The organism is Rhodococcus sp. BH4 (assembly GCF_002079265.1).
Taxonomy (GTDB): domain Bacteria; phylum Actinomycetota; class Actinomycetes; order Mycobacteriales; family Mycobacteriaceae; genus Rhodococcus_F; species Rhodococcus_F qingshengii.
On sequence record NZ_CP014941.1, the window covers coordinates 1,109,045 to 1,224,387 of the forward strand.

Annotated in this window: 103 protein-coding genes, 2 pseudogenes and 1 riboswitch (1 of these 106 cut by a window edge); of the genes and pseudogenes, 48 read left to right on the forward strand and 57 right to left on the reverse strand. The window is 62.9% G+C overall.

Features of this window, described 5'->3' with window-relative positions:
* Positions 1–117, forward strand: the 3' portion of a protein-coding gene (locus A0W34_RS05120) for a sulfite exporter TauE/SafE family protein (protein ID WP_003945554.1). 621 nt of this gene lie to the left of the window's left edge; 117 of the gene's 738 nt are visible here — the last part of the coding sequence; its start codon lies beyond the left edge, outside the window; it ends in the stop codon at positions 115–117.
* A gap of 6 nt (positions 118–123) precedes the next feature.
* Here the strand turns inward: A0W34_RS05120 and A0W34_RS05125 are convergent, their stop codons facing one another.
* From A0W34_RS05125 to A0W34_RS05140, 4 genes are all read right to left on the reverse strand, one after another.
* Entirely contained in the window at positions 124–1,596 is a 1,473-nt protein-coding gene (locus A0W34_RS05125) for a peptide MFS transporter (RefSeq protein ID WP_003945468.1), read from the reverse strand.
* Between the two features lie 57 nt (positions 1,597–1,653).
* Positions 1,654–2,031 (reverse strand): DUF3054 domain-containing protein, encoded by a 378-nt coding sequence (locus tag A0W34_RS05130; RefSeq protein ID WP_003945710.1) that lies wholly within the window; start codon positions 2,029–2,031, stop codon positions 1,654–1,656.
* A gap of 64 nt (positions 2,032–2,095) precedes the next feature.
* A complete protein-coding gene (locus A0W34_RS05135) occupies positions 2,096–2,644 on the reverse strand; it encodes a YceI family protein (protein ID WP_003945643.1) in 549 nt (182 codons plus the stop codon).
* 78 nt (positions 2,645–2,722) lie between these two features.
* Complete coding sequence (locus tag A0W34_RS05140) at positions 2,723–4,459, reverse strand: 2-isopropylmalate synthase (RefSeq protein WP_081557417.1); 1,737 nt, start codon at positions 4,457–4,459, stop codon at positions 2,723–2,725.
* Positions 4,460–4,622: 163 nt separating this feature from the next.
* On the opposite strand from A0W34_RS05140, the gene A0W34_RS05145 reads away from it, so the two are divergent.
* On the forward strand, positions 4,623–5,303 hold the full coding sequence (locus A0W34_RS05145) for a FadR/GntR family transcriptional regulator (protein WP_007734477.1): 681 nt from the start codon (positions 4,623–4,625) through the stop codon (positions 5,301–5,303).
* Here A0W34_RS05145 and A0W34_RS05150 read toward each other — a convergent pair.
* Entirely contained in the window at positions 5,300–6,406 is a 1,107-nt protein-coding gene (locus A0W34_RS05150; RefSeq protein ID WP_058039159.1) for a TIGR00374 family protein, read from the reverse strand. The genes A0W34_RS05145 and A0W34_RS05150 overlap by 4 nt on opposite strands.
* A 9-nt stretch (positions 6,407–6,415) precedes the next feature.
* On the reverse strand, positions 6,416–7,894 hold the full coding sequence (locus A0W34_RS05155) for an adenylate/guanylate cyclase domain-containing protein (RefSeq protein WP_003945952.1): 1,479 nt from the start codon (positions 7,892–7,894) through the stop codon (positions 6,416–6,418).
* A 192-nt stretch (positions 7,895–8,086) separates the two neighbouring features.
* Here A0W34_RS05155 and A0W34_RS05160 point away from each other — a divergent pair, with 192 nt between their 5' ends.
* From A0W34_RS05160 to A0W34_RS05175, 4 genes are read left to right on the forward strand one after another with little or no spacing between them, the layout of a single operon-like run.
* Entirely contained in the window at positions 8,087–9,265 is a 1,179-nt protein-coding gene (locus A0W34_RS05160) for an AI-2E family transporter (RefSeq protein ID WP_007734480.1), read from the forward strand.
* Positions 9,258–10,481, forward strand: a complete 1,224-nt coding sequence (macS, locus tag A0W34_RS05165) for a MacS family sensor histidine kinase (RefSeq protein ID WP_007734482.1) — start codon at positions 9,258–9,260, stop codon at positions 10,479–10,481. Before A0W34_RS05160 ends, macS begins: the two co-directional genes overlap by 8 nt.
* Positions 10,482–10,509: 28 nt before the next feature.
* On the forward strand, positions 10,510–11,142 hold the full coding sequence (locus A0W34_RS05170) for a response regulator (protein ID WP_042453521.1): 633 nt from the start codon (positions 10,510–10,512) through the stop codon (positions 11,140–11,142).
* A gap of 17 nt (positions 11,143–11,159) precedes the next feature.
* Positions 11,160–11,879 (forward strand): DUF1707 SHOCT-like domain-containing protein, encoded by a 720-nt coding sequence (locus tag A0W34_RS05175; protein ID WP_081557418.1) that lies wholly within the window; start codon positions 11,160–11,162, stop codon positions 11,877–11,879.
* A gap of 4 nt (positions 11,880–11,883) precedes the next feature.
* Here the strand turns inward: A0W34_RS05175 and A0W34_RS05180 are convergent, their stop codons facing one another.
* Together A0W34_RS05180 and A0W34_RS05185 are read right to left on the reverse strand one after the other, a co-directional pair.
* On the reverse strand, positions 11,884–12,336 hold the full coding sequence (locus A0W34_RS05180; RefSeq protein ID WP_003945664.1) for a MaoC family dehydratase: 453 nt from the start codon (positions 12,334–12,336) through the stop codon (positions 11,884–11,886).
* A gap of 35 nt (positions 12,337–12,371) precedes the next feature.
* Positions 12,372–12,899: a cupin domain-containing protein gene (locus A0W34_RS05185; RefSeq protein WP_081557419.1), complete on the reverse strand. Its 528-nt coding sequence runs from the start codon at positions 12,897–12,899 to the stop codon at positions 12,372–12,374.
* Positions 12,900–13,051: 152 nt separating this feature from the next.
* Here A0W34_RS05185 and A0W34_RS05190 point away from each other — a divergent pair, with 152 nt between their 5' ends.
* Both A0W34_RS05190 and A0W34_RS05195 read left to right on the forward strand, forming a co-directional pair.
* Positions 13,052–13,624, forward strand: a complete 573-nt coding sequence (locus A0W34_RS05190) for a TetR/AcrR family transcriptional regulator (protein WP_042920278.1) — start codon at positions 13,052–13,054, stop codon at positions 13,622–13,624.
* Between the two features lie 153 nt (positions 13,625–13,777).
* On the forward strand, positions 13,778–15,640 hold the full coding sequence (locus A0W34_RS05195; RefSeq protein ID WP_081557420.1) for a DUF2339 domain-containing protein: 1,863 nt from the start codon (positions 13,778–13,780) through the stop codon (positions 15,638–15,640).
* On the opposite strand, the gene A0W34_RS05200 is transcribed toward A0W34_RS05195, so the two are convergent.
* From A0W34_RS05200 to trmB, 3 genes are read right to left on the reverse strand one after another with little or no spacing between them, the layout of a single operon-like run.
* Positions 15,615–18,554 (reverse strand): MMPL family transporter, encoded by a 2,940-nt coding sequence (locus A0W34_RS05200; protein ID WP_007734492.1) that lies wholly within the window; start codon positions 18,552–18,554, stop codon positions 15,615–15,617. The genes A0W34_RS05195 and A0W34_RS05200 overlap by 26 nt on opposite strands.
* Positions 18,555–18,564: 10 nt before the next feature.
* Positions 18,565–19,272 (reverse strand): NYN domain-containing protein, encoded by a 708-nt coding sequence (locus tag A0W34_RS05205; protein WP_003945733.1) that lies wholly within the window; start codon positions 19,270–19,272, stop codon positions 18,565–18,567.
* Positions 19,269–20,027 (reverse strand): tRNA (guanosine(46)-N7)-methyltransferase TrmB, encoded by a 759-nt coding sequence (gene trmB, locus A0W34_RS05210; RefSeq protein WP_007734493.1) that lies wholly within the window; start codon positions 20,025–20,027, stop codon positions 19,269–19,271. Before trmB ends, A0W34_RS05205 begins: the two co-directional genes overlap by 4 nt.
* Positions 20,028–20,190: 163 nt before the next feature.
* On the opposite strand from trmB, the gene A0W34_RS05215 reads away from it, so the two are divergent.
* The 6 genes from A0W34_RS05215 (at position 20,191) to epsC (ending at position 26,737) form a co-directional block, all read left to right on the forward strand.
* A complete protein-coding gene (locus tag A0W34_RS05215) occupies positions 20,191–21,123 on the forward strand; it encodes a GTPase domain-containing protein (protein ID WP_232329988.1) in 933 nt (310 codons plus the stop codon).
* 181 nt (positions 21,124–21,304) lie between these two features.
* Positions 21,305–22,456 (forward strand): hypothetical protein, encoded by a 1,152-nt coding sequence (locus tag A0W34_RS05220; RefSeq protein ID WP_232329989.1) that lies wholly within the window; start codon positions 21,305–21,307, stop codon positions 22,454–22,456.
* Positions 22,457–22,590: 134 nt separating this feature from the next.
* Positions 22,591–22,929 carry a DUF6802 family protein gene (locus tag A0W34_RS05225; RefSeq protein WP_063314962.1) on the forward strand — a complete coding sequence of 113 codons (339 nt, stop codon included), beginning with the start codon at positions 22,591–22,593 and terminating at the stop codon, positions 22,927–22,929.
* 277 nt (positions 22,930–23,206) lie between these two features.
* Positions 23,207–25,036, forward strand: a complete 1,830-nt coding sequence (locus A0W34_RS05230) for a phosphoenolpyruvate carboxykinase (GTP) (RefSeq protein ID WP_003945806.1) — start codon at positions 23,207–23,209, stop codon at positions 25,034–25,036.
* A gap of 181 nt (positions 25,037–25,217) precedes the next feature.
* Positions 25,218–26,153, forward strand: a complete 936-nt coding sequence (cysK, locus tag A0W34_RS05235; RefSeq protein WP_003945916.1) for a cysteine synthase A — start codon at positions 25,218–25,220, stop codon at positions 26,151–26,153.
* Positions 26,154–26,158: 5 nt separating this feature from the next.
* On the forward strand, positions 26,159–26,737 hold the full coding sequence (gene epsC, locus A0W34_RS05240) for a serine O-acetyltransferase EpsC (protein ID WP_003945907.1): 579 nt from the start codon (positions 26,159–26,161) through the stop codon (positions 26,735–26,737).
* A 57-nt stretch (positions 26,738–26,794) separates the two neighbouring features.
* On the opposite strand, the gene A0W34_RS05245 is transcribed toward epsC, so the two are convergent.
* The 3 genes from A0W34_RS05245 to A0W34_RS05255 are packed head-to-tail and all read right to left on the reverse strand — an operon-like array spanning position 26,795 to position 29,028.
* On the reverse strand, positions 26,795–27,103 hold the full coding sequence (locus A0W34_RS05245) for a hypothetical protein (protein WP_007734501.1): 309 nt from the start codon (positions 27,101–27,103) through the stop codon (positions 26,795–26,797).
* Positions 27,104–27,131: 28 nt separating this feature from the next.
* Positions 27,132–28,079: a cation diffusion facilitator family transporter gene (locus A0W34_RS05250; protein ID WP_081557422.1), complete on the reverse strand. Its 948-nt coding sequence runs from the start codon at positions 28,077–28,079 to the stop codon at positions 27,132–27,134.
* 10 nt (positions 28,080–28,089) lie between these two features.
* On the reverse strand, positions 28,090–29,028 hold the full coding sequence (locus A0W34_RS05255; protein WP_007734503.1) for an alpha/beta hydrolase: 939 nt from the start codon (positions 29,026–29,028) through the stop codon (positions 28,090–28,092).
* Positions 29,029–29,080: 52 nt separating this feature from the next.
* Here A0W34_RS05255 and A0W34_RS05260 point away from each other — a divergent pair, with 52 nt between their 5' ends.
* The 5 genes from A0W34_RS05260 (at position 29,081) to A0W34_RS05280 (ending at position 33,537) form a co-directional block, all read left to right on the forward strand.
* Positions 29,081–29,689 carry a TetR/AcrR family transcriptional regulator gene (locus A0W34_RS05260; protein ID WP_081557423.1) on the forward strand — a complete coding sequence of 203 codons (609 nt, stop codon included), beginning with the start codon at positions 29,081–29,083 and terminating at the stop codon, positions 29,687–29,689.
* Between the two features lie 16 nt (positions 29,690–29,705).
* Positions 29,706–29,841, forward strand: a riboswitch (cobalamin riboswitch).
* 117 nt (positions 29,842–29,958) lie between these two features.
* Complete coding sequence (locus tag A0W34_RS05265) at positions 29,959–30,966, forward strand: FecCD family ABC transporter permease (protein ID WP_007734507.1); 1,008 nt, start codon at positions 29,959–29,961, stop codon at positions 30,964–30,966.
* A complete protein-coding gene (locus A0W34_RS05270; RefSeq protein WP_081557424.1) occupies positions 30,963–31,781 on the forward strand; it encodes an ABC transporter ATP-binding protein in 819 nt (272 codons plus the stop codon). The genes A0W34_RS05265 and A0W34_RS05270 overlap by 4 nt, the downstream gene beginning before the upstream one ends.
* The gene (locus A0W34_RS05275; RefSeq protein WP_058039150.1) at positions 31,778–32,839 is read left to right on the forward strand and encodes an ABC transporter substrate-binding protein; all 1,062 of its coding nucleotides are present in this window, start codon (positions 31,778–31,780) and stop codon (positions 32,837–32,839) included. The genes A0W34_RS05270 and A0W34_RS05275 overlap by 4 nt, the downstream gene beginning before the upstream one ends.
* The gene (locus A0W34_RS05280; protein WP_054781993.1) at positions 32,836–33,537 is read left to right on the forward strand and encodes a (2Fe-2S) ferredoxin domain-containing protein; all 702 of its coding nucleotides are present in this window, start codon (positions 32,836–32,838) and stop codon (positions 33,535–33,537) included. The genes A0W34_RS05275 and A0W34_RS05280 overlap by 4 nt, the downstream gene beginning before the upstream one ends.
* Positions 33,538–33,867: 330 nt before the next feature.
* On the opposite strand, the gene A0W34_RS05285 is transcribed toward A0W34_RS05280, so the two are convergent.
* The 5 genes from A0W34_RS05285 to A0W34_RS05305 form a co-directional block, all read right to left on the reverse strand.
* Positions 33,868–35,313 carry an aldehyde dehydrogenase gene (locus tag A0W34_RS05285; protein WP_003945530.1) on the reverse strand — a complete coding sequence of 482 codons (1,446 nt, stop codon included), beginning with the start codon at positions 35,311–35,313 and terminating at the stop codon, positions 33,868–33,870.
* Between the two features lie 4 nt (positions 35,314–35,317).
* Positions 35,318–36,487 (reverse strand): hypothetical protein, encoded by a 1,170-nt coding sequence (locus A0W34_RS05290; RefSeq protein WP_081557425.1) that lies wholly within the window; start codon positions 36,485–36,487, stop codon positions 35,318–35,320.
* A 1-nt stretch (position 36,488) separates the two neighbouring features.
* Entirely contained in the window at positions 36,489–37,676 is a 1,188-nt protein-coding gene (locus tag A0W34_RS05295; RefSeq protein WP_007734522.1) for a phosphotransferase family protein, read from the reverse strand.
* Between the two features lie 139 nt (positions 37,677–37,815).
* Positions 37,816–38,703 carry an ROK family protein gene (locus tag A0W34_RS05300; RefSeq protein ID WP_007734524.1) on the reverse strand — a complete coding sequence of 296 codons (888 nt, stop codon included), beginning with the start codon at positions 38,701–38,703 and terminating at the stop codon, positions 37,816–37,818.
* Between the two features lie 4 nt (positions 38,704–38,707).
* Positions 38,708–39,478, reverse strand: coding sequence for a class I SAM-dependent methyltransferase (locus tag A0W34_RS05305; protein WP_003945692.1), 771 nt, complete (start codon positions 39,476–39,478; stop codon positions 38,708–38,710).
* A 173-nt stretch (positions 39,479–39,651) separates the two neighbouring features.
* Here A0W34_RS05305 and A0W34_RS05310 point away from each other — a divergent pair, with 173 nt between their 5' ends.
* On the forward strand, positions 39,652–40,866 hold the full coding sequence (locus A0W34_RS05310; protein ID WP_081557426.1) for a glycosyltransferase family 4 protein: 1,215 nt from the start codon (positions 39,652–39,654) through the stop codon (positions 40,864–40,866).
* Here A0W34_RS05310 and A0W34_RS05315 read toward each other — a convergent pair.
* On the reverse strand, positions 40,813–42,552 hold the full coding sequence (locus A0W34_RS05315) for a hypothetical protein (protein ID WP_081557427.1): 1,740 nt from the start codon (positions 42,550–42,552) through the stop codon (positions 40,813–40,815). The two genes, A0W34_RS05310 and A0W34_RS05315, sit on opposite strands and share 54 nt — an antisense overlap.
* Positions 42,553–42,585: 33 nt before the next feature.
* Here A0W34_RS05315 and A0W34_RS05320 point away from each other — a divergent pair, with 33 nt between their 5' ends.
* Positions 42,586–43,812 carry a lipopolysaccharide biosynthesis protein gene (locus A0W34_RS05320; RefSeq protein ID WP_081557428.1) on the forward strand — a complete coding sequence of 409 codons (1,227 nt, stop codon included), beginning with the start codon at positions 42,586–42,588 and terminating at the stop codon, positions 43,810–43,812.
* Here the strand turns inward: A0W34_RS05320 and A0W34_RS05325 are convergent.
* Both A0W34_RS05325 and A0W34_RS05330 read right to left on the reverse strand, forming a co-directional pair.
* Positions 43,793–44,749, reverse strand: a complete 957-nt coding sequence (locus A0W34_RS05325) for an ABC transporter substrate-binding protein (protein ID WP_042452590.1) — start codon at positions 44,747–44,749, stop codon at positions 43,793–43,795. The two genes, A0W34_RS05320 and A0W34_RS05325, sit on opposite strands and share 20 nt — an antisense overlap.
* A 169-nt stretch (positions 44,750–44,918) precedes the next feature.
* Positions 44,919–46,052 carry a DUF3068 domain-containing protein gene (locus A0W34_RS05330; protein ID WP_065351996.1) on the reverse strand — a complete coding sequence of 378 codons (1,134 nt, stop codon included), beginning with the start codon at positions 46,050–46,052 and terminating at the stop codon, positions 44,919–44,921.
* 216 nt (positions 46,053–46,268) lie between these two features.
* Between A0W34_RS05330 and A0W34_RS05335 the strand changes: the two are divergent.
* Positions 46,269–47,318 (forward strand): annotated as a pseudogene (locus A0W34_RS05335) (acyltransferase family protein); the annotation flags it as partial.
* Between the two features lie 23 nt (positions 47,319–47,341).
* Here A0W34_RS05335 and A0W34_RS33725 read toward each other — a convergent pair.
* The 4 genes from A0W34_RS33725 to A0W34_RS05355 form a co-directional block, all read right to left on the reverse strand.
* Positions 47,342–51,676: an alpha-(1->3)-arabinofuranosyltransferase gene (locus A0W34_RS33725; protein ID WP_081557429.1), complete on the reverse strand. Its 4,335-nt coding sequence runs from the start codon at positions 51,674–51,676 to the stop codon at positions 47,342–47,344.
* A gap of 43 nt (positions 51,677–51,719) precedes the next feature.
* Positions 51,720–51,893, reverse strand: coding sequence for a DUF2613 domain-containing protein (locus tag A0W34_RS05345; RefSeq protein WP_003945488.1), 174 nt, complete (start codon positions 51,891–51,893; stop codon positions 51,720–51,722).
* 129 nt (positions 51,894–52,022) lie between these two features.
* Positions 52,023–53,111 (reverse strand): isochorismate synthase, encoded by a 1,089-nt coding sequence (locus tag A0W34_RS05350; protein ID WP_081557430.1) that lies wholly within the window; start codon positions 53,109–53,111, stop codon positions 52,023–52,025.
* A 45-nt stretch (positions 53,112–53,156) separates the two neighbouring features.
* Positions 53,157–53,624: a universal stress protein gene (locus A0W34_RS05355; protein WP_003945900.1), complete on the reverse strand. Its 468-nt coding sequence runs from the start codon at positions 53,622–53,624 to the stop codon at positions 53,157–53,159.
* 101 nt (positions 53,625–53,725) lie between these two features.
* Here A0W34_RS05355 and A0W34_RS05360 point away from each other — a divergent pair, with 101 nt between their 5' ends.
* Together A0W34_RS05360 and A0W34_RS05365 are read left to right on the forward strand one after the other, a co-directional pair.
* On the forward strand, positions 53,726–54,904 hold the full coding sequence (locus tag A0W34_RS05360; RefSeq protein ID WP_058039141.1) for a glycoside hydrolase family 3 N-terminal domain-containing protein: 1,179 nt from the start codon (positions 53,726–53,728) through the stop codon (positions 54,902–54,904).
* A gap of 72 nt (positions 54,905–54,976) precedes the next feature.
* Positions 54,977–55,576 (forward strand): TetR/AcrR family transcriptional regulator, encoded by a 600-nt coding sequence (locus A0W34_RS05365; protein WP_003945885.1) that lies wholly within the window; start codon positions 54,977–54,979, stop codon positions 55,574–55,576.
* Between the two features lie 100 nt (positions 55,577–55,676).
* Here the strand turns inward: A0W34_RS05365 and A0W34_RS05370 are convergent, their stop codons facing one another.
* Both A0W34_RS05370 and A0W34_RS05375 read right to left on the reverse strand, forming a co-directional pair.
* Positions 55,677–56,540, reverse strand: a complete 864-nt coding sequence (locus tag A0W34_RS05370) for a MaoC/PaaZ C-terminal domain-containing protein (protein WP_063314950.1) — start codon at positions 56,538–56,540, stop codon at positions 55,677–55,679.
* Complete coding sequence (locus A0W34_RS05375; protein WP_003945596.1) at positions 56,540–57,886, reverse strand: 3-oxoacyl-ACP reductase; 1,347 nt, start codon at positions 57,884–57,886, stop codon at positions 56,540–56,542. The genes A0W34_RS05370 and A0W34_RS05375 overlap by 1 nt, the downstream gene beginning before the upstream one ends.
* Positions 57,887–58,016: 130 nt before the next feature.
* Between A0W34_RS05375 and A0W34_RS05380 the strand changes: the two genes are divergently transcribed.
* Both A0W34_RS05380 and A0W34_RS05385 read left to right on the forward strand, forming a co-directional pair.
* Positions 58,017–59,372: an acetyl-CoA C-acetyltransferase gene (locus tag A0W34_RS05380; protein WP_003945465.1), complete on the forward strand. Its 1,356-nt coding sequence runs from the start codon at positions 58,017–58,019 to the stop codon at positions 59,370–59,372.
* Positions 59,373–59,666: 294 nt separating this feature from the next.
* Complete coding sequence (locus A0W34_RS05385; RefSeq protein WP_081557431.1) at positions 59,667–61,889, forward strand: VanW family protein; 2,223 nt, start codon at positions 59,667–59,669, stop codon at positions 61,887–61,889.
* Between the two features lie 4 nt (positions 61,890–61,893).
* Here A0W34_RS05385 and A0W34_RS05390 read toward each other — a convergent pair whose 3' ends face one another.
* The 3 genes from A0W34_RS05390 to A0W34_RS05400 form a co-directional block, all read right to left on the reverse strand.
* On the reverse strand, positions 61,894–62,877 hold the full coding sequence (locus tag A0W34_RS05390) for an LLM class F420-dependent oxidoreductase (protein WP_172403486.1): 984 nt from the start codon (positions 62,875–62,877) through the stop codon (positions 61,894–61,896).
* 85 nt (positions 62,878–62,962) lie between these two features.
* Positions 62,963–63,451 carry a hypothetical protein gene (locus A0W34_RS05395; RefSeq protein WP_050655513.1) on the reverse strand — a complete coding sequence of 163 codons (489 nt, stop codon included), beginning with the start codon at positions 63,449–63,451 and terminating at the stop codon, positions 62,963–62,965.
* Positions 63,448–63,693 (reverse strand): helix-turn-helix transcriptional regulator, encoded by a 246-nt coding sequence (locus A0W34_RS05400; RefSeq protein WP_007734566.1) that lies wholly within the window; start codon positions 63,691–63,693, stop codon positions 63,448–63,450. The genes A0W34_RS05395 and A0W34_RS05400 overlap by 4 nt, the downstream gene beginning before the upstream one ends.
* A gap of 65 nt (positions 63,694–63,758) precedes the next feature.
* Between A0W34_RS05400 and A0W34_RS05405 the strand changes: the two genes are divergently transcribed.
* Together A0W34_RS05405 and A0W34_RS05410 are read left to right on the forward strand one after the other, a co-directional pair.
* Positions 63,759–64,337, forward strand: coding sequence for a nucleotidyltransferase family protein (locus tag A0W34_RS05405; protein ID WP_063314946.1), 579 nt, complete (start codon positions 63,759–63,761; stop codon positions 64,335–64,337).
* Positions 64,338–65,214: 877 nt separating this feature from the next.
* Complete coding sequence (locus A0W34_RS05410; protein ID WP_054781872.1) at positions 65,215–65,751, forward strand: hypothetical protein; 537 nt, start codon at positions 65,215–65,217, stop codon at positions 65,749–65,751.
* Between the two features lie 1,434 nt (positions 65,752–67,185).
* Here A0W34_RS05410 and A0W34_RS05415 read toward each other — a convergent pair.
* Positions 67,186–69,198, reverse strand: coding sequence for a YhgE/Pip domain-containing protein (locus A0W34_RS05415; RefSeq protein WP_081557432.1), 2,013 nt, complete (start codon positions 69,196–69,198; stop codon positions 67,186–67,188).
* Positions 69,199–69,203: 5 nt separating this feature from the next.
* Complete coding sequence (locus A0W34_RS05420; protein ID WP_081557433.1) at positions 69,204–69,926, reverse strand: ATP-binding cassette domain-containing protein; 723 nt, start codon at positions 69,924–69,926, stop codon at positions 69,204–69,206.
* A gap of 179 nt (positions 69,927–70,105) precedes the next feature.
* Between A0W34_RS05420 and A0W34_RS05425 the strand changes: the two genes are divergently transcribed.
* Positions 70,106–70,738, forward strand: a complete 633-nt coding sequence (locus A0W34_RS05425; RefSeq protein ID WP_230359540.1) for a hypothetical protein — start codon at positions 70,106–70,108, stop codon at positions 70,736–70,738.
* 85 nt (positions 70,739–70,823) lie between these two features.
* On the opposite strand, the gene A0W34_RS05430 is transcribed toward A0W34_RS05425, so the two are convergent.
* The 4 genes from A0W34_RS05430 to A0W34_RS05445 form a co-directional block, all read right to left on the reverse strand.
* Complete coding sequence (locus A0W34_RS05430; protein ID WP_007734578.1) at positions 70,824–72,659, reverse strand: acyl-CoA dehydrogenase; 1,836 nt, start codon at positions 72,657–72,659, stop codon at positions 70,824–70,826.
* A gap of 89 nt (positions 72,660–72,748) precedes the next feature.
* Positions 72,749–73,381 carry a class I SAM-dependent methyltransferase gene (locus A0W34_RS05435; protein ID WP_058039137.1) on the reverse strand — a complete coding sequence of 211 codons (633 nt, stop codon included), beginning with the start codon at positions 73,379–73,381 and terminating at the stop codon, positions 72,749–72,751.
* Positions 73,382–73,402: 21 nt separating this feature from the next.
* On the reverse strand, positions 73,403–75,886 hold the full coding sequence (locus tag A0W34_RS05440; RefSeq protein WP_081557434.1) for an FtsX-like permease family protein: 2,484 nt from the start codon (positions 75,884–75,886) through the stop codon (positions 73,403–73,405).
* Entirely contained in the window at positions 75,886–76,668 is a 783-nt protein-coding gene (locus tag A0W34_RS05445) for an ABC transporter ATP-binding protein (protein WP_054826162.1), read from the reverse strand. The genes A0W34_RS05440 and A0W34_RS05445 overlap by 1 nt, the downstream gene beginning before the upstream one ends.
* Before the next feature lie 109 nt (positions 76,669–76,777).
* On the opposite strand from A0W34_RS05445, the gene A0W34_RS05450 reads away from it, so the two are divergent.
* From A0W34_RS05450 to murJ, 4 genes are all read left to right on the forward strand, one after another.
* Complete coding sequence (locus tag A0W34_RS05450) at positions 76,778–78,016, forward strand: sensor histidine kinase (RefSeq protein ID WP_232329991.1); 1,239 nt, start codon at positions 76,778–76,780, stop codon at positions 78,014–78,016.
* Positions 78,004–78,645, forward strand: a complete 642-nt coding sequence (locus A0W34_RS05455) for a response regulator transcription factor (protein WP_042452561.1) — start codon at positions 78,004–78,006, stop codon at positions 78,643–78,645. The genes A0W34_RS05450 and A0W34_RS05455 overlap by 13 nt, the downstream gene beginning before the upstream one ends.
* Positions 78,646–78,806: 161 nt before the next feature.
* The gene (locus A0W34_RS05460; RefSeq protein WP_003945837.1) at positions 78,807–79,835 is read left to right on the forward strand and encodes a beta-ketoacyl-ACP synthase III; all 1,029 of its coding nucleotides are present in this window, start codon (positions 78,807–78,809) and stop codon (positions 79,833–79,835) included.
* Between the two features lie 97 nt (positions 79,836–79,932).
* Complete coding sequence (gene murJ / locus A0W34_RS05465; RefSeq protein ID WP_232329992.1) at positions 79,933–81,561, forward strand: murein biosynthesis integral membrane protein MurJ; 1,629 nt, start codon at positions 79,933–79,935, stop codon at positions 81,559–81,561.
* Here the strand turns inward: murJ and A0W34_RS05470 are convergent.
* The 3 genes from A0W34_RS05470 to A0W34_RS05480 form a co-directional block, all read right to left on the reverse strand.
* The gene (locus A0W34_RS05470) at positions 81,547–82,701 is read right to left on the reverse strand and encodes an alkaline phosphatase family protein (protein ID WP_007734589.1); all 1,155 of its coding nucleotides are present in this window, start codon (positions 82,699–82,701) and stop codon (positions 81,547–81,549) included. The two genes, murJ and A0W34_RS05470, sit on opposite strands and share 15 nt — an antisense overlap.
* Positions 82,702–82,836: 135 nt before the next feature.
* Positions 82,837–83,610, reverse strand: coding sequence for a VOC family protein (locus A0W34_RS05475; RefSeq protein ID WP_042452552.1), 774 nt, complete (start codon positions 83,608–83,610; stop codon positions 82,837–82,839).
* Between the two features lie 263 nt (positions 83,611–83,873).
* Positions 83,874–84,818: an alpha/beta fold hydrolase gene (locus A0W34_RS05480; RefSeq protein ID WP_081557436.1), complete on the reverse strand. Its 945-nt coding sequence runs from the start codon at positions 84,816–84,818 to the stop codon at positions 83,874–83,876.
* A gap of 219 nt (positions 84,819–85,037) precedes the next feature.
* Here A0W34_RS05480 and A0W34_RS33110 point away from each other — a divergent pair, with 219 nt between their 5' ends.
* Entirely contained in the window at positions 85,038–85,175 is a 138-nt protein-coding gene (locus A0W34_RS33110) for a hypothetical protein (protein WP_003945592.1), read from the forward strand.
* Here the strand turns inward: A0W34_RS33110 and A0W34_RS05490 are convergent.
* The gene (locus A0W34_RS05490) at positions 85,157–85,918 is read right to left on the reverse strand and encodes an SDR family NAD(P)-dependent oxidoreductase (RefSeq protein ID WP_042452547.1); all 762 of its coding nucleotides are present in this window, start codon (positions 85,916–85,918) and stop codon (positions 85,157–85,159) included. The genes A0W34_RS33110 and A0W34_RS05490 overlap by 19 nt on opposite strands.
* Before the next feature lie 205 nt (positions 85,919–86,123).
* Here A0W34_RS05490 and A0W34_RS32720 point away from each other — a divergent pair, with 205 nt between their 5' ends.
* Entirely contained in the window at positions 86,124–86,282 is a 159-nt protein-coding gene (locus tag A0W34_RS32720; protein WP_156423205.1) for a hypothetical protein, read from the forward strand.
* A 113-nt stretch (positions 86,283–86,395) separates the two neighbouring features.
* Here A0W34_RS32720 and A0W34_RS05495 read toward each other — a convergent pair whose 3' ends face one another.
* Positions 86,396–87,241, reverse strand: a complete 846-nt coding sequence (locus tag A0W34_RS05495; RefSeq protein ID WP_064112929.1) for a hypothetical protein — start codon at positions 87,239–87,241, stop codon at positions 86,396–86,398.
* Positions 87,242–87,349: 108 nt separating this feature from the next.
* Here A0W34_RS05495 and A0W34_RS05500 point away from each other — a divergent pair, with 108 nt between their 5' ends.
* From A0W34_RS05500 to A0W34_RS05510, 3 genes are all read left to right on the forward strand, one after another.
* Positions 87,350–88,585, forward strand: coding sequence for a cytochrome P450 (locus tag A0W34_RS05500; protein ID WP_042920218.1), 1,236 nt, complete (start codon positions 87,350–87,352; stop codon positions 88,583–88,585).
* On the forward strand, positions 88,582–89,145 hold the full coding sequence (locus A0W34_RS05505; RefSeq protein ID WP_058227331.1) for a TetR/AcrR family transcriptional regulator: 564 nt from the start codon (positions 88,582–88,584) through the stop codon (positions 89,143–89,145). Before A0W34_RS05500 ends, A0W34_RS05505 begins: the two co-directional genes overlap by 4 nt.
* Positions 89,146–89,244: 99 nt before the next feature.
* Positions 89,245–91,158, forward strand: a complete 1,914-nt coding sequence (locus A0W34_RS05510; RefSeq protein WP_081557437.1) for an alkyl/aryl-sulfatase — start codon at positions 89,245–89,247, stop codon at positions 91,156–91,158.
* 43 nt (positions 91,159–91,201) lie between these two features.
* Here A0W34_RS05510 and A0W34_RS05515 read toward each other — a convergent pair whose 3' ends face one another.
* On the reverse strand, positions 91,202–92,314 hold the full coding sequence (locus A0W34_RS05515; RefSeq protein ID WP_054827326.1) for an NDMA-dependent alcohol dehydrogenase: 1,113 nt from the start codon (positions 92,312–92,314) through the stop codon (positions 91,202–91,204).
* Between the two features lie 163 nt (positions 92,315–92,477).
* Between A0W34_RS05515 and A0W34_RS05520 the strand changes: the two genes are divergently transcribed.
* Positions 92,478–93,437: a helix-turn-helix domain-containing protein gene (locus A0W34_RS05520; protein ID WP_081557438.1), complete on the forward strand. Its 960-nt coding sequence runs from the start codon at positions 92,478–92,480 to the stop codon at positions 93,435–93,437.
* Between the two features lie 9 nt (positions 93,438–93,446).
* On the opposite strand, the gene A0W34_RS05525 is transcribed toward A0W34_RS05520, so the two are convergent.
* From A0W34_RS05525 to A0W34_RS05535, 3 genes are read right to left on the reverse strand one after another with little or no spacing between them, the layout of a single operon-like run.
* On the reverse strand, positions 93,447–94,067 hold the full coding sequence (locus tag A0W34_RS05525) for an L-threonylcarbamoyladenylate synthase (protein WP_003945756.1): 621 nt from the start codon (positions 94,065–94,067) through the stop codon (positions 93,447–93,449).
* Between the two features lie 26 nt (positions 94,068–94,093).
* Positions 94,094–94,519, reverse strand: coding sequence for a MerR family transcriptional regulator (locus A0W34_RS05530; protein ID WP_007734605.1), 426 nt, complete (start codon positions 94,517–94,519; stop codon positions 94,094–94,096).
* Between the two features lie 35 nt (positions 94,520–94,554).
* Positions 94,555–96,054: a SulP family inorganic anion transporter gene (locus A0W34_RS05535; RefSeq protein WP_232329993.1), complete on the reverse strand. Its 1,500-nt coding sequence runs from the start codon at positions 96,052–96,054 to the stop codon at positions 94,555–94,557.
* Positions 96,055–96,351: 297 nt separating this feature from the next.
* On the opposite strand from A0W34_RS05535, the gene A0W34_RS05540 reads away from it, so the two are divergent.
* The 4 genes from A0W34_RS05540 to A0W34_RS33115 all read left to right on the forward strand — a co-directional run bounded on the left by A0W34_RS05540 (position 96,352) and on the right by A0W34_RS33115 (position 99,922).
* Entirely contained in the window at positions 96,352–97,566 is a 1,215-nt protein-coding gene (locus A0W34_RS05540) for an Ig-like domain-containing protein (protein ID WP_081557440.1), read from the forward strand.
* A 55-nt stretch (positions 97,567–97,621) separates the two neighbouring features.
* Positions 97,622–98,740, forward strand: a complete 1,119-nt coding sequence (locus A0W34_RS05545) for an Ig-like domain-containing protein (RefSeq protein ID WP_081557441.1) — start codon at positions 97,622–97,624, stop codon at positions 98,738–98,740.
* Positions 98,741–99,029: 289 nt separating this feature from the next.
* Positions 99,030–99,398 (forward strand): hypothetical protein, encoded by a 369-nt coding sequence (locus tag A0W34_RS05550; RefSeq protein ID WP_029537646.1) that lies wholly within the window; start codon positions 99,030–99,032, stop codon positions 99,396–99,398.
* 353 nt (positions 99,399–99,751) lie between these two features.
* The gene (locus A0W34_RS33115) at positions 99,752–99,922 is read left to right on the forward strand and encodes a hypothetical protein (protein ID WP_007734610.1); all 171 of its coding nucleotides are present in this window, start codon (positions 99,752–99,754) and stop codon (positions 99,920–99,922) included.
* 16 nt (positions 99,923–99,938) lie between these two features.
* Here the strand turns inward: A0W34_RS33115 and A0W34_RS05555 are convergent.
* The 3 genes and pseudogenes from A0W34_RS05555 to A0W34_RS33120 all read right to left on the reverse strand — a co-directional run.
* Positions 99,939–100,682 (reverse strand): annotated as a pseudogene (locus tag A0W34_RS05555) (HNH endonuclease family protein); the annotation flags it as partial.
* A 78-nt stretch (positions 100,683–100,760) separates the two neighbouring features.
* Positions 100,761–101,126: a pyridoxamine 5'-phosphate oxidase family protein gene (locus A0W34_RS05560; RefSeq protein ID WP_047269305.1), complete on the reverse strand. Its 366-nt coding sequence runs from the start codon at positions 101,124–101,126 to the stop codon at positions 100,761–100,763.
* A gap of 112 nt (positions 101,127–101,238) precedes the next feature.
* Positions 101,239–101,607, reverse strand: coding sequence for a hypothetical protein (locus A0W34_RS33120; RefSeq protein ID WP_020906454.1), 369 nt, complete (start codon positions 101,605–101,607; stop codon positions 101,239–101,241).
* A gap of 704 nt (positions 101,608–102,311) precedes the next feature.
* Between A0W34_RS33120 and A0W34_RS05570 the strand changes: the two genes are divergently transcribed.
* Complete coding sequence (locus A0W34_RS05570; protein ID WP_003945723.1) at positions 102,312–102,782, forward strand: hypothetical protein; 471 nt, start codon at positions 102,312–102,314, stop codon at positions 102,780–102,782.
* 7 nt (positions 102,783–102,789) lie between these two features.
* Here the strand turns inward: A0W34_RS05570 and A0W34_RS05575 are convergent, their stop codons facing one another.
* The 3 genes from A0W34_RS05575 to A0W34_RS05585 form a co-directional block, all read right to left on the reverse strand.
* Complete coding sequence (locus A0W34_RS05575; RefSeq protein ID WP_003945794.1) at positions 102,790–103,713, reverse strand: DUF2797 domain-containing protein; 924 nt, start codon at positions 103,711–103,713, stop codon at positions 102,790–102,792.
* 65 nt (positions 103,714–103,778) lie between these two features.
* A complete protein-coding gene (locus A0W34_RS05580) occupies positions 103,779–104,435 on the reverse strand; it encodes a DUF305 domain-containing protein (RefSeq protein ID WP_007734614.1) in 657 nt (218 codons plus the stop codon).
* Positions 104,432–105,997 (reverse strand): LVIVD repeat-containing protein, encoded by a 1,566-nt coding sequence (locus tag A0W34_RS05585; protein ID WP_081557443.1) that lies wholly within the window; start codon positions 105,995–105,997, stop codon positions 104,432–104,434. Before A0W34_RS05585 ends, A0W34_RS05580 begins: the two co-directional genes overlap by 4 nt.
* 178 nt (positions 105,998–106,175) lie before the next feature.
* On the opposite strand from A0W34_RS05585, the gene A0W34_RS05590 reads away from it, so the two are divergent.
* Positions 106,176–106,763: a TetR/AcrR family transcriptional regulator gene (locus A0W34_RS05590; protein ID WP_223304676.1), complete on the forward strand. Its 588-nt coding sequence runs from the start codon at positions 106,176–106,178 to the stop codon at positions 106,761–106,763.
* Positions 106,764–106,808: 45 nt separating this feature from the next.
* Positions 106,809–107,945, forward strand: coding sequence for a GIY-YIG nuclease family protein (locus A0W34_RS05595; RefSeq protein ID WP_054800699.1), 1,137 nt, complete (start codon positions 106,809–106,811; stop codon positions 107,943–107,945).
* An 80-nt stretch (positions 107,946–108,025) separates the two neighbouring features.
* Here A0W34_RS05595 and A0W34_RS05600 read toward each other — a convergent pair whose 3' ends face one another.
* The 4 genes from A0W34_RS05600 to A0W34_RS05615 form a co-directional block, all read right to left on the reverse strand.
* Entirely contained in the window at positions 108,026–109,243 is a 1,218-nt protein-coding gene (locus A0W34_RS05600) for a Dyp-type peroxidase (protein WP_063314931.1), read from the reverse strand.
* Positions 109,236–109,736 carry a copper chaperone PCu(A)C gene (locus A0W34_RS05605; RefSeq protein ID WP_063314930.1) on the reverse strand — a complete coding sequence of 167 codons (501 nt, stop codon included), beginning with the start codon at positions 109,734–109,736 and terminating at the stop codon, positions 109,236–109,238. The genes A0W34_RS05600 and A0W34_RS05605 overlap by 8 nt, the downstream gene beginning before the upstream one ends.
* A gap of 25 nt (positions 109,737–109,761) precedes the next feature.
* Positions 109,762–111,192, reverse strand: coding sequence for a PepSY-associated TM helix domain-containing protein (locus tag A0W34_RS05610; RefSeq protein WP_063314929.1), 1,431 nt, complete (start codon positions 111,190–111,192; stop codon positions 109,762–109,764).
* A gap of 108 nt (positions 111,193–111,300) precedes the next feature.
* Entirely contained in the window at positions 111,301–111,831 is a 531-nt protein-coding gene (locus A0W34_RS05615) for a hypothetical protein (protein ID WP_081557444.1), read from the reverse strand.
* Positions 111,832–112,051: 220 nt separating this feature from the next.
* Here A0W34_RS05615 and A0W34_RS05620 point away from each other — a divergent pair, with 220 nt between their 5' ends.
* Positions 112,052–112,759, forward strand: coding sequence for a collagen-binding protein (locus tag A0W34_RS05620; RefSeq protein ID WP_081557445.1), 708 nt, complete (start codon positions 112,052–112,054; stop codon positions 112,757–112,759).
* 309 nt (positions 112,760–113,068) lie between these two features.
* Complete coding sequence (locus A0W34_RS05625; protein ID WP_003945525.1) at positions 113,069–114,235, forward strand: MinD/ParA family ATP-binding protein; 1,167 nt, start codon at positions 113,069–113,071, stop codon at positions 114,233–114,235.
* Positions 114,236–114,275: 40 nt separating this feature from the next.
* Here A0W34_RS05625 and A0W34_RS05630 read toward each other — a convergent pair whose 3' ends face one another.
* The gene (locus A0W34_RS05630) at positions 114,276–115,310 is read right to left on the reverse strand and encodes a baeRF2 domain-containing protein (protein ID WP_007734628.1); all 1,035 of its coding nucleotides are present in this window, start codon (positions 115,308–115,310) and stop codon (positions 114,276–114,278) included.
* Positions 115,311–115,343 lie beyond the last annotated feature (33 nt).

Consider the following 115,343-nt stretch of genomic DNA (forward strand, 5'->3'; position numbering starts at 1 on the left):
GCGTTGGCCGGAGGTTGGTGTGGCCCGCCCGTCGTCAAGAAAATCCCGCCATCGGTACTGCGTGTGGCAGTAGCGATAGCGGGATTCGTGTTGGCTCTGTGGTTGTGGGTGAAGTGAGCCCGTCTACTTCACGCCCTGCATCAGCTTCTTGATCCACGGCGAGGCAAGAGCAAGAATCACTCCGATTCCGATCGACGAGAAACCGATGATCAGGAAGAACGGGCGACTGTCGTCGATGTCGAAGTAACCGGCCAAGGTTCCCGCCATCGAAGAACCCAATGCAACGGACAAGAAGAACAACGCCACCATCTGAGTGTGGAAATGCTCGGGCGCGAGTTTGGTTGCAAGGGAAAGGCCGACGGGGGACAGGAAGAGTTCGGCGAAGGTGAAGAGCAGAAGCACACCGGCAAGGCCGAGGAGCGGTGCACTGTTCGGTCCGCCCCCGGTGATCGGGATGAACGCCAGGAACGCCAGACCCATCGTGCCGGTACCGAGCGCGAACTTGATCGGCGACGACGGCTGACGGTCACCGAGTTTGGTCCACATCGCTGCGAACACCCCGGCAAAGATGATGATGAACACCGGATTGATCGACTGTACCCACGTCGGCGGGAAGTCCCAACCGAAGAGATTGCGGTCCAGGAGCTTGTCTGAGATCACCGGCACGGTGGTGAACTGCTGCTGAAACAGCGACCAGAAGGCCGCGCTCGCGATGAACATCGGGATGAACGCAAAGACTCGACTGCGTTCGACCTTGGTGACCTTCTTGCTGGTGAGCATGAGGAGGAAGTAACCGACCGACGCGACGATCGTGAGTCCGACAACGACGTCGGACATGTTGTCCGCCGTGATCAAGCCGGTGACGGAGGCGACCGCGACGACGACGATCGCGGCAATGCCGATCCCGATGTAGAGTGCGCGCTTGTCCGCGGGCAACGGGTTGCCTGGTTCGGCACCGATTCCGTGAAGATGCTTGCGGCCCAGCGTGTACTGGATCAGGCCGAGCGCCATGCCGACGGCAGCGAGAGCAAAACCGGCGTGGAATCCCCAGGCGTCCTGGACGGCTCCGGTGAGCAGCGGACCGACAAGACCGCCGATGTTGATGCCCATGTAGAAGATGGAGAATCCGGCGTCGCGGCGAACATCCTGTTCGGAATAGAGATCTCCGACCAGAGAGGTCGCATTGGCCTTCAAGCCGCCGCTGCCGAAGGCGACCATGACGAGGCCGACGCCGACACCCCACATGCCGGGAAGAACCGACAGTGCGATGTGGCCGGCCATCACCAGCGAAGCACTGTAGAAGAGCGTGCGCTCGGAGCCGAGCAGTCGGTCGGCCACCCACGCCCCGAGAATCGTCGACAGGTAGACGGTGCCGCCGTACGCGCCGACGATGCTGGTCGCTGCCGCCTGGCTGATGCCGAGGCCGCCGTCGCTGACGCTGTAGTACAGGTAGTAGATGAGGATGCCTTGCATCCCGTAGAAGGAGAATCTCTCCCACATCTCGACGCCGAACAGGTTCGCCAGCGCAAAGGGTTGGCCGAAGAACCCCCGGTCTTCCTTCTCGCTACGTTCGACGGGCTCCGTAGTGTTGCTCATCCGAAAAGTGTCCTACGTGCTCGGGCATTTCGGGTGGTTCCGAGCCGTGGAGTTTGGTTACGACTTGGTGCGGATTTTCACTACCAGCGGAGCGAGTGCGCGCCAACCGAGAAGGAACGCGCCGAGGACCAGCGTCGCGACGACGATGAAGCTGAACTGGGTGCCCTGGCCACTCAACACTCGCAGGATCATCCCGATGACGACGGCGCCGAGCCAAACGACAACGCCGGTGGGAACAAGGAGAACGGCGTTGAACTTGTCGCGGTAGAGCGCGAACGTGGCAGCCCATCCGATCACCAGGCCGGTCAGGAAGGGCCAGGATGTCTTCGCCAGACCGGCGAGCGCATTGGCTTCTTCGTGGGTACGGCGCCCTATCGCGCAGAAGATTATGACAAGAATGGCGTCGATCAGCAGGAATGGTGCGTACTTCTTCACGCTCACACCATACGACTGTGCGCCTTTATTAACCGCGGGCGGTTAATAAAGGCGCACAGTGCTGTTAGGCCTGGAGGCCGGCTTCGATCTCGAGGGTGATCGTGATCTTGTCGCCGACAACTGCTCCGCCGCCTTCGAGGGGCATCTCGATGGAGATGTCGAAGTCCTTGCGGTTGATGACGGTGGTGGCCTCGAATCCGGCGACGGGGCCCTGGCCCATGCCCGGGTTGACGCCGTTGAACTCGAGGTTCAGCTCGACCTCGCGGGTGACGCCGTGGAGCGTGAAGTCGCCGGCGAGGACGAAGTCGCTGCCCTTGGAGCGCACTGCGGTGGACTTGAAGGTGGCCTTCGGGAACTTCTCGACGTCGAAGAAGTCAGCGGACTTGATGTGGCCGTCGCGCTGCTCGTTCTTGGTGTTGATGGAGTCCACGGAAATCTCGGCCTCGACGGCGGGGGTTCCGTCTTCGGCAACGGTGATCGTTCCGGAGAACTCGTCGAACGTTCCACGAACCTTGGAAACCATGAGGTGGCGAACCGAGAATCCGACAGTGGAGTGGACGGTGTCGATGACCCAGGTTCCGGCGGTCAAAGCGGGCAAGGTTGCGGTGGTCATGGAAGCTCCTGAATAAGTAGTTGAATGTTCAAGTTCTTGTAGCTTCAACTATGGACCCCAGGAAATCCTTCCACAAGATCATGTGAGCTGCATCACAGTGTTTGTGCTTGCGGCATAGACCGCGTGAAGCGCCGACGCTGTCACCGACTGATGCACCGCAATGCCCCAGCGTCCTTCACCGTTCACCACGCACTCTGCAATGGTGACTGCCGAATTCGCACTCCCGGAAGAATTCGGGTTGCGGGGCAGTGAATGCTGGGTGAGCGAGACAACCTCGACGGCCGAGCCCTGTTCGGTCAGGATTTTGCTCAATGCCTCGACCGGCCCGGACGCACTGGCCGCGGCGGTGACCTCGCGCCCGTCGCGATCGATGGCAACGAACAACTGATCACCGTCGGCGGTGTGTTCCAGTGAGTACCGACGCACTCCTCCGTTGTACCCGTACTCGCGCAGCAGCAGTTTCCACAGTTGGTCGGCAGTCATTTCGGTGCCCGAGTCGTCGGTTTCGAGCTGCACCCGCGAGGCGAAGTCGATCTGCAGGCGCCGGGGGAGTTCGACCCCGTACTCGGTCTGCAGCAGATATGCGATTCCGCCCTTGCCCGACTGGCTGTTCACACGAATGACCGCCTGGTAGTCGCGGCCGACGTCGGCGGGGTCGATCGGCAGGTAAGGGACCGCCCACGGCGCCGATCCCGGATCGACGCCGGCAGCCTCCGCGCTCTCGTAGTGATGCGCGAAGCCCTTCTTGATCGCGTCCTGGTGGGTTCCGGAAAATGCCGTGTACACGAGATCGCCGCCGTACGGGTGGCGTTCGTGGACGGGAATTCTGTTGCAGTACTCCACCGTTCGACGGATCTTGTCGATGTCGGAGAAGTCGATTTCCGGATCGACGCCCTGTGCATGCAGATTCAGCCCCAGTGTGACCAGGTCGACGTTGCCCGTCCGCTCGCCGTTGCCGAACAGGCATCCCTCGACGCGCTGCGCGCCGGCCAGCACTGCCAGTTCGGCGCACGCAACGCCGGTGCCGCGGTCGTTGTGCGGGTGGACCGAGAGGATTACCGAATCGCGTCGGGCCAGATTCTGGTGCATGTATTCGATCTGATCGGCATAGATGTTGGGGGTGGCGATTTCGACTGTGGCAGGGAGGTTGTGGATGACCGGGCGATCGGGGCTGGCGTCCCAGAGTTCGGTGAGACTGTTGCAGACCTGCAGGATGTAGTCGGGTTCGGTGAGGTTGAAGACCTCGGGTGAGAACTCGAATCGCCAGCCGTCGTGGCCTTCGCCGCCACGAGCAACGTCTTGCGCGGCGCGGAAAATCATGTCGTGCAACTCTTCTCGCTCCTTGCCGAGAACGACGTTTCTCCACGTCGGCGCAGTCGCCGTGTACATGTGGACGACCGCGTCAGGCAGCCCCTCGATCGATTGATATGTCCGTTCGATCAAATCCGTACGCGCGGCAGTGAATACGACGATAGTGACGTCGTCGGGAACGAGATCGAAGCGCACCAGGTCGCGAACGAAATCGAAATCGGTCTGACTCGCGGAGGGGTAGCCGACCTCGATTTCCTTGTAGCCGATCGCCACCATCAGTTCGAACATTCGACGCTTGCGTTCGGGGTCCATCGGTTCTGCGAGGGCTTGGTTGCCGTCACGCAGATCGACGGGCACCCACAGGGGCGGCGCGGTGGTGCGATTGGACGGCCACGTCCGCTCGAAAGTCGGAATGTCGACGCGATCCCACGCGGCGCGATAGCGCTCGGACGGCATGGGTGACGGCTTCTGGTTGTTCCAGCGGTTGGCGCGGGTAGTACTCATCTTCGGTTTCTCCTGCGGTCGAGTCGAGAGACCGGCATGGCGAAACCCCGCGGAGGGGTGCCGGTCTTTCAGGCCCCGCCGCGGCAGTCGAGAAGGAGTGCTCCTGTAGCCATGCGGGCTACACTAGAATGAAATTACTTATCAGACAACCTGAGGAGTTCACGTGTCCCCGATCGTCGAGCGTCGGCTGCTCACCGACCAGGCCGCGGAGTTGCTACGCGCGCGGATCGTGAGCGGTGAATGGGAAGTCGGCGCCAAACTTCCAGGTGAAACCACTCTTGCTGCGCAGTTGGGTATCGGGCGGTCCACTATCAGGGAAGCAGTGCGGACTCTCGCGGGCCTCGGCATGCTCGAATCGCGGCAGGGCGCCGGGGTCTTCCTACGGAGTACGACGCCTCCGGATCAGTGGCCCCGAGTGCTCGAAGCCGAGGCGATCCTTCACGTCGTCGAGGTGCGCAACGCGGTCGAGATCGAAGCAGCTCGCCTCGCTGCGCAGCGGCGCGATGCCGTTGACGTCGCGGCTCTGCGGCAAGCGCTCGACGGTAGAACTGCCGCAGCGCACTCTGGCGACGCAGCGTTCGTCGACGCCGACATCGCCGTCCACCGAGCAGTGGTGGACGCGGCACACAATCCCGTGCTGTCGGAACTCTTCGAGACCTTTGTACCGCGTCTGCGGGCTGCGTTGATCGAGTTGATCGCGGTTCTGGACCTGCATCCACACAGCCAGCCCGACGCGGACGAGCATCGAATGTTGGTGGACGCCATCGAAGCCGGCGACGCGGAGGCAGCCGTTCGGATCAGCCGGGCACACCTCGACGACATGGCGGCAGCGTTGCGACGCTAGACGCCCGGCTGTTCGCGGCGTTCGAACTCGAGGTCCATCTCGAGGTCTTCGTGGTGGGTTGCACGGAAAGTGATCAAGAAGACGATCCAACCGGCGACAGCGACCCCGACGAAGCTGACCATCCGATATACAAACCATGCCGCAATTGCCTGCGCTCCACTGGCACCGGCGATCGTCAGCGCGGTGATCAGTGCGGTGTCCACGTAGCCCAGCCCGCCGGGCAGCAGCGGAATGCTGCCGACTGCTTTGGCGGCGGTGAAGGCAATCAGGAGCCCCGCGAAGGAGGGTTCCGCGCCCACCGCCCAGCATGCGAAACCCAAACAAGCGACATCGGCGACACGATGGATGGCCGACCACCCGAATGCGATGACCGAGTCGGTGCGGCTGAGCTCGACCGAATCCAGTTGCTTGAGGATTTCGGACCAACGGTGCATACCGCGCCCGGTCGGGTTCTTGCGAGAACGGTTGTACAGCGCCAGAACTCGGTGCCCGATGCGCTCGATGCTGCCGGGATTCTGGGCTATGTATCGCAACGCCAGAAACAGTGCTGCCATGCCGACGAGCGAAATCGTCAGCGTCACCGGGCTGACCTTGGTGCCGAACGCCGCTGCGCCGGTAGCGCCGAGTAGTGCCAGAGTCGCGGCGGCGATGACACCGCACATCGCCAACTGCCAGGATGCGACAACCGGTGTAGCGCCCCACTTTCGAGTCTGCTTGTACGTGAACGCAGTGGAGAAGACCTGGCCCGCAGGCAACGTCAGCGCCATTGCCGTACTGGCATAGATGACCGAGAGGTTCTTGAGGTGACCGGCAACCACACCGGCGGCATTGAGCAGACGTTGTTGAACGGACGCGTAACCGCTGAGTGAAATGAGTTGGGCCGCGACGCACGCGGCCACCCAACCCCAATGGATTTCGGTCAGGACCCGCCAGGCCTCACTTAGCCTGGGCCAGAGATATGCGCCTTCAACTATCAGGAGGGCGATGAGCGCTATCCCGAGCACCCACTTCAGCCACCAGAAGCGCCCTCTGGCCCGACTGGTCTCGGCCACGGGCGAGCGTGGTCGTCTCAGTCGCCGTGGGGTGTTTCCAGGCTGAGCCATCGACTCACCCTAACCAATTTGATCCGGATCGACCTCTGGATACTTTTCGGGCCACGCCAGATGCGTCAGTCGTCGGCGCCCACGCAGTTGGACTTGCTCGCCGAGTTCCCACTCGGCCTGTTCCTCTTCGTCGGCGAAGTACAACGCGCTCGTCGACGCCAGCACCCGGCTGGGCCGAAGTTTCGCGAGCTCGGTGAGCCGTGACGCTTCGTTGACCGGATCACCGATCACGGTGTACTCGAAACGTTCGGCAGCACCGATGTTGCCGGCGACCGCGAGCCCCGCGCTCACACCGATTCCGACGTCGAGGCCGGTGATGTCGTTGAGCTTGAACCGCAGCTCGCGAGCCGCAGCGAGGGCTGCCGTCGGAGCGTCGGGTCGATCGAGTGGTGCACCGAAGATGGCGAGCGCTGCATCACCCATGAACTTGTTGACAAAACCATGGTGACGATCGATGACGTCGACGACCACACGGAAGAACTCGTTGAGCAGTTCGACCACTTCACCCGGCGGGCGCTCGGCCGCGGCACCGGTGGATCCGACCATGTCGACGAACAGAACTGCCACGAATCGAGTTTCGCCGCCCAGCTCGGTACCGAACTTCAGCGCGCGCCGGGCCACGTCCTCGCCGACGTGCTGACCGAACAGCTCACGCAGCAGACGACGTTCGTCGGACTCTTTCATCATGCGGTTGAAGCCGACCTGCAGCCGGCCGATCTCACTGCCGTCGAACACCTCGACGCGTACGTCGGTGGCGCCGCGCTGCACCCGCTCGATGGCGCGTCGCAGTTGGCGGATCGGATCGGAGATCTGGGTAGCCGTCAGCATCGACAGCGCAAAGGCCTGCACGATCGCCATGATCGAGATGAGCAGGATCGCCCACGCGAGCGAGTCGGGGGAGAACTCGAGATCGGTCGTGAGCTGCGTCGAGCACAGCAAGATGATGCCTGCGACGGGCATCAGCGTGCCGAGTCCCCAGGTCATCGCCAGCCGGGTTCCGACGCCAGGCGCCATGGTCCGATCGAATTCGCCCTCGCTCAAAGCCTGGGCGGCGACCGGACGCAAAATGCGCTCACCGAGCATGTAAGTGAACCCGAAGGTCGTGGTCGCGGCCATACACACCGTCACGATCACGGCGATCGCGAGTCCGGGCATCTCGGTGATGGTCAGGAACACGAAGATGATGCCGCCCAGAATCCACAGCACCAGGTGGACGATGGCCTGGCGAAGCGGCGCGTGCAGTGCCGCCATCTGCTCGGACCTCGTGGGTGGACCCCCGCGCAGCCGCCAACGGATGACCGACTTCAACATCATTGCCGCCGCCGTAAGGCTGACGGCGCCGGCGAATGCCAGGTACACGCCGAAGATCGCAAAATTGCGGACCCGGTCGGCAACTATCGCGTCGGACTCCTGGATCGGCACGCCGTACCGGACGAAGGCAAAGACCAGTACCGCGCCGATCAGATTGGCTGCGAGCATGGAGAGCATATAGAGGGGCCACCGGCTGCGGATGGTCACCGCTATTGCTCTGTATGAGGCCCGCACAGGGTTCAATTTAGCTGGCAGAGGTCGAAGTGTTGGTACGCGCGTCCGATTATTCGTCCGCTCACCTGTGTCGGCCGGGCCGGTTAGGCTCGCGATGTGAACGCAAACAGGGGGCGTGCGGAGCGAGCATCGAGGATGAACAAACCCATCTCCGCCGACGCTCGGGCGGTGCATCCCGGCGTGCGCATCGCTGCGGAATGGTCGTGGCGCCTCATTGTGATCTTCGCCGGACTGTTGGTTCTCGGGTACGTCGTACTCCGCCTCGAAACCGTGCTCATCCCGGTGGGGCTGGCTCTGCTGGCATCAGCTCTGCTGATCCCGATTGTCGATCGGCTACAGGTGTGGGGTGTTCCCCGCTCGGCAGCCGTCATCGTCGTTCTGCTTGCCTCGATCGGACTGGTCGCGGGAATCATGACGTTTGTCGTCGAGCAGTTCATCGACGGGTTGCCCCAGCTCACCGACCAGTTCACGGCCAGCGTCACGCAAATTCAGAACTGGCTCACCAGCGGTCCGCTGCACTTCAGCGAGGATCAGATCCGCCAGGCAGGTGATTCGGTCGTCAAGTCGGTGCAATCCAATCGTGAGTCCCTGACCAGCGGCGCCTTGACCACGGCGACAGTAATCGGCGAGATCTTCACCGGGGCATTGCTGACGCTGTTCACTCTCATCTTCTTCCTCTACGGCGGCGATCAGATCTGGCAGTTCGTCACCCGGATCGTTCCCACCGACGCGCGTCGTCGCGTACGGATCGCCGGTTCTGCAGGTTTCGGGTCGCTGATCGGCTACGTGCGCGCCACGGTCGCGGTTGCCGCCGCCGACGCGATCGGTATCGGTGCCGGCCTGGCGATCCTCGGGGTGCCGCTCGCCCTGCCGCTGGCGTCGTTGGTGTTCATCGGCGCGTTCATTCCGATCGTCGGTGCATTTCTGACCGGTTTTCTCGCGGTGCTTGTCGCTCTGGTCACGAAGGGTTTCCTGACGGCGCTGATCGTCCTCGGCATCATCATCGGCGTCATGCAGCTCGAAGCGCACGTGATGCAACCGCTGTTGTTGGGTCGCGCTGTTCGACTGCATCCGCTGGCAGTCGTTCTCGCCATTACAACGGGCATCGTTCTCGCTGGAATCGTCGGCGGGCTCTTGGCTGTCCCGATCGTCGCGGTCCTGAATACCGCTATTCGTTCCCTCCTCGCCGACGACCCGGACATCGCGTACGCCGAACTGCACGTCGAAGATCCGGAAACCCCACTGTTCCCCGCCGAACCCGACGAGCCGCGCGCCGAGCCTCGCATCGTGAACCCCACTCCTCCCGATGACTGAGCCCACCCGCCGTCGTCGGCTGCACTATCAGCCGACCGTTCGCGAGGCGTCGGGCGTCGACACCGACCCTGATGCCCCGCTGTGGCGGGCGGCGCAGGCATTTCGGCTCGTCACGCTGGTGTACGCGATCAGCTACCAGTTCGCCTCGGCCTCCGACTACACCAACTCTCGGCTCAGCTGGTTCTTCGTCGCTCTGATGGCCGTGTGGACCGGGGTGTCGGCACTGTTGCTCGGGACATCCGGTGCTTTGTTCGGGAAGAAGCTGCCGCGGTATCAGGTGGTGATCGCCGATCAGGTGGTCGTCATCTTGCTGATGGCGTCGACGAGGCTGGTCTCCGACCACGAGTGGTATCAGAATCACCAGACGCTGCCCACCACGCTGTGGGCCACCAACGCGGTCATCTCCGCGGCAATTCTCGGCGGGCCGTGGCTCGGTATGGCGTCCGGAGTTGTCATCTCGGCGGCCAGCGCGATCATCCGCGACCAGGTCAACCTGGACCTCTGGCGCGATGCGACGGCTCCCGTGCTCGTATCGGTCGGCCTGGCGTTGGGCTTGGCCACCACCACCGCTCGGCGCTCGCATCGACAACTCGAGCAAGCCGTCCGTCTGGCGGCGGCCACCGAAGAGCGCGAGCGTTTGGCACGCGAAGTACACGACGGCGTTCTGCAGGTGCTGGCGATGGTGCGCAGGCGAGGTGCGGCACTCGGCGGCGAGGCAGCTGAACTGGCTGCTCTGGCCGGTGAGCAGGAGGTCGCCTTGAGAATGCTGATCTCCGAGCAGGTTTCGGGCGCCGCGGCAGACGTCGGCGGACAGACAGTGGATCTGTGTCCGCTGCTGACCACGCAGGCAAGCACGTCGGTGTCGGTGTCGACGCCCGCGCACCCCGTCGTGATCGAGCGTGATCGAGCCATCGAACTGGCAGCCATCGTCGACAATGCTCTGTCCAATGTCGGGCTGCACGCCGGGCCCGCGGCGAAGGCATACGTATTGCTCGAAGATTTGCCGGACGAGGTGATCGTCAGCATCCGCGACGACGGCGTCGGAATCCCCGAGGGTCGCTTGGCGCAGGCCGAAGCCGAAGGCCGCATGGGAGTATCGAAGTCCATTCTCGGCCGAGTGCAGGTGCTCGGCGGCACTGCAGTCCTGCAAACCGGGCCGGGGGAGGGCACCGAATGGGAGATCAACGTTCCGAAGGGGAAAAGTGAGCGCGGCTGACGAACATGGCGAGAATCCGGTGACGGTGATGGTCGTCGACGATCACCCGATGTGGCGCGACGGTGTCTCCCGGGACCTCGAAGCTGCCGGCTTCACCGTGAGCGCCACGGCGGAGGGTGTCGAGAGTGCGCGCCGCCGGGCCGCCGCCGTGCAACCGGCGGTGGTTCTGATGGACATGAACCTGCCGGACGGAAACGGTGCCGACGCCACCACCGCAATTCTCGAGGTTTCGCCGAAGAGCAAGGTACTGGTGCTTTCGGCCTCTGCCGAACGTGACGACGTCCTCGACGCGGTCAAAGCCGGAGCGTCGGGTTACCTGGTCAAGAGTGCTTCGGTGGCGGAACTGCTCGAGGCCGTGCGAGCGACTTTCGACGGACAAGCCGTCTTCACCCCCGGCCTCGCCGGATTGGTGCTCGGTGAGTACCGCCGGATGTCGACGGCACCGGCCGACGATCGCGCACCCGAGCTGCCTCGGCTCACCGACCGTGAGACCGAAGTGCTCCGTCTTGTCGCCAAGGGGCTGAGCGCAAAACAGATCGCCACGAGGCTCTCGCTCAGCCACCGGACCGTCGAAAACCATGTGCAGGCAACGCTTCGGAAGCTTCAGTTGGCCAATCGCGTCGAGCTCACGCGATACGCGATAGAACAAGGTCTCGAATAACGTTTATCCTGGAAATCATGGAGGCCAGGAATCTACGCGTATCCGATGCCGAACGAGAGCATGTCGGCGAGCTGCTGCAGAAAGCTGTCGGTCAAGGGATGCTCTCGCTCGGTGAGTTCACCGAGCGCATGGACACTGCCTTGGCCGCAAAGACACGAGGTGAGCTCAACTCGGTTCTCGCCGATCTTCCGGGCATCACACTGATCTCCGACTACGACCCACCCGCGTATCCCAATGCGGGTCAGCCGATGTACCAAGGCCAGCCCTACCCGGCGCCGACGTACCAACCCCAACCGCCGCCGGTTCATCCGAGCCCGCCTTACCGCGCTCCCGTCGGGGCTCCGGTTGTAGGTACTTACGGAGCGGCAAATGCTGCCGTGATCCGTGGACGAATGGCGACGGTGACGCGGAACGGTGCCTGGATCGTTCCACCAGCTGTCGTGGTCGACACCAGAATGTCCAGTGTGACTATCGATTTCACGCGTGCGGTGATGCAGACGCAGGTCGTGAACATCTCGATCGACGACTACGCCAGCTCGATTTCACTGATCGTTCCCGAAGAGGCGACGGTGGACATGAACGGTGTCGAGGCAGTCGGGGGAAGCGCGTCGAACAAGGTTCGGTCCGGCCCACAGATAGGCCCGCTGCATCTGGTGGTGCACGGCAAGGTGCGATTCGGCAGTGTCACCGCGAAGCATCCCTTCGGTACCACGATCCGAAAGATGTTCGGCTCCTGACCTTTCAGTGATACGCGCGGGTCAACATCTCGGCGACGCACACGGGCTTGTCACCGTGTTCTCGTTCGAACGTCTGCGTCACCGTGATCTGGACACCGCCGTTGATCGGTTCGACTTTGCTCAACGTCGCGCGCATGCGGACACGAGAGCCGACCGGAAGCGGAGCAGGCAACCTGACCTTGTCGAATCCGCAGTTGAGAGCAAACGCAAAACCTTCGAGCGAGAACATTGCGTACGAGAACTTGGGGCCGAGTGAGAGCGTGTAGTTGCCGTGCGCGATGGTTCCGCCGAACGGTGACTCCTTCGCGCGATCCACATCGACGTGAATCCACTGATCGTCGCCGGTGACCCGGGCGAACTCGTCGATGGACTCCTGGGTGACATCGTGCCAGTCGCTGACGCCCAGCTCTTGGTTCAGGTTGGCGCTGAGGTCTTCTGCTCCGGTGAGTACAAGCATGAATCTTCCTTCGATCGGTAGGTGCTGACAGTCGGTCAGTGACTTTCGATGCCGAATCCCACACCGTGTGTCTGTGCGATCTCGGCGGTGGCAACGAGATCGAATTCGATCCCGAAGTCTGCTTCTACCCGCGCTGCAACCGATTCCGCGGCGGAACCTGCTTCGGCCAGTAGTTTCGGCATCAGTTCGAACAGGTCTTCCATCCCTCCGGGCGTGATGATTTCGAGAATCCGCGCTGGAGCGTCGTCGGGATTCCACACGGCGTGCCACTGGCCACGCGGTTTGAAGATCATGGCGCCGGTCTCCGCGTAGACGACCTCGTCTCCGACCATCGCTGCGACGCGGCCACTTTGAACCACCGTGTACTCGTCTTCCCGGCTGTGGCGATGGACCGGTGAGGTCATCGAATGCGGAGCGATGCGGTGTTGTACAAGAGAGAAACCTCCCTCGGTTTGTTTGTTACGAACCATCATCCGGACGCCGGTGGCCGCGAGGGTCCCGGCGAGGTCTTCGTCCGGTCCGAGGACGGTCGCGGTGGTGTTGTTCGGGGAATTCGGTGACATCGATTCAGTCCTTCGTCGTCGTGAGCGTCGTTGGCCGCGCTCCGGTTTGTTGATTCCCGAATCATGTACCAATCGGTCTAGTGATGCAAGGTTTTGACAATTAATGCACTTCAACTGTTGTCGATATGTGTACTGATCGGTATATTGAACGTATGTCTACGAGGGATTTGTTGGTCGATGCCGCTGCCGATCTGTTGCAGCGGAAGGGCTACGCCGGAACGGGTGTGTCGGAAGTTCTCTCGGCTAGTGCGACTACCAAAGGTTCCTTGTACTTTCACTTTCCCGGCGGCAAGGAAGAACTCGCAGGCGAGGCTCTGAGACGACGTGGCGAGGCAATGGCCGATTTCATCCGGCACCTGCTGGAGAGCTCACCCGATGCAGCCACCGCGATCTCGGCATTCGCCGCCGCATTGGCTGCGCGTTTGTCGGATTCGGACTACGAACGTGGATGTGCCCTGGCTACGGCAACACTGGATGCCGCAACCGAATCCGAGGTCATCCGCGGTGCTTGTGCGGACGGGTACAACTCGTGGCTCGCACTGCTGGCTCAGCGCCTCGAGGCAGACGGTTGGTCCCGCGAAGACGCCGAGTCCGAGGCAATTCTCGCTCTGTCCGCACTCGAGGGCGCGCTGGTCCTTGCTCGGGCGCGTCAGGATCCCGCTCCGCTTCACACTTCGGGTCGGCTTCTGTCCGAACGATTGCGGAACGCGGCACCTCGGCGTTAGTGCCCTGTCAGTCGATGATGCAGTCAGTCGATGATGCAGTCAGTCGAGGGTGCTGTCAGTCGAAGGTGTCCTCAGTTGAGTACGAGAAGTCCCCAGGCTGATCGAGTAGTACTACTCATCTGATCGGTTCGGCCACGCAGCAAGCTCGAAGCCATGACCACACCGAGCTTTTCCGCCGTCGATCCGCGACTGGTGACCGCCCTCTCGGCCGAGTGCGACAGCATCGGCCGGCAGTTGCGTCACATGGGCCAGAACCTGTCGATCCTGCAGACTCAGCTGTCCTCGGCTACTGCGACCCCGCCCATGCCGGTAGTTCCGGCACCCGCATCTCCGGCGCCACAGGTGCCGCAGATGCCACCAATGCGTCCTCAGCAGAGCGTGCCCGCGTGGCAGCCGCCGACGTATCCGGTTGCCGCGCCTCGCCAGCCCTGGTGGCAACGCGACGGTGTCATCAGTCGACTCCTGGCCGCGGCAGGTGTTGCCGTCACACTGATCGGCGTCGTGATGCTGCTGGTACTTGCAGCGCAGGCCGGATTCTTCGGACCTCCGCTGCGGGTGCTCGGCGGTGCGCTCCTTTCCGGCGCCTTGGTGTTTGCCGGGGTGCGGGTCCACGGACGACCAGGGGGCAAAGTGGGGGCAATTGCCCTGGCTGCCACCGGTTTTGCAGGGATGTATCTCGATGTCGTCGCAGCCTCCGTTCTCTACGGTTGGGTGACGACACCGCTCGCGGTGGTGATTGCCTTCGGAATCGCCGCCGCCGGCGTTGCCCTCGCCGTGAAGTGGGATTCCGAATCGCTGGCGCTCATGATCGTTCTGGGAGCAGCGCTCCTGGCTCCCGTGTTGACGTCGGGAATATCGTTGACCCTCATCGGTTTCCTCTTCGCGATCCAGTCGGCGACATTCTCCGCCCAGCTCGGTCGTGACTGGAAGTACCTGGGCATGGCGCGCACCGTACCGGTGGTTCTCGCACTGCTCGCAGCGATAGCGTCGGAGTCCATCTTCGGCGAATCCGGTAACAGTGCAGTGCAATTGGTGATCAGTGCCGGCGTGGTTGCAATCGTGGGGGCCGGCTGCGCGATGGCGATGCAGTGGACGGGTTCGCCCTCGCGTGACGGCATTGCAGGGGCGTGGTCCACCGCTACCTTTGTCGTCTCGTCCCTTCCGCTGATGAGCGTCGGAGCCGTGCTCGGGCGCACCGAATCCGCAGTGCTGTACGGAATTGCTGCGGCACTACTTCTTTCGGCTGCAGCGGCGGCCAAGCCTTTGCCGACGCAACTGCGATTCGGACTGGGCGCAACCGGCGCCCTCGCATTGTTGCTCTGCTGCTTCTCCGGGGCGACTGAATCTCTGGTCGTACCGCTGATCCTCACGGTCGGAATGATCTTCCTCGGAGTCTCGCTGTATGCGGGTTCGCGCTTCGTCTTCGCGCTCGGAACCGCCTTTGCGGCAATCGGATCGATCGGATACCTCACGACGGTTCCGCCGGAAGCGTTGACGACCGCTCGCGCCGCATCCATGCAACTCGGTGCGATCACGGCGCTCTCGAGTCTGACGGCGATAGGCGCGGTGGTGATGCTGGTCTGGGCGATTCACCGACTGAAGTTGATTGCCGATTCCAACGCGGCGGTTCTATGGGCGGCCGCAGGGTTCGGTGTCCTCTACGCGGTGACGTGCGCGCTCGTCTCATCCGGCGTCGAAATTTTCGACAGTGCAACCGGATTCGTTGCCGGGCACAGTGTTGCAACCATCGTGTGGATGCTTGCCGCCACGTCAGCGCTGGTGCTCGGATTGAACAACCGCCAGCACGCTCGCGTCTTGCTCGGAGCCGGGCTTGCTCTCACCAGTGCGGCCGTGGCAAAGCTGTTCCTCTTCGACCTGGCCACACTCAGTGGGCTGGTGCGTAGCGTTGCCTTCCTGGTGGTCGGCTTGCTGCTCCTGCTGGTCGGGACACGTTATGCACGAGCCTTCGCCAAGCAGGAGCAGGAGCAGGTCAGCTTCGCTTCTGGCGAGCGATGAGCTCGCTCACGCTGATGGCGCCTGCGTCGTCAGGCCGGTGCCTGCCGGTGGCGTTGTCGTCGCCGTCAGGGGTGGCGTCCGAGACTCGGGGCTCGTTGGTAGGCGAAGGCGAATCCGTGAAAACCCCGTTACGACGCTCCGGAGCGGTCGGTGGAGGCGGCGACTGGGGGGTCGCCTCCACCGAGGTCGGGGCTGAACCGTTTGTTGCAGAGCCGTTGGTAGCACCGTTTGCGGAGCCGTTCCGGCTCGCGCCGTTGGAGCCTGAACTGCTGCTGGCAGCACCGTTGGTCGCCGAACCGTTTGTCCGCGAAGGCGTCCGGACCACCGGCAGTGGACGTGAGGCCGGGGGAGTCTGTTCCCGGGCCCGCAGGTCCGACAACCAACTCTCGATGGGACGCTCGGCCGGCGCAGCGGGCGTGGGGTTTCTGCGCTTGTCGCTGGCATTCGGTTGCGGCCGGTACGAGGGATTGGGTACAGGTGCCTCGATCAGGTTCTGGGGGGCGCTGGCTGCACTCCCGATATCGAGACGACGTCGCGGTGCCGGCTTCTCCGCGGCGGGAGCCTCCGTGTTGGGTGCCTTGATCGCCATTTCGCTGAGCGGAATGGGCTCGGTGAGAGGATCGGGAACGCGAGGTCCGCTTTCCGGCTGTGCAGCCGGGGCAGGCGGCGGCATGACCCGCGAGGCCGCTTCGATCTTGCGCGGCTGCCCCGGTCCGGCGATCGCACCGACAGGCGCGATCTGCGGGACGTTCGCGAGTACCAGCTCGTTGTCGAGGATCGGCTCGCCCAGCCCGATCTTCTGCTGGATCCGCTTCATCCAGGCCGGAGCCCACCAGCAGTCGTCGCCGAGCAGTTTCATGGTCGCGGGGACCAGGAACATTCGGATGAGAGTCGCGTCGATGATCAGCGCGGAGATCATGCCGTAGGAGATGTATTTCATCATCACCAGATCGGACAGGCCGAATGCGCCGGTGACCACGATCAGAATCAGTGCGGCAGCGGTGATGATCCGGCCGGTATGTGCCGTGCCGATACGGATGGATTCGGTAGTACTCGCGCCCTGCGCTCGCGCTTCGACCATGCGGGAGAGCAGGAACACTTCGTAGTCGGTCGACAGGCCGTAGACGATCGCGATGATCAACACCAGGACGGGAGACATGATCGGTCCCGGCGTGAAGTTCAAGAGACCGGAACCGTGCCCGTCGATGAAGATCCAGGTCAGGATTCCGAGCGTCGAACCCAGTCCGAGCGCGCTCATCAATGCGGCCTTGATGGGCAGGACGAGCGAGCCGAACGTCAAGAACATCAGCAAGGTCGTCAGCAGGATGACGGATACGACCATCAGCGGCAGACGATCGAGCAATGCGTCGACGCTGTCCTGCTCGATGGCCGGAGTACCGCCGACCAGCACAGTTGTGCCCTCGGGCCAGTCCGCGGACCGCAGATAGTCGATGGTGGGACGTGCCTCGTTCCGCTCCGTCAGACCGGCCTTGAGGACGTTGACACCGTCCTTCGTCGCAACCTCCGGGGTGAACTTCTCGACCAGACCCGGCGCAGCATTTGCGGTCTTGGAAATCTGACCGAGGGTGGTGTTGTCGGCTCCCTCGATGACGAGTCGAACGGGCTCGGTGCGATTGCCGGGGAAGAGTTCGTCGAACTGCGCCTGCGCGACACGCGTGGGGCTGTCCGGGGGCAGGTACGTCTCGTTGATACCGCCGAACTTGATGCCCGTCAGCGGAATGATCATCAGCAGTAGAGCCGCGACGATCGGGACCGCGACCTTGAGCGGATGCTGCATGACCCAGCGGGTGAGCTTGCCCCAGAAACCGTTCTCGATTTCCTCGTTGGTCTTGGTCTGGCGCAGCTTCTTGAAGGTCAGCGCGTCGATCCGCTTGCCGAGAATGCCGAGAATCGCGGGAAGAATCGTGATGGACGAGATCGCGGCAAGCATGACGGCAGCAATGGCGCCGTAAGCCACCGATTTGAGGAAGCCCTGCGGGAACAACAGCAGACCGCCGAGGCTGACGGCAACCATGGTCGCCGAGAACATGACCGTTCTACCCGCCGTCATGACCGTTCGGCGTACTGCGGTCGGGGTGTCGTACCCCTCGGCTATCTCTTCTCGGAAACGGCTGACGATGAACAGTCCGTAGTCGATCGCGAGACCCAGACCGACCAGAGAGACCACGGGCGCAACAAACGCGTTGACCTCGGTGAAGTTGGTGATCAGTCGAATGATGCCGTTGGCGCCGATGACGGTCAGACCGCCGACGATCAACGGGAGGGCAGCAGCGACGACGCCACCGAAGACGAAGAACAGCAGGACACCGACAGCAGGAATCGCGAGCATTTCCATGCGCTTGATGTCGTTGGCCATCGTGTCGTTGAGCGAATTCGCGACAGGTTGCAGGCCGGCGAGTTGCACGTCGACGCCGTCGATGTAGAACTGCGACTCGACGTCGCGGAAGTTGTTGGACACCGCGGTGTCGTTGTCTCCGGCGATCGCGATGCTGGTGACCGCGTGTTGCTTGGTCTTGTCCGCCAGGGCCGCCACCGAGAGACCGTTGTCGACCTTGAAGTACGAGCCGTTGATCTTCATGATCTGGTCGGGGTTGTCGGCGACGAGTCGCTGCAGATTGTCGATGACCTTCGCTTGGAACTCGGGGTCGTCGACGGTCTTGCCCTCCGGCGCCGTGTACAGCGCCAGAACGTCACCCGTCGTGCTGCGTCCGAACGTGCCGTCAGCGAGTTTGGCAGCCTCTACCGATTCCGACCCCGGATCGTCCCAGCCGCTCTGGCTGAGATGATCCTGCAGGCTCAGGCCGTACGCAGCGAGCCCGAGGAGCCCCGCCACCATGACAGCGATGACGGTGAAGCGGGCTCGATAGACGATGCTTCCCCAGCTGGCGAACACTGATCAACTCCTACTCGGCAACACTTTTTCGCCCGATGAGCAGGGCAGAAAGCGGTCGGAACGGCTGCAACCAGGCGCCCTCGTCGGGCAGGGTGTCCAGGCTTACCCGTGGCAGAGGCTCACGGAAGACACCTGGGATGTCCTCGAGATCGACGAAGTCCAAGATATCGGACGACACAGCCCAGCTGGCGTGTTCACGGAACCCGAGAACCTGGACCGGGATGCCGGTTGCTGCGATGTCCTCGAGAGGTTCGCGGAACGCTTGGCCGTCGGCGGACGCGACCATGATTCCGGCGAGGCCCTCGCCGTACCGGAGCGCGATGTGCTCGAGCATGTCCGAATCGACATCGCTGTCTTCATCGACCTTCGGCTTGGCGAACACCGCGAAACCCACGTTACGCAAGGCTTCGACCCAAGGACGAACGACGTCGGCGCTGCCGGACGCGATGTTGGTGAAGACGGTCGCTTCAGGCTCGAGCGTGCCGCTGTTCTGTGCGGACAGTTCGGCGGTGCGAGAGAGCAGCCAACGACCCAAAGCGTCGAATCGTGGCCGGTAGGCGGCGGTAGGCCGGCCACCGAGGATGGCGCCGAGGCCCATGTCGAGGTTAGGGGCGTCCCAGACCAGAAGCACCCGCTTGGGGTGGCGGGAGTCACGACCGAAGTCGAGAGGAGATTCCGACGACGTCACGTCGTCGGATAGCTGTTCGCTGACGCTCATGCTCTGATCTTCCCCCATATAAGCTCGGTGATTGCACTTCCGACCTTATGGGCTTTGTCCTCGAACTTGGTGACCGGACGCTCGTGGGTCATCGGAGACTCCCAGTCGAGTGCGGTCAGCAGCGGCTCGGCATTGCCGGCTTCTTCGATCCATTCGGCGTACTCGGCGTGATCGGTTGCCACGTGCAGGACTCCGCCGGGCTTGAGGCGGTTGGCGATCAGCGAGAACGTCGGCCCCTGCAGGAGGCGACGCTTGTGATGGCGGGCCTTGGGCCACGGATCCGGGAAGAACACCCGGACGCCCGTCAGGGACTCGGGGGCGACCATGTTCTCGAGTACGTCCATCGCGTCACCGCGCAGTACGCGGACGTTGGGAATTTCTTCGCGTTCGACCTGCTGGAGAAGCTGCGCCAGCCCGGGGCGGTACACCTCGATCGCGATCAGGTTCACGTGCGGTTCCGCCTTGGCCATTGCGGCCGTCGCGGTGCCGGTACCCGAACCGATCTCGATGATCAGGGGTGCTTCACGTCCGAACCAGGCGTTCGCGTCGAGCGGTGTGTCCGAGACGTCGGCGCCGATGAGCGGCCACTGACGGTCCCAAGCCTGCTGCTGTGCGTCGGTCAGCGCACCCCGGCGAGAGCGAAAGCTGGTCACTCTCGGATGGAGACGGGACCCCTTGGTGTGGTCCGTCTGCCCCGTGTCAGGGGTCTGCGGTGCATGCTGATCGGCTTCGTTCACGAACCCATTGTCACGCATGACCCCCGTTTAGCGCAGACGGGTCTGAAGTTTGAGTTGAGACTTTCCACGGAAAGTCCTGAAACCGTCGACTTCGGACTGTCGGCGAAAGGGCAGTGTCACCTGCCGTCCTTGCCGAGAACCTGACAGAATCTCACCGACACGATGGGGACGTGGGGTGGGGATGAACACAGGATTTGCATGCAGTAATTGGTCACGAATGTTGCCCGCAGAATCGATCGACGACGCCTGCTCGGAGCCGATCGATCAGTTGCGCGCTCTGGCATATCGGCTGACATCGATCGATTCGGGAGCCGCCGAGGCGGTTCACTCCGTGCTCGGATCGCTGACAGCGCCGCTCGAGCTGGTGGTCGCCGGGCGAGCCGGGGTGGGGCGGTCGTCTTTGGCGCGAATCCTGAGGCGCGACGACCGGTTCTCGCGCAGAGTTGTCGGCGCACCGGTTGTGGTGACCGAGTCGAGGGCATTCGATGTCCCTGGAACGTCGAACCCCGATCTGGGTCGTCGTTGCGTTGTCTACGTGGTGGTCGACGCGGTCCGCGACGTCGACGGCCGAGCCATTGCTCGAGTTTCCGATCGTGTGGTCGTCGCTGCGAACAAGGCTGACTTGTTCGGTCCGCGCTGGGACGAGGCGCTGGGACGGGCGGCGGAAATCTCGGAGAACGTCGGCGTGCCCACGGTTCCGGTGGAGACACTGACCGGGCGCGGCGTCGAAGAGTTGTTCGCGGCTCTCGGACCTGTTCTGGAGGCGCAGTGGTGGGGCCGGGTCGAGCAGATCGGCCCGGCGCTGAGGCGATCTGCCTCGCGCAGCGCTGCGGGCAGGGACGAGATCGAGTTGTATCTGAGTTCGGACTCCGCGGTGTTGTTCGGCGCTGCGGCGGCGATGATGAGCCCCGAAATTCGAGCCCTGCGTCAAGGCGAGCCTCCCGATCCTCGTACCGCTGACGACGCGGGCACGTGCAGCCGGTGGTGGGGCGAGCTCGTGGACGAGTCGGAACAGTGTCCGCAACAAAGGGTCTCACTGATTCGACGCGGGTATGTGCGTCGGTGGGCGCAGCTCGGAGGCGATCGCTCTGCCCCGGCGGTGACCGATGAATAGCGTTTCGGTACTTCCGGATTCGGTGCTGCGCGTGGTGCAGCGATGGAATCCGGCATCCGATCCGGGTCGCCAGGTCGCCGCCGAAACATGCAGGGGCACTCGCATTTACGTTGTCGGTCCACCAAGGTGTGGACGGGAAGACGTCGCGCAGATGTTCGATGCTTCGGATGATTGTTCGTCAGTGACACGCGAGGTGGACGCCGACGTCGTACTTCTGGTCGTCGACGCCGCCAGTGTGATCGGACGCGAGGATCTCCTTCTCCTCGGCGACGCTGCGGCGCGCGGAACCCCGGTGGTGGTGGCGCTGACCCGCGTCGACGTCTATCGAGACTGGCAGGCGGTGCGCCGGCGTGATGCCGAGATTCTCGCTTCGCACTGCACCGCTTTTGCTCAGGCTCCGGTGGTCCCGATTGCGCCTGGTCAGGAGCAGTCACTCGTTGCGGTCGTGAGCCGGGCGGCACGGGAGAGGGAAGCAGGTGGTTCGGATTCCGGAGTCATCGCACAGACGCGCCGGATGATCGAGATGGAGATCCGGAATCTACGTGACGGTGTTCCTGGTGCCGAACTGCGGGCAGAGCGATCGCAGCTGCTCGCAGACCGTGACGGCCGGCGAGGCGAACGCCTGGTGCAGGTGCGAAGCCGACTGCAACGAGCGCGCGGGGATCTGTCACAACAAATCGCCGAGGCAACCCGGGCGACGGTCGCCGGGGCACGTGCCTGGGTCGACACGGCCTCGCGAGCCGAATTGGGCAGCGTGCCGACGCGACTGCAGCACGAGGTCGACCACCACACCCGGGTGTTCGACGCCGCGATGGCGGCAGCGGTGGAATCTGCGGGGACGAACGGATACATGCCTTCCCCGCAGATTCCGGAGGGCCTGCCGGGCCGTCAGCGCGGAAACGAGGACCGGGTGACAATTCTTGTCGGCGCGTCCGCGGGTCTCGGCCTCGGCCGTATCGCAGTGACTCCGCTGGAAATGATTCCGGCCTTGGAGTTCGCAAGTATCCCCGTGACGTTGATTCTGGGTGGCGCCGCGGCGTGGTGGTTGGCGCGATCTCGCGGGCTGACGGCCGATCGTGCCCACTCCAGGTCGTGGATCGTCGAATCGATGTCGGCGGTTCGCGCTCAGTGGGAGCAGCGAGTGCAGAGCGTGCTGCTCGAGGCCGAGGCGGATCTGGGAGCGGCGATCATGGCGGAGAGTCGCGAGCAGTTGGCGTCGGCGCAGGCTCGAATCGTGGAGATCGACGGTGAACTTCGTGAGCTCGCCGCGGCCAGATCGGGTCAGCTCGCGTCGTGCGAGCGCGACCTCGCCGTTTTGAACACCGCCTACTGATCATTTCGCGAGTGCAGAGTTCTCCACAGTGCGGCAATTTCGGCCACGACTGATCGTCGGGGTCTGGTAATACTGAGCGGACGGTTTCGGTAGGGGTTGCCGAAGCAGTAGGTCACCATCCAGTAGGGGGAGTAATGGAAGCATTTCTGATCACGGCCGGACACATCGACGGGCACGAAGCCGAAGCGCTCGATCCTGGGCGTATCGAGCCCGAGACCTTCGGGCCCGCGTCGGGACCGGTCGATGCCGGCGACCTGAACTTCGACGCCTTCGACTTGGACGGTGACGGAACGGTCGACAGCCGTGTCGTCCACTCCGACGACGCTGTCGTGATCGTGTCCGATTTCGATCGCGACGGTAGCGCCGATCGCCTCACGATGATCGAGTCGGACGGCGACTACTCGGCCTGGGAATGCAGTCGAGACGACGAAGGCGCCCTCGTGTGGCAGAAAATCGATGCCGGAGCGCTCTGAAAAGCTTCCGTTTATGTGCTCTGAGCGCCGGGTAGGCACCTGAACACACCAACTGAATCGTTTCTGTGACATTTCTGACCGCACCCGATTACCTGCAGGTGAACAGCCAGCGTTAACCTCAATACATAGGACACCCGGCGTCCGTGAAATCCACGTGAGTGGATGACGCGGCTGGACCCCGTCGAGAGGGGGACACCGGGATCGACTGGTATCGGGGCGCTGCAGTTCGCATCCGGTGTCACGAGAACCCGGTTCCGGCTCACCCCAGGAGAGTTTGATGACCTCAGCGACCATTCCCGGTCTCAATGGAACTGACGGCACGCCCCCCACGCAGCACAAGGAACTGCTTGCATGGGTGCAAGAGGTTGCCGAACTCACCCAGCCTGATCGCGTCGTCTTCGCAGACGGCTCGGACGAAGAATGGGACCGACTGACAACGAAGTTGGTCGAGGCAGGAACCTTCACCCGCCTCAACGACGAGAAGAAGCCGAACTCTTTCCTCGGCAACTCCGATCCGTCCGATGTCGCGCGAGTCGAATCGCGTACGTACATCTGCTCGAAGGAAGAAATCGACGCAGGTCCCACCAACAACTGGATGGACCCGGCGGAGATGCGCACCCTCATGGGTGACCTGTACCGCGGTTGCATGCGTGGACGCACCATGTACGTCGTGCCGTTCTGCATGGGCCCCCTCGACGCCGAGGACCCGAAGCTGGGCGTCGAGCTCACCGATTCCGAGTACGTCGTCGTCTCCATGCGCGTCATGACCCGCATGGGCAGCAAGGTTCTCGACAAGCTCGGCACCGACGGGTTCTTCGTCAAGGCGCTGCACTCGCTGGGCGCTCCGCTGGCCGAAGGCCAGGAAGACGTCGCGTGGCCGTGCAACGACACCAAGTACATCACCCACTTCCCCGAGGATCGTGAGATCTGGAGCTTCGGTTCCGGCTACGGCGGAAACGCTCTCCTGGGCAAGAAGTGCTACTCGCTGCGTATCGCCTCGGCAATGGCGCACGACGAGGGCTGGCTGGCCGAGCACATGCTCATCCTCAAGCTCATCTCGCCCGAGGACAAGGCCTACTACATCGCGGCGGCATTCCCCTCCGCTTGTGGCAAGACCAACCTCGCGATGATCCAGCCGACCATCCCCGGGTGGCGCGCCGAGACCCTCGGTGACGACATCGCCTGGATGCGTTTCGGTGAGGACGGACAGCTGTACGCCGTCAACCCGGAATTCGGTTTCTTCGGCGTGGCTCCCGGCACCAACTGGTCCTCGAACCCCAACGCCATGCGCACCATCGACCAGGGCAACACGGTCTTCACCAACGTCGCTCTGACTGACGACGGTGACGTCTGGTGGGAGGGCCTCGAAGGCGACCCGCAGCACCTGATCGACTGGAAGGGCAACGAGTGGACGCCCGAGTCGGGCACCCATGCGGCTCATCCCAACTCGCGTTACTGCACCCCGATGTCGCAGTGCCCGATCATGGCTCCCGAGTGGGACGACCCGAAGGGCGTGCCGATCTCGGCAATCCTGTTCGGCGGACGCCGCAAGACGACGGTTCCGCTGGTCACCGAGGCTCGCGACTGGCAGCACGGCGTCTTCATGGGTGCAACGGTCGGCTCCGAGCAGACCGCAGCAGCCGAAGGCCAGGTCGGTACGGTTCGCCGCGATCCGATGGCAATGCTGCCGTTCCTCGGCTACAACGTCGGTGACTACTTCCAGCACTGGATCGACCTCGGCAAGTCCGCGGACGCGTCCAAGCTCCCCAAGGTCTTCTACGTCAACTGGTTCCGCCGCGGCGACGACGGACGCTTCCTGTGGCCAGGCTTCGGCGAGAACTCTCGCGTCCTGAAGTGGATCGTCGAGCGTATCGAGCACAAGGCTGCCGGTATCGACACCCCGATCGGCGTCGTTCCCACCGGATCGGCACTCGACATCGAAGGCCTGGACGTGTCGGACGCCGACATCACCGAGGCCCTCGCGGTCAACATCGACGAGTGGAAGGCCGAGATCCCGCTCATCGAAGAGTGGTTCGACTTCGTCGGCGAGAAGCTGCCGACCGGCATTCGCGACGAGTTCGAAGCTCTGAAGCAGCGGTTGGCCTGATAAACCGCCCCCGTATGTAGTGGCCTGATGCCGCATTGGTTCAATTTGATGAACCGATGCGGCATCGGTCGTCTGTATGCCCTTGCCTGTAGCCGTTAAGCAGTTCAGCCGTTATGCAGTTCAGCCGTAAAGCAGTGATCAGCGAGCGGGTCGACACACTCGATCCTCAGGAGGACCAGATATGAGCGGGATCTACAACAACGTGACCGAATTGGTCGGGCGCACCCCGATCGTGCGGCTCAACCGTCTGACCGAGGGCCTGGACGCACAGGTCGCCGTCAAGCTCGAGTTCTACAACCCGGCCAACAGCGTCAAGGACCGGATCGGCGTGGCGATCATCGACGCCGCCGAGAAGTCCGGAGCACTCAAGCCCGGTGGCACGATCGTCGAGGGAACCAGCGGTAACACGGGTATCGCACTCGCCATGGTCGGTGCTGCTCGTGGCTACAAGGTCATCCTGACCATGCCCGAGACCATGTCCACCGAGCGTCGCGTGATGCTGCGTGCTTACGGCGCCGAGATCGTGCTGACCCCGGGATCCGAGGGCATGGCCGGTGCAGTCGCCAAGGCCAAGGAAATCGTCGAGCAGACCGAGAACGCCGTCTCGGCCAGCCAGTTCGCGAACCCGGCCAACCCGGCCATCCACGAGGCAACGACGGGCGAAGAGGTCTGGGCCGACACCGACGGCGCCGTCGACATTTTCGTGTCCGGCATCGGCACCGGCGGCACCATCACCGGCGTCGGACGCACCCTTCGCAAGTACAAGCCCGAGGTCAAGATCGTGGGCGTCGAGCCCATCGACTCGCCGATCCTCAACGGTGGCCAGCCCGGCCCCCACAAGATCCAGGGAATCGGCGCGAACTTCGTGCCCGACGTCCTCGATCGCGAGATCTACGACGAGATCATCGACGTCTCGTTCCCCGATTCCATCGAGGTCGCTCGCGCACTCGGCACCAAGGAAGGCATCCTGGGCGGCATCTCGTCCGGCGCCATCGTCTGGGCAGCACTCGAGTTGGCGAAGCGTCCGGAAAACGCCGGCAAGCTGATCGTGGCTGTCGTGTGCGACTTCGGCGAGCGTTACATCTCCACCCCGCTGTTCGAACACATCCGGGACTGAGACTTGTGAGTATCCTCGGGACAATTCGCGAGGACCTGCAGGCTGCGCGCGGTCAGGATCCTGCCGCGCGCAGCAATGTGGAGAACGCGCTCGTTTATTCAGGGCTGCATGCCATTTGGGCACATCGGGTTGCGCATCGCATGTGGGCCGTCCCTGCGCTACGCGGCCCGGCGCGAGTGCTCTCGCAGCTGACACGCTTCGTCACCGGCATCGAGATTCATCCCGGTGCCACCATCGGTCGACGGTTCTTCATCGACCACGGCATGGGCGTCGTGATCGGGGAGACGGCCGAGGTCGGTAACGACGTGATGCTCTATCACGGCGTCACTCTCGGTGGTCGCTCGCTCGAGCAGGTCAAGCGTCACCCGACGCTGGGAGACCGGGTCACCGTCGGCGCTGGTGCCAAGATCCTCGGACCTGTCGTCATCGGTGAAGGTAGCGCTATCGGCGCCAATGCCGTTGTCACCAGAGATGTTCCGGCCGAATCCATCGCGACGGGTATCCCGGCGGTGGCGCGGCCACGGACCACCAAGGAAAAACTGGTGGACCCGAACAGCTACATCGATCCTGCGATGTACATCTGAACGTATTCCTCGGATGGCCACCCCTCGTGTAGACGACGGGTGGCCATCGGCGTCTGCTCAGGCGCGTGTCAGGCGCCACCCGAGACGTCCCAGTACGGCCGCCGTCAGAGCGCCCAGTGCTGCTCCGATCAGGGGGTAGCAGGCGAGAATCAACCACTCGGGCGATTTGTCTGGGAGCGCCATGTAGGAGATGTCCAGGCTCGACTCGTAGTCGCGACTCATCTGCACACCCCGGATCGGTTCGTACGCACCCTGATAGACAATGGTGTCGTCACGACTGGTCAACATGTCGATCGCAATGCCCACCAGGGGAATTCCCCCGACTACAAATCCCAGAACCATCAGAATCACGATCAGTGCGCGCATCGAAAGAGCCTATCGCCCAGCCGAAAGTTCAGACTGCGATCGACGGTTCTTCAGGCGTCGAGAGGGTCAGGATCGCCCGCACGACGCGTGGGCTCTGCTCGAGTGAGCGTTCGAGTTCGCGCAACGTGTGGGCCACACGGGATTCCGCGTAGTCACCGACCAGGTCGACGCTGGCCACCAGGTAGACCTGTCGCGGCCCGAGGTATTCCATACGCAGGAACGTGATTCGGTTGATCTCGGGCAGTTGGGTGAGAGCTTCGACGGCTGCTGCCCGCAGCGTCGGTGAGGCCTCTTCGCCGACCAGGAAGCGGCGGTTCCGATCTATCAGAATGATTGCGATGACCCCGAGGAGAATGCCGACGAAGATGGAGCCGAGGGCGTCGGGGACGGGTGAACCGGTGACCTGGTGCAACAGAACACCGACGAACGCGATGACCAAACCGATAAGTGCCGCAGCATCTTCGGCGAACACGGCCCGAGTCGTCGGGTCGGATGTGTTGAGTGCCTGGGTCATGACGTCGCGGTTCACGGCGGACGCTTCGTTTCGGAGTTGTTTGTACGCCTGCCGGAACGAGATGCCTTCGAGGATGAACGAGACGCCGAGGACGGCGTAGGCGACACCGAAGTCGGACGCCGGTTCGGAATGGAACAGTTCCTGGATGCCATGGGTGATCGAGACACCCGCGCCGAGTGCAAACAGTCCGAGGGCGGCGAACATCGACCAGATGTAGGCCTCCCGGCCGTAGCCGAGTGGCTGGTCTCGGTCGGGAACCCTTTTCGAGCGGCGGTTCGCGATCAGCAGCAGCACTTCGTTGCCGGTATCGGCCCAGGAGTGGGTGGCCTCTGCGACCATCGATGCAGATCCGGTGACGATGGCGGCCGCCGTCTTGGCACCGGCGATCAGCGCGTTCGCCGCAAACGCCAGTACGACTGTCGTGGTGCTCTCGTCGGCCGATGCTTCCGTTTCGGTGCTCACGATTCTCAGGCTAGGCGGGTGACGACGGTTTCGTGCGGTGACGCTCGGCGACGGAGTGCAGCAGTGTGGCGACGGCGTCGTGGAACTGCGTCAGGCCCGGCTCTTCGACGGGAAAGTGCCCGCACCCGTCCAGCATCACGAATTCGGTGGGTGCGTTGATGCGGCGGAGGAACTGCAGGCTCAGTTCGGGTGGCGTCCATCGGTCGTCGGCCGGGTGGGTGAGCAGAACGGGCGTCGTCCGAAATGCTTCGGGTGCGGTGTGCTCGAACGAGAAGTAGCTGCTGAGGAATCCGAGTGGCACCCGAACACCGCCACCGCGCGGATCGGTTGCGCACAGCGTTGCGAGCTCCCGATTGCTGCTCATGTTCGCCACGTCGGCGACCCAACGGATGGGCACGCGGATACGGCCCACCAGTCGTTCGGTGCGCCGCATCAGGGGAGCGCCGTAGACACCCATCGGGCCGAACCGCGCCGCGGCAGCTCTGGCCGATGGATCCGAGGGATCGAGCAGGCAGGTAGCGACGACGGCGTCGGCCAGACCGGTCCGCGCGGCTACCTCGTAGGCCAGCAGACCGCCGATGCTGGCTCCCAACAACACCAGCGGCCGATCGTCGGCTGCCTTCTCGGCCCGGACGAGATCGCAGAGGAGATCGACCCACTGCTCGTACCGGACGCCGGCGGGATCGGCTACGACGGTGTCGCCGTACAGCGGAAGGTCAGGGAAGAGGACTTCGGCTCCGAGTTTCACGCCGATCCCGGCGAACGGCCACAACGCGCCCGAGTAGCCGCCGGCGCCGTGGATGCCGAGAACACGAACCGGCGCGTCTGGAACCACGGCCCGTGCGACGTGGACGGTGTTGCCGTTCCACTCCCACCACGTCGGGGTCGGCGCCGGCATGTGGTCGGTGTACCGGTCGGGCATAAACTTCGAGTAATCGGCGCTGGTCACCTACACAATTCTCGGTATCGGCGTCGCGGCTGACAACTCGCATCGGAGGACCGTGTCGACTCGGCGGAAAAGGCCCTCCCAGCAGCGCTCGAGGGCTACCTACGACGCGATCCTGGAGGCAGCTACTCGCGTTTTCGCTTCGGAAGCCATGGCAGCGACCACCAACCGGATCGCTGACGAAGCAGGGGTGTCGGTGGGCTCGCTCTACCAGTATTTCGGCGACAAGTACGAGATCCTCTCGGAGTTGGCGAACCGTCACGTGAGTGCTGCGCGGGAGAGTTTTGCGCTCTGCCTTGCCGACATCGTCGAGCGTGAGCTCTCCCCGGACGAGGCCGTGAGGATGTTGGTGGAGTGCGCGGTCGAAGTGAACAGTAAGCCGCGAGAGTTCTTTCACCTGCTCTACGATCAGGTTCCGCGTACGCGTGAGCTCATCGAGCAGGTCGAAGAAATGAATCGTCAACTGGTACTAGGCTTTTCGGAGTGCCTCCAGAGCCACGGTTTCAGTGCGGAGGATGCGTTGCTGACATCGCGGCTGACCGTGACTGCCGTGGACAGTCAGGTGCATCGGGTTGTGCTGGAATCGGATTCACCCGAAGAACTTCGAGTGCGAACGGAAGCCGTCGTACGGCACGCGAGATCGATGATCGGGTCGCAACCTTGATCCGGTGTCGAGAATGGTGACCGCGGTCCGTTATGGTTCTGACGTCATCATCGAGGTAATGGGAAGTCGGTGCAATTCCGGCGCGGTCCCGCCACTGTGAGGTCGTCCCTGCGTCGACCGTAGCCAGATACCACCCTCGTTGACGTTGTGTCATGCCACGAGGATGGATCGGTCACACCATGAATGCTGTTGGCGGAGCTCTGTCTCCACCTACCCACCTGCTTTCGCCGAAGGCTGGTGCGCCGCGAGGACGGCTCAGTCCGGGTATCGTGCTGCCCGCTCTGCTGGTCGTCGCCGTGCTCTCTGCTGTGTGCGCGTTGGCATTCGGATCCGAGATGCTCCCCGTGTCCACTGTGGTGGACGTGGTGCACTCGCGCTTCGGAGGCCCACCCGTCACGCGTTCCGAACTTGCGATCGTGTGGGGGATCAGAGCACCTCGGGTACTGCTCGGTCTGGCCGTCGGCGCTGGTCTTGCCGTCGCCGGCGCGGTGGTGCAAACCCTCGTCCGTAACGCTCTTGCCGATCCCCACCTGCTGGGAGTGTCGTCCGGCGCGAGTGTCGGTGCCACCGCCGTCATCACCACCGGACTGTTCGCCGGCGCGGGAGTGTGGGCGCTCAGTTTCGGCGCGATGATCGGGGCGTTGGGAGCTGCGATTCTCGTCTTCACCATCGCGACGCTGCAAGGCGGTATCACTCCACTGCGATTGGTTCTGACCGGCACCGTTACCGCATCCGCCCTGTCGGCGATCGCGAGTTTTCTGGTGCTGCGTACCAATGATTCCCAGGCCGCGCAGTCCGTATTGTTCTGGCTCCTGGGAAGTTTGGCCGGGGCATCCTGGGACAAGTTGTGGGCGCCGGTCATCGTTGTGTTCCTGCTGACGGCAGCGGTGTTCGCGCTGCACGGTTGGCTGGACGCGCTGGCGGCCGGACCGGACGTCGCGGCTTCGCTCGGTATTCCCATCCGAACCCTGCGAAACGTGCTGTTCGGCGTGCTGGCAGCGTTGGTCGGCACGATGGTTGCGGTGTCCGGCGCGATTGCCTTCGTAGGCCTGGTCATACCGCACGTCACACGCATGCTTGTCGGAGCCAGACATCGAGTGGTGTTACCGGCGGCAGCACTGATCGGCGCGTCCTTCCTGGTGTGGGTCGACGTCGTGGCGCGGACCTCGTTGCGGCCGACCGAGATCCCGCTGAGCGTGGTGACCGGGGTGATCGGGGCCCCGCTGTTTCTCCTGCTTCTCGGCCGTCGGCGCTACCGATTCGGTGGCAGTTCGTGAGCGCCCGAGCCCTGGCGCTGACCGCGTCCGGAGTAGTTGTCCGCATCGACCGTCGAACCATCGTCAAAGGCGTCGACATCGCGGCCGACGCCGGTGCAGTAGTCGGCGTGGTTGGTCCGAACGGATCGGGCAAGTCGACGTTCTTGCGTGCTCTCGCCGGTCTCGGGCCGATCGCCGGCGGTGACATTCGTGTCGGCGGCGACTCCGTGCACGCGATGCCCGCGCGGTCGCGGGCCAAAGCCATTTCCTTTGTGGCGCAGGAAGAGCAGAGTCCCGCCGATTTGTTGGTTCACGAGTACGTGAGTCTGGGCCGCACACCACATGCAAAGCCCTGGAGCGTCGGTGGAAAGCACGAGAATGCCGTCGTCGATCGTGCTCTGGGCGAGGTCGGAATGATCGAGCACCGGTTCTCTTCGATGGACACGCTTTCCGGCGGTGAGCGTCGGCGGGTGTTTCTCGCCCGAGGTCTCGCGCAGGATGCCGGTGTGCTCATCCTCGACGAGCCGACCAATCATCTCGACATCCGGCATCAACTCGAACTGCTCGATCTGGTCCGGTCGTTGGACCGGACGGTGATCATGGCACTGCACGACCTCGATTTGGCTGCGGCAGTGTGCGATCGGGTGCTCGTGCTCGCGGATGGAGTGGCCAGGGCGTTCGGACATCCATCCGACGTACTCACCACCTCGGTGGTGGCAACTGTCTTCGGCGTCGAGACTTTCGAGCTCGTGAACCCCGCGACAGGCCGTTCACACCTCGTATTCGAATCACGAAATTCTCAACTACAACAATCATTTTCGGAGAGTGCACTTTGATACATGTCAAGACCCGCGCGTCGTTCGGTGCGGTTGTAGCCGCGACAGCGTTGTTGACAGTTGCCGGCTGCTCGGCAACTGCACCGGTGGACGAAGCTGCAGACAAGACTTCGGTGACATTGGAGAACTGCGGGACCGAAAGCACTTTCCAGCTTCCGATCGAGAACGTCGTTGCGACAAGCAATGCGGCCAATATCGGCACCATTCTCCGAGTCGGCGGTTTGGATCGTCTCGCGGCAGTCGTGTTGAACACGAACAACGACGCGGTCATGGAGTCGATGTTCGGCCCTGGAATTGCGGATGTCCCACACCTGGACGGAACGATCACGATGGAGACGATTCTGGGTAAGCAGGCGGACCTGGTGGTCGGCTCCTACAGTGGCTTGTTCAAGGGAGCCTCCGGTGTGACGCCGGAATCGCTGCAGAGCAACAACATCGATGCATATGTGATCTCCGATAGTTGTCGGCAGAGTGCCGCAGCGGATTCCGCGCTCGGCACGATGGGTCCGTGGGATGCCCTTCGTGCGGACGTGACCAATTACGGAAAGCTGTTCGGAACCGAGGACACCGCCGCCGAGGCATTGACCGAATTGGATTCACGTTTGGCACGTCTGGAGTCCGCGCCAGATGCCGCCGACAAGCCGAAGGTGCTGATCTACGACAGCGGTGAAGAAGATCTGTACACCAGCGGAGGCAACGGAGCCCCCAACGGAATCATCGACGTCGCCGGGGGAACCAATGTGTTCGCCGACGTCGACAACACCTGGTTCAAAGCGAGCTGGGAGACCGTCGCGAAGTCAGAACCCGACATCATCGTGATCATGGACTACAAGAAGAGTGCCGACGAAGTACAGGGCAAGATCGACGCGATCAAGAGCCGAGAAGGCCTGCGTGACCTCGACGCAGTCAAGCAGAACCGTTTCGTCGTACTCCCGCTCGCCATGTTCACCAGTGGGTTCCCCAATATCTACGGCGCGGAACAGTTGCGCGCGAAGATCGAAGAGTTCGGGCTGGCTCCGTCGAGCAGCATCGACTGGACAACCGCGCCGTCGGCATGAGCAACAACCGGTGCTCGCGTCGGGTGATTGTCGTCTTACGGCCGACTGTCAGCGGCCTGGACGAGTCGGCTGCACGACGGATGCTCGACGCTGTTCAGGCGGGCACCGACGTCGACGTTCGTATTGCGTACCTCGATGTCTCCTCGCCGAGCCTTCACGAGGAACTCGATCGAGCCCATGTCGATGACGTCGACAAGGTCGTGTTGATTCCAGTTGCGGTGCCGAGGGATCGGTACCTGCTCACGTGGACCAGCAAGGCGGTTGCGAACTGGCGCGAAACCCGGATCGACGCCGAACTGGAAGTGACGCTCCATGAAACGGAAACGCTCGAAGGTGCGGTGGCCGGGCAGGTGATCGACGAACTCGACTCGGCGGGAAAGCCGATCACCGCGAGTCCGGCGTCGTATCGCAGTCCGGCGTGGTCCGTGATCGAGCAGCACGATAGGCATCTGTTGGTGTGCAAGGGCCCTCGCTGTATGGCGTACGGAGCAGGACCGTTGCACCGGGCGATGAGCGCGGCGGCCAAAGGTACCTCGTCGAAGGTGACCGGAACCGGTTGTCTGAGCCCGTGCAACCTGGGGCCGTTGGTGATCGCGAACCCCGGCGGTACCTGGTTCGGGCACGTGGACGCCGGTGACGCTGAAGCATTGGTCGCAGGTCAGGAGAATCAATTGGAGGATCACGTTCTGGACCGGTAGATACAGGTCGGCGAAACAGAGAACCCGCTGAGCGCGAAGTGCGCTCAGCGGGTTCTGTTGTCCTGTCTCAGGAACCGAAGGGAAGGGTTCCCGGCGGGATCTGGTATCCACTGCTGCCGACGGAGGCGCTGCCCCAGAGTGCGAGGAAAGCGTTGATGGCGTTGGTGAGCATATGAATGTCCTTTGTGAGATGACTGATTCGTTTTCGACGGTACCGGGTGGATCTGTGGATTCGCTGGGAGTTGGCACCCATTTCATGGGGCTGGCACCCGTTCCGGCAGGTCGGAACGGGTGCCAACTGTCAGCAAAGGGTGCCAACTCCCGGGTGGGTCAGCCCACGTAGCCGGGCGGCATGAGTACGGACTTGGTCTCGCAGAAGGCTTCGAGGCCCTCAGGTCCGTTCTCGCGCCCGATACCGGAGTTCTTGTAACCACCGAACGGCGATCCGGGATCGAAGGCGTACCAGTTGATCGCGTAGGTACCCGTGCGGATCTGCGCAGCAACTTCGAGTCCGTGATCGATGTCGGTGGTCCACACCGATCCGGCGAGGCCGTAATCCGAATCGTTGGCGATCTTGATGGCCTCGTCCTCGGAGTCGTACGGAATCACCGAGAGAACGGGTCCGAAGATCTCCTCGCGTGCGATGGTCATCGAGTTGTCCACGTCGGCGAAGATGGTCGGCTCGACGTACCAGCCCTTGTCCAGGCCGGCGGGGCGTCCACCACCGAGTACGACGCGCGCGCCTTCTTCCTTACCCTTGGCGATGTAACCCTCGACGCGCTCGCGCTGCTTCTCGGAGATCAGCGGGCCGAGTTGTGCTGCGGGATCGGACGGATCGCCGACGGTCATGAAGCCTGCGGCGGTCTTCATTCCCTCGATGACCTCGTCGTAACGCGAACGGGGAGCGAGGATTCGGGTCTGAGCGACACAGGCCTGACCGGTGTTCATCAGGCCGGACATGACGAGCATCGGCATTCCGGCGGCGATGTCGGCGTCCTCGAGGATGATCGCGGCGGACTTGCCACCCAGTTCGAGGGAGCAGCGCTTGAGGTTCTGTGCGGCGATGGCACCGATCTTGCGGCCGACGGCACTGGATCCGGTGAACGTGATCTTGTCGATGCCCGCATGAGAGACCAGATATTCGCCGGTCTCGGCTCCGCCGGGGAGCACGGAGATGACGCCTTCGGGAACACCTGCCTCGGTGAAGATCTCGGCGATCACGTGGACGGAGAGAGGGGATTCGGGTGCGGGCTTGAGCAGTACGGTGCAGCCGGCGAGCAGTGCGGGGGCCAGCTTGTTGATCGCCAGGAACAGCGGGACGTTCCAGGCCAGCACGGCGGCGACGACGCCGACGGGCTCACGGGTCACCTTGGTCTGCCCGAATGCGCCGGTGCGCTTCTCTTCCCACGCGAACTTGTCGGCCAGCTCGGCGTAGTAGCCCAGCGTCGCCATCGACGGGGTCTGCTGCATCATGCCGACCATGGCGGGCGGCTGGCCCATCTCGTTGGAGATGAGCTGGTTGATCTCCGCGCTGCGCTCTTCGATCAGCTTGGCGGCCTTGGCGAGGATCGCGCCGCGCTCGGCGGGGGTGGTGCGTGACCACGGTCCCTCGAACGCCGCGCGGGCTGCGGACACGGCCGCGTCGATGTCTGCCGGTGCTGCGATGGGACAGCTGCCGACGCGCTCCTCCGTTGCGGGAGAGAACACTTCGAGTACCTGGTCGGTGGCCGGGGCCACCCATGCTCCACCGATGTAGAGCTTGTCGTAGTCAGTCATCAATTCATTCCTCGGTGTTGTCGGTCGCCGCGAGGGCATACGCGTCGTCTGCCTGTGCGGTGTCGGTGAAACTGGTGAATCCGTATTTCTCGTGCGGTCCGATGGCGGCTACCTCGAAAAGACCGGTGCCGGTGTTGGTGTTCGTGCCTTCGGTGAGCGTGAAGGACGCGAGGTTGTCGACGGGGGAGAACATGCGTTGGAACGGTTCGATCTCGTGGACCTTGTGGCGGAGCCCTTGTACGACGAGTTCGCCCTGCCACATTCCGTGACGCCAGTCCTGTTCGAGCCCGTAGCCGGTGCCGATTCCGATGTAGTTGGCCAGCAGCAGTTCGCAGGCGACGGTGAGGACTTCACCGCCTGGCCGGTGGAAGGTGATGGTCGCTCCGGTGACGTCGCGGGTGTCGGGGCAGAACGTCAGTTCGTGTTCGGGTCGGCCGAGCCATTCGTTGTCCCTGGCTCCGTCCGGCCACACTCGCATGGCTTCTTCGACGATGCGCCTGCCTTGCTCGTCTTCCTGCATGATCACCGAGATCGTGAACTCGTCGAACTGCATGACCGCGTAGATCCAGAAGAAGTTCTGGATTCCGTCGACGGCGCGTCTGCCTTGCGGTTCGGCTTCACCGACCGGACGCACACCCCACGAGCGGTCGCGGTTACCTCGCCACGTCTTCGGGTCGATCGCGAAGTCCTCCCCGTCGACGGTGAGCGATCCGGTCCACGTGCCGGTCTGCAGGAAGCGTGAGGTGTCGAACGTGACTCGTTCGAGTTGACGGCGAAAGTGCTTGGGCTCGAGCGCCGCGGGGATGGTGGCATCGAAGGTGATGTCGAAGGAGAGATCGTATTCGCTGCCCGGTTCGAGGACGACGCGGAGCTTCTGCAGCCCTTCGAGCACTTCGATGCGCAAAGGCCCGACGGTGGTGTCGGTGCGGTCGGCGCCCAGAGCCTTCGACATACGAGCAACGATGTGGTCGTCACCGCGGCGCAGTACCGCGAAGGCGTCCATGACGCCGAGGTTGGGGTACTGGCCGAGTCCGACGATGAGAAACACGTCGGGGGATTCGGTGGGGTAGCAGTTGAAGTAGTAGCGGTCGTAGAAGTTTCGATCCGAGGTGGCTACGTGACGGATCGGTTCGGCGATCTGGTGAACGGGATAGTCGTCCATCGGTGTGAGCATGTCAGGCCAACCTCTCCCAGTAGGTACCGTCGAGCATCGCGGCGAGCGAAGCGCGGTGCATGATCATGTCGTCGGGGTCTTCGGGTCGCTGTGACTGGCCGAAAGCTATGGCGCGAGCCTGGATTCGCCACATGATGACCGCCTGACGCAGTGCGGCATAGGTAACGTAGAACTCCAGATCGTGTGGGGTGTGGCCGGTGATCTCGGCGTAGGTCTGCGCGAGATCCGGCAGTCGAAGGAAGTCGGGAAGACCGGGTAGGTTCGCCAGTCCGGCGATGTCCTCGAAGAACCTGTGCAGGAATGCCATCCAGCCCAGATCCATCTCCCGCGGGCCGAGAGTTGCCATTTCCCAGTCCAGTACGGCTACCGGCGCGAAGTCCTGGTACATGACGTTGCCGATGCGCGAGTCGCCCCAACAGAGCACGGCCGGCGAATCGTCCGCGGGATTGTTCTCCTCGATCCAGTCGAGGGCACGTTCGATGAGCGGTGATCTGATCCCGTCGGAGACCACCCACTCGTAGTACGCGCGCTGCTCGGCGATGTGCGCCGTGAATGCTTCTCGTGCAGTCGTTCCCGAATTCGGGAGTCGGAGGAAGTCGAAACGCTCACCAGGTTTGTCGATGGCATGCAACTGAGCCAGGACGTCGACCGAGCTGCGCTGCAGGGTCTTTCGCTGCTCGGGTGACGCTTCGGTGACCCACGATCCGAAGTTGTACGGCATGACGTCCGGTGGCACGTCGCCGGAGATGCGTTCCATCACGAAGAACGGCGCACCCAACGCGTCCGGGTCGGATTCTGACCAGTACACCGCGGGTACGGGCACTGCCGAGTGCTCGCGCACCTGAGCCATGGTGCGGAACTGGGATTCGAGGTCGTAGGCAGGAAAGACCGGCATGGTCGATTCCGTCGGCGCCACCCGAGCGACCAAGGGATGATGTTCGCCGTCCCAGGTGGCGTCGAAGAGGATGGTTTCGCTGGACATGCCGTTGGCTGCGGGCAAGGTGACGTCGGCGACGGTCACAGTGGATCCGCTCGGCACCTTGCCGGCCATCCACCGTTCCAGGCGCTCACGGAGGTCTTCGGTGTCGCGGAGGGAATCGCTTGGTCGGGCGACCTGGGCGTGATGCTCGGTTTCATCGGTCGAAGAAGCAGTCGAGGCAACGTCAGATGAGGAAGCGTCTGGGCTCACGGTCACCTCCTTCCCGTAGGCGTCACGTGCAATGCCCGTAACGGTGTGAGTCAGAACACTAAAACACGTTACAGAAATTGGGAACAGGTGGCACCCGTTTAGTGGGACTCCCTGCGGATTTATCGGGGAAGAACGCGTGTCAGATAACGGCGGTGAGCGCGAGCAAGCCCGCACCGGTCAGAGTTCCGGCGCCACCCAGCTCGGCGGGAACGATCCGGAGCCCGGCGACGAACGACAAACGGGCATGTCGGGCAGCCGCGTCGAGCATCGGTTCCCACAGCGGTGTACCCGACTGGGCGAAACCGCCGCCGATCACCGCGAGGTCCACGTCCAGGAGGGCAGCCGCCGAGGCGATGGCACCACCGAGCGCCGTGCCTGCACGGTGAAGCGCGTCCACGGCGATCGCGTCGCCGCTGCGTGCACCCTCGGCTAGTTCACGGCCGGTGTTCCCCGACCAGCCCTGGCTACGAGCCCATCGCACCGCGGACGGTCCACTTGCCACCGTCTCGAGGCAGCCGACGCCCCCGCAGCTGCACGGTTCGGCAGATCCTGGAACGACGATGTGGCCGATGTGACCGGCGTTCCCCGTGCGACCCCGAGCAATCTCACCGCCGAGAACGATTCCTCCGCCGATTCCCGTCGAGACGACCAGGCTCAGGAGGTTCGGGGTTCCGCGTCCGGCGCCGTGGTGGAACTCCGCCAATGCCGCTGCGGCTCCGTCCATTGCGAGGGCGGTTCCGGCATCGGGAAAGACGCTGCGGACGCCCGCTACGAGCTCGAATCCCTGTGCCCACTCGGTGATGTTGATGGGAGCGACGACGCCGGCGACGGTGTCCACCGGCCCGGCGCACGCGATGCCGACACCGTCGACCTCTCGGCCGTCTGCGACTCGTTCGAGCAGCGCCGCACAGGATCCCCACGGGTCGGTCTGCGGCGTCGGAACGCTGTCGAACACGGGAACGCGGCCGTCCTCGGACACGACCCCGGCAGCCATCTTGGTACCACCGATGTCGACTGCGAGGCGCATGTCGCTATCGCTTTTCGAGAACCACGACGAGGTTGCTCACCAGGAACTCCCGCAGACCGGGGACTCGGACCATCCACCACGCCCACGACGGGTGGTAGCGCGGGATCGCGGCGAGCAATGTGCCCTGGCTGGTTCCACGGGCCCAGCGTAAGCCGTCCGTGGCGCCGACTTTGAACAACGAGACCCCGAATCTGTTCTTCGGTTCGCGTCCGGTCTTGCGTAGGTACCGCTTGGCTGCGTACTCGCCCCCCAGCGCGTGCCACGGTCCGGTTTCGTGGCCGCCGAACGGACCCCACCACAGGGTGTACGAGAGAACCATCAAGCCGCCGGGCTTGGTCACGCGCAGCATTTCCTCGGCCATCAGCCAGGGCTCGCTGACGTGTTCGGCCACGTTGGAGGAGAAGCAGATGTCCACGGACGAGTCCAGGAACGGCAGTGCCAAACCGGATCCACGCACCGCGCCGCCCACGGTCAGACCCGCAGCATGCATCTCCGACGGATCGGGTTCGACGGGAATGTAGCGGGCACCTGCGGCTTGAAAGACCTCCGCGAAATAGCCCGGACCGCCGCCCACGTCGAGGACAGTGAGACCGTCGAGGGATCGTCCGGTGTGACCTTCGTGCAGGTCCGAGATCAATTCGACGGAGTCGCGCGCAAGCGCGCCGTAGAAGATGTCGGGCGCGGACTGCTCGTGGCGGAAGTCGCTGAGCAGGCCGAACGAGCGTTTCAGGGTTGCCCGTCGGCCGAAAATGCGGGTCACTGCGGGCTTGGTCACGGGTAGCAACTTTAGCCACTGGGTCGCCCGGTCCACGAACACCGTCAGGAGCGCGGCAATACGGACGCTCGAACAGTTAGGGTGTTCGGCAGGGTTACCGGCCGGTCAGGCGGGGCATCCCGCAGGATCGCCCGAACCGGGGTGGCCACCGACCAACTCAGGGAGTAACGCACGTGCGCGAGGTTCTGTTGCTCTGCTGGCGCGATACCGGGCATCCCCAGGGCGGTGGAAGCGAGCGTTACCTCGAGCAGGTCGGATCCCAGTTGGCCGAGCGCGGTATCAAGGTGACGCTGCGGACGGCGTCGTATCCCGGGGCGCCCGCGTCGGAGGTTCGAGACGGCATCACGATCAGCCGGGCCGGTGGACGTTTCAGCGTGTACCCCCGCGCTCTGGCCGCCATTGCCGCCGGACGTCTGGGTTTCGGATCGCTCAAGGGCATCCGCCCCGACGCGGTGATCGACACCCAGAACGGCATCCCCTTCTTCTCGAAGGCCGTGGCGGGTGCACCGGTCACGCTTCTGGTCCATCACTGCCATCGCGAACAGTGGCCGGTGGCAGGCAAGCTCGTCGGCCGGATCGGCTGGTGGGTCGAATCGCGATTGTCACCGCGCACCCATCGACGTAGTCAGTATCTGACGGTGTCGCTTCCCTCAGCGGAAGAATTGGTGGACCTCGGTGTCGAGCGCGAACGAATTGCCGTGGTGCGTAACGGTGCCGATCGGCTCCCCGTCGGCGTCGACGCGGGTGGATCGATCACCAGGGCCGAGCGCCCCACCATCTCGGTACTCTCACGACTGGTGCCGCACAAGCAGATCGAGGACGCACTCGAAGCGGTCGCAGCCCTGCGGCCTACGCTTCCGGACATCCATCTCGACGTCATCGGTGGTGGTTGGTGGGAGCAGAACCTGCGCGATCGCGCCGCCGAGTTGGGGATCGGTGACGCCGTCTCGTTCTACGGCCACGTCGACGAGGCTCGCAAACACGAACTGCTGGCGCAATCGTGGATCCACCTCATGCCTTCGCGGAAGGAAGGGTGGGGCCTGGCGGTCATCGAGGCTGCGCAGCACGGTGTTCCGACGATCGGTTACCGCAGTTCGAAGGGTCTGACCGACTCGATCGTCGACGGAGTGACGGGCCTTCTGGTCGGGGGCGAGAACGCCGGCGAGGGCGACATCGCCGATCTGACGCAGGCTGCCGGCACTCTGCTCTGCGACCACGAACTTCGCATGGTGCTCGGTGAGAAAGCTCGCGTGTGGTCCGGTGAGTTCTCCTGGGAACAGACCGGCACCGGAGTGCTCGAGGTGCTGACCGCGCACAAGGACGGTCGGTGGGTCTCAGGACTGGCCGCGCCGCGCGAGTCGAATTCGGTTCTGGTTCAGTCCGACTGAGATCAGCGCGATCGCACCCATCAGGACCCACGCGAGATGCGCAACTAGGACGGCAGTTCGGGCACCGGTCGAGGCTTCCTGCGTGGCAATGTCTCCCGGTACTCGGAATAGCGCGAGATCGTCGTCGGCGAAGACCTGTTCCAAGCCGTCGAGCGTGGTTGCCGAGTTGCCGAGTTGACCTGGTGTCCCGCGCTCGATCAGTACCCATCCGACTCCGAGATCGGCCAACTGCGTAGGACTTCCGCCGGCCAGCAGTAGGTCCTCGACCCTAGTTGCCCGAGTCCCCTCGCCGCCGACAGCACCACCGGCAACCACCAGTTGGCCGGTCTGCAGAACGTCGAGGGGCAGGAAGCGTGGTGCAGGGTCGAGTACCGGCGCATCACCGCTGTAGGGGAAGGCGCGGAACATCCCGGCGGGAAGCACTGCAACGTCACCGGTTTCGTCTCGTAGTTGCTCGGCCACCACGGTCCAGGACCCGGGATAGTGCACGGGCTTCAACGCGCCGCCGACGCCCCACACCAGATCCGGTAGCGCCACGATCGTCACCACGACGGCGGCAACCGAGAATGCCGGGCGGGGAAGGGAGAACCGATTGCCCGCCCACATCATCGCGGCGGCGGCAGCGAGTGCGTAGAACGGTACGGCCAGCGCGACCCACTTCTGGGCGTCACGCAGTAGACCGGCGCCGGTGAACACCTCGACCGACCATCGGCCGACGTCGAGCCCCCACGGAGTAGCGCCCAGGGTCGGAGCGAGCACCGCGAACAGGGCCAGCGCGCCGAGTCCACTGACAACGGGGTTCCGGCGTCGGCGCCATAGAGCGGGCACACCGGCGAACACCACGACAAGCAGAAGAACTGTTCCCACCAATGCGAAGAGTGTTGTGCGCGTGGACGGTACCGCTGCCGAGTTCCAGATACCGCCGAGCCCGGCGAGGCTGCCGAGCGTCGCGAGTCCCGGTTCTGCGCGGGCGGCAAAGGCGGCGACTCCCGCTGGATCGGAACCGTCGCCTGCTGCTCCGGATACGAAGGTGGCGACCAACCACGGCGAGGCGGCGACGAGGAACAGCCCGATAGCGCCGCAGACACGCCGCATGGCCGAGGTTCGGCCTCCGGGGGTGGCTACCACCACCAGCGCGGCCGTCAGAGCGAGCAGAGCGCCGGTAGGTGTCAGACCCGCGTATGCCAGTGACGCGGCCAACGCCCACCAGGACCCGGGCGTGGCTCGGCGAACTCCGATTCCGGCACACACGATCCACGGCAGTGCGGCATAACCGGTCAGCAGGCTCCAATGTCCTTGTAACAGGCGCTCGGCCACGTAGGGGTTCCAGAGCATCACCGTCGACGCGACCAGTTGTGGACCGAGACCGGCCGTCGGCAGCAGGACGGCGACCATGCGCGCCGCACCCCAACCGGCGAGCCAGAGCGCCACGAGCAGGATGAACTTGACCACCAGTCCGCCGTCGATCACGGTGCTCAACGCTGCGATCAGCGCGTCCTGGGGAACGGCGCGGGCTGCGGCGTCGGTGAGTCCGAGGGTGGAGTCGGTCAAGTACGAGCGCGGCGTGCTGACGGCGTCGCGCAGCAGGAGGTAGCCGGGGCCGAGCAGCGGTCCGAGGATCAACAGTGCCAGCGCCAGGCTGTACGCCGCAGGCAGGTAACGGCGGTATCCGGCTTGCACTGTCATGACGCGCACGATACGTGGTGCATCATTACTGCCATGCCTCGCCAACCACTCGATCGCGCCGCCGCGGCCGGGGTCGGCATGGTTTTGGTGGGATCGATGACGGCCAATGTCGCGTCGTACCTGTTGGCATGGTTGGCCAGCCGATGGTTGGGTCCGGTCGGCTACGGCGAGTTCGCGAGTCTGCTTGCCGCCCAGTTGGTGCTTGCGGTTCCGGCTTTGGCGTTGCAGACGGTGGTCGCCCGCGAGGCGGTGCGTGGCAAGAGCACAGATGCGTTGCGGTCGTTGGGGTATCGATGCACCGCGATCGTCGCCGTCCTCGCGGTGGCGCTCACTCCGGCGATGGCGTGGCTGCTCGACACCGGAATCGTGGCGTCGTTCTCGGCATTGGTGACTGCGCCCATGTTGGTTCTGCTGGCCACGGAGCAGGGGTTGTTGCAAGGACACGGTCGATTCGGCACTCTCAGCGCCGTACTGGCCGGGGCCGGGGTGATGAAAGTCCTTCCGGCAGTGATCGTTCTGGCTTTCGGCGGCGGAGCAGGCGCGGCATTGGTCGCGGGCGCGGCCGGAACTGCGTTGCTGGTGGCGATAGTTCGAGTGGTCGACCGAACCGTCACGGTGAGCGAGGACCGGCCGGTGCGTATCGGCGTCGTCTCCGTGCTCGCGGCGTCTCAGGTTCAGCTCGCGCTGATCGCGTTGTCTTCGCTGGACCTGCTGATCGTCCGCGTCGTCCTCAGTGAGTACGACGCCGGTGTCTACGCACTCGGCGCCGTCGCGACGAAGGTGGCGTTCTGGCTGCCACAGGCAGTGGGCGTCGTGCTGTACCCGAAGATGGCGAACCCGGCGCACTCGGCGCAGGCGGTTCGCTCGGCGTTGGCGGTGCTCGTCGGTATCGGCGCCGTCCTGGTTCTGGGGGCCGCGGTTGCCGGCCCGCTGGTGCCGACGCTCGTGGGCGACGCGTACGCCGCCGTGGCTCCGATGCTGTGGGCCTTCGCTCTGCACGGTGCAGCGTTGGCGGTACTCCAGGGTGCTTTGCTGTCCGCAATCGCGTCAGAACGCACGCGAGTGGCCCTTCTGGCGTGGGCAGGACTGGCCGTGGAGGCGACGGTCATGCTGGTGTGGGCGAAGACGCCGGGAGAGTTGATCGGCGTCGCCGTGGTGGTTGCGTCGACGACGGCCTTGGCGGTGTCCGTCGCCGCAGTGCGAAGTGCCGACCGCGCCGGGCCGGCACCTCGCGGCTCTGTCAGTTCTCCAGACGCGTGAACAGATCGTCGAAGTAGTCGAGCGTACGCATCGCGGTGTAGACGGATCCGTAGTTGATGTTCCCACCCGTGTAGACGACGTTGTCTCCTTGTACTGCGCGGATACGGTTCCACATCGCGCGGTCGTCGCTGACGGGATCCACGCCGGGCGCGGTGGTGACGATCATTCCGTCTGCCGAGTCGAGGGCAGTCACGAGGTTTTCGGTAGAGATCTCCTTCTGTCCCTCGACCGGCCACTGGAGCTGGACGCCGAGGTCTTCGGCCACCTGTGTGGAGATGCCCTTGCGGTTGACGCCGTTGACCTTCTGATTCACGTAGTTCAGCAGCACGATCTGCTTGCTCGCCAAGCTCGGGGCATGGCGTTCCTTCAATCCGGCTGCCTTGTCCTCGTACGCTCCGATGACCTGACGGACGTCGGGGTTCTCGGTGCGATTCAGCCAACTCGCCAGCTGATCGATGTTCTCGCGCCACGGGCGCGTGAAGTCCATCGGAAGCACAGGCGCTGTCTGGCTCAACTGCTGTAGCGGCCACATGTCGGAGGCCTCACCGATGTCGGTGCAGATGATCAGGTCCGGTTCCAGCGCGAGAATTGCCTCGACGTTGACCGGTGCCTCGAACACCTGTGCCGTGGGATCGGCCGGAACCCACGGCTCGGCGGCGTCGAAGCTGTACGCGATGACCGGCAGGCCCATCGCAACGGCTGGTTCGAGGTCGAGTCTGGAGTCGATGGCGACGACGCGCTTCGGGGTGACCGGAATGTCGTAGGTTCCGAGCGAGGTCGTGACCGTGCGCATCCCGGCCGAATCGCCCTCGGTACCGGCGGACCTCGCGCAACCGGCGGCGAACAGCCCGGAGAATGCAGCCGTGCCGACAACAAATTTCCGTCGCGTCAGATCGCTGACACAGATGTGCGAACCCAGAACTGTTGATGCGGGCATGTGGCTCCTCGTGTTCGGGGTGGTCTGGACTTCCAGAAAACGCTAAGCCCGCAACCACGCGGAGGGAACGACCCGTTGCGCCAATCCGTACGCCGATCCGGCAACAAAGCCCCGAAACGCAGCAGAGCGCCCCTTCCGTGTGGAAGGGGCGCTCTGCTTACTGTCTGAATCAGTCCTTGCGCAGATCCGGACGCGGAATCACCTGAGTGTCGTCCGAGGTCCAGTCGTGCTCACCCGGAGCCGGCTCGGGCGAGCCCTGGCCGCTGGGATTCTGGTTCGTTCCGCCGTGTGCAGCGCGGGCCGGAGTTCCGCCCTTGCCGCCGCGAATGCCGAGGAAGATACCGGCGATCAGCGCGATGACGCCGAGCACACCTGCCACGATCGGGACTGTGCGGCCGAACAGCGAGAGCTTGTCCATGCCGTCACGTGCCTGCTGGACCTGGTACTCGATGGTTGCTTCGTCGAAGGGCAGCGTGACCTTGAGAACCTCGACGTCGACGGCATCCTTGTTGCGTCCGTAGTACTGGTGCAACTGCTCCTGGCCCTTGACGACGACGCCGGTCTTGGGCTCGACCCACAGGTCACGGACGTTGGTGTACCAACGCGTCATCGTGATCGGAGTAGCGCCACCGGGAACGCCCCAGGTGTCGGCGGGCAGGCTCAGCTTGTTGGTGGGGGAGTTGACGACCTTCGACAGGTCGACGGGATCGATCGTCTGCTGGAAGTGGTACACCTTCAGACCGTTGATCTCGGTCTCTTCGACGAAGTCGATGTCCTTCGTGGCGCGAGCGTTCAGGTCGAAGTAGGGGTAGCTCTTCTGTTCCGTGTTGAACGGGAACTTGTACTGCAGACCGTCGCGGGAAACTTCTTCGGCGGGCTGGTCGCTGGACGTCTGGACGGTTCCGACCGGATCGTTGGTCGGCATCGAGCTGACGCGATCGAGCGTGACGCGGTCCAGGGTTGCGGTCAGCAGTCCGGTGTCACCCTGCTTGTCGGTACGACGGACGGTCTGGCCGGCTTCGACGGTGATGATGTCGGCGTCGGACGGGTCCTGCGTGGTGACGTAGCGCTGAGCGACGATCGGCACGTTGGTGTCGACCTGTGCCTTTCCGCCGAGGAGGGCCGCCGAGTTGAGGACGCTACCGGTGCCTGTGGCGACAGTGGTCACCTCGAGGTCGAGTGGCGTCTTCTCCAGCTTGCCTACCGTGTAGGTAGGAATGAGGATGGCGATGGCCAAAAGGAAGGCACCGAGGCCCACCAGAATGCAAGGAAGTATCCGGCTCGGCCCTGAGCGTTCCGCCATGCTGTGACTCCTAACCCGTTAAGTCTTTCGAGGTTCCCCAACCGGCACAATATGAGCTGCGCAGATCGCATGGGGCCCCCGATGGACACCATGTGTGGCAGAACACTAACAGTCCACCGGCCCGGTTTGTCGCATGAGGGCATGAATTGGCCAGGCATTTTGTTGTGAGTCCCTGGTGGTTTCCCTCAATCGGCCTGGGGTGCACACTTATCCGTGATGATCAGTTCCACGAATTCCCCTCAGACGGTCCCGCCACAGGCTCGGGGCTTCGTTCCGGCTTTGGACGGTATGCGTGGATTGGCGGCGCTCGGTGTCCTCGTCACCCATGTCGCGTTCCAAACCGGTGAAGCGCAGTCCGGCGCGATCGGGCGCGCGTTCGGTCGACTCGATCTCGCCGTAGCGGTGTTCTTTGCCTTGTCCGGATTTCTCCTGTGGCGCCCCCACGCGGCAAAGGCCCGCGGAATCGGGCAGCCGCAGTCGACCGTCCGGTACTGGATCTCCCGCGCGACGCGCATTCTGCCGGCGTACTGGGTGGCAGTGGTCCTGATCCTGCTGTTCCTGCCCGGTGCCGGCGGGGGCTACCAAGTGTGGTTGGCGAATCTCGGGTTGGCGCAGGTCTTCGTGCCGTTGACACTCACCGAGGGCCTCACGCAGATGTGGAGCCTGTCGGTCGAGGTGGCGTTCTATGTTCTGCTGCCGCTGTTCGCGTATCTGATGGTGCGACTACGCGGAAACTCGGCCCGGTTCCGGCTACCGCTTCTGCTCGGGGTGTCGGTGTTGGCGCTGACGTGGGCTTTCATTCCGATCCCGACTCCGGACGCCATTCACCACGACAACTGGCTGCCGGGCTACCTGCCGTGGTTCGGCGCAGGCATGGTGCTGGCCGAGTTGGCCGTGGGCCCGTCGACGTGGATGCATCGCCTCGCGCACCGGCGGGTGCTCCTGACTTTTGTTGCGTTTGTGGCCTTCGTTCTCTCGTGCACCGATCTGGCCGGGCCCGAAGGTCTGGTGCGGCCTGAGCCGTGGCAGTACGCGATCAAGATTGCACTCGGTGCGATCATCAGCTTCTCGTTGATCGCTCCACTGGTTCTGCGCGATCAATCGCAGCATCGATTCCTGGCGAGCCCGCTGGCGCTGGCAATCGGACGCTGGTCCTACGGCCTGTTCATCTGGCACCTGGCCGTACTGAACGCTGTGTTCCCCGTGTTCGGCATAGTTCCGTTCTCGGGCAGCTTCTTCTACGTCCTGGCGCTGACGGTCGTCCTGAGCGTCGCTGTGGCCTCGGCCAGTTACGCCTTGGTGGAGGAACCGGCGCGCGTCGCGGTGACGCGCTGGGAGAAGCGCCGCCATATCGGTGAACCGGCAAAGGGCAACGCGGCCAACCCGGTCACGACCAAGGCCACCAACATCGAGAACTGAATCGCGAACGAGTCGCCCACATAGCCGCCCGGTGCTCGCCACGGTCCGGTCGAGAGCAGCGTGATGCCGATCATCGCGGCCACGCCGGCGGTGCCGACGAGAATGCGTGCGGTCCGAGCCGGGCCGAAGATTCGCAGCGCGGCAAGTCCGAGGATCGAGCACACAACTGCGATCGCCGCTCCCACTCCGCCGCCGATGACGGTGGCCGCCGCGAGCACGCCCACCCATCCGGCCGCGACGCTGCGCCACGGACGGGGTGGTGTGAGGGACTTGGGCTCTCGGCGCGTAGGGACAAGTGCCGCGAACAGCAGCGGGATCAGCAACACGAGCCCGCCGAATATGCCGAGGCGGTACCAACGGTCGCTGGGGAAGTCGATGGTGACGGTTCCCGCGGTGCCTGCCGGCACGATCCAGCCCTGCTGCCAACCGTTCACGACCACCGGCGTCAGCTCGGAACCGTCCGGCGCGGTGGCGATCCAACCGATGCTGGTGCTCTCGGGATTGACGATCAGCTGATCGATGGACGAGTTCGTGACGGTGAGTTCGCGGTGATTCTCCGTCCACGCGGTCGATTCGAGCGGTGTATTCCGCTGCGCGGCTGAAGGACCGACCGCCGTCAGGTCGAGATTGTCGACCGAGAATGCGGGGCCTGGTTCGACGACCACTTCAGGCTGTCCCGCCGGCAAAGTCGCCGAAGCGTCCAGACCGCACACACGTGCCTCGACGGGTGCGCCGGTCCGAAGTTGCGTCGCCGTCGCCGTGATCGAGGTGGGGAATTGCTGTCCGGCAACCGAAATGGTCGGGCCATCGCCACAGGTGACGGTGACGGTGCGGTTGTCGAATGAGTCCGAGCCCTGCACTCCCGAACCGGCGATCGGGGTTCCGTCGGCACCGATGACGCCGACCTCGGCGAGGCCGGTGGGCTGCGCCTGGGCGAAGCCGAGCGCCGTCTGATCGAGGACCGGTTCCCAATCGGTGATGCTCAGGACGATCTTGTCGGTGACGAAGGGGGAGAGGGTAATTCGAATGGTTCGAGGCGTATCGTCCGAGGGTTCGGGCAGCTCTCGCACCTGCGGCCCGTTGCCGAGATTCACCGCGACGCTGGTCGGCAGCGACGGCAGGGTGCCGAGTCCCCGCGTGATGTCCAGGCCGGTGACCAGGGTCGGCTCGGGAAGATTGAGAGTCAGCGTCGGTTTCGGGCCGCCCGGTTCGGTGGTGCTCTGCGGCGCCGACCACGTGGTGCGTGCGTCGCCGTCGGTGGCAGCGAAGGCAGATCCGCGTGTGTCGCCGATGTCGCTCGAACCCGAAGCCGTGATTCGGCCGGGGACGGAAAGCAGATCTTCGAGGGCGTTGCCCTGACGCGCCCGGACGGTCAGTGTCGGTGCAACGACTGTATTTTCGGGCACCGTGAGTGTGCGTTGGAAACGGCTCGGCTCTTCGGGTATCGCCATGAATGCATTGCTGCACCGCACGCGGTCGGTCGAGTCCGCGCACGCGTTGCGACCGGGGAACTCCTGGCTCAGATTCCAGGCGTTCACGGATGCGCCCGTCGGCGTATTCGGCAGGACCGTGTCGAAACGGATCGGTACGGTCTTCGGTGCGCTGCGATCGGAGAAGTCTTCGACGGAGAGTTCGCTGATGCCGAACTGTGTTCCAGGCGATCCGTTTTCGGTGTGAGTCGCTGTGATGCGTACCCACGGAGTGGTGCCGCCCGGGATCGAGACGGTGATGGGCTCACCGGGACTCTCCACCTTCACCGCTGTGCTGCCGTTCGGTGTCGAGACCTCGAGCCATTTGACGGGAGCACCGATTGCCGCGGCACTGGTGGTCAGATGAAGCAACCCGCTGGAAATCGGTGTGTCGAAGTCGATCTGCAACCACTGGCCCAGGGCTCGCTCGATGCCGTTGCTGAACCAGCCGGTGGCGGGATCGCCGTCGACCGTCGACGCGGGACTGCTCGACGGTGAAGTGCCGCCCAGCTGGGTGGCATCCGAGGCGGCGCTGGAGACGGTGATCGAAGCTCCGCTCCAACGGCCTTCCACGAGAGGCGTGTTCGCAACCGGGTAGTCGGGCACCAGATTGTAGGTACGACGAGCGTCGTCGGGGGTGCGCAGGGCGGAACTGTGGTTGTCGACCTGACCGAAATCGGTTTCTCGATCGCGCGGTGTGTCGGTGACGGTGACAGAATCGACGGGCAGTCCCGCAGCTTCGGCGTCGGCGGCAAGAATCATCGGCCCGGTCCCCGGAACCAGCCCGCTTTCGTGAAGTCGCACAGACGATTCCGGCCCACCTTGTACACGCGGAACCTGGTTCAGGTCGACGGAGTACGGGCCGCTGACCGCCGGGGTGCCGTCGGGCGGGGTGACCTCGAAGATCTCGATGGCTGGGTAACCGGGCCGCAGATCGCTGTCCGCGACCAGCCCTTCGATCGGTTCGGGGCTGTCGTCTTCACCGAAGTGGGCGACTCGCTTGATCCCCGGCGAGCCTTCGACCGCCTGGTGCACGAGTATCGGTCTGGCCGAGCGCGACGTTTCGCCGTCGAGGTCGTTGCGCATCACCAGGTAGTGGATGCCCTGCCCCAGCAAGGTCTGTGCGAGGCCGTCCGACGGACGTCCGTCGGCGATGAGACGTTGCACCGAATCGAGCGCTCGGATGGCGCCGGGAGGGGTCAGCGGGACCGAGTCACGTACTGCCCACGGCGTACTCGCCAACGCCTGAAGCGGTTCGTCACGCGTCAGACCCCACACCTGGCTGCCGAAGGGCGCTCCCGGGACGACCAGGGCACGTTCGGCTTCCGATCCGGGGGAGGTGTTGTCCTCGAGCCACTGCGCCGCCTCGTTCCAGTACGAGGGGACGTCCGGATACGCACCGCGGGGAGCGAGCTTTCCCGTCCAGGCCAAGGCGGTCGAGAGGGTGAGGGCAACGAGGATCAGGCTGGTCAGTGCGACCATCGGTTCGCGCTCGGGATGGGCGAACGCGCGGCGCCATCGGGCGAGTGGAACCGATCCCGGCAGTGGCACTTTGGCCAGCAGGTGTGCGAGTCCGAGCACCAGCGGCAGACGGACCAACGGCTCGAGCTTGTGGACGTTGCGCAGCGGCGCGCCTGCCGAGTCGAGGAACAGGCGCACCGACTCCGACACCGGCGAGCTGAGTTCACCCAAGTAACCCGCGGCCAGGCCGGTGATACCGACGAACAGGATGAGCGTCAGCCGGCCGCGAGCAGGCATGGACCGCATGCAGAGCCCGGCGAGGCCGGCGGCGGCAACCAGGCCGGTGGCGACGACTGCTGCGGGTTGGGTGACCAGGACGGCGCCGGCAATGCGTTCGGGGGAGACGAACGGGGTCCAACTGTCCGTGCCGCGAAGTATCTCGGCGAGCGATGCCCACTGAGTGGTGACACCGGCGGACTCGATGTAGTCGAGAAACGGTGGGCTGATCTTGCCGAGCAGAAGTAGCGGCACGATCCACCAGAGGGTGCCGAGAGCGACGAACAGCGCCCACCACGCGGTGAACGTCAGCCATGTTCGGTTGGGTTTGTGCGAGAGCCACCAGATGATCGCGACCAGGCAGGCCGCGGCGGTGGCGACGGCGTTGATCGAACCCATGAGTGCGACGGCAAGTGCGGATTGTGCGGCCAACCGCCTCAACCCCCGTGAGTGGTCAGGGAGTCCAGGGACTCCTTTTCCACGCACAGGGCCGAAGGCCAAAACCACCGGCAACAACACCCACGGCGCCAACATCATCGGAAGGGTTTCCGAGGAAATCGAACCGAGCGTGGTCAGCACGCGGGGAGAAAGAACAAAGGCAACCGCTGCGATCACGCGCGAACTACGGCTGCCGATGCCGAGAGCCTCGGCAACTCGGATGATGCCCCAGAAACCTGCGATCAGAAGCAGCGCCCACCAGATGCGCTGGGTGACCCACGGCGGAACGTTCGCCAACTCGCCGAGCGCGAAGAACGGCCCGTGCGGAAAGAAATATCCGTAGGCCTGGTTTTGAACCTGGCCGAGTGGGGCCTGACTACTCCACTGATGCGAGGCGCGTTCGAGAAAACCGAACGGATTCTGCGTCAGGTCGTACTTGGTGTCAGCGGTGATCAGACCCGGCGATTGCAGAAAAGTGAGAAGAAACGCTACGACGGAGGCGCCGAACAGCCACCGCTTCGACAGGGGCTCTGCCGACGGGGCGGTGTCTACCGAAGACACCGCTGCGTCGGCGGAAGAACGGGAACTCGCGAGGCCTGCGCTCTCAGCGGCTGCCGTACTCAACCTGGTTCAGCACGGAAGAATCTGCGTTTCCGCTGCGGTCGATCTCGGGACGAGTGTTGTCCGACGCGGCGGCCGTGACACCGAAGATGACGCCGGCACCCAGAACGGCACCGATGACAGCGCTGGCCACACCGGGGACAAGGAACTTCGTCATCGCGGATCTCCCAATTGGTCGTTAGTCGGTCGTTCGCGGTCGGACGGACTTACCGGCCCGTACGAACTGCTCGGGTCAAGGTATCACCCGCACTCGAGAATCCGGACGATTACCCTCGTGACGTGCTGGTCAGTCGAGGGTTTCGGCGCCAAGCGCGGTCAACAGAGTGCGCAGTTTCGTGGACGTCTCGTCGAGTTCGTCCTGCGGATCCGATTCGGCGACGATTCCGCCACCCGCGCTGGCCCAGGCAGTGAAGCCGTCTGCACCGATCTCGGCGCAGCGGATGGCAACCACCCAATCGCCGTCACCGGCCTCGTCGCACCATCCCACGGCGCCGCCGTAGAAACGCCGAGGTTCCTCGGTCTCGCGGATGACCTTCAGTGCCGCGTCAGTGGGTGTTCCGCACAGCGCGGGCGTCGGATGCAGCGCGATGGCGAGGTCGAGCGCAGTGGTGTCGTTTCGCAGCGTGCCGCGGATCGGGCTGGCCAAGTGCCAGACCTCGTGAGTATTGGTCAGTTCGGGACTTGGCGGCACCGACAGATCACTGCACATCGGTTGCAGGACCTCGCGGATCCACGACGTCACGAAGGCGTGCTCGGCCAGATTCTTCGTCGAATGCAGAAGGCTTTCGCCTGCCTCGCGGTCTTGATCGGCGTCGGCGGATCGCTTGGTGGTCCCGGCCAACGGGCGACACGTCACGACGCGCCCGCGTCGACTGACCAATACTTCGGGCGTCGCGCCGACCAGGCTGTGGCCCTCGAATTCGGCTCCCGCAGCAGAGAGGTCGACGGCAAAGGTGTTGGCGACGGGATTGAGCGCCGCCATGCGTGCGGCGAGCGCGGTTGGGGAGATCGGGGTCTGCGTGCGAAGTTCCACAGTGCGAGCCGCGACAACCTTGTCGATCTCTCCACTGCGGAGGCGTCCGATCAACTTTTCCACTCGACGAAGATGCTCCGACGACGACGGGATCTCCCGGTCAACCCGGGTCGTGGGCAGGGCCTGGGGATCGCGCGGTTGCCACGGCCGCGACGCGATCGTCGCCTCGGCGGGTTCGTACAACGCCGTTGCGGCAGCGGGGTCGAAGGGGAGCGCTCCGACGATCAGCTTTGTCGTACCTGCCGACAGAGCGTTGGTGGCCGCGTCGGAGCTGTCGAAGCTGCGTTGTACGCCGCGGGTGACCACGCTGTGATCGGGGCGCGAGAGAACAAAACCGTCCATGGTGCTTTCGACACTAGTCGGCCACGGATCAGGAATGCGCGAAGGTCACTTCCCCGGAGGGACGATCAACACCGGCCGATGACTGTGACGCAGAACATGATCCGCGACGCTGCTCTGCAGTAGCGACCGCAAACCCGTAGTGCCTCGGGTGCCGGTCACGATGATGTCGACGTCCAATTCGTCTGCGGTTTCGCAGATTGCAGACCAGATCGCGGAGCGGCACTCGGCGCTTCTACCTTCGACGGTCAGGCCCGCGGCCTCGGCCAGTGCGACACCCTCGGCGAGGGTGACTTTGGCGTCGGTGTACGCGATGTCCTCGACGTCGTCGTCGGGAACCCACTCCGGTTGCATCACCCCGGACAGGCCGGACATGCGAGCGGCCTGGCGAACCATGGGCTCCCAGGCAGTGACGAGAACAGCACGATTGGCGGAGAGGAAACGCCCCGCATAGTCGACTGCACGCTTGGCGTTGTCGGAACCGTCGTACGCGATGAGCATCAGACCTTGTGGCATCACGACCTCCTCGTCAGCGGGGGAATCGGTTCTCTTCCAGGCTACCGTCCCGATGTGCCCGTGAGGGAGTGTATGGGTACCGGGTCCGTTACGGTCGAGGTATGCGGATCAAGTTTCTGAAGGCTGCAACGACCATTGCATTGTGCGGAGGGTTGGTTGCGGGATGCTCGGGCGAAAACGGGACCGCCGATCCGGTTTCGAGCGCCCCGACCAGCACCAGCACCGAGATCACGTCGACGCCTGCGGCATCGAGCTCCGCACCCGTCGCCGCGTCGTGCGGTAGTGACCTTCTAGCCTCGCTGTCCTTGCGTCAGAAACTTGCCCAGCTGCTCAACGTCGGCGTCACCGGGACCGACGACGCGTTGTCGATAGTGCAGAACGAGGAGATCGGCGGCATATTCGTCGGAAGTTGGACCGATCAGTCGATGCTCACCAATCGCGAAGTGCCGCAGGTTGCTTCGGCGTCGAAGTTGCCGTTGATGGTGACGATCGACGAAGAAGGTGGACGGGTTTCGCGCGTCGCGGACATCCTCGGGCCCGATCCGTCGGCCAGGGAAACGGCGCAGACCATGACAGTGGAACAGACGTACCAGATGGCACTCGAGCGTGGACGCGGTTTGAAGGATCTCGGGATCACCGTCAACTACGCACCCGACGTCGACGTCAGCAGCCAACCCGACGACTCCGTGATCGGGGACCGCTCGTACTCCGACGACCCCCAGACCGTGGTTGCCTACGCCGGTGCGTACGCGCAGGGGATGCGCGACGCCGGAATCTTCCCGGTGATCAAGCACTTTCCGGGGCACGGCAGCGCGTCGGGTGACTCGCACCGCGGTGAGGTGACCACGCCGCCGCTACAGGATCTGATCGCGTCGGACCTGATTCCCTTCCGCGAGCTGTCGGGAACCGGAGTCGGCGTCATGATGGGTCACCTCGAGGTTCCCGGTCTGACCGAGCCCGGTACCCCTGCCAGCATCAGCCCCGCCGCCGTCGCGTTGCTTCGCGACGGAGTGGGTTACGGCGCAGCGCCGTTCACCGGCCCGGTGTTCACCGACGACCTCAGCGGCATGCAGGCGATCACCGACCGATACGATATTGCCGACGCGGTTCAGGCTGCGCTGGTGGCTGGAGTCGATCAGGCATTGTGGCTGACCACCGACGACGTTCCGCGGGTTCTCGACCATCTCGAGCAGGCCGTCGCGTCGGGTGAGCTTCCGCAGACGCGGGTCGATCAGGCCGTGGTCACAGTTGCCGCTGCCAAAGGTGCCGTGACCTGCTGAGTCGAAGTCAGGATTCGACGCGCAATCTTACCGTAGAGTAAGATCGACACTTACCCTGTGGTTGGAGGAAGCATGGCCGGCGGTACCAAGCGACTGCCACGCGCAGTGCGTGAGCAGCAGATGCTCGACGCGGCTGTGGACGTGTTCTCCGACAGGGGATTTCACGAAACTTCGATGGACACCATCGCGGCCAAGGCCGAGATCTCGAAGCCGATGCTGTACCTGTACTACGGCTCGAAGGAAGAGCTGTTCGCGGCGTGCATTCATCGTGAAGGACTCCGCTTCCTCGAAGCGCTCGCCCCGGCCGGCGCGCCGAACCTGACTCCGCGTGAACAATTGCGCGCCGCTCTCGAGGGCTTCCTCGGGTTCGTGGGCGCAAACCGCAAGTCGTGGATGGTGCTCTACCGTCAGGCCGTCGGGCAGCAGGCTTTTGCGGGAACCGTGCAGTCCAGCCGCGATCGGTTGATCGAGTTGACCGCGCATCTACTCGAGTCCAGCACCAAGGATCCTGATGCCGCGCACGATTACGGGATCATCGCCATCGCGCTCGTCGGCGCCGGTGAGGCAGTAGCCGACCGAGTCGCCGGTGGGGAAATCGAAGTGGATGCCGCAGCGGATCTACTCGAATCCCTCGCGTGGCGCGGTCTGTCGGGCAAGAAGAAGTCCGAATAGCTCTCAAACCAATCTGAGCGAACGTACCTTTCAGCGCATCCAAGGCGCCGAAAGGTACGTTCGCTCAATTGGGGCGGGTGGGAACCCGACAAAACTCAGGTCAGCGCAGCGTCGCAGTGACGTGCGGGTAACCCTTCTTCGGGTGGCGCAGTGACAGATCCCAGCCGTCGTCGGTGCGATCAGCGTAGGCATTCAGCGTCGCCGGTAGCAGAATCGGCTTGCCGAAACGCACGCGGTAGGTGACCTTGTCCGCGACGGACCCCTCGACGGTCCGCAGAACTGCCGCGGCACTCCACATTCCGTGAGCAATGGTCTTCGGGAAACCGAAAGCCTTCGCGCCCAGAGACGAGACGTGAATCGGATTGCGATCGCCGGAGACAGCGGCGTACTTGCTGATCGTGGTCTGGTCGACGCGGATGGTGCTCATCGGCATCGGCGGGACCTCGTCGGCCTTGGGCTCCGGACCGGGCTGGCCGGACAGGGAGGTCTTCTGCTGGTTCAGGAAGCTCGAGGTCTGTCGCCAGACCAGTTCCCGTCCCACCCGAATTTCGGTGATCACGTCGATCAGCAGGCCCTTGCGGTGCTCACGCAGGTTCTCGGCATGCACCGAGAGGTCAAGCGGTTCGCTGACGGAGATGGGCCGCAGTGATTCGATGACGTTCTCGGCGTGAACGGAGCCGACGGCGGCGAAGGGGAAGTCCTTCGACACCATCAGCTTCATCACGGTCGGGAAGGCCAAGGTGAAGGGGTACGTGATCGGCAGAGTGTCGCCGAACCGCAGTCCGGTCACGCGGCAGTACGCCGCCAGATTGTCGGTGTCGACCTTCAGTCCGGTGAGGGTGAAGGTCTGCTGTGGCACCGAGCGCGAGTTGGACTTGTTCCACGGCAACAATCCCAGTACCGCGCGGGAGTAGATGTCGAGGGTCTTCGGCTGCTCGGTGAGCGCGACGGTCTTTGTTGCCATCATGCGCCCAGGAGGCTCTGGCCGCAGACGCGAACGACCTGTCCCGTAACGGCATTGGAGGCCGGGCTGGCGAAGTATGCGACGGTCTCGGCGACGTCGACGGTCTCGCCGCCCTGCAGGAGCGAGCTCATGCGGCGGCCGGCTTCGCGGGTGGCGAAGGGGATGGCTGCGGTCATGGCGGTCTCGATGAAGCCCGGTGCGACGGCGTTGATGGTGATGTTCTTCTTCGCCAGGACGGGAGCTTCGGCGTGTACGAGGCCGATGACGCCGGCCTTGGAGGTGCCGTAGTTGGTCTGGCCGCGGTTGCCCGCGATGCCGGCGATGGAGGAGACGTCGACGACGCGGCCGCCTTCCTTGAGGGCGCCCTTCTCGACGAGGTGCTCGGTGATCTTCTGCGGTGCAAGAAGATTGACGTTCATGACCATGTTCCAGCGGCCCTCGTCCATGTTGGCGAGGGTCTTGTCGCGGGTGATGCCGGCGTTGTGGACGATGATGTCCGCTCCACCGTGACGCTCGAGGAGGTGAGCTGCGAGGACCTCGGCTGCGTCGGCTGCCGTGACGTCGAGGGCGAGGGACGTGCCGCCGACCTTGTTCGCGGTCTCGGACAGCGCTTCGCCGGCGGCCGGGATGTCAGCGCAGACGACGTGCGCGCCGTCGCGGGCCAGGACCTCGGCGATGGTGGCGCCGATACCGCGGGCTGCGCCGGTGACGACGGCAACCTTGCCTTCGAGCGGCTTGTCCCAGCTTGCGGGCGCGACGGAATCTTCAGCGCCGACGACGATGACCTGGCCGTCGACGAAGGCGGACTTTGCCGAAAGGAGAAAGCGCAGAGTCGATTCCACGCCGGAGAGTCCGGTGGATGCCTTGGGGGAGACGTAGACCAGCTGAGCGGTGGAGCCGCGCTTGATCTCCTTGCCGACACTGCGGGTGAAGCCTTCCAGAGCGCGCTGCGCGACATGCTCGTCGACGCTCGACGTTTCTTCCGGCGTCGTGCCGAGAACGACGACGCGAGCCGACGGTGCGAGGTTGCGGATCACGGGCTGGAAGAACTCGAACAGCTGCTCGAGCTCGCTGACCTGAGTGATTCCGGTGGCGTCGAACACGAGTCCGCCGAAGCTGCTGTCGTGTGCCTGAGCCGCCGGGTAGTCGGAGAGCAGTACGCGAAGTGGTTCTGCGAGTCGACCCTTGCCGCCGATGAGGACAGGTCCGGCGAGTGCGGGTTCTCCTGCTTTGTAGCGACGCAGGTTCTCGGGCCTGGGCAGGCCGGCCTTCGACGCGATGAATGCGCCGGGGGCGGACGAGAGGAACTGTGAATAGAGGTCGGGAGCTCCCTTGCTGGCTGCCACGGTCCTACCTTCTGTTGTGTTTCGGGTTGTCTCTCACCGGGCAATCGAAAGAATGCGGCGATAGACAAGTAACTTACTACTGAGTAAGAATAGTCTTCAACAGGTAATCGCACCATCCTTGGAGACGCAAGTGACAAGCAAAGCCCGTTCAAATGCAAAGCCCGCCGCACCGCGCACTGCACCGGCCGCAGCCGCTGCAAATTCTGCAGGTCAGCGCCGTCCGGTTGCGATCGTCGGCGGAAATCGCATTCCGTTCGCACGCTCGGACAAGGCGTACGCACAGGCGTCCAACCAGGACATGTTCACTGCGACGCTCGACGGTCTGGTGAGCCGATTCAATCTGCAGGGCGAGAAGCTCGGCATGGTCGTCGGCGGTGCGGTGCTCAAGCACAGCCGTGATTTCAATCTCATTCGCGAGTCCGTTCTCGGCAGCGCGCTGAGCCCGTACACGTCGGCGTACGACCTTCAGCAGGCGTGTGGCACGGGACTGCAGTCGATCATCGCCGTCGGCGACGCCATTTCGGCCGGCCGCATCGATTCGGGCATCGGCGGCGGCACGGACACCACGTCCGACGCCCCGATCGGCGTCAACGATCAGGCGCGCGAGTTCCTGCTCTCCCTCAATCGCGCGAAGTCCACGGGCGACCGCATCAAGCTGCTCGGCAACGTCCGTGCGGGCATGCTCGGCCTGGAAATTCCGCGCAACGGCGAGCCTCGCACCGGCAAGTCGATGGGTGACCACGCTGCGATCACCGCCAAGGAATTCGGCATCAAGCGCGAGGACCAGGACGAACTTGCCGCTGCCAGCCACAAGAACATGGCAGCTGCCTACGACCGCGGTTTCTTCGACGACCTCGTCACCCCGTTCCTCGGCCTGACCCGCGACGACAACCTCCGTCCCGGTTCGACCGTCGAGAAGCTGTCGACGCTCAAGCCCGTCTTCGGTACCAAGCTCGGCGACGCGACGATGACGGCAGGCAACTCGACGCCGCTCACCGACGGCGCTTCTGCAGTGCTCCTCTCCACCGACGAGTGGGCAGCCGAGCGCAATCTTCCGGTTCTGGCGCACCTCGTCGATTCCGAAACCGCTGCCGTCGACTACGTCCACGGCAAAGACGGGTTGCTCATGGCTCCCACGTACGCGATCCCGCGTTTGCTGGCCCGCAACGGTCTGACCTTGCAGGACTTCGATTACTACGAGATCCACGAAGCCTTCGCTTCGGTGGTTCTGGCAACCCTGCAGGCCTTCGAGTCGGACGAGTACTGCAAGGAACGCCTCGGCCTCGACGGCGCATTGGGATCGATCGACCGAAGCAAGCTCAATGTCAACGGATCGTCCTTGGCTGCAGGTCACCCGTTCGCGGCAACCGGCGGACGTATTGTGGCTTCCCTCGCAAAGATGCTCGCGGAGAAGGGTTCGGGCCGCGGCCTGATCTCGATCTGTGCGGCCGGTGGCCAGGGTGTCACGGCGATCATCGAGCGGTAACCGCTCCACAATCTCCCCATGCGACTGAAAACTGCGCTCACCTGCAGTGATCGTCGCGAGGGGATGCGTAATCGGGGATCCGGCCACGAGGGGTGGCCGGATCCCCGAACTCTTTGCAAACTTTTTCGCGCAGGCGTGTAACGCTGCAGAATAGCTACCGATATTCATGACAGCCCCGTGTTGCTGCCTGACCCCCGACCTGGCAGCAGCGCGGGGCTCTCGTATGTCCGGATATCCTGTATTGAGTTGTCGGTGAGCGCCGCAGCGACGGTTGATGCAGCGAGGAGCCAACAGGTGAGTGACGAAGAGGGTCCGTCCGTCGAGAAGACGAACAGCGAGGACTCGTCCCTCCCGGAACAGGAACTCGAGTCGGTCGAGGAACCTCAGGCGGTCGAAGAGACCGAGTCGGTCGAGGAACCCCAGTCGGTCGAGGAACCCGAGGCCCCTGAGGACACTGAGGCTGTTGTCGAGGCTGAATCAGTAGAACCTGAACCAGCCGAAGCACCAAGGCCTGTCGACGAAGAAGCAAGCGATTCCACGGAAGCGACAGTCGACGAATCGGCAAACGAGGTCACCACCGTCATCCCTGTCGTCCCAGCGGAGGACGCACCGCCGACGGAAGTGGTCGACTCGGCTCCGGCGACAGAAGCCATCGACGAGCAGACAGAGCAGTTCGAGCCCCCGGCAGTGGTGGTTCCCCCGAAGCCGCCGCGTCCCGAGTTCGTGCAGCAGTACGACACCCAGCAACTCGAACCCATCCAGCAGCAGTACGAGCCTGTTGTCCGAGAACCAGAGGTAGTTGCACCCCCGGCGCCGCAACAACCGGTGGCGCCCGCTTCGCAGTCTTCCCGCAAGTGGGTCAAACCGGCGATAGCAGTCGGCGCCATCTTTGCCGTCGCAGCGATTGCCTACGGAGTGGACATCTTCACCTCGTCCGGGAAGACACCACGCGGCACTCAGGTCGCCGGGGTGGACATCGGTGATCTCACGCCCGCCGACGCGGAAGCCACGCTGCGCGCCCAACTCGGCCCGAGGCTCGTCGAACCGGTAGCGGTACATGCAGGCGGCGTCGACTCCGAGATCGTTCCCGCGTCTGCGGGTGTGGACGTCGACTGGTCGGCGACGCTGTCGGGCGTGAACGCTCAGCCCATCAACCCGATCACCCGCATCACGTCGTTCTTCGGCTCCCGCGAGGTGCCCGTGGTGTCGGCAATCGACCAGGGTGCGTTGGATGCGTCGATGGCGCAGCTCGCGGCGAACAGCGATCGTGCGCCCGTCGAAGGTGCAGTCGTGTTCGAGAACGGGAAGGCGACTGGTGTTTCGCCCGCTGCCGGTCAGGCGCTCGAAACGCAGCAGGCGGGTTCGACCTTCGCCGCTGAATGGTCCGATGGTGGCGTCGTCGATCTTCCGGTCGACGAGGTTCCGGTGACGGTCACTCAGGCCGGTGTCGATCGTGCGCTGCAGGAGATCGCTATTCCAGCTGTCTCGGGTGACGTAGTGGTCAACGGCCGTGACGGCAAGGTCGCGACACTCGGCGTCGATCAGATCGGCGAGGTTCTGACCTTCACACCCGACGGCTCGGGTGGGCTGACTCCGCAGTACAACACGGATGCTGCGATCAAGATTCTGACTCCGCAGTTGGCGTCGACGGAAGTACAACCCAAGGACGCGTCGTTCACCTTCGCCGGTGGCAAACCGTCGGTTGTGCCCGGTGTCGTCGGTGATCTGATCAACTGGCCGGACACGGTCAAGGAACTTCCGGTTCTGTTGGGCAGCACGGCTTCTCGGGCAACGCCCGCCGTGTACGGACCGGTCCCGCCGGCGTTGACCACCGAAGCCGCGGAGGCCCTCGGCATCAACGAGGTGATCGGCGAATTCACTACCGGTGGTTTCGAATACGCGTCTGGTGTGAACATCGGCCTGGCCGCGTCGGAGATCGACGGGGCCGTGATCAAGCCCGGTGACACGTTCTCGCTCAACGAGTACACGGGCCCGCGCGGTGCGGCGCAGGGATACATCGAGTCGGGGATCATCAACAACGGTCGCCCGGACAAGGCTGTCGGCGGCGGTATCAGCCAGCTCGCGACGACGCTCTACAACGCGACGTATTTCGCAGGTATGGAGGACGTCGCGCACACCGAGCACAGTTACTACATCTCGCGGTACCCCGAGGCTCGTGAGGCGACCATCTTCGATGGTGCGATCGACCTGCAGTTCCGTAATCCGGCGAAGACCGGCGTGATGATCGAGACGATTGCGACGTCGTCGAACATCACCGTTCGGATCTGGGGAACCAAAACTGTCGATGTCACGTCGACGACCGGCCCGCGGACGTCGCCGACGTCGCCGAACACCGTGACCTTGCCGGAGGGGCCTGGCTGTGTGGCTTCGAGCGGTGCGCCCGGGTTCACGGTCAGCGACACTCGCGTGATCACCGACCACGCGAGTGGCGCCGAGATTTCCTCGAACACCCGGACCGTCAAGTACGACCCGGTGCCGATCGTGAAGTGCGAGTAGGGAACTACTTGCCGACGAGTGGGGCGAGGGTGCGGCCCGCGAGGTCGACGATGCCTGGCTCTTCGCCGTTCGTGATCAGGTTGATCACGACGCCGTCGATGCCGTGGTCGAGGATGCGCGTCTGGACCTGCTCGGCTACGTCGTCCGGGCTGCCGACGAAATGGCGTTCGGTGGCCTTGGCGACCACGTCTTCCGGCGCGGTGGTGATGTCGAGGCCACGCTCCGCGAGAAATGTTCGCTGATGCGCGCGAGCCTTGTCGCCGTCCTCGTCGATCATCATGAACGTCAGGAAGCTGGTTTCGAGGGTTGCGGGATCGCGACCGGCTTCGTCGCAGCGTGCCGCAAGTGCTTCCATCTTGCGGGGCAGTTCCGACGGGTCGCAGATGATGTTGAGGTGATCCGCGAAGCGAGCGGCGAGGCCGAACGTTTTCTTCTCACCGCCACCGCCGAGCAGGATCGGTAGGTCGTCGCGGACGCGAGGCTCGTTGATGGCGTCCTCGACGTGGTACCACTTGCCGTCGAAGGTGGGGCGATCACCGCGGAGCATCGGCGCGATGATCTGCAGTGCTTCGTCGAGTTTCTGGAAGCGCTCGGTGAACGTTCCGAACTCGTATCCGAACGAATTGTGTTCGAGTTCGAACCAGCCGGCGCCGATGCCCAGGATGGCCCGACCGCCGCTCACCACGTCGAGGGTGGTGACGGTCTTGGCGAGCATGGGCGGATTGCGGTAGGTGTTTCCCGTGACCAGTGCAGACAACTGGATGGTCTCGGTGGCCGTCGCCAGCGCGGAGAGCGCCGAGTAGGCCTCGAGCATCGGGGCGTCCGGCGCTCCGATTCCGGGGAGTTGGTAGAAGTGATCCATCACGAATGCAGTGTCGAAGCCTGCGGCTTCGGCTTCGCGGGCCTGCGCTATGACGGTGGGGAAGAGGTCCTTGACCGGACCGCCGTAGCTGAAGTTGGGCATCTGGTATCCGAGGCGAGTGCTCACCGTTTCGACGTTACTCGCGATCGGTTGACCTGGCACGATTTTACCAACTCTATGGATTCCGTTGTGCTGGGCAGACTTCCGGAATTCAGAGAAGTTCTTCGGCCGCTTCGCGTCGCTTGGCGCGCTGCTGGTGAAGTTTGACGATTGCGATTGCGACGCCACCGCCGATGATGGCGCCTACCAGCGCGCCGACCCAGGTTGACGATTCTTCGTACGAATCGAATTCGAGACGGGCCATGATTCCGACAGCGGCCACGAGGTAGAGCGCGATGCTGATCACCACGCGAGGACGGCCGTAGGTGGACAACACGTACACATCGACGTCGCGACGCTTCGCATAGATGATCGTGATCAACGAGCCGAACAACGCAACGATCAGCAGCGCGAGCGAGATCCACGCCCCTGTTCGGCCGGCGACCCAGGGCAGAATCGCCGAGCTGACGAATATTGCCCAGAAGACACTCTGGAGTCCCACCGCCGAGGCTTCGTTCCAGACGTCGCGCTGACGCTCGTCCTTGTAGAAGTCGTCGTCCAGATCGCCGACGAACCGCATTGCCTTCATCATGGTGCTCATGCCGTCTCCTCTGGAATTTCTGTGGTGAGTTCCGATTCGGGTAGGGGAAAGAGCGCTTCGACGGTGGTCCCCAGTGCCAGTGCCAGGCGTAGTGCCAGGTAGACACTCGGTGCATAGTCGCCGCGTTCGACGGAGACGATGCTCTGTCTGCTCACCTGACCTGCCGTGGCCAGTTGCGCCTGGGTGAGGCCGGCGAGGCGTCGGTGCTCCCGCACGTTGTTGTCGCCGGCCTTTCCAGTCATGCAAAAAGTAAAGAATACTTGTCACTAGATGTCAAGTTTGCTTGTCATATGAGAGGCTGAAGAGCATGCGTGAACGATTTCTCGAGATCGCCCTGGCCAATCCGGTGGTCGCAACGATCGTGGATCGGGCACCGAAGCTGGGATTGCCGGAGTGGTACCTGACGGCGGGTGGGCTCTTCCAAACCGTCTGGAATCACATCGACGGCCGTGACCTCGGCGCCGGAATCAAGGACTACGACCTCTTCTACTTCGACGCCGGCGATCTGAGCTACGACGCGGAGGACCGTGTGATTCGTTCGGCGGCAGAACTGTTCGCCGATGTCGATGCCGATGTCGAAGTACGCAACGAAGCCCGCGTGCACCTGTGGTACGAGCAACATTTCGGGATTCCCGGCGTTCCGTTCACCAGTTGCCGCGACGCTATCGACCACTTCGCTTCCACAACTTGCTGTTTCGGGATCACCAAGGGATCAGACGGCACCGTCGACGTGTATGCCCCGCATGGCTACGACGACCTTTTCGACATGATCGTCCGCCCCAACCCGGTACTGGCGCCGAGAGAGGTGTACGAGGCCAAGGCGGCACGGTGGCGCAGGGAATGGCCCGCGCTGACCGTGGAGCCTTGGCCGGAGAACCTGACCTAGACTTCGATCGGCGGATGCAGCCTGTCCATGGTCCATTGCCGATTTCGGCGTGAGAGGCGTGTCTTCCCTGGTCGCAGTGCGTCCGCCACGGCCACGAACTGTGGCCGATCCGTGTCGACCCTGCTGTCTCGTCCGTCCGTGCATGGAGACAACCGGCCGGATTCAACGCATCCAGCTGTAGTTCTGGTAGTTGAACCCCCGCAAGACCTTGCGCCTTTCGGAATCGTCTGCGCTAATTTCACGAACTTTCAGTGTGCTGCGACGTTCATCCATGATTGTCTGGGTCCCCTCATGGTGAAAATCTCTTCCGATATTTGGTGGATTGTTTCTAATACTTTACGTCTAATTCTTTAGTGCTAATAAGGTTTCTCCAATGTGAATAGCAATCATCACTAACAAATGAACATTCTACGGTGAAAGTGTGGTTTGTCTATGTGACTTTTCGTGCAACGTGCGATATATCGGAATATTTTCTGCTCGACGACTGTCGTGGCTTTTCAAACTTCTCGACTATTTGGATTGTCGGTTTAAACGCTTTGCATTCGATGCTCGAAATTTCATTGAGAAAAATATCGAGGTTGGACGAAAAATTTCTAGAACCTGTTCCCGGATGGACGAAATGTGAGTACAGTGACTCACGTCACCAGAGCTTCGGGTCCTGTTCAATGCGAGCTCTCACCAGGGCATTCCCTTTTAGGGAAAGCTGTAGCCCTGCGAGCAGGGCCATAAATGCGAAGTTGGCGATAGCCCCGAAGATAGCAGGTCGGTTGGTGATAAGAGATGGTCAGAACAGATCGGGTTGGAGCGTTAAGGACTCCGCGCTCTCGCCTATGAATTGAACGCCTGGGGTCTATCAATTCAACCGAAGGAAGAACTCGTGAAGTTGACTGCCAAGAATTCCGTCAGAGGTGTCCTGCTCGGTACCGCAGCCGGTGCGATGGTGCTCGCCGGAACCGGTATTGCATCCGCTGCCACCGTCGGCGCTGCTGGCTCCGCCGTAACTCTTTCCGCATCCTCTGCGTATCAGGTATGTGGCAATTTCTACGTCGGCCCGGACGCCCACGTGGCGGGCGTGCCTTCTGGTGCCAAAGCGGTAGTGGGCGCCCAGGTCACTGGCAAGCTATACAGCTCATCCTCCAGCACGACTCCGATCACGACCTTCACCGCCACAACGAATGCCGCGGGTGGATGGTGCATGCAGGGTGACTCGGCGATGGCTAGCACCGTGACGAGCGGTGGTGAGGTCAGGATGTCCACCGACACTCCGACCGTGTTGGACGGCACAACAACTCGCACAGGGCAGTGGTCGGGCGGCGGGGCGGACGCCGTCATCGATGCAGGGGAGTTCCTCCTCCATGGCAATGCGTTCATCTTTTCGGATAGGGCCTCGAAGGTGAACTTCTACTACCAGTAAGTCGATCGGCTGCAAGGTTGATCGTAAGAACCTGGACGGGTTGGAGTGCGGGTCTCCGTGCTCCAACCCGTTCGCCGTATGACGCCGTGTTGCGAGTTCGGGTGTGTGTTTCGGCAATTGTGACAATGGGCGCGGGTGTCGCCAGGGAGATGGCGAATGCTGCTTCGGCTGTGACGAATGCAGGCCTGTCTCTGCGGCTTTGTCTCGCAGCCTGCTCGATGTAATTCGGTCGTCCGGCACGGATTGGACGGCATCGGTATCGTCTCGAAGTCATGGCTTATGGGCAATCGCCGTAAGGTTGGCTCGCAATCAATTCTTGTGCCACTGAATAGTGTTCGTGAAGCCGTGATCGGGAAGTTGGCTGCGCGACCTGAATCCGTGATTCGGGTGGCTTTCTGATCCTGCAAGCGGTTCCATCTCGCTTTCGGTGCAAAATTTCTAGTCCTAAAGATTTAATGAACCGAACTATAGTACTAGGACTTTAGTGCTAACTAAATGAATTCCATCTATGGCAAGAAAAATTCCTAGAACGAGTTCCTAATTTGCAAATTTTGGGTACAGTTGTCGGCACCACGAGGAGTTGCGGGCTTCCCCAAAACCTCGCTTGGCAACCACTGTTGTGCCGGATAAACCGACCTGGCCCCGCGCCACAGTCAGAGCAATTACCTACTGGAAACGGAGTAACAAATGTTAGGTCAGTTCATGGCCCTCCTGCGGGCATTTATCCCGTCCTTTGCAACATCGTTAGGCGACGGGCTTGATGGATTGAACGCCATCTCGCTCGACATGTCCGCGAGTGGAGGAGAGGGCTGATGGGATCCGTGCAGCAAGGTACCGCGTCGCTGGGGCAGACCGTAGAACAGATGCTTCCGATGTTATTTACATATCTGATGGATATCCCGCTCCAACTGTCATTCGGTTACCCCCGGTGACCCTGTTCAATCTGAGGAGAAACTAGATGTCGCTCAACGCAATGAGCACGGACCTGGCTGAACTTGCAACCATGACGTTCTACGCCCTTAGGTTTCCGCTTCAACAATTCCTTGTCGGACTCTCGTAAAGAAGGGTGAACTCATGTCGTCTGATTTCTGGACCGGAAGTGTCAAGAACACGCTAGCGTTTTACGGGCTGACGTTGGTCGGGTTGTGGACCGCATCAATGGAAGGCGGCGGGTGGGCAAGCCTCGATCGATGAGCGCGAAATAGAATATTCGACGTGAGCTGATCGGCAGCTCCGACGATATCTGAGATAGCCGAATGCAGACCCTGTCGTAAAGGTTCCTGGCAGGGTCTGCATCACGTGCGAGGCAGCTTCAAAACATGATCGTCCGCCCCTCCCGGTGCTGGCGCCGAGAGAGGTTTACGAGGCCAAGGCGGCACGGTGGCGCAGGGAATGGCCTGCGCTGACCGTGGAGCCTTGGCCGGAGACCCTGACCTAGACTTCGATCGGCGGATGCAGCCTGTCCATGGTCCATTGCCGATTTCGGCGTGCAGCAAGTGAACTGGCGCCGAGTGAGGCGACGAGAAGGCCGCCGAGGACGGCGATCGAGACCCACAGTCTCGAGTCGATACCGCCGACGGTGAGTTGTCGTAGCCCGTTCACCGCGTAGGTCATCGGGTCGAAGGGGTGGATGATCTGGAACGGTTTCGCGGTGGTTTCGACGGGATAGATGCCGCCGGCCGAAACCAGTTGCAGCATCAGGAACGCCAGGGTGATGACGCGTCCGACGGAGACTCCGAAGATGGCGTTGAATGCCTGGATCAACGCCATGTACGTGGCAGTGATGAGCATCAGGAATCCGACGGTGCCGAGGGCGTGTGTGGGGTGCAGGCCGACGGCGAAGTGCACGACCAGGTACATCACGATCACCTGGCAGATGCCGATGAGCAATGCCGGCCAGTACGAGGCGAGGACCACTCGCAGCGCGCCGAGTCCGTTTGCGATGGGCCGGTTCTGGAGCGGCTTGAGCAGCATCCAGGTGATGATGCCGCCCACGAACAGCGCGAGAGGCAGGAAGAACGGAGCAAAACCGGTTCCGAACGTGCTTGCCCGGTTCTCGTACGTCTCCTGTAGTTCGACCGGGCTGGAGAGGGTTTGAGCGGTTGCGGTTCGCTGCTGATCGCTCCAACTGGGGACCTGACCGGCGCCCTCGGTGAGTTTGGTCGCGAGTTCGGCAGACCCGGCACGGAGTTGCTCGGTGCCGTCTGCGAGTTTGGCTGCACCATCGGAGAGTTGAACGCTTCCGTCGGTGAGTTGAACCAGTCCACTACTGAGGGTTTGAGCGCCGTCGTTGACTTGCTGACCGCCGTCACGCAGCTGTACCAGGCCGTTGCGGAGTTCACCACCGCCGTTGGCCGCGGCGCTGAGCCCGGCTCGGAAGGTGCTCGACGGATCGTCGAGTTGGTAGGCGAGTTGTTGTGCACCGCTCTTGAGTTCGCCCAGTTGGCCCATGGTCGCTTCACCGAAACCCTGAGTGCGCAGCATGTCCTGGGCAGGCTCGAGGGCATTGGCGATCTGTTGGCTGACGGGATCCGGGTTCAGTCGAAGGCTGGCCACTGCCTGCCCGACCAGCTGTGCGACGTCTGCTTGTGTGTTCCCGAGGACACTCAGTTGGTCGACGACCTGGGTGACGCCACCACTGAGTTGGCTTGCGCCGTCGCCAAGTTGGACGGCTCCGAGATCGAGCTGCCCCAGACCGTCGGTCAGTGCGAGGACGCCGTCCGTGGCGGTGTTGATACCGGTCGAGAGTTGCGCTGTACCGCCGGCAAGAGTGGCTGCACCGTCACGTGCGGTAACCATGTTGTCGGCCAGAGTTTTCGAGCCCGACGCCAATTCGCCGGCTCCGGCGTTGGCAGTGTTCACTCCGGCCGAGAGCTGGAGCGCTCCGTCGGCGGCCTGCTTCAAACCAGCACCCGCATCGGTCAATCCGACCAGAACTGTTTCGACGGACTGCGCGCCGATCTTGTCGCTGACCTGACTGAGGACCTGCTGGGCGGCGTTTTGGCCGATGATGGTGCCGAGGTAGTTGTTGACGTCGTTGAAGGTGAACTGCAACTGAGCTTTGTGGGGGTCCTTGGTCGTCGGGGAGGCGACGGCCTCGCTGAAATTCTCAGGCAATGTGAGAGAGAAGTAGTACGTGCCGTCCGAGACTCCCTGAGCGGCTTCCTGCTGCGAGACCAGGTGGAGATCGAGCTCACCGGAATCGAGCAGCGCTTGGCTTACCTCGTCGCCCGCGTTGAGCTCCTGACCCTGCACCATCGCGCCGCGGTCGGTATTGACCAGCGCGACGGGGACCTTGTTGACCTCACCGAACGGATTCCAGAATGCCCACAGGTACATCGCGCCGTACAGCAGTGGCATCAAGATGATGGTGACGAGTGCGATCCTGGGCATCGCGCCGCGGGAGAACCGCTTGAGTTCGGTTCCGAGAGACATTCCAGCGAGCATCGCGGTTACCTCGCCCCTTCTTGGTCGGGATTGGTGACTTCTTGGAGCAGGGTGACGGCATCGATGGGTGATCCGTCTGGCAGCGGGTTGACGGTCGACGCGATGATGGTCTGGTAGCTCCCCATCTCGACGAGTCGCTCGACGAGGTATGCGCGTTCGGAGTCGCGCCGCACCTGTTCGAGATCGTCGACGACAAGCAGGGCCGGCTTTTTCGTGTTCGCGACGGCGATACGCAGCAGGATCGCCTCGAGTTCCCCGAGATCGCTGACGTACCGGCCGAGCGCAGGTAACGGATGATCGCCGAAGACGGGAGCGCACACCGCTTCGAGTTCGCGGTCTCCGGCGCGTCCGATGAGCTTGTACCAGGGCGCATCCCAGCGAATTTGTTCGGTGATCAGATCGCGGACGGTGACGGATTCGGCAAGCTCGTCGATGTCCTCGAACCCGGCGACCCCGGCGATCTCGAAGATCTCGCGGGGACGCGTTCGACCGAAGACGGTCAGTGAGCCGGAACTGGCTTTCATTCGTCCGCTGAGTGTCAGAAGTAAGGACGTACGTCCTGAACCGGCCGAGCCTTCGAGGATGGTCACACCGCCCGCACGAATCTCGAGATTGACGGGTCCGAACACCGGCCCCCATGGGCCGTCGAGCGCCAAGTCCGTGGCGGTCAATGCCAGGTCAGGGGCGTAATCGGGTTGTGCGTGCTCTGGTGCGACCACGATGATCACCTGTCTGTTGATCTACTCGGCCTGCGAAAGAACCGAGTGCTGGTTCAGTGGACGTTCGTGCTCACCCAATCACATCGGTAGCGGGCGAGCGGTCCCATGAATGGGATGTGTCGGACACGTTCGACAACTTGAAGACCGAACGGTATGTATTCTGTTGGAAACGGAACGGGGGAGTCGAGGTGCCGGTTCGTAGACGCGGTATGTGTGCGTTACTGGTCATGGCCACCCTGTCGGTTGTCTCCTGTGCCGGCGAGCGCGAGTCGCCCCCGTTCGTGTCGAGCGAGAGGCTTTTCGAGTTCACCGGTCGCAATGTCGGACCCGTGACCGTTCCGCCCTTGCCTTCCGATCGGCACGAGTCCGAAGCAGCGCCGTACGGAGCCATCACCCTGTCCGGTGGGTGGAGCGGCGCAGCCAATGTCTCGCTGCCCGGATCCGTCACGTGTTTCGAGCACAACTGGGCGGATTCGCTGCCCGCCGGTCACCGCCAGTGGGCCTACGAGGTGCACACCAGTTCCTTTTACGAGTACGACGGCGGCGGCGAGTATCCGGGACGTGATTTCCAGTTGCAGGTCTACGTGAACGAAAAACCGGAACCAGGTCAGCACGGGTCGGCGATCATGAAGTTCTCGGATCAGAGCGGACAGTTCGTGTCCTTCGGGGGCGGTGACGACAAGTCCATCGAAATCGTCAGTTCTCCGGACCGCAGGCGCGTGGCGCTTTCCCTGGTGGGAAGGGCGGCACGGCCCGGCGAACAACCGACGACGTCCGTACTGTCCGCACAGATCAGTTGTCCGACCGTCGAGCGCAGATGACCTCGGATTCCATGGACTGCTGAGCATGAAAATGCCGGCCCCGAAACGTTCTCGGGACCGGCACTTTTCATGAATCAGGAACGAATCAGAATGCTGCTTCGTCGATCTCCATGATGTCGTTCTCGGTGTTCGCGATGATCTCGCGTGAAGCGGTGAGCTCGGGCAGGACGTTCTTGGCGAAGAAGGAAGCGATGGCGACCTTGCCCTCGTAGAAGCCCTTGTCCTTGTCGGAAGCGCCGTTGTCGAGTGCTGCGAGAGCGATCTCGGACTGGCGGAGCAGCTGCCAGCCGATGAGCAGGTCGCCGACGGACATCAGGAAGCGGACGGAGCCGAGGCCGACCTTGTACAGCTCGGTGGGCTGCTCCTGAGCTCCCATGAGGAAGCCGGTGAGCGTGGCGGCCATGGCCTGGACGTCTTCGAGTGCGGTGGCGAGCAGTGCGCGCTCCGCCTTCAGACGACCGTTGCCGGCTTCGCTGTCGATGAAGGTCTTGATCTGTCCGGCAACGTGAGCGAGCGCGACGCCGCGGTCACGAGCGATCTTGCGGAAGAAGAAGTCCTGAGCCTGGATGGCCGTCGTGCCTTCGTACAGCGAGTCGATCTTGGAGTCGCGGATGTACTGCTCGATCGGGTAGTCCTGCAGGAAGCCGGAGCCACCGAGGGTCTGCAGGCTGTCCGTCAGGTACTGGTACGCACGCTCGGAGCCGACGCCCTTGACGATCGGGAGCAGCAGGTCGTTGACGCGGAACGCGGTGTCCTTGTCTGCGCCCGAGACGAGCTGGGCGACAACCTCGTCCTGGTGAGCTGCGGTGTAGAGGTACACCGCGCGCAGGCCTTCGGCGTATGCCTTCTGCATTGCCAGGCTACGACGCACGTCGGGGTGGTGCGTGATGGTCACGCGCGGTGCTGCCTTGTTGGTCATCTGGGTCAGGTCTGCGCCCTGCACGCGCTGCTTGGCGTAATCGAGAGCGTTGAGGTAACCGGTGGAGAGGGTGGCGATTGCCTTGGTGCCGACCATCATTCGAGCGTGCTCGATGACGTCGAACATCTGGGCGATGCCGTTGTGGACCTCGCCGACCAGCCAGCCCTGTGCGGGGATGCCGTGGCCGCCGAAGGTGACCTCACACGTGGCGGAGACCTTCAGGCCCATCTTGTGCTCGACGTTGGTGACGAAGACACCGTTACGCTCGCCGAACTCTTCGGTCTCGAAGTTGAAGTGCGTCTTCGGGACGAAGAACAGGCTCAGGCCCTTGGTGCCCGGTCCGGCGCCTTCGGGGCGAGCGAGAACGAGGTGGAAGATGTTCTCGAACAGGTCGTCCGAGTCGGCCGAGGTGATGAAGCGCTTGACGCCCTCGATGTGCCAGGAGCCGTCGTCCTGCTTGATCGCCTTGGTGCGTCCGGCACCGACGTCGGAGCCGGCGTCGGGCTCGGTGAGGACCATCGTGGCGCCCCATCCGCGTTCGACGATGGTGGCTGCCCACTTCTTCTGCTCTTCGGTGCCGTTGTTGAACAGCACGTCCGCGAAGGCGGGTCCGGCCTGGTACATGTGCGCTGCAGGCTGTGCGCCCAGGATCAGCTCACCGATGGCCCACACGACGGAGCGGGGAACCGGCACGCCGCCGACCTCTTCGCTCAATCCCATGCGGTACCACTCGGCGTCCCACAGAGCCTTGAACGACTTCTTGAAGGATTCCGGAAGTGCAACGGTGTGCGTCTCGGGATCGAAGACAGGGGGGTTGCGGTCCGCATCGGCGAAAGATTCGCCAAGCGGTCCCTCGGCCAGGCGTGCGACCTCTGCCAGCATGTTGCGGACAGTGTCGGCATCCAGGTCGCCCCAAGCGCCTTCGCTCAGTGGCTTCTCCAGTCCGAGAACCTCGAAGAGGTTGAACTCCAGGTCCCGAACGTTGCTCTTGTAATGGCCCATGTCTTCTGCTTCTCCCAGTGAGGTGGTGCGGTCCAGCACTCCTAGTACCGCCCGAAGTTTATTACTCGTCGGTAACTTAATACATGTTACTAGCCGTTCTTTGCATTGCCAACACCGGATTTGCGTCCGATGACAAGCGCGTCGACCGCGATTCCCGTTTCGGTGTGCCTGTGGGGATTTCCGGCGATCTCGAACTCGAGCTTTCCGCGGAACTCCTGCATCAATTCTTCTGGTGTGTAAAGGATTTCGGGATCTTGTGGCCCGCCGACGCCGTAGTCGATGTTGCTTCGGTCGTGACCCAAAATCATGAGGATTCCGTCAGGTTTCAGAGAATTTATGGCACGGTTCACAACCAGGGTGCGTTGTGGTGCGGGCAGATGAAGGTAAAGAAGCAGGGCCAAGTCGTATCCCTGCTCGTTCCTCGAGGCGTAATCCGCGACGGTGACGTCGCCGCATCGGTAGTCGAGCCGGTCGAGAACCGATCGGGGTGAGCGGGCCGCGATCGTGCGGGCTTTCTCGATCGCGACGGCCGAGTAGTCGATGCCGGTGACCTCCCAACCGCGGGTCGCGAGCCACAACGCGTTACGGCCCTCGCCGCACGCCAGGTCCAGTGCCTGGCCGTGGGGGAGGGCCGTCGCGTATTCCACCAGCAGTTCGTTGGGAGGAGCGCCCCAGACGAGCTCGGTTTCTTCGTACTTCTTGTCCCAGGCCGCCGCATCCATAGATGACGACGGTAGTGCCACTCAGTGGTTACGCACTCCGTCCATCGGGTTCTTGCGTAGAGCGGCGCGCGTCGGGATCGCGATGGAGACAAATCCCAGAACAGCGGTCACCGCGACGATGGAACCGTAGATCGCCGGTGAAATCGCCGGGATCGGCTGCCCGGACACCGCTACGGCAATGCCCATCAGAGGCGGCAGGGCGATCAGTGATCCGACCACGACGGCGATTCCCACCACCATCAACGACTCGATGCGCATCATTGCTCGGACCTGCCTCGTCCGCGAGCCCACCAGTTGAAGGAGCGCGAACTCGCGGGAACGCTCGGCAGTGGCGGCGACCAGGGTGTTCACGACTGCGACTGCGAGATAGCCGAGCAGGACGAGGACGGCGAGGATGCTGACCCACGACTGCATGCGACGCTGATCTTCGCCTGCGGCCCCGAACTGGTCCTGGTTCATCGCGGCGATCGAGGGGAACGAGCGCAACGACTGCTGGACTTCGGCCGACCGTCCGGGTTCGGCAGCAACCAGAACGGTGTCGATCAGAGCGTCGGTGGAGTGCTGACGCAAAGTCTCGATCGGCATGGTCACGTCCCCGAATCCGAGGCCGCGACCATATTTTGCGACGACCATGGGATGTACCAGTGTTCCGTCACCCAGATAGAGGTCGACGCGCTGGCCTACCTTGGCTCCGAGTGTGAAGGCGCCGTCTTCGCTCACGGCAACGGTATCGCCGGTCAGAGCGCTGAGGTCGCCCTCGGTCACCGCGAGATCGAGGGTCGCGTCGGCGCTGGCGGCGTCGATGCCCTGGGCCGCGATCGCGCTGTCGGCTGAGCCGCCTTCCTCTCCGCTGGGTACCGGGAGGACTTGACTGCGGACCACCGGGTTTGCCGCACTCACTCCGGGCACCGATGCGATCGACTCGAGGAGCGAGGGAGCGATACCGGCTGGTGCGCCGACGATCAGGTCGGCGGTGACGCCCTTGATCGACTGGTTGGTCGCCTCGGCGGCGACGGTGCTCTGGCTGAAGAACTGCACCGAGCCCAGTGCGATTGCGAGAGCCAACGGAACAACCGCCGACGAGAGCCGTCTCGAATTGGATTCGGCGTTGGCGGCAGCGAGAACTTTGGACGCCGACCCACTGCGGCGCAGCGGACCGCCGATCACCTTGATGATGCCGCGCACCAACAAGGGGCCGAGCAGCGCGACCGAGAAGATCAACAACAGTGCGCTCGAACCGGCTCCAGCGGCCGCCACGCTGCCGGGCAGGAAAGCAGGGAGGACGCAGGCGCTGAGGCCGGCGGCGCCGAAGATCAGCCCGGTGACGATGCGTCCGCGGCTCAGTTTCGCCGGGCCGCTTTCGGATTCGCGAAGCGCTTCGACGGGGTCGAGCTTCGCCGGTCGTCGTGCCGCGATCGCCGCTGCCGCGCGGGCAGTGAGTACGCAGATCAGGAAAGCTGCGATCGCCGGAAGCGGGCTGTAGGCCAGCGCGAAATCGGTGGGCATGACCCCGGCGTCGGCGAACTGCGCGCCCAGTACTCGGGCGAGCAGGTATCCGGGCACCGCGCCGAGAGCTGCCGCCGCAGCAGCAACGAGCAGCACTTCACGTCCGATCATGACGTGCACTTGCCGCGTGGTGGCCCCGATTGCCCGCAACAGAGCGAACTCTCGGCGCCTGGCGTTGATCGAGAGCGACAGCGTGCTGGAAACGACGAACATACTGACCATCAACGCGAGACCGGCAAACGACGCGCAGAGCACGATCAACTGCGTCCGCGCAGCACCGGCGTCGAGGAATTCGATGCCTCCGCGTGCAGTGCCGGTCGAGACCTCCGCACCGGTTCCGGCGAGTGCATCGCGGGCGAGAGCGGCAGCATCCACGCCTTCGGGAGCGATCAATCCGACTGCGGTGACAGCGTTCTGGTGCGGCCACAACCGTTCGGCCTCTGCGTCGTCGAGGAAGACGAGTGCCGGACGGTCGGGTGACGGCACCGAAGCCGAATCAGCTGTGCCGACGACGGTGTACTCGTCCGTTACCGCGCCGTGAGCCAGCGTGATTCGCTCGCCGAGCGCGGCGCCCGTGGTCGAGACTACCTCGTCGCGGCTCTGCGGAGCGCGCCCCTCGGTGAGCGAGTACGGCGCCAATTGTGCTGTGTTCCAAGGATGTGCGTCGAGTACGACGCCCTCGGCGGTGCTGACGGGGACGGAGATGTCGGGAACCACGGTGACATCGAGTGCGTCGAGCTTGCGGACCGTATCGCCGGCGAGGGGAACTCGCTCGGCAAAGGGCTGATCGGCGTCTTCCTTGACCTCGAGCGCCTGTGGTGCACTCACGATGGCGTCGGCACCGGCGTAGAGATGTGGTGAGACACCGCCTCGCACTCCCGATTCCAGCAGCACACCCAGACCGCAGGTGAGGAGCGCTGCGCAGAATACGGAGACGAACACGGCGACGAAACCGGAACGATGCGCTTTCAGGTGCGCAAAGGTGTGCGCTTTCATCATCACCAGTCCCCGAGGTGTGTCATGCGCTCGGCGATCTGCTGCGGGGTCGGGCGGTCGATGTGCCCGACAAGTTTCCCGTCGGCGAGGAACAGCACACGATCGGCGTACGACGCGGCCACCGGGTCGTGCGTGACCATGACGATGGTCTGATCGAACTCGGCAGCCGTCCGGCGCAACAACTCCAGAACCTGCTTGGCGCTGCGGGAGTCGAGGGCGCCGGTCGGTTCGTCGGCAAAGAGTGCGTCGGGGTGAGTGACGAGGGCGCGCGCGATGGCGACGCGTTGCTGCTGACCGCCGGACAGTTCGGAGGGTTTGCGCTTTCGGTGTGATCCGAGTCCGACGGATTCCAGGACGAAGGTCAGGTACTGCTTGTCGGCTCGTCGCCCGGCGAGGAGTAGGGGGAGCGTGACGTTCTGCTCGACGTCGAGAGCGCCGAGCAGGTTGTAGGCCTGGAAGACGAAACCGATGTGATCGCGACGGAAGATGCTGCGGGCCTTCGGCTTCAGCTGTGAAATCTCGGTATCGCCCAGCCACACCGATCCGCTGCTCGGTCGGTCGAGGCCCGCGGCGCAGTGCAGGAAAGTGCTCTTACCTGATCCGGACGGGCCCATCACGGCGGTGAAGGTGCTGCGCGGCAGAGTGAGGCTGATGTTGTCGAGGGCGGTCACGGCGCCGCGGCCGTTGCCGTAGACCTTGCTGACCCCTTCGAGTCGCACGGCAGATGTTCGAGCTCCCGTGGCACCAGGAGCCGGCGGGGCGAGGACCGAGTGTCGATTCTTCATGGGAAGAACGCTATGGAGATTCGCCATTCGTCGACATCCAGCAGAGTCCCGAAATAATGGTGTAGCCAGCTGTAGTGGATCGTGCGGTGTGGTGCGGCATGCTGGGGCAGTGAAGAAGAGAACCAGGGCTGCGGTGTACGTGCTCGTCGAGGGCGCGGCAGCTGTGGTTTCCCTGTTCTTGCTGATGGTCGGTCTCATTCTGTTGTCGCTCTCGATTCTGATCGTCGGCTGGTTGCTGTTGCCGTCGTACGTGCGAGTGCTCCGGTGGTGGGCCGGCCTGGCTCGCAAACGCACCGCTGCGTACACCGGACGCCCTGTTCTGCAGCGATACCCACCGATGCCCAGCAATCCGACATTCGGGGACTGGAGCCGGTTCCTCACCGATCAGTCGACGAGGCGCGACGCGGCCTGGTTGTCGATTCATGGTCTGGGTGCTTTCCTCGCGGCGATGCTGACCATTGCTCTGCCACTCGGTGCGCTCAATGCGATTGCCGTCCCGCTGTACTGGCAGCAGATGCCCGCGGGCGAACCCGTCAACAACCCGTACCCCGTGACGTCGTGGCTGGGCGCTGCCGGAATGCCGTTGATCGGCATCCTGTACTTCCTGATCGCGTGGTGGTTGATCCCCGCGATGGCGAAATGGATCAGCTGGTCGACCACGACTTTGCTTGCGCCGGATACGCGTTCGGACCTCTCGAAGCGCGTCACCGCCCTGACGGCCAGCCGCGCTGCGGCGCTCGACGCGCATTCGGCCGAACTCAAGCGCATCGAGCGGGATCTGCACGACGGAGCGCAGAACCGTCTGGTCGCGGTGGTGATGATGTTGGGGATGGCCGAGCGGTCGTTGCAGATCAACCCGGACCAGGCTCTGCCACAACTGCATCGGGCCCAGGATGCGGCCACCGAGGCGTTGAGCGAACTCCGGACGTTGGTGCACGACATCTACCCGCCGATCCTCGACGAGTTGGGTCTGGAGGGCGCGATCTCGGCGCTCGCCGGGCGCTCCGCCGTGCCCTGCGTACTCGAGATCGACGAGCTCCGCCGTGCCCCGGCTGCCGTCGAGGCTGCTGCGTACTTCGTCGTCGCCGAGGCCTTGACCAACGTCGCAAAACACAGCGGAGCCCGCAGGGTCACCGTCACGGCACGGACGGAGACGTCGGACGACTCGTCGGGTGAGACGATGCTCATCGACGTGATCGACGACGGTCACGGCGGCGCGAACGAACGCCCGGGCGGCGGCGTGGCGGGTATTCGACGCCGGGTCGAGGCTTTCGAAGGAACCGCAGTATTGGAGAGCCCGGAGGGTGGACCGACAACGATGAGGGTGGAACTACCGTGCGGATTCTGATCGCCGAGGACGACGCTCTCCTGCGAGAGGGGCTGGCCCTGCTGCTCCGTGGAGAGGGCTTCGAGGTGTCTGCCGTCTCCGACGCCGCACAGTTCCTCACGGTGTTCGAGGAGACAACCCCCGACGCCGCGGTGCTCGACGTCCGGATGCCTCCTACTTTCACCAACGAGGGACTTCGAGCGGCGATCGAGGTGCGCAAGCTTCGCCCGGGCTTTCCCGTCCTGGTCCTTTCCGCTTACGTCGAGGATCGCTACGCCGGTGAATTGTTGGCAGGAGGCGCCGGCGGGGTCGGGTACCTGCTCAAGGAACGGGTCGGCAAGGTAGCCGAGTTCGTCGACGCATTGAACCGGGTCGTCGACGGCGGAACCGTGATGGATCCCGAGGTCGTATCCCAACTGATGAGCCGTCGACGCGCCGACGATCCGATCAGATCGCTGACGCCACGCGAGTCCGAGGTTCTCGGACTGATGGCGGAGGGGCTGGGAAATCAGGAAATCGCCAGGAAACTGGTCGTCAGCGACACTGCTGTGAGCAAGCACATAGGAAATATCTTCGCAAAACTCGGCCTGTCGGCTTCCGAAAGCGGGCATCGTCGTGTTTTGGCAGTTCTAGCTCATTTACGCGCCTGATCGTGGATCTGGACTACATACCTGACCGAAGCGTAATGTGAGCCAGCCTCATGTTGTTGCCGTGATCGAACGGTGACCTGAGAGGCAGGGGCTTATGTCCTGTACGTAACGTGTGATGTCGAATGCGCGTCATCACCAGAAACCAACGAGGAGATCGATCAATGGGTAAGCCGATTGCCAGTGTGGCCGGAGGTCGGCAGTCCGTCCTTCTCGGGCTCGGCGTTCACCGCCCGGAGCGAGTCGTGACCAACGACGAGATCTGCGAGCTGATCGATTCCACCGACGAGTGGATCCAGACGCGATCGGGTATCAAGTCGCGCCGGTTCTCCGGCGAAGGTGAAGGCATCCTCGCGATGTCGATCAGCGCGGCCCGTAAAGCACTGGACGTCAGCGGCATTGCACCCGAGCAGATCGGTGCCGTGATCATCGCGACGTCGACGTGGGACCTGCAGACTCCCCAGGCTGCGTCCATCGTCGCCCACGAGCTCGGCATCAAGGGTCCGGCTGCATTCGACGTCGCGGCAGGCTGCGCCGGTTTCTGTACCGCTCTTGCAGTGGCCAGCGATCTCGTTCGCGGTGGCACGGTTGATCACGTACTCGTCGTCGGCGTCGAGTTGATGAGCGAGGCCACCGAGCCCACCGATCGCAGCGTTCGCTTCATCTTCGGTGACGGCGCAGGCGCAGTTGTCGTCGGCCCGAGCGACACCGTCGGAATCGGCCCGGTCGAGTGGGGTTCGGACGGCAGCCAGTCCGACGCCATCGTTCAGGAGCCCAGCTGGCTCGACTACACCAAGAACCCGACCGGACCTCGGCCGTGGATCAAGATGGCCGGCACCGCGGTGTTCCGCTGGGCTGCCTTCGAGATGGGCAAGGTCGCCACTCGCACCCTGGAGAAGTCGGGGCTGGGTATCGAGGACATCGACGCTTTTGTGCCGCACCAGGCAAACCAGCGCATCAACGAGGTCATCGCTCGCAGCATGAAGCTGCCCGAGGGCTTCCCCGTCTCCAACGACATCGCCGAGACGGGCAACACGTCCGCGGCCTCGATCCCGCTCGCCATGGAGCAGATGCTGCGCGACGGCCAGTGCAAGCCGGGCGACAAGGCATTGCTTCTCGCCTTCGGTGCGGGTTTGTCCTTCGCCGGTCAGGTTGTCGTCATGCCGCCGTTGGCTGGAGCAGAATCCGCCTGATTGTTCCTTACGGAAGGGCGCCTCGAACCCACGGTTCGGGGCGCCCTTCCGTTTCCGTCCGGATCGTCGAACGTCTGCGATGTGGCACTCTGGCGAGATGGTCGAGAACGTGGGGGAGTCCGAACGGGAGTCCGAACGTAATGGTGTGACGGGCGGCAGCTTGGCAAAGATGGGCGGGCAAGTGGCGCTCGCCAGCACGGTCAGTCGGATCACCGGCTTCGTCCGCACCCTTGCCCTTGCCGCGGTCCTGGGCATCGCCCTGGTCAGTGATGCGTACAACGCGGCAAACAGTTTTCCGAACATGGTCTATCAGCTCCTCCTCGGCGGGATTCTCGCCAGCGTCCTGCTTCCGTATCTGACGCGGCAACGGAGCCGTGGGCGGACGCTCGAACGAGAGCAGACGCAGCGCGTTCTCACCGTCGGAGCGCTGGCTCTTGCGCTCGTGACGGTAGTGGCCGTGGTGTGCGCGCCGCCTCTGGTCTCGGCCGTGATCGATGATCCGGCTCAACGAGAGCTGACGACGCTCTTCGCGTACTTGCTTCTTCCGGAGATCTTCTTCTACGGCGTCACGGCGATGATGACGGCTGTGCTCAGCGTTCGATCGGTATTCGGCGCGCCGGCCTGGGCACCGGTGATCAACAACGTCGTCCTTCTGGTGACGGTCGCGGTCTTCCTGTGTATCCCGGGGCCGGTGGCTCTGACTCCCGAGTCGATGACCACCGCGCAGGTTCTGGTGATCGGTATCGGCACTCTGCTCGGGATCGTGGCGCAAACCGCCGTCGTTGCTCGAGCGCTGCACCGCAACGGGTTTCGGTGGCGCCTTCGCGTGCGGGTCGTACCGCACACCTGGCGCCCGGTGCGCGTCGGGGCGCCGTTGCTCGGCTGGGTACTTGTGTACGTCGTTGCCGGCCAGATCGGTGTGTGGGTGACGATGAAGGTCACTCTCTCCCGTCACGTCTACTCGATGTACACGCACGCGGATCTGCTGTTTCAAGTGGCGTACGGCATTCTCGGTGTGTCGTTGTTGACGGTGCTGATGCCGCGGATCGCCAGGTCGGTTGCTGCGGGTGACGACGTCGGCGTCGTATCCGATCTCGGCCGGGGAGCCCGGTATTCTGTGGTGGCGCTGATCCCGGTGACTGTGGCGCTCATGGTGTTCGGTCCCTCGTTGACCACCTTGATCTTCTTCGGCCGGGTCGACGGCAGCAGTGCCCGGTTGATCGGGACGGCCGTTGCGATCAGTGCATTCGGGCTGGTGCCCTTTGCGATGGTCATGCTTCAGCTGCGAGTGTTCTACGCCGACAACAACACCCGAACTCCCGCGGTGATCGCCCTGGTGATGGTGGTCGCCAAGACTGCGCTCGTCCTTCTTGCGTCACTGTCGGCGAGTGACGAAAGGCTGGTCCTGGCCGTCTGTGCCGCCGGCTCGTTCTCCTACGTGTGTGGAGCGGTGCTCGGCCACATCCTTCTTCGAAAGCGATACGGGCTGTTGGGATTCCGTCGCGTGCAGGCCACCGTCGGAAGGATTTCGGCGGCGGCAATTCTGGCAGGTGGTTGTGCGCTCGCTTTGGTGGTGGCGGTTCAGAACCGAGTTCCCGAGCCCAGGCTTGCTGCTGTTATTTCATTGTCGGCGGGTGCGGCCGTCGGTGCCGTCGTCCTGTTGGGCGCATGCAAGGTCGTCGGTGTTCCCGAGATTCGCCGGGCGCGAACCCTACTGCTGTCCTGAGGACAAGAGCGGTACCAGCAGTTCGTCCGGAGTGAGGGCGCCGTGCTGTCCACGGAGGCCGGACAGTCCCGATTCGACAGATCGACGTACGACGGCCACGTCCCCGGACGCAATGGCGATGACGTCACCGATCCGGCCGTGATACTCGGAATGCACTGCAGGCCCGAACAATCCTGCGACTATGCCCTCGGACCTCGTCCCGATCCACATGCGGTCACCCAGTTCGGCGCGCCAGCGGTCCGCAACATCTTGTGCAGCGCCTTCTCGGGTGTGGATGTGACGACATCTAGGTTCACCGGCAAGAGCGAGTACATCTTTGGACAGAATCGGAGTGTTGTCGAAGTCGATCTTGTTCTCGTCCGACACGTCGACCATTCCGTGGTCTGCCGTCACCAGCAATCTCACGTCCGGGCCGAGAGCCGCGGCGAGTTGCTCGACCAGTCGATCGACCAGCATCAGTTGGAAGATCCACGGCTCGGACTCGGGTCCGTAGACGTGGCCGAGTGCATCGATCTCGCTGATGTAGCAGTACGTGAACGTGCGGTCGGCAGATTTCGACGCCGCCACGGTGCGAGCGAGGAGGTCTCCGTATGCCTGGATTCCGGCGAACTGGGCACCGCGCATCCCGGCACGGGTGAGGCCGCTGCCGTCGAACTTCGACGGTACGACGGTTGTAACGGTGATGCCGGCTGCGGCGGCGCGATCGAACGTCGTGGCCTGCGGCTGCAGGGTCTCCGGGACGATGGAGTCGGTCTGAGATTCCTTCTTGCCCGCGCTGTGCCAACCCAGCCAGTTGAACACCGAATCGGCTTCTTCGACGTAGGACTGGTAGCCGGTGATGCCGTGCGCTCCCGAAGGCAGACCGGTCCCCAGTGAGACGATGCTGGTGGCCGTCGTCGTGGGGAAGCCTGCCCGGATGGGCGTTCCGACGAGTGAATTCAGGAATGGTGCGTGTTCGGCGTTGCGGGCGAGCAAGTTCGCGCCCATCCCGTCTACCAGTAGAATTACGGTCTTCTTGCTGGGCTGTAGATCGAGACGGTTCGCTTCGCCGCTCACTCCGAGAGAAGCGAGTACCGACGGCGCAAGCGTCGACAGAGTCGGCTGCGAGTACACATCGAGGAGAGGGGCGGGGGCGGGCATCCCATGAGATTAGGCGTTGGACGCAGAAAACTGCATACCTTCTGGGCGAGTGTTCAAATCTGTGCGGTCAAATCCGGACTTTCCAGATGATCAGCGCGCAGAGACCGCGGACCGGTGCGGCCTCCGCGCGGAGATTCATTCCATGATCGTGGAGATCTGGAACTTGGCACCTAGTGGATCGGCCACCGACGCGAGACGACCGAAGGGCGTGTCCTCGGGATCGCGCAAGACGCTGCCGCCGAATTCGACGACCTTGGCGACGGCCGCATCGGTGTCGTCCGCCCCGAAGTACACCTGCCAGAACGACGGCGCCTCTGCCGGGAGGAACGAGCTGGCATCCATCAAACCGGCGACGACGGTGTCGCCCTGCTTGGCCTGTGAGTACCGGAACTCGTCGCTGTCACCGATGGACTCGTAAGTCCAGCCGAACACGTCGGTGTAGAACGGCAGGACCGCGGCGTAGTTCTTGGACAAGGTCTCGTGCCAGACCGGCGCTCCGGCCTCGCCGACCAAACCGAAGCCGTGGTGCTGATCTGCCTGCCAGATGCCGACGACGGCACCGGCCGGATCGCCCACGATCGCCATGCTGCCCTGAGGACCGACCTGCATCGACGGCATCATGATCGTTCCGCCCGCGGCTTGGGCCTTGGACGCCGACGCTGCCGCATCAGTCGAGGAGATGTAGGTGGTCCACACGTTGCCGTAGGGGTTTCCCTCCTGCTGGGGTCCGAGCCCGGCGATGGGCTGCCCGTCTTTGCTGAAGATCGCGTAGCCGCCGTACTGCGGGTCGTCGTTTGTGTCAGCCTGCCAGCCGAACACGTTGGTGTAGAAGGATTTGGCAACCTCGGTGTCGGAGCTGGTGAGGTCGATCCAACAGGGTGTTCCGTCGAGCGCTGTGCGTGCGGGCATCTGAAAACTCTCCTTAACCGAAACGGATACACAAGCAGGGGACGCGGAAATGATTGGCCGAGGAAGGCCTGAATCTCACGCTACGCGCGTACCCCGACACATTCCCAGGGTTCGAGAGCTTTGGGGTATGTGACCGTTTCGCGTTCCCCGGTGGGCCGGACCTGCCAACGCAGACGACCGCCGAATCGTTCTTGATACTCCGAAGTTGATGGGGCACTTGCTCGATCGGCGAGGCCGTTCCGCGGGTGTAGTGCCGGTACGTGTCAGCTCCTGATCAGCCCCGTGCGATCGAGCCACGCGAGCGCATGACGGGTGAACTCGTCCGGAATCTCCAATTGTGGGGTGTGGCCGGTGTCGCCGAGAATGATGGTGGTCCAGTGTGGATGTGCAGCAGCGGCTGCCCGTGCGGCCTCGACCGGGACAAGCCGATCGCGATCGCCGTGCATCAGGAGCGTCGGAGTCGTGATCTCTCGCAATGTCTTTCGATAGGAGGCAGGACGGGCGAGGGTCATCAGCAGTGACCGTGCTGCCTGAAGGAATTCGGCATCCTGGGTAGGTTCGTTGCGGCGAATCGCCGTCAAGGCGGCGCCCGCGTCGAGGACCGCGGGGTCGGCTCGCGTCGGATCGGCAAAACACAATCTGGTCATCTGAGCGGCCAACTGCCGGTCTGACATCTTTCGGCGTCCGAAGCCGAGAACCTGCTCACCGACGTACGGCATCGAGTAGAGCGCGAACTGGGCGGCGACGGTCAGATCGGGAAGTTGGACGGGCAGGGGGAGCGCCGGATCCACCAGGACCAGGCCGGCGACTGATTCGGGACTGGCATGGGTCGACATTGCCGAGATCATTCCGCCCATGGAATTGCCGAACAGGACGGCGGGCTCACCCACCACTGTGTCGAGAAAGCGATTCAGAAGTACTGTGTTGGCATCGACGCCGGTGTGTCGCCCACGGGCAGAGGTGAGTCCGAATCCGGCGAGGTCAAGGGCGTACACGCGCGTGCGCGCCGCCAGCGCCGGTGCGACCCGCACCCAGTTCAGGTGCGAGCCGCCCAGACCGTGAACGAGCACGATGGGCGGCGCTCCGCTGGGACCGCCGAAGTCGATCCAGTGAACGTCACCGCCGAGATCGGTGATGTTGCTTGTCCCGCCCCACGGGTGTGTGAGGGTGCTTCCGTCGGTGAGTTGGGCCGAAACAGCGGATTCCATACCTGCCAGGATGCACCGAGGTGTCGTCGTAGTCACGCACGCGTTCCGGTTCGGGATCCGAATATGTGTCATCGATCACGGCTTCTCAAGAAGCTCAGGAAACAGGCAAAACGGAATTTGACTGGTGTTCAGCACTTTTCGAGGCTGTCGCCGCTTTCCGACGGCCGTGGCGCGCGTCCGGCGGAGGTCGGTTCGGGCATACTGAAAACCATGTGGTGGATGGTCGGGCTCATTGTTCTGGCCGCCTTGGTTTTGGCATCCGTTCTGGTCGGTTTCGTTTTCCGCCGCCCGATCGCCGAAGCCAAGTCGGCGGTGCTTGCCTTCGACGACGCCAGCTCTCAGCCCCAGCGCGACTGACCACCGTCGAGCGGAATTGTTGCTCCAGTCAGATACGCGGCATCCGGGCCGACCAGGAAAGCCACCGCGGTTCCGATGTCCGTTTCGCAGTCGCCGATCCTCCGTAGCGGAATCCCGGCAACAAAGGCGGCAGCCTCCTCCGGGCGTGCATCTGCCCACCGCTGCAGCCCCGGCGACGACGCGTGGGGAGCAACCGCGTTGACCCGGATCCCGTCGACGCCCCATTCGCATGCTGCCGCGCGACTGAGGGCTCGGACGGATTCCTTCACGGCCGCGTAGCCGCCGTAGCCGGCAGCGTCCCAGCGGACGGCCACGGAGCTGACCATGTTGATGATTGCCCCGCCGCCGCGCTCCTTCATGAACGGGTAACAGGCTTGCATGGTTCGCAGAGTCGCGACGGGGCCGGACGTCAATCCGTCGGCAAGGCGCTCCGGAGTGAGGTCGAGGACGTTGCCGAGCGGGTTGAGGCTGGCGTTGTTGATCAGAATGTCGACGCCGCCGAACAGTTCCACCGTTCGCGCCACGGCTCCGGTGATGGAATCCGCGTCGGCGATATCCATGAGCACCGGTTCGGCACGGCCTCCGCGTTCGGCGATCTCGTTACATGTGACGACGAGTTTCGACTCAGTGCGGCCCGCGACCGCGACGGAAGCGCCCTCCTTGGCGAGCGCAAACGCAACTCCCTGGCCGACGCCTTGCCCTGCGCCAGTGATCAGGGCCACTTTTCCATCCAACTTGCCCACTGCTGTTCTCCTGCTCGTCATTCAACGGTTCCCGAAGCGTTGTCCGAATCGCGCATTGTTACTCGTGGGTTCCCGCTGGATGAGATGTGAGTTACGTCCCACTCAGCGGCACCGCTTCAAATTTCGGTCGTCTTACGTATATTGTGAGCGCCGTTACATACCGGGCGCGCGGACCGCGTACACATTCCATGATGAGGAGCTAGACATGGCATTCACCACTGGCAGCAGCAAGACGGACCTCGCAACTCTCGGCGACTTCCAGAAGATCATTGCAGGCCTGGGCGGCGTTCTCGTCGGCATCGGCGCAGTTGCAGGTCTTCTCGGCGCAATTGGTGGCGCAGGAAGCTCGCAGCCGAAGGCTTGATTGCTTCGCTGAACCGGATTTACGGCCCCCGGCCCGCATTCTGAAGGTATTGCCTTCGTGGATGCGGGCCGGAGGTTTGCCTGCAGATGAATACCTGTGTCTTGCAGGCACATTCATTTTTGTGATACGTCGACCTTTGCCGGCACATCCACACCTTCTTCGTAGACCTGGGGCCCGAAGTTCGGCAGCGGAGTGAAGTCGAGTGCCGCCTCCGAACCGCGGTAATGGCGGAAGTGGAAGAGGGATCGGTCGGGCCGCACCAGGCTGTCCGGTTCGCTTGTCTTCCATCCCCAGTGGACGTCTGCTCGCAAAATCTCCGACAGCCTCAGTATGTTCTTGCAACCATGGCTCTGTAGCCCAAGGCATTTCAATTCCTCGACGTCTCGCAATTGCCCGTCGCGCGTCCACCTGGATTCGTAGACCAGAGCATCGAGAACGACGCGGTGCGAACCCGCTTGAGTAACGCCGGCAAGTAGAACCTCCCAGTCCAATCCTGGTGCGTGTTGGAGGTATTCGTCGGCGTCGATGAATGCTGCCCATGCGACGGTGTCGCGGTACCGGCTCACGTAATCGACGTACGCCTCTACCTGTCCGTGCACGATCCGACCGTCCGCGTCGCGCGGTTGCCAGTCGACGATCGTCACCGGAAGGTCGTGCAGTTCTTTGCGGAATGCGACCTGAACTTCACTGTCCGACATCGATCGGGTGAAGGCGCCGTAAGAGTTGCCTCTCTTGTCCTCGCTGCGGCCGTGCCAACGGTTGAGACTGAATGCGCTTGTCTTGCGGGTGGACCCGACGGAACCGGTGTTGTCGTAGAGAACAACCTCCCAGCCTTGCTCGATGTGGTGCAGGCACCAGTCCCTGATGAAGGGAAGATGTTCGCGGGGGAGCAGGACCGCAACCACGGCGCGGCGCCCGGCGTCAGAGCTGTTCGGATGATTCTTCGGATCCGTGATCACCCGACACACGATAGTGCTCTGCGTGGATGCGAGTTACTCAATGCTGCTCGTGGGAAAGGTTGATCGTAGAACGTTGACACATTCGGCAATTTGTCTCATAGTCGAGTCATGACAACTTCTGTGTCACATTCGCCACGGTTTGTACCTTCCACCGGGGAGTCCTGGCGTTCGCCCTGGGCCATGTACGACGCATTGCGCGAGAACGACCCGGTGCACAACGTTGTGCCGGAAGCTGCGCCGCAGGACGACTACTGGGTGCTCACCCGTCACGAAGACGTCTACAACGCCGCTCGCGACTACGAGACGTATTCGTCGGCAAAGGGATTGACCACTGTCTACGGTGAACTCGAACAGATCGGGATGCAGGACAATCCGCCGTTCGTGATGCAGGATCCGCCAGTGCAGTCGGAGTTCCGGCGCATGGTGTCGAAGGGTTTCACTCCGCGTCAGGTATCGGCGGTCGAGCCGATGGTTCGCGAATTTGTCGTCGAACGTATCGAGGCGCTGAAAGCGCGTGGCAGCGGCGATATCGTCGTCGAGCTCTTCAAACCGTTGCCGTCGATGGTTGTCGCACACTATCTGGGTGTGCCGGAATCGGACCGTGACCAGTTCGACGGCTGGACCGAAGCCATTGTCGCTGCCAATTCGGCAGGTGGTGTGGCCGCGGCAGCGACGACGGCGCAGGCCGCCACCGGTGAGCTGATGATGTACTTCGCTTCGCTGATCGAACGCCGCAAGGTCGAACCGGGTGACGACACGATTTCGCACCTACTCGCCGCTGGACTCGGTGAAGACGGCGACATGTCCGGCCTGCTGTCGATTCTGGGCTTCGCCTTCACCATGGTGGCCGGTGGAAACGACACCACGACAGGAATGCTGGGTGGTTCGGTGGCGATGCTGACCGAACGCCTCGACCAGCGTCAGATCCTGCTGGACGATCCCGCATTGATCACCGACGCGGTCGACGAGTTGCTTCGACTCACCTCACCGGTCCAAGGACTGGCACGCACCACGACGCGAGATGTGGCCTTGGGTGGCAAAGTGATTCCGGCAGGACGTAAGGTTCTGCTGATGTACGGTGCGGCCAATCGTGATCCCGAGAAGTACGGACCCGACGCGGCGGAGTTGGACGTCTTGCGTCGACCGCAGAAGATCCTCACCTTCAGCCATGGCGCCCACCATTGTCTGGGCGCATCGGCAGCTCGAATGCAGGCGCGAGTTGCTTTGGAAGAGTTGCTTTCCCGGATTCCCGACTTCCATGTCGACATCGACGCGATGCAATACGCGCCGGGCAACTACGTGCGCCGTCCGCTCTCGGCTCCGATGTCGGTGACTCGGCCATGAGCAACGACTGGCTCGGCGAGGGGCGCGCCTTGGCGGCAGCCGAGAAGATCCTCGACAGCGCGGCACAATTGTTCGTCGCGAAAGGCGTCAACGCGGTCGGTATGGCGGAGATAGCCTCTGCTGCAGGATGTTCCCGGGCCACCTTGTATCGGTACTTCGAGAATCGGCAGGCTCTTCACGTTGCGTTCGTTCACCGCGAAGCTCGCAGGCTGGGAACTGCGATCGCGGAATCGGTAGCGACCATCGACGATCCGAGTGAGCGTCTGGAGACGGCCATACTCACTGCAGTGTCCGCGGTGCGTAGCACTCCGACGTTGGCTGCATGGTTCACTCCGGGTGATGCGAGTCTTGCCGGTGAACTTGCCAATTCATCCGACGTCATCAACGGACTTGGTGTCGCGATGCTCGGTGAACTCGGAGCAGGCACAGCGTCGCGGGCGCGCTGGATCGTGCGAGTGATTCTCTCGCTGCTCATGGTGCCGGGGGCGGACGAGAACGACGAGCGGACGTTGGTGCGTGAGTTCGTCGTTGCGCTGTTGATTGCTGGACGGGCTACCTGATCATCCCTTCCGGGTGATGCGCGAGGGCTGCGTGGGAATCGAGGATGAACCGATATCCCGACACAGGTCACCGCGAGTTCCCGAGGAGCGTAAGGGAAGATGACTACACCGTCCGAACTCGACCCCAAGCCCGCCACCGAAGCGACTCGCCTGGCAAATGCCCAGGTTCTCCGTGACCTTCCTTTCGATGACACCTTCGACTTCGAACTGATTTCTCGAGGTCTCGTGGCACCGCTCATCGATGGCGGACTGGTCAAAGGTGACAAAGGGCAGTTCATCTTCTCGTACGACGCCTACGGGTTCGCCGACGGCGATGCACCGGATACCGTCAACCCGAGTCTGTGGCGCCAAGCCACTTTAATGGGAAAGGGCGGTGGACTGTTCAAGCTGGCTGATCGTCTGTACCAGGTGATCGGCCAGGACTTGTCGAACACGACGATCATCGAGGGCGACACCGGGTTGATCATCGGTGACACTCTGATGTCCGCGGAAACAGCCGCTCTCGCGCTGGAGTTGTACTACCAGCACCGCCCGAAGGTTCCGGTCAAGGCAATCATCTTCACGCACTCCCACGGCGATCACTTCGGCGGTGTCAGAGGATTTGTCACCGACGAAGAGATCGAGTCCGGTGCCGTAAAGGTCTACGCACCAGACAGTTTCACGGAGGAAGCGATTTCCGAGAACGTACTTGCCGGCACGGCGATGACACGTCGCGGAATGTACATGTACGGATCGTTCCTGCGTCCGGGGCCACAAGGGCAGGTATCCGGTGGTCTCGGCCTGTCCACTTCGCACGGAACTTCGACGTTCGCCGTGCCTACCGACGTCATCACCGAACCGGTGCACGAAGAGGTCATCGACGGTGTGCGCGTGACGTTCATGCTCGCGCCGGGAACCGAAGCGCCATCCGAAATGCTCTTCTATTTACCAGATTTCAAGGCGCTCGGGTCAGCTGAGGACGTCACGCACACGATGCACAATCTATACACGTTGCGCGGCGCCAAGACTCGCGACGCCAAAGCGTGGTCGCACTACGTGCGTCTGGCAATGGAACTGTTTGCCGACGTCGAAATCATCTTTGCGCAGCATCATTGGCCCACGTGGGGCAACGACAAGATCTTGAAGCTGATGTCGGATCAGGCAGATCTGTACAAGTATCTGCACGATCAGACGTTGCGCCTTGCCAACAAGGGACTGACACCGGTAGAGATTGCCGACCAGATCGAGGTACCCGACGCCATCGGAAAGCAGTGGTACAACCGTGGGTACTACGGCTCGCTCAGTCACAACGTCAAAGCGATCTACACCTTCTATCTCGGTTGGTTCGACGGCGTTCCCGCTCACCTCAATCCCCATCCGCCGGTGGAGAACGGCAAGCGCTACGTCGAAGCCGTCGGCGGACCGGACGCACTTTTGACCAAGGGCAAGCAGGCGTTCGACGACGGCGACTACCGCTGGGCGGCCGAGCTGGTGAACCATCTGGTGTTCGCCGATCCGAGCAATCAGAAAGCGCGAGAGTTGTTGGCGGACACGTACGAACAACTCGGCTACCAAGCCGAGAACGGTACGTGGCGCAACTTCTACCTGGTCGGAGCGATGGAATTGCGGCATCCGCTGGCGCCGATGCCGTCCAACAACCCCACTGGCCCGGCCGTGGTCGCAGTGATGCCGCTCGAGCAGATGCTGGACTTCTGGGCAGTTCGCCTCGACGGTCCCAAAGCAGCCGATGTAGACCTGTCGTTGCGATTCGTGTTGTCGGACACCGCGGACAACGTCCTGGTCACAGTGCGCAACGGCGTGCTGAACTACGACATGGACAAGGCAGATGCTTCGGCCGCCCTGACTCTGACCTTGACCCGTGCCGTGTTCAACGAGGTGTATCTGGGAAGGACCTCGCTCACCGAATCCATCAAGGCCGGAACGGCAAAAGCTGTGGGAGATCAGTCCGAACTGGAGACGTTCATCTCGCTGCTGGAGGACTTCGATCTGTGGTTCGATATCGTCACGCCGTGACAGTCGCACCAGTCACGCCGTGACTGGTGCGACTGATCGGTGATCAGTGTTCGTGAATGATGACTCCGCGCATGATCTTTCCCGACTTCATGTCGTCGTAGCCCTGGTTGATGTCTTCGAGGCGGTACTCGGTGGTGACCATTTCGTCGAGCTTCAGCAGTCCGACTTCGTAGAGGTTCAGTAGTCGGGGGATGTCGGCGCGAGGGTTACATTCGCCGAACAGGCTTCCGCGGAGCTGTTTTTGGAACAGGGTCATTTCGGCGAGGTGCAACTGTGTGTCGGTGGCGCCCATCGGTGAGACTGCCGTCAAAACCACGCGGCCACCCTTGCGGATCAGTCCGACCATCGGCTGGATCATGTCGCCGCTCGCTACTCCGACGGTCAGGATCGCGACGTCAGCCATGACGCCCCAGGTCAATTCGTTGACCAGCGTCATGGCTTCGTCGATCGACGAAGCAAAATGTGTTGCTCCGAGAGTCTCGGCCATGGCTTTCTTGTCCGGCGAGATGTCGACTGCCACGATGTGCCTCGCGCCTGCGATTTTCGCTCCTTGGAGGGCACTTCCACCGATCCCGCCGATTCCGACGACGACCACGGAGTCGCCTGGCGAGACCTCTCCGGTGTTGACGGCAGATCCCCAACCGGTGGTGACTCCGCAACCGACGAGGCAGGCCTTCTCGAGGGGAATCCATTTGTTGATCTTCACGACCGACGCTTCCGGTACAACCGTGTAATTGCCGAAAGTGCCCAGAAGCGAGAAGGTTCCGACGTCCTTCCCGCGTGCTGCCGCGCGGTACGTTCCGTCGACCTGCGCGCCGGCCATCAGAATGGCGCCGAGGTCGCAGAGGTTGCTCTGTCCGACTGCGCACCAGCGGCAGCGTCCACACGAGGGAATGAACGAGAGGACGACGTGATCGCCCACCTCGACGTCTCGTACGCCGGGGCCGACTTTCTCCACTATGCCCGCACCTTCGTGGCCACCGATCACGGGGAGCGGGACTGCCAGATCACCGGTCACAGCATGATCGTCGGAGTGGCACATGCCGCTGGCAACCACTTTGATCAGGACTTCACGTTCTTTCGGATCTGCGAGCTCGATCTCCTCGACACTCCACGGTGTGTTGTGATCCCACAGCACGGCTGCCTTCGCCTTCATCGACATTCCCTTCGAGCGTGCTTCGCGGTGCAGTGTCTTCTCGTCTGCTCCTGGACACATGCTGTCTCCCGTCGGGGGCCTCGGTCATGTATCTGCGCGCCACGGTTTGGTGTTTTCGCGCCGTTTCGCCCATCCATGAAGTGAATTTGCGATAACCTTAGTTATGGTCACCATCCGGTCTGGAGAGAAGACTGCCGACGGCATTCCTGTCGGTATGGGAGGCCAATGGTGGGAATCTCGTCTGCGGGAGCAGTTCATTCCCCTTGATGTGCAGGTATCCCGATCGGATCTCCGGGAGAGATTCACCGCATCGGTCAAGCGACGCTCGCTGGACGACTTCGGTCTCGTCGACCTCAGCTGCGATCCGTGCACAGGAAAGCGAACCGCAACTCAGGTATCCGACGCCACAGAAGACTGGGTGGTGCTGATCGCAATCCAGTCAGGACGCGAAGCGCTGACACGAGCAGGTGAGACGACTCTCGTGGGCGCTGGTGACGTAGTTCTGTGGGATACGCGCAATCAGGCCGAGTTCGAGGTTCTGGAGTCGATTCGTTCGATAAATCTGCTGATTCCGCGCTCGGCCCTGGCGGAAGTCTCCGGTCGAGCGTGGCCGGCTTTCGGCGGCGCGCTGGAACGGGACTCACCGTCGGTACGTTTGTTGGTTTCCTATCTGTCGATGCTGGCCGATTCGTTGGCCGAACTTCCTGAATCCGCGGTATCAGCGGCCAGAAATGCCACCCTCGAACTGTTCGACGGGGCAGTGAGCCAGACCATCGGAACTGAGGACGCTGTCGGTTCCGATGGTCTGCGCTTGTCGATCGATGCCTGGATCGACGGGCACCTGTGTGATCCGTCGTTGTCGTTGACCTCTGTTGCCGCCGCCCACGCGGTCTCGGCCCGGACGGTCCAGCGAGTTTTCGGCCGATCTGGTGAGACGTTCAACGGGACGGTACGGGCGCGGCGGTTGGCCAGGGCACGCGAGGAATTGCGTCGCACGAACAGTTCGATCACCTCGATCGCCACCAGATGGTGTTTCTCCGACGCAAGCCACTTCTCGCGACTTTTCAAAGAACGGTTCGGGACCTCTCCGGCGGCCTTCCGCTCTCGGAAAATGCGGAGCTGACGTCGGGGCCTACTCGAAACGAGAAGGATCTCCCGCGCCGACCCGCACGATTTCGGGAACACCGGACGAATAGTCGACGACTGTGGTGGGTTCGGTTCCGCAGTCACCCGAGTCGATGACGGCGTCGAGTTGGTGGTCGAGTTCTTCCTTGATCTGCCAGCCGTCCGTCATCGGTTCCTCGGCGCCGGGCAGGAGAAGGGTGCTGGAGAGGATGGGTTCACCCAACTCTTGCAAGAGTGCCCGCACTACCGGGTGGCTGGGGATACGCACTCCGACGGTCTTCTTCTTGGCGTGTGCCAGCCGACGCGGAACTTCCTTCGTGGCGGGAAGGATGAACGTGTACTGCCCAGGCGTAGCCGCTTTCACCGCGCGGAACGCCGAGTTGGTGACGTGGACGAAGTGCCCGAGCTGCGCGAAATCGGCACAGACCAGCGTGAAGTGATGGTCCGAACGCAGATGACGGATCTCGCGGATCCGATCGGTGCCCGAGTGATTGTCCATTCGGGCGCCCAGGGCGTAGCAGGAGTCGGTGGGGTAGGCGATGACCGCGTCGTTGCGCAGCATTTCGACGATCTGGCTGATCGCGCGCGGCTGCGGGTTTTCCGGGTGAACGTCGAAGTATCGGGCCATCAACTCAGCTTAGTTCAGCTTGCAGATCACGAATGCCGTTCACCGTTGAGACTGTGGTCGGCGAGCAAACCCGTCAGCTCTTCGGCGTAGGCAAGTTGCTTACGTAAGTGTGTGCAGCTTTCTTCCGCCCGGGTGTGGCAGTCGGTGACGAATTCGGTTGCAGCGGTGCGCGTTGACGCGTCCGAAGCTTCGTCGCCGAGCACTGCCAGAGAATCGAGAAGTTGTTTCATTTCTTCGAGACTGAATCCGAGCGGCTTCATTCGTCGGATTACCAGTAGCCGTTGGACATCGGCCTCGGTATAGAGGCGGAATCCTCCGGCGCTCCGCTCGGACGGAGTAACCAGACCGACCTCGTCGTAATGACGAATCGTCTTGATCGACAGTTCGGTGCGTTCGGCAACCTGTCCGATCTGCATGTTCGGCCCTTGGCCCGCATGTTCCGGCTCAGACATCACTCCCACTTTCCTCGCGCTGGGCTTCCATACTCTCAGTGACCGTCACCCAGGCGACCGGACAGGCGCAGGTGGCGCTCGGCCGATGCGTCGTCGAGCCCCACGATCTCGACATTCTTGCCTCTGGCCGCGTACTTGGTGGTGATGGCGTCCAGTGTCGCGACGGTCGACGCGTCCCAGACATGAGACTCGGACAGATCGATGACAATGTTCTTCGGGTCGCCGGCGTAGTCGAATTGGTAGATCAGATCGTTGCTGGATGCGAAGAACAGTTCGCCTCGAACCGCATAGACACGGGTGTCCTCGTCCGGATGCGCGACGTCGATCACTTCGGTGAGATGCGCGACGCGGCGGGCGAAGATGACCATCGCGGTGATCACTCCGATGATCACGCCGTAGGCAAGATTGTGGGTGGCGACGGTGACTACCACGGTGACCAACATGACCACTGTCTCGCCGATCGGCATGCGGCGCAGGGTCTTCGGATTGATGCTGTGCCAATCGAAAGTGCCGACCGAGACCATGATCATGACGGCCACCAATGCGGCCATGGGAATCAACGCCACCACATCGCCGAGGCCGACGACGAGTATCAGCAAGAACACGCCCGCCAGGAAAGTCGAGATTCGAGTGCGAGCGCCGGAGACCTTGACGTTGATCATGGTCTGGCCGATCATCGCGCACCCTCCCATGCCCCCGAAGAAGCCGGTGACGATGTTCGCGACGCCTTGGCCCCACCCTTCTCGGGTCTTGTTCGAGTGAGTATCCGTGACGTCGTCGACGAGCTTGGCCGTCATCAACGATTCGAGGAGTCCGACGAGCGCCATGGCCAATGCGTACGGCGCAATGATCGACAGTGTGTGCATGTCCAGGGGGACGTCGGGGAACAGTAGCGTCGGCAGGCTCGACGGAAGCTCGCCCTCGTCGCCGACGTTGGGGACATCGAACGCGAAAACGACTGTGGCGGTTGTCAGTAGCACGATTGCCACCAGTGGAGCCGGGACGGCGTTCGTCAGTTTCGGCAGGAATACGAGTATCAGAAGTGCGACTGCAAGGAGTGGGTAGACGAGCCACGGAACATCGATCAGGTGGGGGAGTTGGGCGATGAAGATCAAGATGGCGAGTGCGTTGACGAATCCCACCATGACGCTGCGCGGAATGAAGCGCATCAACCTTGCGACGCCCAGGAGGCTCAGCACGATCTGGAGAAGGCCGGCCAGAAGGACTGTCGCAATCAGGTAGTCGATTCCGTACTCGCGCGTCAGTGGAGCGACGACCAGTGCGACGGCGCCGGTAGCTGCGGAGATCATTGCGGGTCGTCCGCCGACGACGGCGATGGTCACTGCCATCGTGAACGACGCGAACAGTCCTACCCGCGGATCGACGCCCGCGATGATCGAGAACGAGATCGCCTCGGGAATCAGTGCCAACGCCACGACCAGTCCGGCCAAAACCTCCGTTTTGAGACGGTGAGGTGACCGGAGCGCGGCCCGAACCGAATTGTCGTTGGTGGATGAAGCGATGGTTACTGCCATGAGATTCCGTCCTGACGAGGTTCTCATACTCTACCCTCCTGTAAGGGTAGAGTATGAACGGAGTTCTCACTACGGCGCGGATTTCTGTCGAATTGTGTTTCCCCGCAGTGAATCTCGAATCGCGAGATTGATCGAGAGGGGCAACGCTCGCGGTGGAGGTCAGATGTGACGACCAGTAGCCCTTACCAAGTATTTACCTACTGTGTGGTTTTTGTTTATTGAAAAAGGGTCAACTCGGGCGCTGACTCCGTTACAGTTCGGCGGCAAACGTCAATCAGGTTGTTCCGAGAGGACATCATGTCAAAACGCCTACTGAATGCTGCGCTCCTTACCGGCCTCCTTGTCGGTGGAACCGCTGTGGCCGTGATTCCGGCAACCGCGGCGCCCGTTGCAGAAACCACGTCGACAACGTTCCAGGTCACGTGCCGCGCAGTTCCGAGTGCGTTCTCCGGTCCTTCGTCAGACGGAAAGCCTGCTACGGTGCGGGTTTCGGCTCCGACGGTAGTCGCGCCAGGTCAGGTCTTCGACATCGACGTGGATCCGGGTAGCGTCCAGATCCCGAACGATGTGAGCGGCGCAAGCGTCAAGAAGATCTCGCGTCTGAAGATTGATCTGCCGATTCCGACCAACGCGGAGTTCGTTTCGGCGACGGTCACCGATCCGGGCAATGTTATTGCCGGGAAACCTGCTTCGGTGATTCGTGTCAACGAAGACGGTGCTCCCGCAGCGGACGGTCCGATACTCCGGTTGTCCGGCGCAAACGAAGCGATCGGCAACAGCCCGTCATCGTCGTCGGGTGCGCACGGTGGGCTGGCGATCAATGCTCAGTCCGGTGCCGAGACGAACATCGTCTTTCCGAAGATCAGAATCACCGTAAAGGCCGGGCCTTCCGGCGCAGTCGAAACCAATGTCCGGACTTCGGGTGCTTCAGGTACTTTCGGTGGGCCGGAGTCATTTTTGACCTTCCTCCCTCAGGTCAGTCACTGGCTCGCGGGAACCATCTGGGCGCCCACATCCTGCTCGCCGCGCGACGCTGAGACCGGCCCCCTCAATGCCGGTGCCGGCGCCCTGGCATCCACGAAGATCGACGGGGACCTGGAGCCCGTTGATCCTGAGCCAGGCGCGGACATCGTGACTAAGCTCGAAGGACCGGCTACCGCCGCGACCGGTACCAAGGTGTCTTTTGCTTCTCACGTCGATCCGGAAAACGCAACGGGAACAGTACAGTTCATGGTCGACGGCAAACCCGTCGGTGACCCGCGGCCGGTGGTTCGCGGTATTGCGCGCCTGGATCTCACCTTCGGTAAGGCGGGTACCAAGTCCGTGACTGCAGTATTCACCGCTACCGGAGACGAGGCGAAGTACACGTCGGCGGCACACGTACTCACGGTGACCGGTGACACCACAGGTCCGGTCGATCCCAACCCGACCGATCCGGGCACCCCGGGTGGTCTCGGCAGCCTCGAGTCCCTTCTGCCGCAGCTGCCAACGGGTTCGCTCGGTGGCAAGTGATCACGGTCCTACCTCACTGAACTTTCAATGGCCGAGTTCTTCTGAAAGGCAACACATGAACCCCCGCACTCTGGCAGTTTGCGCTGTCGTACCAGCACTCGCGGCCGGACTCCTCGCTGTGTCCGCGCCGGTGGCAGCGGCTTCCGATACCGTGACGCGGACAGTTTCCTTCGAACACAAGTGCCGGGTCGACGGCGCCACCGATTGGGATTCGTCGTTCTCCGACAACATGGAGGTAACGGCGCCCACGTCCGTGCGTCCCGGCGAACAGTTCACAGTGAAATTGCATCCAGGCACCATGCGTAGTTCGGATTCGGACACCGGTCGTATCAAGTACGACATCGCACTACCGCAAGGGGCAACCCTGGTTTCGTACTCCCTCGTCGGTGATTCGTCGTCCAACTTGACCGGCGAGACTGCGGTGCTGCTCCGGGTGGGCGCAGACGGAAACGCGAACCCGGCGGGTGAGTACCTGCGAATTACCGGTACCGGCAACAAGACAGTCAACGACGGTCCGAGCGCGAACGACAACAAGCCCAAGGAAGGGCTGCAAGTCAAGGCGAACACGGACTTTCGTTTACCGGCAGTCGAATTGAAACTCGAAGCTCGGTCCGACGAGGGAAACGCGACGACGCACCTGCGCGCCGGGGCGACGAGCCCGAGCATCAAGATCAAAGACACGAGCATGAGTTTCGGTGAGTCCCGGTGGGTCAATGCCGCTGGGTATTGTGTTGCTGCGGGCGAGGGACGCAGCGCCCTCTCGACTACCGAGGTCTTCACGACCAACCGGACCGAGACGATGGTCGCTGTCGCACTGGAGGCACTGACGGGCGAAGACGTCAAGATTGCGGCGAGTATCGACCCGAACCCGGGTGAGGGAACGGTCGAGTTCTTCGACGGCGATACGAAGATCGGCAGCGCCACAGTCGATTCCAATGGCCATGCAGAACTGGTCTGGCCGTTCCGCGACCAGGGCGAGCATCGCATCACCGCAAAGTTCTTGGGTACCAAGAAGTTCAGTTCTTCGGAATCTGCGGACAAGACCGTGACCGTCACCGTGCCTGGTGTCATCGTCGTCGAGCCGGTGGATCCGACGGAACCGGAAACTCCTGGTGGAACCGGAAGCCTCGGGGACATCTTCTCGAAGCTGCCGACGGGCTCACTCGGAGGCTGAGTCACCCAAACGGCAGGGGAGCGTCGACGTTTCGGCTCGAATGCGGGTGTGTGATCGAATACTGGAATGACAGGTTCGAATCATGCCGAGAGCCGCAACGCCGGCGTTCTCTGATCTTCTCAATGGGAGTCTCCGTCACGGAAATCGGGCCAGAACCACAAAAAGGTAGCTCACCAAAACTCGTGCCCTTTTACTACCGTTAGCTGAAGAACTGCGCGAACCGCGGGTTCTTACATCAACAAGCCTTCGAACTCGCCGCTGCGGTTCAGGTATGAACAAGGTAGGGAAAATGCGCAAGGTTAGTTTGCTCGCGTCCGCTGCAGCAGTAGCTGTCGGTGTGGCAATGATCGGGACGTCTGCGGCCTCAGCAGCGCCGGGAACGATTCCTGGTCACGGACTGTTCGACGTGCCGTGGGAGGTGTTGCCGGGAACCTACACGACGTCTGGGCCCGTATCAGCTGACATGCCGTGCATATACGGCCGAGCGAAAGTCGACGGCGATGGTGAATTGAATGTACTCGAGTTCGAAAGCACCCTCGAACCGGCGACAGTCACGATTCTCTTGACGGATTCTCGCTTCACCACCGCATATTGCGCTGATTGGAAGCGAGTGTCGTCAGTCGGATCGTTGGATCTCGGATCACTTTTCGGGTCATAGACGTCTCCGCTCTGATTCCAGATGGGCCTCTGGCCGTGGCCACGGACCTCTGCTATCTCGGCTAACGCTCGCCTCGCGGATGTGCTCGTTCGTCTCGAGTTTCCGACCACTCGTCGCATGAGTCCATGACCAGGGACTTTAGCCCTCGGTAATTACCTACCAATCGGTATATTCTGCGAAGGTACGGACTTCGTGAACCGATGTGAGTTTGCTCCGGGGGACGTGCCGGCCTCGCAGGACCGCCCGCAAAGTCAGCCCGGTGAGGCCACCGGAGTTCGCGCATTTCGACAGATTGCCGCTGGGTCCGTCCGCTACGAGGGGAGCGGACGGACCAGACGGCACGAGAGAGTGCCATGCCTGAACGTGGTCAAAGCAGAGTGGACGCGGGGATCATTGCCGTCGTCGCAGTCATCACCGGTGTGTTCGTCGCACTGACCGGTCACGGTCTGGTTGCAGCGCTCGCCACCGTAGTGGGCCTCGCGCTCGGAATGGCGATTGTGCGGTATCTGATCAAGGGCCGCTGATCATCGCAAGAGTTCAGCAGGTCGCGAGAATGTCTGCGATGGTGTCGTGTTCGGCTTGGGTGACCCACAAACCGTATGCCGCTTTGACTTCCACTTGAGCAGTCACGTACTGGCAGCGGTAGGCCTTGTTAGGTGGCAGCCAGGTCGCCGCGTCGGAATCCGACTTCTTCTGGTTCGTGGGCCCTTCGACAGCGCGCAGGTTTCGAGGGTCGTTGGCCAGATTGGTTCGCGTCTGTGTATCGAGTTGTTGTGCGCCCTTCTGCCAGGCGTCCGAGAGTGCGACGACATGATCGATCTGGACTGCAGAAGACGTGTCCTGGCCGCGGGTGAACGCGATGGTCTTGTTCGTGTACGGGTCACGGAGCGTACCGGTTTGGACCGAGCAGCTTTTGGAGCCGTCCTTGAATGTCAGGTCGGTGAGGTCACGCCGCAGGATGTCGTTGCGAGTATCGCAGCCGTTGTGGCCGAATTCGACGGTGACGTCGTCGGTCCAGGCGGTACCGAACAGCGCGCGGTCGTATCCGGTCTTGGGTGCGCGTCCCTTGACGGGGATCTGTGCCAGCAGTTCAATTGCGGCGGACGAAGGAGCCGAGGCTTCGGTCACGACCGTCGTGGTGACACCGGATCCGATTCCCGAACCAAGAGAAGATGTTTCGGGCGCGTCGGCGTTGGAATTGGCGCAACCTCCCAGCACGATCACGGCAGCAATGCCGATGGTGACGCCGGTGATGCCGCGCCTGTGATGTGCCGTGCGTGCCATGTGTGAGAGTCCATTTCTGCGAGAGATGAACTACAAGTATGTCATTCACGACAATTCGGGCCTAACCGGCACTGTCTGTCAGTCTGGTCGAAGGAACCATCGAGTCACCGGGACCGAGACGAGGACCCGCGGACCGTCACGAGTTTCGTCTGCGGCATCCCAGCCGTCGTACTTCTCGCCGAAAAGTCTCAGGAGGTCGACGAATTCGCCGACATCGTGATGAATTGTCGCGAGGCCCTGTGCGACCCACGGGTCGCCAGCGGATCCGTCGACTGCCAACGAGACCCGAGGATCGTCCAGCAGGTTCCGAACCTTACGATTCTGCTCAGCGCTCGGTATCCAGAATGTGTTCTGATGCAGTAAGAACCAGACCGGAGTCGTGTGCGGCGAGCCGTCGCTTCGGAGGGTGGTCAACCACACGCAAGGAGCATCCGCGATAGTCACGGTCCCAGTATCGGCGCCGGCGCGAGGTTCACCAATCGAGTGTTCGGAACGAACAATGCCCGGCCCTCGCCGTTGGCGAGGACCGGGCATTGTCGGGAAGGAAGTGGAAGCGTCAGATCTCGATCTTGGGGGTCTGTTCGCCCAGCTTGTGGCGGGCCAGTGCCAGGTTCGCACGCGCACGGTCCAAAACGAGGTACACGAACAGCGTCGACAGTCCGGGCGTCTCGAGGACGCGAATGAGGTGGTACTGGTTGCTCAGGGTGATCAGGATGTCTTCCAGGGTGTCGGTAATCCCCAAGTTACTCATCGTGCGGAGCTTTGCTCGCACAACCTCGGAGTTGCCGGCGCCGGCGTACTCGAGGCTGAATGACGGGTTGCCGCTCATGCCGAGAACCATTCCGCTGTCGGCGTCGACGACGGCTGCACCGCTGGCACCGTCGATGCGCATCAATTCGCCGAGGATCTTGTCGATGTTGCTCATTGCTTCTCCTTGGTAGGGCCGAGTCGCGCGGGGCGACTCCAGGTGATGCTTCGGTGGTGAAGTCATCGGTACATTTCGAGGTGGAATCGTTGGTTGCGGCGTCGGGAGTGGGTCGGGCGGCAACTTTTCAGTTTGGGAGATTTGTGGGCTCGTTCCGTTCGGTGCAGATGGGCGGCCATTCGACGACTCGAATTCGTCGATGCGGTCTGCGGGTAGCCAGCCGTCTCCGGCGGGTGCGTTGAGTGGCCGTCTCGTATCCGTCTCGTAGTCCGGGGCCGGCGGCTGGAGTTGCGGATACACCGGTGCGGTCAGCGGTCGCTTGTACGGAATCGGCTGACCACCCGCGTCGGCGACGTTCGCGAACCAGGCGGCGTACCCGGGGTCGCTGCGATCGAGGTTTTGCCCGCGATCGTCGTCTTCCTCGCGGGAACCTCGTCGACGAAAAAGTCCCACTCGTTCCAGCCCCTTATAGACGAACTATTTCCGATCGGAGCGTTCCGGATGAACGCGGCAGACCGGACAATCCCACCCGTAGTTATTTTGCAGTTAAGTCACCGTAGCATGGGTTCGCGAACGGGGCATACAGTCCAATCCCGCAGTCGGGAGGGCGAGGCGCTCGGATTCGGCCGGATGCTCGGGCAATTGGCGCTGACGGGCGATGCCGGTCCGTTCGAACGCCAGTGGCCCTCTGGCATCCTTGAGGGATGAAGAAAACGATCACCGGGTTCATCGGTGCCTGCTCGCTGGTGGCGCTGGTTGCCTGCGGTTCAGACGGAGACAAGCCGACCGAGGTCGGAACACTCACTTCCTCTGCTTCGGCGACCACCACAGCGACGTCGACGACGTCATCCGAGGCTCCGGCGACGTCGTCGGAAATACCTACCGAGACCCCTTCGGTCGACTCGAGTGCTCCGGCTGAGGTCCCGTCCGACCCGAATGTGAGTTCGGCGCTGCCACGGACCTACGCGCAGGCGTGTTCCGACGTTCTCCGGTACCTCGACGCATACCAGCCGGCCATCGACGAGTCCGGAGAGGAAATGGGCATGACGCGTGAATCATTGGCAAACGACATGCTGACCTCCATCCAGGCTTATCCCGAATGGTCGAGCCTGTCTGCCGACGAGCAGGCCGAGGTCACTCGCGGATTCGCCGCAGCGACCGCGGGAAGTTGCTGACCTACTTTCAGAACAACGATTCCTGAATCGCCACGCCAGGGGACTCGAACTCGCCGACGGTGATGGTTCGACCGACCAGTCCGGACACATCCGCGACGAAGCGTGGCGATTCAGGATCGGGGTCGATCCGCAGCGAGGCGATCGAACCGGCAAGGCCCTCCAGATACAAGGAATGTTCCCCGGACTCGAAAGTGTGCGGATACGCGATCAACGGTGCCGCATCGAAGACCACGTCAGCGCACGCCGGCGCCGTCCATTCTTCGGGAGCCTCCAGGATCTCGATTCCGTCGATGTCCGATCCGATGTCATTCAGCTCGTCTTTGATCGACGATACGAAGTGGTGCAACGACTTTCGTAGTTTCTCTCGATCCAAGGGACCTGTCAACGCTTCGATCTTCCGAGACGTACGTATTGCCTGGCTCAAGTGGAAGTGCTCCGAAACTCGGGCTTCGAGGGCGCGAATGCTGTAACCGTCCGTCGACCGCGCTACGAACAATGCGCAGACTGCCCCTTGTTCGGCGACTCGCGGATGCTTGCGGAACTCGGACGCCGTCCCCACCTTCATCTGGCCGCCGGCGAATACGTCGACGTAGAGCCATTGTGGTTGTGCGAGGTAGGTACGCACATTCGGATGAATGTGCGCGCCGCTGACGTGTGCCTGATGAACCGTGGTGAACCCCTCACGATTTCGGCATCGGTCGCATTGGCGTCCTGCGGTGACCGTCGCCCCGCGGTCGCACGGCGAGTGTCCTGGACCTTCGGCGGTGAGATCTCGCCAGCCGAGGCAGCGGCGGCCCTTCGTCTCGTCGACGGAGAATCGCAGCACCGAGTCGTGAGTGAAGAAGGTCGTAGCGGAAGTGGTGTCGTCGACGCATCGGATCCGCGGTGCTGTCGGGTTCGACCAATCGATTCCGCGAACAAGCAGGGTCATGATGAAGTGTCGATTCCTTCTGTAGTTCGCAGGTCGACACCTATGGTAGTCACTGCACATGCGGGTCAGTGCAGTGGTTGTGCCCCACGTTGTTCGAGCATCAGCGTCATCAGCCCGGATTCCTGACTCTGGGTGTTGATCATGTCGCGGGCGGACTGTTTCACCGGCCCGCTCTCGAGTAAGGCGTCGGCGGCCTGCGCCATGGCGATCCCGCCACGGTGGTGGCGTTCCATCAGTTGAAGGAAAAGGACCTCGGCGTCGAGCCCGCGAGCGCTGCTCAGTTTCTCGAGTTCTTCGGTCGTAGCCATACCAGGCATGGAGTCGGTCTCGGTGTCCAGCGTTGCCGGGTGATGACGAGAGTCGCCCGCGCCGCTCGGCGACGCCTCCATCCACGCCATCGGCGTTCTACTGTTCGGCGGGACACCGGCCAACCTCAGCCAACCGAGCATGACACCGATTTCCGTTCGTTGAACATCGTCGATCTGCTGGGCCAGTCTCGTCACCGCCGGGTCCACATCGGGACTCAGACGCGCGAGAATGAAGAGGGCCTGTTGATGGTGGGCCGCCATGTCGTGCACGAATCCGATTTCGGTTTCGCTCAGAACAGCTCTCTGCGTGTGGTTCTCGGGTGCGAACAGCGGACGTAGTGCTGCGCCGAGTACGAGCAGCATCAGTGCTGCAGCCACGAGTGCGACGGCTTTGACCGCTCGCGGCGCCGTCATGATCCCACGGTCGTCTTCTGGTCAGCGGGTGGTGTGTAGACACCGTTTTCGAGTTGCATGGCAACAAAGCCGTTGTCGGCGCACGTCGCCCACAACGTGGTCCCTCGCCATTCGGGTGGGGAGAAGCACCAATCGGTCGAGATGTCGCCGAGAGCGACCATGCCCGAGCGCGAACTCAGTGCTTGGCCGGGGTCGAACTGGCCCTGCGCGATCGACTGCGCGATTGCCGGGGTGCTGAGAACGGGTACCCCGATGAGCGACGCGAGAGCGTGTGGCGAGTTGGCGAGTTGGCGATTGTCGCCGGTCCGAGCAGGTGGGTTGAAGTACGCAATTTCGTGGACGTCGAAGGGATCTCGAATATCGAAGACCCGAATCCCGCTCGAGATCCATCCACATGCCAGCGCAGTCGGGTCGACCGGGCGGTCGGCCGAACAGTAGTGAGATTCGTACGCGAACAGCGATCCACCGGCAGCGGACGCCAGCGCAGCGTCTTGATTCTCCGGCAGATTGATTTCGAGCTTCACCGAATTGACGACCGACGGTTCGTCGTCATCGGAGACGTCGATCAATTTGACTCCGCCGGAACCACCTTCGTCGACGGTGAACAGGTACGGCGAACCGTCGTAGGTGACCGGAATGCTGTGTTGGGTGGCCCACCCGTCGGTCCACGAGAGCTGGGACAGTTGGCGCACCCGAGGATTCGGGACGCGGCGCTGAACCTCACTGATGTCGAGGACATGTATTCCGCCGAGATTGTTCGACAAGTACATGCGATTTCCGTCGGGACTGATTCCGAAGCCGTGCGTCGACAACCCGATGAGGTCCTGCCAGACGACGCGTGGGTTGGCGGGATCGGTGAGATCGACGGCGCTCACCACGCCGGGAGCGGTGCCGGAAGACCAGTAGGTGTTCCCGTCCGGTGAAAATCCTCCCTCGTGATTGGTGATGGGCAGCAGCATCCCCAGATCGGTTCCTGGTCCGGGGTTGAGTAGTTTCGGGTGCGCGCAATCGGAGATGTCGTAGACCGACATCAGGCCGACGCCGGTCAAGAGCGGAACGCCCGTGCCCACCAGCAGCTTTCGCGCGGTGTTGACCTTGAGGCTCTCCCACGTTCCGGCCAGCATCGCGGGTTCGGTCAGCGTGGCGGTGAGAGCGGGATTGGCAGGATCCGATACGTCGAGAACTTGGACGCCCTGTGCGGGGCCCAGGAGGTTCCCGGGGAAGAAACTGCCGACGTACGAGCAGTGTTCGAAGTTGGTGGACGTGATCCCGCCGCCGCGACCCGAGTAGCCGCCGATCTGAGACATGTTGCAGCTGTAGCCGTCTCGGCTGCGTCCGCTGTTTCGGTCCTCGGCCGGAACATTACCCTGCAACCCGGTCTCGGGCATCGATCCCGGGCCGCATTCGGCGCGGCTTGCGGCGGTGGAAGCGACACCCGGGTTCTCGTGGATCGAGCCCGGGGCAGTGGCGGGCTCAGCCGACGCGACGCACACGGGAAGGACGGTGATCAAGGCGACGAGTGCGATGGCAGATCTGGTTCTGATGGTCGTGAACGATTTCATCGAGTCCAACTCCCGGTGCGGGATTGCCTTTCGTATCTCACGGGCAGACGTATCTCACGGACAGGCAGCACGGAGGGCAGGCGCGTGTTCGAGCGCTCACGACGATCGGGTCGGGGTGTGAACCGGTGTCGGGCCGCAACCAACCGGACAATGCTGTCCGGTTGGTATCGTAGTGTGCGTGACATCGTCTGGCCGCGTCAATAGCGGATCCCTCAACAGAGGGCCGAGAGATGCGGCGCGCAATCGTGCGGCACTCGTCTCAGCAGCTCGCGAGGTGTTCGCCACTCAGGGTTTTGCTGCTCCGCTCAGCCTGATCGCCCGCACGGCCGGCGTCGGTCAGGGCAGCCTCTACCGGCACTTTCCCACTCGCGAAAGCCTCGCACTCGCGGTGTTCGACGAGAACATCGTCGAGCTGCAAGATATGGCTGCCGATCCGGATTCGACTCTCGACGATCTTTTTCGATTGTTGGTAGACCAGATCACCACCTCCATCGTGTTCGTGGAGGTCATCAAGCCCGTCTCCTTCGGCGACTCACGACTGAATTCGGCAGGCACCCGCCTGACCGATCTCCTCGAAGGACGCCTCGAGGAGGCGCGTCGAGCTGGGAAGATACGCGAGTCCGTGACTGCTGAGGACGTGATTCTGGCGATCGCGATGTTCGCCGCGATCATGGAACGGACTGCCGAGAGCTCGCGAAAAGAAGTCGCGCACTCGGCCTGGAACCTACTTGTGCAGGGACTGGCCGGGCCGGCAGCGGCGGGCTGAGTCGCGTTCGCCTCGCGCCTCGAGGTGATCGCCTAGGCTCGTGGCATGGCTATTGTCTGGACAGTTCCTCGCGCTATCGGCTCCACCTTGCTCGTTGCTCCGTTGATCAAGGAGTTCCTTGTCGAGGGTGACGGCACCCTCGATGCAAAACTGACTGCGGTCGGTACGGTCTCTGCCTCTCTCGAGAAGCAAGTCGGCCGCACGTTCACCTCGATCAGCGCTGCTTCGGCGGCAATCTTTTCCGGTGCTGCCGGTTCCACCAGCGTGCCAGACGCACTACGTCTGGCCGTGATGCGCACTCTGTCCACCGAGGTCGTCGTCAGGAAGCCCGCTCCGCAGCCGTTCTCCGAGAAGGTCGGGAAGAGGCTGGGGCAGTATGTCTTTGCTTTGCGTGACCCGCGTAACGACCAGGTGTTCCATGTCGGGCACGGCACGGGAAATCAAGTATTCGCGCCGGTATTCGAAGCGCTCGGTGAACTCGCGAACCTCGAAGGAGCGGACGCTCCGGCCGAGTCGAATGGTGCTGTGACGGCAGCCAAGATCGCTCGGATCCGCGAGATCTACGACGCAGGTTCGGCGGTGGAGCACTTCGTACTCCTCCGCTCGGTCTCTGCCGCCACGGATTCGGCCGCCACTACCGACGAGGTCGTCCGCGGCATCGTGGAAGCCTTGCGGATCACCGACGCGGGAGAGGGTCTGACCAATCTCGCAGGCGATACCTCGGACAAGGACGCCCGAGCGACCCGCGTCGAGGAACTCGCATTGCGCTACTCGGCTGATCCCGCGCCGGAACTCCCGACGCCGAGCATCGTCCTCCACGTACCGGCCTCCGCCCGTCCGGGAGCAACGCCGGAAGAGATCTACGAACTCGCGCGCGCCGAGTGGTCTGCCGGTGCGGCTGTTCGTGCCGAGATCGGAATTCCCGTTCTGGTGTTTGCCGACAGCATCATTCGTGGTGCCTTCCGTGCTCAGTCATGGGAGGTGTCCACCCGCAATGCCGACGGAAGCCAACTGTGGCGGTTCAACGGAACCGTCGACGACGAGCTTGCTGCCAAGTACGTCGGAACCGAGGTCACCCCACACAACGTCGGACTGAAGAAGTGGCCCGTCAGTGGTTGGGTCACGAGGTTGACTACCGCCCGTCCAGGTGCGGTCATGCCGGGACCTCGTAAGTCCAAGTAACGCAACAACTTCAGGTAGAAGGAATTGTGGGGGCGGGATCCGTTCGGATCCAGCCCCCACAATATCGTTGCCCGGGGTTGTCAGCCGAGCAATCCGCTTCCCAGATAGTCGTTCTCGGTGCATCCCGGCGGAATGAGATACACCGCAGAACCGATCGGCGTCGTCCACTCGTTGAGTGCGTCGAAGTCACTCAATCGCTGTTGGACCGGTAGATATTGCTCGGCGATGTCCCGTTGGAATGCTGCGAAGATCAATCCCGAATTCGAGGTCTGCCCGCTCTCGGGTGCGTCGTCGTAGTTGTATGCCCGACGGAAGAACTGCTCCTTCTCATGCGTCTGGTGGGCTCGCGCGATGTGTGATCCTGGCGGGATCACCGGAATCCCGAACTTGTCCGTGAGTGTGAAATCCGCTTCGTCGAATTCGTTGGTTCCGTTGAGCGGAGCGCCATTGGACAACGTGCGCCCCATCGTGAGTTCGCGCCCCGAACGGTCGAGTTCGTCCCAGGTATCCATTTCCATGCGAATGCGTCGCAGTACCAACGAGGTTCCGCCCGCCAGCCACGGTTGACCGGCGCCGTCGTGCCAGATCAGTGAATCGAAATCCACTGTTCCCGGAGCAGGATTGACCGTCCCGTCCACTTGGCCCATGAGATTGCGCATCGTGGTTCCCTCGGGCGTGGTGCCGCGAGCGTTGCGGAATCCCTTTTGTGTCCACCGGATTGTCGTCAGTGATCGGACGTTCTTGGTCAGAACTCGCACAGCATGAGCAATGGTCACCGGATCGTCGCCACAAATCTGCAGCAACAGGTCCGACCCGCCCCATCGGTCGTCAAGTCGGTCGATCTCGTAGCTCGGCAACGGCTCGAACCAGTCCGGTTGACGTGCTTGCAATCCCAGCTTGGTGAACAGGCCAGGACCGTAGCCGACGGTCACCGTCAAGCGTGCCGGATCCACAGCCAGTTCCCGTTCGGTGTCCGCCAACGCCGGGTTGCCCGCGGTGAGCCGTGACGCATCCTCGGACCACATCTTCATGATTCCGACGACGACTGCTCGATCGGTTCCAGGCAAGAGGTCGAACCCGATGAAGGTGCCGTGCGCTTGCGGCGTGGTGTCGATGCCGGCTTGGTGGACTCCGTAGAACGGTTCCACCAGCTTGCCTGCTTGCTGCTCCTGTTGGCTGCGCTCGACCACTGTGGTTGCGCCCCAGGTTATTCCCGCCACGCCGAGCGCGGCGGCGCCTCCTCCGAGAAGGCGCCGCCGACTGACTGCTCGGCTGGGCGGGTTCGTGTTCTCAGCCACCGTGATTCGGGTCGTAGTTCTCCTGATTACCGGAGAAGTCGCGAATCTGGGCTGTGAACGTGGTGCTGGAACCGTCGTCGTAGATCAAGGTGAGGTCGGTTTCTGCGCCTGGGAGCAGCGGCGCGGACAGGTCCATGAACATGAGGTGGTCACCGCCCGGGGTGAGGGAGGCGGACCCGTTGGCAGGGACCAGGAAACCGCCGTCCTTGGGACGCATCGTCATCGTTCCGCCGTCGCCGGTCACGACTTCGTGCAGTTCGAGTCGAGACGACGCGGGGCTGGTGGCCGAGACCACGCGTACGTCCTTGTCACTGGAGTTGACGAGTTCGGCGAACGCCGCGCTCATTCCTTCCTGCGCGGCCTTGACCCATTGATCCTGAACTGTGATGGATTGTGCAGCTTCGGTTTCCTTGTCGGAGTTGGAAGAACAGCCGGTCAGGGCGAGAGCTGCGGACAGTGCAACAGCTGCGAATATCTTTGTGCGAACAGTCATGTGTGTCTCCGTAATTCGTGAAGTGTCAGGTGGTGGCACGGCGTTTGAACGCCGCAAGGCACAGGTCGATCAGCAGGAATGCGAGAAGGCTGATGCCGAGTAGCGGAACGAACCAACCGACCAACGCCGTGATCGCGACGAGCGCAACGAGGCCGACCGGGGAGAGGTTGCGGATTCCGCCGCGGGCAGGAACCCGGCCGACTGCCCAGTCGGAGCCACGAGTGGGGCGTCGGCGCCACCACATGATGTAGCCCCGAATGACCACGCTGACCAGTGCGAGTGCCAGTGCGGCGAGTGCGATCTGGTTGGCAAGACCGAACAGCAGGCCCATGTGGAGTTGGATTCCCCAGGCCGAAAGTTTGGCTGCGAGTGGCCAATCCGAGAACCACAACTCGTCGGTGACCTTTTGCGTCGCTCCGTCGATTGCGATGGTGTTGTTGCTGTACACCCAGGGCTGACGTGTCTGGGCGACGGTGAACGCCGTCTCGGCGTTCGCGGGTATCGATACTTCGACAGGACCGGTGATCCCGTTGTACCTGGCGATACCGAGGACGGTGTCGACGCGTCCGACGTTGGTGTCCGTCAGCGTGCCGGTGGCGGCAGGGGCCATGTCGTGACCCTCGTGCCCGCCTGTCGCCGGAGGGGGAGCGTCGCCGAGAGTTTTCACAACTGAGGGCGTCGTCCAACTCAACGCGGTTCTCAGATTGCTGACGTTCTCTCCGGCGTAGGTCGACCACGTGAGGCCGGTCGCCGAGAGGAAGACCAATGCAACTGCTATCCAGATGCCGACGACACCGTGCCAGTTCAGGGTCCGGCTTCGTCCGGTGGATGCTCGGTCGATCGTGAGCAGTCGAGCGTTCCGGGCGGTGCGGTAACGACGGAACCAGAGGTAGACACCGCCGAGTGCGACCACCCACATCCACGACGCGGCCAATTCGCTGTAGAGGCGGCCGGGTTCGCCCAGATGAAGGTGGCGATGCAGTTGGGAGATCCAGGTTCGCAGTGGCAGCGAACCACTGCTTCCGTAGACCGCCAACTCGCCGACCGGCTGTGCGAGCACCGGATCGACGAACACGGCGAGCCTCTCCGATTCGCCCAGTGACGGATCGGTGAACAGGACTCGGGTGGTTTCGCCGGCAGCAGGGGACGGACGTACTGCCGAGACCGTCAAGTCGGGGCGGTACTGCTGAGCGGAACGGATCTGGTCGTTCAGTGACGCGATCTGTCCGGTGGTGTCGGTCTGGAGGTAGTCGCTGTAAACGAACTTCTCGATGGTGGGTGCCATCGCGTAGAGGCCACCGCTCAAAGCGGCGATGAGGATGAACGGTCCGATCAGGACGCCGGCGTAGAAGTGCAGACGCAGGATCAGTGGTCTGGCGCCGCCGACCTGCTTCTTCGGGGGAGAACTGTCGTTGGACGCGCGCGTCTGTGCGCGCTCCAATTCGGGTGCGGACATGCGTGTACTCGATCCCGCTGTGCGCCTTTATTAACCGCGGGCGGTTAATAAAGGCGCACAGCAAAGTGGCGCACGTAATCACGTGCGTGAAAGGAAAGGGGAGGTGAGTTACACGAATGCCGGTGGGCCGCGAGTGCCCAGGCCAGAGGTGAGAAGTTGACGTAGAACAACTTTGGCGCGGTATCGAGTACGTGCAGCGAACGGCGACGGTTCAGCTGCCCACGGGCGCAATAGAACGGCGACGATTGCCGCTACCGTCGATGCGGCCACGACGTATCCGCGTTCTGCGCCGCGGATCAGCACTGCGCACACTCCGACGGCAGCGATGTGTGCTGCGAGCATCGGAAGGGACAGGAGCAGGCCGTGTTGATGATCCGAAGCGATGGTCAACGTCGCGTGACCGATGGCCTGACCCGCAGCGAGCATGAGGGCGAGCAAGAGCGCGGGGGAGCGACGGGTGTCGATGGACGTGACCACCGCGCCGACGCTCGCGCAGGCGAGGATCAGCAACACGACAGCGCTTTCGGACGGGGCCATGCCGCCGCCACCGAGCGCGTGGGCTGCGACGGAAACTGCGCCGGAGGTGCCGCCCACGAAAGCACCGCGCAGCTGCGCGACATCTTTCGAACCCGGCGTCATACGCGAAAGGATACAGGCGCCTACTACCGGGCTTAGTAGGTGATCGGTCGGGATCGTTTCGGTGGCCGACCGACGAACGCGTTAGGTGGGGGATTTGTCCGATTCGCCAAACTTTGCCGAGGACCGGGTGAAACAAACGTGACGGTCATTTTCCGGTGCCAGACTTGGCTCTGGTCGCCGGCAACGGGTCGACGGCAGGGCAAACACATAGGAGAGTTTCATGAGGCGTCGATTCTTTGCGATATTCGCCCTGATGGGTGCGTTCGGTCTCTTCCTGTCTTCGGTGGCCTCGGCGGACCCGGTCACACGCTCCGTGTCGGGCACCCTTGTCAACTCGTGTAGCGATACTGGCGATCCGGGCGGGATATGGATGGTCGTATGGGATGGCTCGACGCAGATATCCTCGGCCACTGTCGGGGTGGGTGGCGCATACACGATCACGAACGTTCCTCCGGGCAATTACACGGTCAGTCCATACTCGCCGGCTGGATGCGGATCCGTACCCGACAGGACGGCGGTAGATCTGACGACGTCCGACGCGACCGGGATCGACTTCGAGTTGGTGAAGGTGTTCAGCATCGTCGGAACTGTCACTGGGTGTCCGGGTGCTGACGGGGTCGGGGCGTCTGACGTGACGTTGAATCTCCTCGATGCCGGCACGCAAATCGCGACGACAACGACGGATGATTCCGGTGACTACTTCTTTCAGTACAAGCCGGCCAAGGACGGCTATTCCGTAGAAGTGGTTCCCGGCAGCGGATGCGGTGCCGATCCAGCAGTAATTCCGGTGAATCTGAGCACGAATGACGTCACCGGTGTCGACTTCGCGCTCACTGCCGACGGCTGCGATACGGGCAGTTCGTTCGGAAGTGTGGATCTGTCGACGATTTTCGGAAGTCTCGGTAGTTCGGAATTCTGCAGCAGCTGAACACTTGTCCATGAAGGGAGGGTGATCGCCGAGGCGATCGCCCTCCCTTTTCTCGTTTGTTACCAAGGGATTTGCCCTGACATTGCGGAAGGCTGTTTCTAGCGGCAGATGAAGATATCTGTGCCGCATATCGTTACGACGTTCGTATTTGCTGAGATCGGCACAAGCTTGGGGACCAAAGTCATCGAAGTGCGGGTGTAACGGTCTGTTGTGCCACGACGGTATTGAGCAGAGAACGGCAAGCCCGCCAGAGTGATAGCGTCCGAGAGGCTATGTCCGAAATGATTCCGAACTCGACCTAGGAAAACGGTGCGCAGCGATAACAACGGTTCGAATAACGGAGTCCTGGGGAACAACTCCGGAACGACTCAGGGCGACGGCCATTTCGACGCGTCCGACGACGGCTATGCAACGTCGATTCGAACCGTCACCTTCACACCACAATTCGACGAGCCTGCAGCAAAACCGTTGCCCAGTCAGCGGATGCGCCAGCAACGTCGTGAAGAGCCGACCGATTTCCGGACCTCGACGCCCAGGCCTATGACCTCCGTCGACGACCTGGACATCATCAAGCGGGCGAAGCGTCCACCCGAACGCGGTTTGGGCAGTGTGTTGTTCAAACTCACCGGGGGCCGGATCAACACCGGGCAGTCGGCTGCCGAACTCGAACACCAGGCTCTCGTGCGCCGTGCCAACCGAACGGTGCGCGGCGTGTACAAGATTGCTTTCATCTCACTCAAGGGTGGAGTGGGGAAAACCACGGCGGCCAAAACTGTCGGTTCGACGTTCGCATCGATCCGTGGGGATCGAATCGTAGCCATCGACGCCAATCCCGACCTGGGGACCCTGGCTGATCGCGAACGACGTGAACATCACCTGACCGTTCGTGATCTGTTGGCCGACGGTGACATTCGTACGTACAGCGATGTTCGCTACTACACCTCGCAAGGCGACAGCCGACTCGAAATCCTTGCGAGTGAGGCAGATCCGGAAACTTCGGAGTCGTTCAACGAGCAGGACTACCTCGATACTCTCCGAATTCTCGAGGTGCATTACAACATCGTCATCACCGACTGTGGCACCGGAATCATGCACTCGGCCATGTACGGAATTCTCGACGAAGCAGATGCTTTGGTTGTCGTCAGCCCGACAGCTCAGGATGGTGCCCGTAGTGCTGCAGCAACGCTCAGTTGGCTGACCAAGCACGGATACGCAGATCTGGTGAGCAGGTCGGTCGTGGCGATCAATTCGACGCGGCCGGGTTCGTCTTCGCTCGACCTCGATCAACTCGAGGACGTTTTCGCTCAGCGTGGAGTGCGAGCGGTCAAGACGTTGCCCTACGACGATCACCTGGGCGAAGGCGGTCCGATCGACTTGAAGTTGTTGAACAAGCGCACGGCACGGGCATATCTGGAACTCGTCGCAGCAATTGCCGATGGTTTCCCGGACTCGGTGGGCAAGCACGCTTCTCGATAGAACGTGCTCGCCACCGAATCTGATCAGCAGGCTCTGGCGTTCAAGGGTGCCGAAGTATCGCGCCGTATCCGTCGGCGAGAACGAGGCGTTCGTCGATCTGTACCAACTCGGTGCCGGTCCCGATTGCGATGTAGGGGAGTACGCGATCGGCGGGCCCGATCAACTCTCCACTGGTGACTTCCTTGTCGTCGGGATCGGTGAGCAGCAGCGTCTCGACCTTGCCCTGTTCGAGGGCGTCGAGGACGCGTGCGGTCCCGTCGATGGAGAGGCCGGAGTCCCGGCCCTGCTCTGCGACGTAGCGTTCGGTTTCCACATCCATTCTGCGCAGTCGCTGCGTGTCGATCAGTTCACGAATCGACTTGGACACCTCGGCGGGTGTCGAACCGACTGAACGCGAACCCTTTTCGACGTCCACCACCCGTAGTGTCGACGGCAAAAGCTGTGCAAAAGCTTTGCGGGATTGTACTTCTCCGATGACAACTACCAGCGCGACCTTGTGTTCACGGGCGAGCGCCGCCGCGCGCTCCACAGCCTGAGTCAGGTTCTTCCGGATATTCTCCTCCACGAGGCTTTGGCTGTCGGTGTATCGCTCCTGACCGCCCACGTGTGCCTTGTGGACCGGGAAGCCGTCTCCGTCTACCGTTTCGCCGTACACGTCACGCCCGCGAGCATCTCGCACGCACAGGTCCGCGCCAGTGTGGTCGACCTTGGCGATGAGGAACGGTTCGGTGTCGTATCCGTGTGCGATCAGTGGAATCAGGTAGGGCAGTTCGCCCAAGGTCGCGATAGTGGAGCCGGCAGGTTCGAGCAGAATATCGTCGATCAGCACTGCCTCGGAAGTGGCGACGATCGCGCGTCCGGCGCGACCTGAGATGCCGTGATGGTTGTCCTTCACCTCGTCCAGTCGTGCGATCAGCGATTCCGATGCTCCCTGTTTCGTGAGTTGATTGCGCATCGAGCGCCATTCGAGTTCGAAGCGCTCGCGCGCATCTTCCCGGTTACGGACGTCTTCGAAGTACACGGAGGCAAACGGGCCGTCACTCGAACCGACCTTCTTCAGTCGCCCAGCATGCATGTCGGCTCCCTTCTGTAGTGGTCCTATGCCGCG

Excerpts from the sequence above, each read along its gene's own strand:
- A0W34_RS05435 (WP_058039137.1), bottom strand. The coding sequence starts at position 73,381 with ATGGATGCGGCGGCCTGGGACAAGAAGTACGAAGAAACCGAGCTCGTC.
- A0W34_RS05620 (WP_081557445.1), top strand. The coding sequence starts at position 112,052 with ATGAGGCGTCGATTCTTTGCGATATTCGCCCTGATGGGTGCGTTCGGT.
- A0W34_RS33115 (WP_007734610.1), top strand. The coding sequence starts at position 99,752 with ATGCCTGAACGTGGTCAAAGCAGAGTGGACGCGGGGATCATTGCCGTC.
- A0W34_RS05480 (WP_081557436.1), bottom strand. The coding sequence starts at position 84,818 with ATGGAATCCGCTGTTTCGGCCCAACTCACCGACGGAAGCACCCTCACA.
- A0W34_RS05140 (WP_081557417.1), bottom strand. The coding sequence starts at position 4,459 with ATGAGTACTACCCGCGCCAACCGCTGGAACAACCAGAAGCCGTCACCC.
- A0W34_RS05315 (WP_081557427.1), bottom strand. The coding sequence starts at position 42,552 with ATGACAGTGCAAGCCGGATACCGCCGTTACCTGCCTGCGGCGTACAGC.
- A0W34_RS32720 (WP_156423205.1), top strand. The coding sequence starts at position 86,124 with ATGGCATTCACCACTGGCAGCAGCAAGACGGACCTCGCAACTCTCGGC.
- cysK (WP_003945916.1), top strand. The coding sequence starts at position 25,218 with ATGAGCGGGATCTACAACAACGTGACCGAATTGGTCGGGCGCACCCCG.
- A0W34_RS05605 (WP_063314930.1), bottom strand. The coding sequence starts at position 109,736 with ATGACTGTTCGCACAAAGATATTCGCAGCTGTTGCACTGTCCGCAGCT.
- A0W34_RS05400 (WP_007734566.1), bottom strand. The coding sequence starts at position 63,693 with ATGACTGGAAAGGCCGGCGACAACAACGTGCGGGAGCACCGACGCCTC.
- A0W34_RS05445 (WP_054826162.1), bottom strand. The coding sequence starts at position 76,668 with ATGAAGAATCGACACTCGGTCCTCGCCCCGCCGGCTCCTGGTGCCACG.
- A0W34_RS05550 (WP_029537646.1), top strand. The coding sequence starts at position 99,030 with ATGCGCAAGGTTAGTTTGCTCGCGTCCGCTGCAGCAGTAGCTGTCGGT.
- A0W34_RS05500 (WP_042920218.1), top strand. The coding sequence starts at position 87,350 with ATGACAACTTCTGTGTCACATTCGCCACGGTTTGTACCTTCCACCGGG.
- A0W34_RS05280 (WP_054781993.1), top strand. The coding sequence starts at position 32,836 with ATGAGCAACAACCGGTGCTCGCGTCGGGTGATTGTCGTCTTACGGCCG.
- A0W34_RS05160 (WP_007734480.1), top strand. The coding sequence starts at position 8,087 with ATGAACAAACCCATCTCCGCCGACGCTCGGGCGGTGCATCCCGGCGTG.
- A0W34_RS05365 (WP_003945885.1), top strand. The coding sequence starts at position 54,977 with ATGGCCGGCGGTACCAAGCGACTGCCACGCGCAGTGCGTGAGCAGCAG.
- A0W34_RS05585 (WP_081557443.1), bottom strand. The coding sequence starts at position 105,997 with ATGAAATCGTTCACGACCATCAGAACCAGATCTGCCATCGCACTCGTC.
- A0W34_RS05515 (WP_054827326.1), bottom strand. The coding sequence starts at position 92,314 with ATGAAGGCGAAGGCAGCCGTGCTGTGGGATCACAACACACCGTGGAGT.
- A0W34_RS05575 (WP_003945794.1), bottom strand. The coding sequence starts at position 103,713 with ATGACCCTGCTTGTTCGCGGAATCGATTGGTCGAACCCGACAGCACCG.
- A0W34_RS05570 (WP_003945723.1), top strand. The coding sequence starts at position 102,312 with ATGAAGAAAACGATCACCGGGTTCATCGGTGCCTGCTCGCTGGTGGCG.
- A0W34_RS05520 (WP_081557438.1), top strand. The coding sequence starts at position 92,478 with ATGGTCACCATCCGGTCTGGAGAGAAGACTGCCGACGGCATTCCTGTC.
- A0W34_RS05475 (WP_042452552.1), bottom strand. The coding sequence starts at position 83,610 with ATGCCCGCACGCACAGCGCTCGACGGAACACCCTGTTGGATCGACCTC.
- A0W34_RS05395 (WP_050655513.1), bottom strand. The coding sequence starts at position 63,451 with ATGAGCACCATGATGAAGGCAATGCGGTTCGTCGGCGATCTGGACGAC.
- A0W34_RS05290 (WP_081557425.1), bottom strand. The coding sequence starts at position 36,487 with ATGCTCACACCGATGGACGACTATCCCGTTCACCAGATCGCCGAACCG.
- A0W34_RS05330 (WP_065351996.1), bottom strand. The coding sequence starts at position 46,052 with ATGGCGGAACGCTCAGGGCCGAGCCGGATACTTCCTTGCATTCTGGTG.
- A0W34_RS05630 (WP_007734628.1), bottom strand. The coding sequence starts at position 115,310 with ATGCATGCTGGGCGACTGAAGAAGGTCGGTTCGAGTGACGGCCCGTTT.
- trmB (WP_007734493.1), bottom strand. The coding sequence starts at position 20,027 with ATGCGTGACAATGGGTTCGTGAACGAAGCCGATCAGCATGCACCGCAG.
- A0W34_RS05155 (WP_003945952.1), bottom strand. The coding sequence starts at position 7,894 with ATGCTCTCCATGCTCGCAGCCAATCTGATCGGCGCGGTACTGGTCTTT.
- A0W34_RS05345 (WP_003945488.1), bottom strand. The coding sequence starts at position 51,893 with ATGACGAAGTTCCTTGTCCCCGGTGTGGCCAGCGCTGTCATCGGTGCC.
- A0W34_RS05370 (WP_063314950.1), bottom strand. The coding sequence starts at position 56,540 with ATGGCAACAAAGACCGTCGCGCTCACCGAGCAGCCGAAGACCCTCGAC.
- macS (WP_007734482.1), top strand. The coding sequence starts at position 9,258 with ATGACTGAGCCCACCCGCCGTCGTCGGCTGCACTATCAGCCGACCGTT.
- A0W34_RS05415 (WP_081557432.1), bottom strand. The coding sequence starts at position 69,198 with ATGCTCGCTGGAATGTCTCTCGGAACCGAACTCAAGCGGTTCTCCCGC.
- A0W34_RS05510 (WP_081557437.1), top strand. The coding sequence starts at position 89,245 with ATGACTACACCGTCCGAACTCGACCCCAAGCCCGCCACCGAAGCGACT.
- A0W34_RS05190 (WP_042920278.1), top strand. The coding sequence starts at position 13,052 with ATGTCTACGAGGGATTTGTTGGTCGATGCCGCTGCCGATCTGTTGCAG.
- A0W34_RS05230 (WP_003945806.1), top strand. The coding sequence starts at position 23,207 with ATGACCTCAGCGACCATTCCCGGTCTCAATGGAACTGACGGCACGCCC.
- A0W34_RS05470 (WP_007734589.1), bottom strand. The coding sequence starts at position 82,701 with ATGCCCGCCCCCGCCCCTCTCCTCGATGTGTACTCGCAGCCGACTCTG.
- A0W34_RS05215 (WP_232329988.1), top strand. The coding sequence starts at position 20,191 with ATGAACACAGGATTTGCATGCAGTAATTGGTCACGAATGTTGCCCGCA.
- A0W34_RS05405 (WP_063314946.1), top strand. The coding sequence starts at position 63,759 with ATGCGTGAACGATTTCTCGAGATCGCCCTGGCCAATCCGGTGGTCGCA.
- A0W34_RS05170 (WP_042453521.1), top strand. The coding sequence starts at position 10,510 with ATGGTCGTCGACGATCACCCGATGTGGCGCGACGGTGTCTCCCGGGAC.
- murJ (WP_232329992.1), top strand. The coding sequence starts at position 79,933 with ATGGTCGAGAACGTGGGGGAGTCCGAACGGGAGTCCGAACGTAATGGT.
- A0W34_RS05245 (WP_007734501.1), bottom strand. The coding sequence starts at position 27,103 with ATGCGCGCACTGATCGTGATTCTGATGGTTCTGGGATTTGTAGTCGGG.
- A0W34_RS05545 (WP_081557441.1), top strand. The coding sequence starts at position 97,622 with ATGAACCCCCGCACTCTGGCAGTTTGCGCTGTCGTACCAGCACTCGCG.
- A0W34_RS05595 (WP_054800699.1), top strand. The coding sequence starts at position 106,809 with ATGGCTATTGTCTGGACAGTTCCTCGCGCTATCGGCTCCACCTTGCTC.
- A0W34_RS05610 (WP_063314929.1), bottom strand. The coding sequence starts at position 111,192 with ATGTCCGCACCCGAATTGGAGCGCGCACAGACGCGCGCGTCCAACGAC.
- A0W34_RS05460 (WP_003945837.1), top strand. The coding sequence starts at position 78,807 with ATGGGTAAGCCGATTGCCAGTGTGGCCGGAGGTCGGCAGTCCGTCCTT.
- A0W34_RS05135 (WP_003945643.1), bottom strand. The coding sequence starts at position 2,644 with ATGACCACCGCAACCTTGCCCGCTTTGACCGCCGGAACCTGGGTCATC.
- A0W34_RS05360 (WP_058039141.1), top strand. The coding sequence starts at position 53,726 with ATGCGGATCAAGTTTCTGAAGGCTGCAACGACCATTGCATTGTGCGGA.
- A0W34_RS05150 (WP_058039159.1), bottom strand. The coding sequence starts at position 6,406 with ATGGCTCAGCCTGGAAACACCCCACGGCGACTGAGACGACCACGCTCG.
- A0W34_RS05430 (WP_007734578.1), bottom strand. The coding sequence starts at position 72,659 with ATGGGCCATTACAAGAGCAACGTTCGGGACCTGGAGTTCAACCTCTTC.
- A0W34_RS05505 (WP_058227331.1), top strand. The coding sequence starts at position 88,582 with ATGAGCAACGACTGGCTCGGCGAGGGGCGCGCCTTGGCGGCAGCCGAG.
- A0W34_RS05540 (WP_081557440.1), top strand. The coding sequence starts at position 96,352 with ATGTCAAAACGCCTACTGAATGCTGCGCTCCTTACCGGCCTCCTTGTC.
- A0W34_RS05530 (WP_007734605.1), bottom strand. The coding sequence starts at position 94,519 with ATGTCTGAGCCGGAACATGCGGGCCAAGGGCCGAACATGCAGATCGGA.
- A0W34_RS05350 (WP_081557430.1), bottom strand. The coding sequence starts at position 53,111 with ATGGACGGTTTTGTTCTCTCGCGCCCCGATCACAGCGTGGTCACCCGC.
- A0W34_RS05580 (WP_007734614.1), bottom strand. The coding sequence starts at position 104,435 with ATGACGGCGCCGCGAGCGGTCAAAGCCGTCGCACTCGTGGCTGCAGCA.
- A0W34_RS05355 (WP_003945900.1), bottom strand. The coding sequence starts at position 53,624 with ATGCCACAAGGTCTGATGCTCATCGCGTACGACGGTTCCGACAACGCC.
- A0W34_RS05285 (WP_003945530.1), bottom strand. The coding sequence starts at position 35,313 with ATGACTGACTACGACAAGCTCTACATCGGTGGAGCATGGGTGGCCCCG.
- A0W34_RS33110 (WP_003945592.1), top strand. The coding sequence starts at position 85,038 with ATGGTCGGGCTCATTGTTCTGGCCGCCTTGGTTTTGGCATCCGTTCTG.
- A0W34_RS05180 (WP_003945664.1), bottom strand. The coding sequence starts at position 12,336 with ATGCTTGTACTCACCGGAGCAGAAGACCTCAGCGCCAACCTGAACCAA.
- A0W34_RS33120 (WP_020906454.1), bottom strand. The coding sequence starts at position 101,607 with ATGAGCAACATCGACAAGATCCTCGGCGAATTGATGCGCATCGACGGT.
- A0W34_RS05175 (WP_081557418.1), top strand. The coding sequence starts at position 11,160 with ATGGAGGCCAGGAATCTACGCGTATCCGATGCCGAACGAGAGCATGTC.
- A0W34_RS05185 (WP_081557419.1), bottom strand. The coding sequence starts at position 12,899 with ATGTCACCGAATTCCCCGAACAACACCACCGCGACCGTCCTCGGACCG.
- A0W34_RS05300 (WP_007734524.1), bottom strand. The coding sequence starts at position 38,703 with ATGCGCCTCGCAGTCGACATCGGTGGTACCAAGATGGCTGCCGGGGTC.
- A0W34_RS05225 (WP_063314962.1), top strand. The coding sequence starts at position 22,591 with ATGGAAGCATTTCTGATCACGGCCGGACACATCGACGGGCACGAAGCC.
- A0W34_RS05125 (WP_003945468.1), bottom strand. The coding sequence starts at position 1,596 with ATGAGCAACACTACGGAGCCCGTCGAACGTAGCGAGAAGGAAGACCGG.
- A0W34_RS05325 (WP_042452590.1), bottom strand. The coding sequence starts at position 44,749 with ATGCCCGCATCAACAGTTCTGGGTTCGCACATCTGTGTCAGCGATCTG.
- A0W34_RS05440 (WP_081557434.1), bottom strand. The coding sequence starts at position 75,886 with ATGATGAAAGCGCACACCTTTGCGCACCTGAAAGCGCATCGTTCCGGT.
- A0W34_RS05525 (WP_003945756.1), bottom strand. The coding sequence starts at position 94,067 with ATGGCCCGATACTTCGACGTTCACCCGGAAAACCCGCAGCCGCGCGCG.
- A0W34_RS05535 (WP_232329993.1), bottom strand. The coding sequence starts at position 96,054 with ATGGCAGTAACCATCGCTTCATCCACCAACGACAATTCGGTTCGGGCC.
- A0W34_RS05320 (WP_081557428.1), top strand. The coding sequence starts at position 42,586 with ATGCCTCGCCAACCACTCGATCGCGCCGCCGCGGCCGGGGTCGGCATG.
- A0W34_RS05205 (WP_003945733.1), bottom strand. The coding sequence starts at position 19,272 with ATGAGCGTCAGCGAACAGCTATCCGACGACGTGACGTCGTCGGAATCT.
- A0W34_RS05615 (WP_081557444.1), bottom strand. The coding sequence starts at position 111,831 with ATGACGCCGGGTTCGAAAGATGTCGCGCAGCTGCGCGGTGCTTTCGTG.
- A0W34_RS05195 (WP_081557420.1), top strand. The coding sequence starts at position 13,778 with ATGACCACACCGAGCTTTTCCGCCGTCGATCCGCGACTGGTGACCGCC.